This is a genomic window from Thalassotalea ganghwensis, assembly GCF_053485795.1.
Genome location: NZ_JBQRUM010000002.1, coordinates 1 through 115343, shown reverse-complemented (window position 1 = coordinate 115343; position 115343 = coordinate 1). Strand labels below are relative to the sequence as shown.

Annotated in this window: 113 protein-coding genes and 4 tRNA genes (1 of these 117 running past the window's edge); 88 read left to right on the top strand and 29 right to left on the bottom strand. The window is 39.4% G+C overall.

The window, feature by feature from the left end; translation table 11 throughout:
* The 4 genes from ACSLUH_RS02450 to ACSLUH_RS02435 all read left to right on the top strand — a co-directional run.
* Positions 1–44 carry the end of a putative zinc-binding protein gene (locus ACSLUH_RS02450; RefSeq protein ID WP_448564238.1) on the top strand. The gene continues 328 nt to the left of window position 1, outside the view, so only the last 44 of its 372 coding nucleotides appear in the window; the start codon falls outside the window, past its left edge; its stop codon occupies positions 42–44.
* Positions 45–130: 86 nt separating this feature from the next.
* Complete coding sequence (locus ACSLUH_RS02445; RefSeq protein ID WP_448564236.1) at positions 131–484, top strand: hypothetical protein; 354 nt, start codon at positions 131–133, stop codon at positions 482–484.
* A gap of 13 nt (positions 485–497) precedes the next feature.
* The gene (locus ACSLUH_RS02440) at positions 498–1109 is read left to right on the top strand and encodes a GNAT family N-acetyltransferase (RefSeq protein WP_448564234.1); all 612 of its coding nucleotides are present in this window, start codon (positions 498–500) and stop codon (positions 1107–1109) included.
* A 25-nt stretch (positions 1110–1134) separates the two neighbouring features.
* On the top strand, positions 1135–1416 hold the full coding sequence (locus ACSLUH_RS02435) for a DUF3465 domain-containing protein (protein ID WP_448564232.1): 282 nt from the start codon (positions 1135–1137) through the stop codon (positions 1414–1416).
* 33 nt (positions 1417–1449) lie between these two features.
* Here ACSLUH_RS02435 and fur read toward each other — a convergent pair whose 3' ends face one another.
* A complete protein-coding gene (gene fur, locus ACSLUH_RS02430) occupies positions 1450–1893 on the bottom strand; it encodes a ferric iron uptake transcriptional regulator (RefSeq protein ID WP_448564230.1) in 444 nt (147 codons plus the stop codon).
* Positions 1894–2018: 125 nt separating this feature from the next.
* On the opposite strand from fur, the gene ACSLUH_RS02425 reads away from it, so the two are divergent.
* Entirely contained in the window at positions 2019–2501 is a 483-nt protein-coding gene (locus tag ACSLUH_RS02425; protein ID WP_448564228.1) for a DUF4442 domain-containing protein, read from the top strand.
* Between the two features lie 390 nt (positions 2502–2891).
* Complete coding sequence (locus ACSLUH_RS02420; RefSeq protein ID WP_448564226.1) at positions 2892–3482, top strand: class I SAM-dependent methyltransferase; 591 nt, start codon at positions 2892–2894, stop codon at positions 3480–3482.
* Between the two features lie 106 nt (positions 3483–3588).
* Here ACSLUH_RS02420 and ACSLUH_RS02415 read toward each other — a convergent pair whose 3' ends face one another.
* The 5 genes from ACSLUH_RS02415 to ACSLUH_RS02395 form a co-directional block, all read right to left on the bottom strand.
* Positions 3589–3915, bottom strand: a complete 327-nt coding sequence (locus ACSLUH_RS02415; protein ID WP_448564224.1) for a hypothetical protein — start codon at positions 3913–3915, stop codon at positions 3589–3591.
* A gap of 162 nt (positions 3916–4077) precedes the next feature.
* The gene (gene fldA, locus ACSLUH_RS02410; protein WP_448564221.1) at positions 4078–4605 is read right to left on the bottom strand and encodes a flavodoxin FldA; all 528 of its coding nucleotides are present in this window, start codon (positions 4603–4605) and stop codon (positions 4078–4080) included.
* Between the two features lie 25 nt (positions 4606–4630).
* Complete coding sequence (gene ybfE / locus ACSLUH_RS02405; RefSeq protein ID WP_448564219.1) at positions 4631–4912, bottom strand: LexA regulated protein; 282 nt, start codon at positions 4910–4912, stop codon at positions 4631–4633.
* A gap of 6 nt (positions 4913–4918) precedes the next feature.
* Positions 4919–5140 carry a DUF2788 domain-containing protein gene (locus tag ACSLUH_RS02400; protein ID WP_448564217.1) on the bottom strand — a complete coding sequence of 74 codons (222 nt, stop codon included), beginning with the start codon at positions 5138–5140 and terminating at the stop codon, positions 4919–4921.
* Positions 5141–5289: 149 nt separating this feature from the next.
* A complete protein-coding gene (locus ACSLUH_RS02395) occupies positions 5290–6054 on the bottom strand; it encodes an alpha/beta fold hydrolase (RefSeq protein WP_448564215.1) in 765 nt (254 codons plus the stop codon).
* Between the two features lie 198 nt (positions 6055–6252).
* On the opposite strand from ACSLUH_RS02395, the gene seqA reads away from it, so the two are divergent.
* The 11 genes from seqA to ACSLUH_RS02340 all read left to right on the top strand — a co-directional run bounded on the left by seqA (position 6253) and on the right by ACSLUH_RS02340 (position 18302).
* Positions 6253–6798, top strand: a complete 546-nt coding sequence (gene seqA / locus ACSLUH_RS02390; RefSeq protein ID WP_448564213.1) for a replication initiation negative regulator SeqA — start codon at positions 6253–6255, stop codon at positions 6796–6798.
* A 26-nt stretch (positions 6799–6824) separates the two neighbouring features.
* Positions 6825–8468: a phosphoglucomutase (alpha-D-glucose-1,6-bisphosphate-dependent) gene (pgm, locus tag ACSLUH_RS02385; protein WP_448564666.1), complete on the top strand. Its 1644-nt coding sequence runs from the start codon at positions 6825–6827 to the stop codon at positions 8466–8468.
* Between the two features lie 225 nt (positions 8469–8693).
* A complete protein-coding gene (astE, locus tag ACSLUH_RS02380; protein ID WP_448564664.1) occupies positions 8694–9773 on the top strand; it encodes a succinylglutamate desuccinylase in 1080 nt (359 codons plus the stop codon).
* A 259-nt stretch (positions 9774–10032) separates the two neighbouring features.
* Positions 10033–11217, top strand: coding sequence for a thiamine pyrophosphate-dependent dehydrogenase E1 component subunit alpha (locus ACSLUH_RS02375; RefSeq protein WP_448564211.1), 1185 nt, complete (start codon positions 10033–10035; stop codon positions 11215–11217).
* Positions 11217–12194 carry an alpha-ketoacid dehydrogenase subunit beta gene (locus ACSLUH_RS02370; protein ID WP_448564209.1) on the top strand — a complete coding sequence of 326 codons (978 nt, stop codon included), beginning with the start codon at positions 11217–11219 and terminating at the stop codon, positions 12192–12194. The genes ACSLUH_RS02375 and ACSLUH_RS02370 overlap by 1 nt, the downstream gene beginning before the upstream one ends.
* 11 nt (positions 12195–12205) lie before the next feature.
* The gene (locus tag ACSLUH_RS02365) at positions 12206–13774 is read left to right on the top strand and encodes a dihydrolipoyllysine-residue acetyltransferase (protein WP_448564207.1); all 1569 of its coding nucleotides are present in this window, start codon (positions 12206–12208) and stop codon (positions 13772–13774) included.
* Between the two features lie 165 nt (positions 13775–13939).
* The gene (locus tag ACSLUH_RS02360; RefSeq protein ID WP_448564205.1) at positions 13940–14428 is read left to right on the top strand and encodes an RNA polymerase sigma factor; all 489 of its coding nucleotides are present in this window, start codon (positions 13940–13942) and stop codon (positions 14426–14428) included.
* A gap of 3 nt (positions 14429–14431) precedes the next feature.
* A complete protein-coding gene (locus tag ACSLUH_RS02355; RefSeq protein ID WP_448564203.1) occupies positions 14432–15079 on the top strand; it encodes a hypothetical protein in 648 nt (215 codons plus the stop codon).
* 223 nt (positions 15080–15302) lie between these two features.
* Entirely contained in the window at positions 15303–17126 is a 1824-nt protein-coding gene (locus ACSLUH_RS02350; protein ID WP_448564201.1) for a serine/threonine protein kinase, read from the top strand.
* A 7-nt stretch (positions 17127–17133) separates the two neighbouring features.
* Positions 17134–17511: a VOC family protein gene (locus tag ACSLUH_RS02345; RefSeq protein ID WP_448564199.1), complete on the top strand. Its 378-nt coding sequence runs from the start codon at positions 17134–17136 to the stop codon at positions 17509–17511.
* A 5-nt stretch (positions 17512–17516) separates the two neighbouring features.
* The gene (locus ACSLUH_RS02340; RefSeq protein WP_448564197.1) at positions 17517–18302 is read left to right on the top strand and encodes a PhzF family protein; all 786 of its coding nucleotides are present in this window, start codon (positions 17517–17519) and stop codon (positions 18300–18302) included.
* A gap of 17 nt (positions 18303–18319) precedes the next feature.
* On the opposite strand, the gene ACSLUH_RS02335 is transcribed toward ACSLUH_RS02340, so the two are convergent.
* From ACSLUH_RS02335 to ACSLUH_RS02325, 3 genes are all read right to left on the bottom strand, one after another.
* The gene (locus ACSLUH_RS02335) at positions 18320–18970 is read right to left on the bottom strand and encodes a cupin domain-containing protein (protein ID WP_448564662.1); all 651 of its coding nucleotides are present in this window, start codon (positions 18968–18970) and stop codon (positions 18320–18322) included.
* A 415-nt stretch (positions 18971–19385) separates the two neighbouring features.
* On the bottom strand, positions 19386–20369 hold the full coding sequence (locus ACSLUH_RS02330) for an alpha/beta fold hydrolase (RefSeq protein WP_448564195.1): 984 nt from the start codon (positions 20367–20369) through the stop codon (positions 19386–19388).
* A gap of 65 nt (positions 20370–20434) precedes the next feature.
* Positions 20435–20683 carry a glutaredoxin domain-containing protein gene (locus tag ACSLUH_RS02325; RefSeq protein ID WP_448564193.1) on the bottom strand — a complete coding sequence of 83 codons (249 nt, stop codon included), beginning with the start codon at positions 20681–20683 and terminating at the stop codon, positions 20435–20437.
* A 168-nt stretch (positions 20684–20851) separates the two neighbouring features.
* Here ACSLUH_RS02325 and ACSLUH_RS02320 point away from each other — a divergent pair, with 168 nt between their 5' ends.
* The gene (locus ACSLUH_RS02320; protein ID WP_448564191.1) at positions 20852–21757 is read left to right on the top strand and encodes a LysR family transcriptional regulator; all 906 of its coding nucleotides are present in this window, start codon (positions 20852–20854) and stop codon (positions 21755–21757) included.
* Positions 21758–21910: 153 nt separating this feature from the next.
* Here the strand turns inward: ACSLUH_RS02320 and ACSLUH_RS02315 are convergent, their stop codons facing one another.
* The 4 genes from ACSLUH_RS02315 to ACSLUH_RS02300 form a co-directional block, all read right to left on the bottom strand.
* Positions 21911–22114 (bottom strand): DUF4250 domain-containing protein, encoded by a 204-nt coding sequence (locus ACSLUH_RS02315; RefSeq protein ID WP_448564189.1) that lies wholly within the window; start codon positions 22112–22114, stop codon positions 21911–21913.
* Positions 22115–22287: 173 nt separating this feature from the next.
* On the bottom strand, positions 22288–23130 hold the full coding sequence (locus tag ACSLUH_RS02310; protein ID WP_448564187.1) for an alpha/beta fold hydrolase: 843 nt from the start codon (positions 23128–23130) through the stop codon (positions 22288–22290).
* Positions 23131–23189: 59 nt separating this feature from the next.
* On the bottom strand, positions 23190–24788 hold the full coding sequence (locus ACSLUH_RS02305) for a 2Fe-2S iron-sulfur cluster-binding protein (RefSeq protein ID WP_448564185.1): 1599 nt from the start codon (positions 24786–24788) through the stop codon (positions 23190–23192).
* A 60-nt stretch (positions 24789–24848) separates the two neighbouring features.
* Complete coding sequence (locus ACSLUH_RS02300; protein ID WP_448564183.1) at positions 24849–25394, bottom strand: carboxymuconolactone decarboxylase family protein; 546 nt, start codon at positions 25392–25394, stop codon at positions 24849–24851.
* A gap of 151 nt (positions 25395–25545) precedes the next feature.
* Between ACSLUH_RS02300 and ACSLUH_RS02295 the strand changes: the two genes are divergently transcribed.
* Positions 25546–26433: a LysR family transcriptional regulator gene (locus tag ACSLUH_RS02295; protein WP_448564180.1), complete on the top strand. Its 888-nt coding sequence runs from the start codon at positions 25546–25548 to the stop codon at positions 26431–26433.
* Positions 26434–26493: 60 nt separating this feature from the next.
* Here the strand turns inward: ACSLUH_RS02295 and ACSLUH_RS02290 are convergent, their stop codons facing one another.
* Positions 26494–27081: a TetR/AcrR family transcriptional regulator gene (locus tag ACSLUH_RS02290; RefSeq protein ID WP_448564178.1), complete on the bottom strand. Its 588-nt coding sequence runs from the start codon at positions 27079–27081 to the stop codon at positions 26494–26496.
* Between the two features lie 104 nt (positions 27082–27185).
* Between ACSLUH_RS02290 and ACSLUH_RS02285 the strand changes: the two genes are divergently transcribed.
* The gene (locus ACSLUH_RS02285; protein ID WP_448564176.1) at positions 27186–27686 is read left to right on the top strand and encodes an HPP family protein; all 501 of its coding nucleotides are present in this window, start codon (positions 27186–27188) and stop codon (positions 27684–27686) included.
* Positions 27683–28963 (top strand): serine hydrolase domain-containing protein, encoded by a 1281-nt coding sequence (locus ACSLUH_RS02280; RefSeq protein ID WP_448564174.1) that lies wholly within the window; start codon positions 27683–27685, stop codon positions 28961–28963. The genes ACSLUH_RS02285 and ACSLUH_RS02280 overlap by 4 nt, the downstream gene beginning before the upstream one ends.
* Here ACSLUH_RS02280 and ACSLUH_RS02275 read toward each other — a convergent pair.
* Positions 28949–30001 carry a patatin-like phospholipase domain-containing protein gene (locus tag ACSLUH_RS02275; RefSeq protein WP_448564172.1) on the bottom strand — a complete coding sequence of 351 codons (1053 nt, stop codon included), beginning with the start codon at positions 29999–30001 and terminating at the stop codon, positions 28949–28951. The two genes, ACSLUH_RS02280 and ACSLUH_RS02275, sit on opposite strands and share 15 nt — an antisense overlap.
* A gap of 351 nt (positions 30002–30352) precedes the next feature.
* On the bottom strand, positions 30353–30778 hold the full coding sequence (locus ACSLUH_RS02270; protein WP_448564170.1) for an RrF2 family transcriptional regulator: 426 nt from the start codon (positions 30776–30778) through the stop codon (positions 30353–30355).
* A 93-nt stretch (positions 30779–30871) separates the two neighbouring features.
* Between ACSLUH_RS02270 and hmpA the strand changes: the two genes are divergently transcribed.
* Positions 30872–32047, top strand: coding sequence for an NO-inducible flavohemoprotein (gene hmpA / locus ACSLUH_RS02265; protein ID WP_448564169.1), 1176 nt, complete (start codon positions 30872–30874; stop codon positions 32045–32047).
* 339 nt (positions 32048–32386) lie between these two features.
* Here the strand turns inward: hmpA and ACSLUH_RS02260 are convergent, their stop codons facing one another.
* Entirely contained in the window at positions 32387–33733 is a 1347-nt protein-coding gene (locus tag ACSLUH_RS02260) for an anti-phage deoxyguanosine triphosphatase (protein WP_448564167.1), read from the bottom strand.
* Positions 33734–33911: 178 nt separating this feature from the next.
* Here ACSLUH_RS02260 and ACSLUH_RS02255 point away from each other — a divergent pair, with 178 nt between their 5' ends.
* Positions 33912–34676: a substrate-binding periplasmic protein gene (locus ACSLUH_RS02255; protein WP_448564165.1), complete on the top strand. Its 765-nt coding sequence runs from the start codon at positions 33912–33914 to the stop codon at positions 34674–34676.
* 281 nt (positions 34677–34957) lie between these two features.
* Here the strand turns inward: ACSLUH_RS02255 and cmoB are convergent, their stop codons facing one another.
* Positions 34958–35923 (bottom strand): tRNA 5-methoxyuridine(34)/uridine 5-oxyacetic acid(34) synthase CmoB, encoded by a 966-nt coding sequence (gene cmoB / locus ACSLUH_RS02250; RefSeq protein ID WP_448564163.1) that lies wholly within the window; start codon positions 35921–35923, stop codon positions 34958–34960.
* Positions 35920–36654 (bottom strand): carboxy-S-adenosyl-L-methionine synthase CmoA, encoded by a 735-nt coding sequence (gene cmoA / locus ACSLUH_RS02245; RefSeq protein ID WP_448564161.1) that lies wholly within the window; start codon positions 36652–36654, stop codon positions 35920–35922. The genes cmoB and cmoA overlap by 4 nt, the downstream gene beginning before the upstream one ends.
* Before the next feature lie 245 nt (positions 36655–36899).
* Between cmoA and aspS the strand changes: the two genes are divergently transcribed.
* From aspS to ACSLUH_RS02095, 30 genes are all read left to right on the top strand, one after another.
* Complete coding sequence (gene aspS, locus ACSLUH_RS02240) at positions 36900–38672, top strand: aspartate--tRNA ligase (protein WP_448564159.1); 1773 nt, start codon at positions 36900–36902, stop codon at positions 38670–38672.
* Between the two features lie 357 nt (positions 38673–39029).
* Positions 39030–39557 (top strand): crossover junction endodeoxyribonuclease RuvC, encoded by a 528-nt coding sequence (gene ruvC, locus ACSLUH_RS02235; protein WP_448564157.1) that lies wholly within the window; start codon positions 39030–39032, stop codon positions 39555–39557.
* A 160-nt stretch (positions 39558–39717) separates the two neighbouring features.
* Positions 39718–40335, top strand: a complete 618-nt coding sequence (gene ruvA / locus ACSLUH_RS02230; RefSeq protein WP_448564155.1) for a Holliday junction branch migration protein RuvA — start codon at positions 39718–39720, stop codon at positions 40333–40335.
* A gap of 28 nt (positions 40336–40363) precedes the next feature.
* Positions 40364–41371 (top strand): Holliday junction branch migration DNA helicase RuvB, encoded by a 1008-nt coding sequence (gene ruvB, locus ACSLUH_RS02225; RefSeq protein ID WP_448564153.1) that lies wholly within the window; start codon positions 40364–40366, stop codon positions 41369–41371.
* A gap of 460 nt (positions 41372–41831) precedes the next feature.
* A complete protein-coding gene (ybgC, locus tag ACSLUH_RS02220; protein ID WP_448564151.1) occupies positions 41832–42242 on the top strand; it encodes a tol-pal system-associated acyl-CoA thioesterase in 411 nt (136 codons plus the stop codon).
* Positions 42232–42912 carry a protein TolQ gene (tolQ, locus tag ACSLUH_RS02215; protein ID WP_448564149.1) on the top strand — a complete coding sequence of 227 codons (681 nt, stop codon included), beginning with the start codon at positions 42232–42234 and terminating at the stop codon, positions 42910–42912. Before ybgC ends, tolQ begins: the two co-directional genes overlap by 11 nt.
* 17 nt (positions 42913–42929) lie before the next feature.
* A complete protein-coding gene (tolR, locus tag ACSLUH_RS02210) occupies positions 42930–43355 on the top strand; it encodes a protein TolR (RefSeq protein WP_448564147.1) in 426 nt (141 codons plus the stop codon).
* Positions 43356–43382: 27 nt separating this feature from the next.
* The gene (tolA, locus tag ACSLUH_RS02205) at positions 43383–44219 is read left to right on the top strand and encodes a cell envelope integrity protein TolA (RefSeq protein WP_448564145.1); all 837 of its coding nucleotides are present in this window, start codon (positions 43383–43385) and stop codon (positions 44217–44219) included.
* A 22-nt stretch (positions 44220–44241) separates the two neighbouring features.
* Complete coding sequence (gene tolB, locus ACSLUH_RS02200; protein WP_448564143.1) at positions 44242–45588, top strand: Tol-Pal system beta propeller repeat protein TolB; 1347 nt, start codon at positions 44242–44244, stop codon at positions 45586–45588.
* A gap of 49 nt (positions 45589–45637) precedes the next feature.
* Positions 45638–46180, top strand: a complete 543-nt coding sequence (gene pal, locus ACSLUH_RS02195) for a peptidoglycan-associated lipoprotein Pal (RefSeq protein WP_448564141.1) — start codon at positions 45638–45640, stop codon at positions 46178–46180.
* Positions 46181–46192: 12 nt separating this feature from the next.
* On the top strand, positions 46193–46966 hold the full coding sequence (gene ybgF / locus ACSLUH_RS02190; RefSeq protein ID WP_448564139.1) for a tol-pal system protein YbgF: 774 nt from the start codon (positions 46193–46195) through the stop codon (positions 46964–46966).
* A 147-nt stretch (positions 46967–47113) separates the two neighbouring features.
* A tRNA-Lys gene (locus ACSLUH_RS02185) sits at positions 47114–47189 on the top strand.
* A gap of 27 nt (positions 47190–47216) precedes the next feature.
* Positions 47217–47292 (top strand) — tRNA-Lys (locus tag ACSLUH_RS02180).
* Positions 47293–47320: 28 nt separating this feature from the next.
* A tRNA-Lys gene (locus ACSLUH_RS02175) sits at positions 47321–47396 on the top strand.
* Positions 47397–48021: 625 nt separating this feature from the next.
* Complete coding sequence (gene nadA, locus ACSLUH_RS02170) at positions 48022–49062, top strand: quinolinate synthase NadA (RefSeq protein WP_448564137.1); 1041 nt, start codon at positions 48022–48024, stop codon at positions 49060–49062.
* A gap of 133 nt (positions 49063–49195) precedes the next feature.
* Positions 49196–49283: transfer RNA gene (locus ACSLUH_RS02165), tRNA-Ser, on the top strand.
* Between the two features lie 96 nt (positions 49284–49379).
* Positions 49380–52319: a serine/threonine-protein kinase gene (locus ACSLUH_RS02160; protein ID WP_448564135.1), complete on the top strand. Its 2940-nt coding sequence runs from the start codon at positions 49380–49382 to the stop codon at positions 52317–52319.
* Positions 52320–52418: 99 nt separating this feature from the next.
* Positions 52419–53150, top strand: a complete 732-nt coding sequence (locus ACSLUH_RS02155; RefSeq protein WP_448564133.1) for a metallophosphoesterase — start codon at positions 52419–52421, stop codon at positions 53148–53150.
* Positions 53119–53703, top strand: a complete 585-nt coding sequence (locus tag ACSLUH_RS02150) for an ECF-type sigma factor (RefSeq protein ID WP_448564131.1) — start codon at positions 53119–53121, stop codon at positions 53701–53703. The genes ACSLUH_RS02155 and ACSLUH_RS02150 overlap by 32 nt, the downstream gene beginning before the upstream one ends.
* Before the next feature lie 204 nt (positions 53704–53907).
* Positions 53908–54852, top strand: coding sequence for a hypothetical protein (locus ACSLUH_RS02145; protein ID WP_448564129.1), 945 nt, complete (start codon positions 53908–53910; stop codon positions 54850–54852).
* A gap of 12 nt (positions 54853–54864) precedes the next feature.
* Positions 54865–56421: a S8 family peptidase gene (locus tag ACSLUH_RS02140; RefSeq protein WP_448564127.1), complete on the top strand. Its 1557-nt coding sequence runs from the start codon at positions 54865–54867 to the stop codon at positions 56419–56421.
* Positions 56422–56462: 41 nt separating this feature from the next.
* On the top strand, positions 56463–56690 hold the full coding sequence (locus ACSLUH_RS02135; protein WP_448564125.1) for an EexN family lipoprotein: 228 nt from the start codon (positions 56463–56465) through the stop codon (positions 56688–56690).
* A gap of 15 nt (positions 56691–56705) precedes the next feature.
* Positions 56706–57431, top strand: a complete 726-nt coding sequence (locus ACSLUH_RS02130) for a hypothetical protein (RefSeq protein WP_448564123.1) — start codon at positions 56706–56708, stop codon at positions 57429–57431.
* 61 nt (positions 57432–57492) lie between these two features.
* The gene (locus tag ACSLUH_RS02125) at positions 57493–58830 is read left to right on the top strand and encodes a hypothetical protein (RefSeq protein WP_448564121.1); all 1338 of its coding nucleotides are present in this window, start codon (positions 57493–57495) and stop codon (positions 58828–58830) included.
* A 444-nt stretch (positions 58831–59274) separates the two neighbouring features.
* A complete protein-coding gene (gene hsdR, locus ACSLUH_RS02120; protein WP_448564119.1) occupies positions 59275–62799 on the top strand; it encodes a type I restriction-modification system endonuclease in 3525 nt (1174 codons plus the stop codon).
* Between the two features lie 121 nt (positions 62800–62920).
* Positions 62921–64531, top strand: a complete 1611-nt coding sequence (locus ACSLUH_RS02115) for an N-6 DNA methylase (RefSeq protein ID WP_448564117.1) — start codon at positions 62921–62923, stop codon at positions 64529–64531.
* Positions 64531–66033: a restriction endonuclease subunit S gene (locus ACSLUH_RS02110; RefSeq protein WP_448564115.1), complete on the top strand. Its 1503-nt coding sequence runs from the start codon at positions 64531–64533 to the stop codon at positions 66031–66033. Before ACSLUH_RS02115 ends, ACSLUH_RS02110 begins: the two co-directional genes overlap by 1 nt.
* A gap of 14 nt (positions 66034–66047) precedes the next feature.
* Entirely contained in the window at positions 66048–68408 is a 2361-nt protein-coding gene (locus ACSLUH_RS02105; protein WP_448564113.1) for a DUF8426 domain-containing protein, read from the top strand.
* On the top strand, positions 68408–69790 hold the full coding sequence (locus ACSLUH_RS02100; RefSeq protein ID WP_448564111.1) for an McrC family protein: 1383 nt from the start codon (positions 68408–68410) through the stop codon (positions 69788–69790). The genes ACSLUH_RS02105 and ACSLUH_RS02100 overlap by 1 nt, the downstream gene beginning before the upstream one ends.
* Positions 69791–70428: 638 nt before the next feature.
* A complete protein-coding gene (locus ACSLUH_RS02095; protein ID WP_448564109.1) occupies positions 70429–70785 on the top strand; it encodes a hypothetical protein in 357 nt (118 codons plus the stop codon).
* A gap of 287 nt (positions 70786–71072) precedes the next feature.
* Here ACSLUH_RS02095 and ACSLUH_RS02090 read toward each other — a convergent pair whose 3' ends face one another.
* Positions 71073–73088 (bottom strand): methyl-accepting chemotaxis protein, encoded by a 2016-nt coding sequence (locus ACSLUH_RS02090; RefSeq protein ID WP_448564107.1) that lies wholly within the window; start codon positions 73086–73088, stop codon positions 71073–71075.
* 230 nt (positions 73089–73318) lie between these two features.
* On the opposite strand from ACSLUH_RS02090, the gene ACSLUH_RS02085 reads away from it, so the two are divergent.
* The 23 genes from ACSLUH_RS02085 (at position 73319) to ACSLUH_RS01975 (ending at position 92824) form a co-directional block, all read left to right on the top strand.
* Complete coding sequence (locus ACSLUH_RS02085; RefSeq protein ID WP_448564105.1) at positions 73319–74221, top strand: WYL domain-containing protein; 903 nt, start codon at positions 73319–73321, stop codon at positions 74219–74221.
* 95 nt (positions 74222–74316) lie between these two features.
* A complete protein-coding gene (locus ACSLUH_RS02080; protein ID WP_448564103.1) occupies positions 74317–74931 on the top strand; it encodes a fumarylacetoacetate hydrolase family protein in 615 nt (204 codons plus the stop codon).
* Between the two features lie 230 nt (positions 74932–75161).
* Positions 75162–75881: a beta-ketoacyl synthase chain length factor gene (locus tag ACSLUH_RS02075; RefSeq protein WP_448564101.1), complete on the top strand. Its 720-nt coding sequence runs from the start codon at positions 75162–75164 to the stop codon at positions 75879–75881.
* On the top strand, positions 75878–76651 hold the full coding sequence (locus ACSLUH_RS02070) for a lysophospholipid acyltransferase family protein (RefSeq protein WP_448564099.1): 774 nt from the start codon (positions 75878–75880) through the stop codon (positions 76649–76651). The genes ACSLUH_RS02075 and ACSLUH_RS02070 overlap by 4 nt, the downstream gene beginning before the upstream one ends.
* On the top strand, positions 76644–76901 hold the full coding sequence (apeE, locus tag ACSLUH_RS02065) for an ApeE family acyl carrier protein (protein WP_448564097.1): 258 nt from the start codon (positions 76644–76646) through the stop codon (positions 76899–76901). Before ACSLUH_RS02070 ends, apeE begins: the two co-directional genes overlap by 8 nt.
* 11 nt (positions 76902–76912) lie before the next feature.
* Positions 76913–77164, top strand: a complete 252-nt coding sequence (locus ACSLUH_RS02060) for an acyl carrier protein (protein WP_448564095.1) — start codon at positions 76913–76915, stop codon at positions 77162–77164.
* A 35-nt stretch (positions 77165–77199) separates the two neighbouring features.
* Positions 77200–77727, top strand: coding sequence for a COG4648 family protein (locus ACSLUH_RS02055; protein WP_448564093.1), 528 nt, complete (start codon positions 77200–77202; stop codon positions 77725–77727).
* Positions 77720–79048: an AMP-binding protein gene (locus tag ACSLUH_RS02050; RefSeq protein ID WP_448564091.1), complete on the top strand. Its 1329-nt coding sequence runs from the start codon at positions 77720–77722 to the stop codon at positions 79046–79048. The genes ACSLUH_RS02055 and ACSLUH_RS02050 overlap by 8 nt, the downstream gene beginning before the upstream one ends.
* Complete coding sequence (locus ACSLUH_RS02045) at positions 79041–79385, top strand: ApeI family dehydratase (protein WP_448564089.1); 345 nt, start codon at positions 79041–79043, stop codon at positions 79383–79385. Before ACSLUH_RS02050 ends, ACSLUH_RS02045 begins: the two co-directional genes overlap by 8 nt.
* A gap of 3 nt (positions 79386–79388) precedes the next feature.
* Entirely contained in the window at positions 79389–80129 is a 741-nt protein-coding gene (locus ACSLUH_RS02040) for a glycosyltransferase family 2 protein (protein ID WP_448564087.1), read from the top strand.
* Entirely contained in the window at positions 80119–81075 is a 957-nt protein-coding gene (locus ACSLUH_RS02035) for a lysophospholipid acyltransferase family protein (RefSeq protein ID WP_448564085.1), read from the top strand. Before ACSLUH_RS02040 ends, ACSLUH_RS02035 begins: the two co-directional genes overlap by 11 nt.
* Before the next feature lie 6 nt (positions 81076–81081).
* The gene (locus ACSLUH_RS02030; RefSeq protein WP_448564083.1) at positions 81082–82617 is read left to right on the top strand and encodes an HAL/PAL/TAL family ammonia-lyase; all 1536 of its coding nucleotides are present in this window, start codon (positions 81082–81084) and stop codon (positions 82615–82617) included.
* Positions 82610–83038: an acyl-CoA thioesterase gene (locus ACSLUH_RS02025; RefSeq protein ID WP_448564081.1), complete on the top strand. Its 429-nt coding sequence runs from the start codon at positions 82610–82612 to the stop codon at positions 83036–83038. Before ACSLUH_RS02030 ends, ACSLUH_RS02025 begins: the two co-directional genes overlap by 8 nt.
* A complete protein-coding gene (locus tag ACSLUH_RS02020; protein WP_448564079.1) occupies positions 83026–83610 on the top strand; it encodes an outer membrane lipoprotein carrier protein LolA in 585 nt (194 codons plus the stop codon). Before ACSLUH_RS02025 ends, ACSLUH_RS02020 begins: the two co-directional genes overlap by 13 nt.
* Positions 83610–85841, top strand: coding sequence for an MMPL family transporter (locus ACSLUH_RS02015; RefSeq protein ID WP_448564077.1), 2232 nt, complete (start codon positions 83610–83612; stop codon positions 85839–85841). Before ACSLUH_RS02020 ends, ACSLUH_RS02015 begins: the two co-directional genes overlap by 1 nt.
* Positions 85834–87075, top strand: coding sequence for an NAD(P)/FAD-dependent oxidoreductase (locus ACSLUH_RS02010; RefSeq protein ID WP_448564075.1), 1242 nt, complete (start codon positions 85834–85836; stop codon positions 87073–87075). Before ACSLUH_RS02015 ends, ACSLUH_RS02010 begins: the two co-directional genes overlap by 8 nt.
* The gene (gene apeN, locus ACSLUH_RS02005; protein WP_448564073.1) at positions 87060–87608 is read left to right on the top strand and encodes an ApeN family LolB-like membrane protein; all 549 of its coding nucleotides are present in this window, start codon (positions 87060–87062) and stop codon (positions 87606–87608) included. The genes ACSLUH_RS02010 and apeN overlap by 16 nt, the downstream gene beginning before the upstream one ends.
* Positions 87609–88799 (top strand): beta-ketoacyl-ACP synthase, encoded by a 1191-nt coding sequence (locus ACSLUH_RS02000; protein WP_448564071.1) that lies wholly within the window; start codon positions 87609–87611, stop codon positions 88797–88799.
* Complete coding sequence (locus ACSLUH_RS01995) at positions 88796–89251, top strand: hotdog family protein (protein WP_448564069.1); 456 nt, start codon at positions 88796–88798, stop codon at positions 89249–89251. The genes ACSLUH_RS02000 and ACSLUH_RS01995 overlap by 4 nt, the downstream gene beginning before the upstream one ends.
* Positions 89248–89973, top strand: coding sequence for a 3-oxoacyl-ACP reductase FabG (fabG, locus tag ACSLUH_RS01990; RefSeq protein WP_448564067.1), 726 nt, complete (start codon positions 89248–89250; stop codon positions 89971–89973). Before ACSLUH_RS01995 ends, fabG begins: the two co-directional genes overlap by 4 nt.
* Positions 89973–91196, top strand: coding sequence for a beta-ketoacyl-ACP synthase (locus ACSLUH_RS01985; protein ID WP_448564065.1), 1224 nt, complete (start codon positions 89973–89975; stop codon positions 91194–91196). The genes fabG and ACSLUH_RS01985 overlap by 1 nt, the downstream gene beginning before the upstream one ends.
* 6 nt (positions 91197–91202) lie before the next feature.
* The gene (locus tag ACSLUH_RS01980; protein ID WP_448564063.1) at positions 91203–92018 is read left to right on the top strand and encodes a MipA/OmpV family protein; all 816 of its coding nucleotides are present in this window, start codon (positions 91203–91205) and stop codon (positions 92016–92018) included.
* A gap of 224 nt (positions 92019–92242) precedes the next feature.
* Positions 92243–92824 (top strand): hypothetical protein, encoded by a 582-nt coding sequence (locus ACSLUH_RS01975; RefSeq protein ID WP_448564061.1) that lies wholly within the window; start codon positions 92243–92245, stop codon positions 92822–92824.
* Between the two features lie 348 nt (positions 92825–93172).
* Here ACSLUH_RS01975 and apeA read toward each other — a convergent pair whose 3' ends face one another.
* Complete coding sequence (gene apeA / locus ACSLUH_RS01970) at positions 93173–93553, bottom strand: ApeA family protein (protein WP_448564059.1); 381 nt, start codon at positions 93551–93553, stop codon at positions 93173–93175.
* Positions 93554–93624: 71 nt separating this feature from the next.
* Here apeA and ACSLUH_RS01965 point away from each other — a divergent pair, with 71 nt between their 5' ends.
* The 3 genes from ACSLUH_RS01965 (at position 93625) to ACSLUH_RS01955 (ending at position 95827) form a co-directional block, all read left to right on the top strand.
* On the top strand, positions 93625–94296 hold the full coding sequence (locus ACSLUH_RS01965) for a 4'-phosphopantetheinyl transferase family protein (protein ID WP_448564057.1): 672 nt from the start codon (positions 93625–93627) through the stop codon (positions 94294–94296).
* On the top strand, positions 94286–95029 hold the full coding sequence (locus ACSLUH_RS01960; RefSeq protein ID WP_448564055.1) for an alpha/beta hydrolase: 744 nt from the start codon (positions 94286–94288) through the stop codon (positions 95027–95029). Before ACSLUH_RS01965 ends, ACSLUH_RS01960 begins: the two co-directional genes overlap by 11 nt.
* Before the next feature lie 159 nt (positions 95030–95188).
* Positions 95189–95827 carry a glutathione S-transferase family protein gene (locus tag ACSLUH_RS01955; RefSeq protein ID WP_448564053.1) on the top strand — a complete coding sequence of 213 codons (639 nt, stop codon included), beginning with the start codon at positions 95189–95191 and terminating at the stop codon, positions 95825–95827.
* An 89-nt stretch (positions 95828–95916) separates the two neighbouring features.
* On the opposite strand, the gene ACSLUH_RS01950 is transcribed toward ACSLUH_RS01955, so the two are convergent.
* Positions 95917–96396: a MarR family winged helix-turn-helix transcriptional regulator gene (locus tag ACSLUH_RS01950; protein ID WP_448564051.1), complete on the bottom strand. Its 480-nt coding sequence runs from the start codon at positions 96394–96396 to the stop codon at positions 95917–95919.
* Between the two features lie 353 nt (positions 96397–96749).
* Here ACSLUH_RS01950 and putP point away from each other — a divergent pair, with 353 nt between their 5' ends.
* From putP to ACSLUH_RS01930, 4 genes are all read left to right on the top strand, one after another.
* On the top strand, positions 96750–98246 hold the full coding sequence (gene putP, locus ACSLUH_RS01945; RefSeq protein WP_448564049.1) for a sodium/proline symporter PutP: 1497 nt from the start codon (positions 96750–96752) through the stop codon (positions 98244–98246).
* Between the two features lie 13 nt (positions 98247–98259).
* Positions 98260–99363, top strand: coding sequence for a glutamate 5-kinase (gene proB, locus ACSLUH_RS01940; RefSeq protein ID WP_448564047.1), 1104 nt, complete (start codon positions 98260–98262; stop codon positions 99361–99363).
* On the top strand, positions 99360–100607 hold the full coding sequence (locus ACSLUH_RS01935; protein WP_448564045.1) for a glutamate-5-semialdehyde dehydrogenase: 1248 nt from the start codon (positions 99360–99362) through the stop codon (positions 100605–100607). The genes proB and ACSLUH_RS01935 overlap by 4 nt, the downstream gene beginning before the upstream one ends.
* A gap of 86 nt (positions 100608–100693) precedes the next feature.
* Entirely contained in the window at positions 100694–101734 is a 1041-nt protein-coding gene (locus ACSLUH_RS01930) for a tetratricopeptide repeat protein (protein ID WP_448564043.1), read from the top strand.
* 39 nt (positions 101735–101773) lie between these two features.
* Here the strand turns inward: ACSLUH_RS01930 and ACSLUH_RS01925 are convergent, their stop codons facing one another.
* Together ACSLUH_RS01925 and ACSLUH_RS01920 are read right to left on the bottom strand one after the other, a co-directional pair.
* The gene (locus tag ACSLUH_RS01925) at positions 101774–102826 is read right to left on the bottom strand and encodes an aldo/keto reductase (RefSeq protein WP_448564041.1); all 1053 of its coding nucleotides are present in this window, start codon (positions 102824–102826) and stop codon (positions 101774–101776) included.
* An 88-nt stretch (positions 102827–102914) separates the two neighbouring features.
* Entirely contained in the window at positions 102915–105242 is a 2328-nt protein-coding gene (locus tag ACSLUH_RS01920) for an FdhF/YdeP family oxidoreductase (RefSeq protein WP_448564039.1), read from the bottom strand.
* A gap of 231 nt (positions 105243–105473) precedes the next feature.
* On the opposite strand from ACSLUH_RS01920, the gene ACSLUH_RS01915 reads away from it, so the two are divergent.
* The 4 genes from ACSLUH_RS01915 to ACSLUH_RS01900 all read left to right on the top strand — a co-directional run bounded on the left by ACSLUH_RS01915 (position 105474) and on the right by ACSLUH_RS01900 (position 111648).
* Positions 105474–106226, top strand: coding sequence for a class I SAM-dependent methyltransferase (locus ACSLUH_RS01915; protein WP_448564037.1), 753 nt, complete (start codon positions 105474–105476; stop codon positions 106224–106226).
* A 417-nt stretch (positions 106227–106643) separates the two neighbouring features.
* Positions 106644–107177 carry a hypothetical protein gene (locus ACSLUH_RS01910; protein WP_448564035.1) on the top strand — a complete coding sequence of 178 codons (534 nt, stop codon included), beginning with the start codon at positions 106644–106646 and terminating at the stop codon, positions 107175–107177.
* A gap of 318 nt (positions 107178–107495) precedes the next feature.
* The gene (locus ACSLUH_RS01905; RefSeq protein ID WP_448564033.1) at positions 107496–110600 is read left to right on the top strand and encodes an efflux RND transporter permease subunit; all 3105 of its coding nucleotides are present in this window, start codon (positions 107496–107498) and stop codon (positions 110598–110600) included.
* Positions 110593–111648, top strand: coding sequence for an efflux RND transporter periplasmic adaptor subunit (locus ACSLUH_RS01900; protein ID WP_448564031.1), 1056 nt, complete (start codon positions 110593–110595; stop codon positions 111646–111648). Before ACSLUH_RS01905 ends, ACSLUH_RS01900 begins: the two co-directional genes overlap by 8 nt.
* Positions 111649–111707: 59 nt before the next feature.
* Here the strand turns inward: ACSLUH_RS01900 and ACSLUH_RS01895 are convergent, their stop codons facing one another.
* On the bottom strand, positions 111708–112127 hold the full coding sequence (locus tag ACSLUH_RS01895) for a BLUF domain-containing protein (RefSeq protein ID WP_448564029.1): 420 nt from the start codon (positions 112125–112127) through the stop codon (positions 111708–111710).
* A gap of 147 nt (positions 112128–112274) precedes the next feature.
* On the opposite strand from ACSLUH_RS01895, the gene ACSLUH_RS01890 reads away from it, so the two are divergent.
* The gene (locus ACSLUH_RS01890) at positions 112275–112979 is read left to right on the top strand and encodes an SIR2 family NAD-dependent protein deacylase (protein ID WP_448564027.1); all 705 of its coding nucleotides are present in this window, start codon (positions 112275–112277) and stop codon (positions 112977–112979) included.
* A gap of 20 nt (positions 112980–112999) precedes the next feature.
* Here the strand turns inward: ACSLUH_RS01890 and ACSLUH_RS01885 are convergent, their stop codons facing one another.
* The 4 genes from ACSLUH_RS01885 to ACSLUH_RS01870 all read right to left on the bottom strand — a co-directional run bounded on the left by ACSLUH_RS01885 (position 113000) and on the right by ACSLUH_RS01870 (position 115177).
* On the bottom strand, positions 113000–113530 hold the full coding sequence (locus tag ACSLUH_RS01885) for a hypothetical protein (RefSeq protein ID WP_448564025.1): 531 nt from the start codon (positions 113528–113530) through the stop codon (positions 113000–113002).
* Positions 113531–113617: 87 nt separating this feature from the next.
* Complete coding sequence (locus tag ACSLUH_RS01880; RefSeq protein ID WP_448564023.1) at positions 113618–113908, bottom strand: DUF6713 family protein; 291 nt, start codon at positions 113906–113908, stop codon at positions 113618–113620.
* 89 nt (positions 113909–113997) lie between these two features.
* Positions 113998–114465 carry a GNAT family N-acetyltransferase gene (locus tag ACSLUH_RS01875; RefSeq protein ID WP_448564021.1) on the bottom strand — a complete coding sequence of 156 codons (468 nt, stop codon included), beginning with the start codon at positions 114463–114465 and terminating at the stop codon, positions 113998–114000.
* Positions 114466–114754: 289 nt separating this feature from the next.
* On the bottom strand, positions 114755–115177 hold the full coding sequence (locus ACSLUH_RS01870; protein WP_448564019.1) for a GNAT family N-acetyltransferase: 423 nt from the start codon (positions 115175–115177) through the stop codon (positions 114755–114757).
* Positions 115178–115343 lie beyond the last annotated feature (166 nt).

Sequence of the window (115343 nt, the reverse complement as noted above, 5' to 3'; positions counted from 1 at the left end):
ACGGTATTTATTCCGCTCTGGCAAAAAGTGGCATTGGATTTTAATTGTTAAAATTGATTTCTATAGCATGGCGATTGAATAACGATAAAGGTATGATATTTAGACGCTATATCCACACTCAAATGTAATTATGTTGATTAACCGAATAACGTTATTGGCCAACGTTTGTTTTCCTTTTCGCCGCCTTCTTGTCTTAACTTGTTTATTTAGCCTTGCCACTATCGTCTATTTGTTGCTTTTTGCTGATATTGCTACTCAAGAGCAATTTTTACATTCGGCATTACTATGGTTTATTTGGTTATTTTTAGCGGCGTTGATCGTTTATGGATTTTCTGGTCAAGCGTTAACTGCACCACAAAAAGGTTGGTGGAAGCAGTTTAAGTATAAACTTGGCCTGTTTTTCCGTTTTTTGCTGATGTTGATATTCATATTGTTGTCATTAGCAACCTGTTATTTTACCTTTAAAGTATTAACTATTTATTAGCTCAAGGAATGATATGGAAGATTTGGCAAGTTTTAACGAAGTATTAATAGGACAAGTTATTAGGCTGGAGCCTCTCACTGCTGAGCATCGAGACGCTTTAGTTGAAGCTGAGCAGGATGGTAAGCTGTCTAGTCTTTGGTTTACTAACGTACCGAACCAAAAAACAATAGATAAATATCTAGATGTTGCTTTTACCGAAAAACAGTTGGGAAAAGGTATTCCTTTTGTCGTCATTGAAATCAGTTCCGGTAAAATCATTGGTAGCACGCGGATATGTAATGTTGATGTTGCCAATCGACGTGCTGAAATCGGCTATACCTGGTACGGGAAAAGCTTCCAGCGAACTGGTGTTAATACTGATTGCAAACTCTTGATGTTAACCTTGGCATTTGAACGTTTAAATGCTATTGCAGTCGAGTTTAGGACACACTGGCATAACCATGCTTCAAGACATGCTATTGCTCGTTTAGGTGCAAAACAAGACGGTGTCTTAAGAAATCATCGTATTCAACCTGACGGCTCTTATCGTGATACGGTTGTTTTTTCGATATTAGCGCATGAATGGCCGGTGGTAAAAGCGTCATTAACCTATAAACAAACAACTTATATGTCTTATACCAATTGATGATTACTCAGTATGGTTATCTTTAATGAAAGCATTTGGCATCGTCTGTAAAATTTTCCCTGATGACTTAACTGGAACTCGACATCAAAAGTTTGCCGTTAAATTAAAGAATCAAAAAACGGTTCTAATTGTTCATAATATTGATATTGGCCAGCGTATTCCTCATTTACACATTGGCGATAGAATAGAGTTTTTAGGGCAATATCAATGGAACAGTAGTGGTGGTATGGTGCACTGGACACATCGAGACCCGCATAAGCAACATCAAGATGGGTGGATTAAACACAAAGGAAAGCTTTATCAGTAGCTACCCTAAGATAGCTACTTAAATTTTACAGCCTTATTGATGTGATTGACGATAAGCTTCACAGGCTTCTTCGTCTTCACACTCACCGTATAAATATAAGCTATGATTGGTCAACTTGATTTGGTGTGATTTGGCAATATCTTCTTGGCGTTTTTCAATAACGTCATCTTCAAATTCAACTACTTTACCGCACTTTAAACACACTAAATGATCATGGTGCTTCTTATGGCTTAACTCGAATACTGATTTTCCACCTTCAAAGTGATGGCGAGTTACAATCCCAGCGTCATCAAATTGGTTTAATACCCGATAGACAGTCGCCAAGCCAATCTCTTCATTTTGGTCGAGAAGAATTTTATAAACATCTTCAGCGCTGATATGTTGGTTTTCAGGTTGTTGCAATATCGCCAATATTTTAATGCGCGGAAGGGTAATTTTAAGGCCCGCTCTTTTTAGTTCTTCGTTTTGATCTGGCATTAAGTTAAGCCTCAAGTGTATTGCAAAAGCATAAATTATAGGGGGTTAGCAAATGAGTTTAAAGGAATAATTTAGACATTAACGGAATTTATCATTTTTCTCGGTTAATTTAAGTGGTACGATGAGTGCCTATTTTATCGGAGGTGACAGTGTTTAAAAATGCATGGTTAATGAAATGGTTATTGAATATTTGGCCGCCTTTTCTATTTACCGGTATTCGTGTAGTTTACATTTCTAAAGATTTTCGTGAAGCGAAAGTCGAATTAAGAATGCGTCCGTGGAACAAGAATGCGGTTGGCGCCCATTTTGGCGGTTCTTTATACGCGATGACCGATCCATTTTACATGTTGTTAATTTTACAGCAATTAGGAAATCGTTATTTTGTCTGGGATAAAAAAGCTGATATTGATTACATTAAACCAGGCAAAGGGGTTGTGAGTGCTGAGTTTCATATCAGTGAAGCGTTGATCAACGATATCATTCACCACACTGCTGATGGTGATAAGTATTTACCCGAGTACCCTGTTTATGTTCATGACAGTAAAGGTGAATTAGTTGCGAAGCTAAATCGACAACTATATATTCGTAAGAAGCCTAAACATCGATAGGTAAGGAATGAGCTGATAATTGCCAATTATCGTTTAACTAGAGTGTGTTGATCTTTCACGTTTGATTTTTGTTCGAATTAAATGTGTTTTGACCACGGCGCAAGGAGTGTAGCATAGTTATTCTATGTAAAATCCTTGTATGGCTTCCGCGTCCTGCTATCGCTAAGTATCTACGTCCACTAAGCAACAAAGGGCAAAGCACATTTAAACGAATCCATAGGACAGCGTTTATACGCCATTTCTACTGTGTTATCGTTAATTCGAATAGAATAACTGTGAAACATTGACTCTGTCTTGTATAAATGGTGTCTAAATCGCTGCAAAAGTAAACAGCAAAGATCAACACGCTCTAAATAATTTAACGTACTTTAAATATAAATGGAGAGATAAATGAGTAGTAGCTGGGATGATTATGCCGATGGTTGGGATAGTAACCCTTCTGTTATTGAATACAGTGAAAAAGCGTTTGCTTCGCTGTCTAATCGGATTTGTTTGCAAGGGCTTAAGGTACTCGACTTTGGGTGTGGTACAGGCTTACTAACCGAAAAAGTTGCAGCTCATGCCGCTTCAGTCTTTGCCATTGATTCATCAATAAAAATGATTGATGTCTTAAAAGAAAAGCAATTGGATAACGTCAACGCTCAAGCAGGGTTGTTAACACCGCATTATTTACAGCAATACCCTGAATTTATCCAAGGTTTTGATCTCATTGTTGCGTCTTCTGTTTTATTTTTTGTCCCCAACCTGCAAGACACACTACTTTTACTTAAACAGTGCTTAAAACCAGGTGGTTACTTGGTTCAATGGGATTGGCTTCAAACAAAGCCAAACAGTGAATTTGGCTTTAGCAATAAAATGATTGAGCAAGCATACGCCACAGCGAGACTCGATCAAGTAGCCATTGAACACTGTTTTGATATTGTTGATGAGAATCAACCAATGCCGGTTATCATCGGTATTGCGAAAAACAAACTTAATTGAACTTTAATGAAAACACCATAATCCTGTATGGGGTTTAAGGGAAAGCTCTATACTAAGTTAGTATAGAAGGTGGAGTCTTAGTAATAACTCAACAGACACATTACGGTTAATATTTACTTGTTTTAATGAGCTTATAAAGTGCATCAATGCGTTTATCCAAGCGAGATATTTGACAAAAAGCAAAACAAGCAGCGACGACACTTAGCAAAGATAACAGAACAATGGTTAATGGATGATTTAGGGATGGAAAGATAGTTGATAAGTATATGACTAGAGCGGTAACGACAATAATACCAATACATACCAAGACTGCGTTAGGTTTTAATTGTCGTATTTGTAGCTCAAGTTTCGCTATTCTTGCATGATCGGCTTGTTGTCGATATTGCTCAAACAAATCAATGTTTCCCTGTGAAGGTTTTTCAACTCCACTCATATTAACTATCTCAGTTGTACTGTTAATTTAATGTTAACTCTTGGTTTGGAATATATCAAGTAACATATTTAGGTTGTTAATTGACTTTTTTTAGGCATGAATTGCAATAAAAAAGCCGCATCATTGTGCGGCTTTTGGGAAAGTGGTTCTATTGAGCGTAGTTTAATCTGCTAACTCAGCTAAACACATCTCATCGTAAACTTGAGCTACCCACTTATCAACACGCTCTTCGGTTAATTCTGGCTGGCGATCTTCATCGATACATAGGCCAATAAATGTATTGTCATCAATAAGCGCCTTTGACGCTTCAAACTCATAACCTTCAGTAGGCCAGTTCCCTACTAAAATAGCGCCTTTAGATTCAACGATATCTCTTAAAGGAGCCATCGCATCGCAAAAATATTCTGCGTAGTCCTCTTGATCGCCCAAGCCGAAAATCGCAACAAGTTTATCGGTAAAATCAATTTCTTCTAGTTCAGGTAAAAAGTCATCCCAATCACACTGGTTTTCACCATAATACCATGTTGGAATACCCAAGATGATCAAATCAAACTCAGCGATTTCCTCTTTCGTACTTTTAGCGATATCTTTCACTTCGACGAGTTTCTTACCAAGCTTTTTCTGGATCATTTTACTGACTGCTTCAGTATTGCCGGTATCGCTTCCGAAAAATAAGCCTACTATTGCCATTGAAATGTTACCTTTGTTTCTAAAATTAATTCTCTTGTTTAGCCAGTGCTTCAGTGATAAGCGATTCAATTAATTCGCTGCGGTTTACCCCTTTGTCACTTGCTAACTTCTCTAATTGTTCAATAACGCTTTGATGAATTTTAAATTCTACGCGTTTTAACCCATTATTTTTGTCACGTCTAACTTGGTTTCTTTTGTTTATTTTAACTTGAACGCTGCGCGAGTAAGGGTTGGTTTTTGGCCTCCCTGGGCGCTTATCTTCGCTAAATAAATCAATTGTTGTTAGATCGGCTTGTTGTTTGGCCATGTTTACTTAACCTACGCCTTGGCTTTCCCATACAAACTGAATAATACCTTTAGCGATGAAGCCTGCGCAGCCGAGAAATAAAACTAAATAGACAACGTAGCGTCCCATTTTAGGAACGTCATTTTTTTTCATCACATCATTTATTGATAAGCCTATGAAAATAAATATAAAAGCGAAAAATAGATTTAGACCTACGGCTTCTATTGTCTCGAAATATTCTGCCAGCATAACTCACCCTAAAAAAATCAGGCGGCACTATATCACAAGCAGCCTACAAGCACATCTACTTTTCACTATTATCATTGCATATGCAATATGGTAATACGATATCTTAATGTTTTTTGATCAAACTCAAATTTTTTCAGTCATTAATGAGGTTATTGATCAATAAAATCACTGACAATTTTATTAAAAGCGCTAGTCTTTTCTGCATGCAGCCAGTGTCCTGCACCTTGAATTATTTTGGCTTTACTGTTTGGAAACAGCTTGACAATGTTTTCGCGATGCTCAGGTAAAATGTAATTTGAATTACCGCCTTTGATAAAGAGCGTTGGTTTATCAAATTGCTCGTTTCCTTGATAGCTTGCCATAATTTGCGAATAACATTGGGTGATAAAGCCTAAGTTACATTTAAATTGCCAATGACCTTCGTTATTGACTAAATTCCTCAATAAAAACTGTCTAACACCAGGTTCTTCAACATAATGGCTTAACTGGCTATCAGCGTCTTTACGATTGTTAACTTTTGTCAAGTCAATCGCGGCTAAACCGGACAAAATTTGCTGATGGTGTGGTGGGTAAGCAACAGGAGCAATATCGGCAACGATTAACTTATTCACGCGCATGGGATAAGTCAAAGCAGTCTCCATGGCAATCTTCCCCCCCATTGAGTGACCTAAGATAACACAATCGTCAATAGAGAGGTGATCCAGCAATGTTATTATATCCTGAGCAAGCTCTTGGTAAGTCATTGAATTTTTGTGAAAAGAGTTGCCATGATTTCTAACATCAATACTGGTTACTCGACAGCTGTTTTTCAGGTCTTTTGCAACCATATTAAGGTTTTCTAAACTACCTAATAAGCCATGTATTAATACTAAATCTGGCCCTTGACCTTGTTGTTGATAATTAACGATAGACATTGGATGACACAATTTTATGTTTTGCAATATTGTCGACTTTTTTTGATGAATATGCAAAACTGAGACAATCCTACCCAATTATTTTTCAATTATGATGCTTTAATGTTCAGTTGTGAAAATCAGCGCTAGAGAGTTTTTGTTAAGGTTTGTATAATCACCAATAATTTAAACCTTAAGTTTCGAACGATTAGGTAATCAATGAAAAATATAGAAGTCGATGAACAGCTTTATCAGTATATTGTTGCTAATACGCAAGAGATAGGGGAGAGTGCTTCATCCATTCTTCGTCGTTTACTGGCGATAAATGGACACCAAGTTACGCAGCTTAGTGATAGTGCTGCCACTTCAAAGGTAGCTGAGAAAGCACTAGCTACAAGTGATAAGAAAGAGATAGCCAACACGGTAAAAACGTCGGTTTTTAATGTTATTAATAAAGAAGAGTTGGCAATGCAACGTGGTGCAGTTGGCCGTTTTTTAATTATTTTATCAGCATTACATCGAGTACATAGCCAAGACTTTCATCGAGTTTGCGAAATACGTGGACGTGATCGTCTGTATTTTGCCAAAGATGAACGTGCGCTAGAGCAAAGCGGCAGTAGCACGAAACCACGACAAATACCTGATAGTGATTTTTGGGTGATCACCAATTCAAATACCACTCGAAAAAAAATGATGTTAACTGAAGTTGCAAAAGAGCTTGGCTACACTAACGAAGATGTCGAAGCAATTCGAGATTTATTGTAAAAATATAACGCATAAAAGGAACCATGATGGCTGTTCATTCTCACGCAGGTAAGGCGGTTAGGGCACAGGATAGAGTTAATATTGCCAAGTTGGTGAGCGAATATTACACCTTACGCCCCGATATCGAAAATATTGAACAACGCGTGACGTTTGGTACCTCTGGTCATCGCGGCAACGCTAGTCTTTGCAGTTTTAATGAAATGCATATCTTGGCAATATGCCAAGCAGTTGCAGAATATCGTCGTTCTCAAGGATTTGAAGGACCATTATATTTAGGTAAGGATACTCATGCCTTATCAGAACCCGCTTTTGCAAGTGCGCTGTCTGTGCTTGTTGCCAATGATATTCCTGTTGTTATCCAAGATGATTTAGGCTTTACGCCTACGCCGGTAATATCAAGATTGATAATTGTTCATAATCGTAATGCAACAACACAAGCAGATGGTTTGATCATAACGCCTTCACACAACCCGCCTTCAGATGGTGGAATTAAGTATAATCCACCGCATGGCGGGCCGGCTGAAGGAGAGGTCACTAAAATAATTGAAGCGAGAGCGAATGAGATTATTGCATCAAACCTTCAAGATGTGCGTCAGGTAAGGTTCTCTGATGCCATGGATTCAGACTTAGTCACCAAGCAAAACTTTATTGAGTTTTACACTCAGCAATTGGAACAAGTACTTAACCTACAAGCAATTTCTGAAGCAGGAATTAAAATAGGTGTTGATCCACTTGGAGGCTCCGGCATTAATTATTGGCCACAAATCGCTAAGCGCTACCAATTAGATTTAACCATGGTTAATGACACCGTAGATGCAAGCTTTTCATTTATGCCGTTGGACAAAGATGGCAAGATTCGTATGGACTGCTCTTCGCCTTATGCCATGTCTGGTTTGATCGCAATGAAAGATGACTTTGATGTAGCGGTTGGCAATGACCCTGACTTTGATCGCCATGGTATCGTGACTAAGTCGGGTGGTTTGATGAATCCTAATCATTTTCTTGCCGTCGCTATTCACTATTTGATGACCCACCGTCATTGGTCGACTGATTGCAAGATAGGTAAAACCTTAGTCTCGAGTAGTTTAATTGATCGTGTTGCTCGCTTGATTGAACGCCCCTTATCGGAAGTTCCTGTTGGCTTTAAATGGTTTGTAGAAGGACTCGCATCAGGTGAATATGCATTTGGTGGTGAGGAGAGTGCTGGCGCATCGTTTCTAGCAAAAGATGGAACCTGTTGGACAACGGATAAAGATGGCTTCATTATGGCATTGTTAGCGGCAGAGATCTTAGCGGTAACCGGTAAAGATCCATATCAGTACTATCTAACGTTAGCTGAACAGTTAGGTAAGCCCTGCTACGGCAGGGTTGAAGCTCCTGCGAATTTAAAGCAAAAACAAGTGCTTACATCACTCACGCCCGACATGGTTGCTACAGAAACGTTAGCGGGGGAACCCATATTACAAGTGCTTTCTCATGCACCAGGTAACGATGCCGCCATTGGTGGCTTAAAAGTGGTTAGCGAAAACGGTTGGTTTGCAGCTAGACCTTCTGGAACAGAGGATATCTATAAAATTTATGCCGAGAGCTTTAATGATGAAGATCACTTAGCAGCGATTATTGCCGAAGCACAACAAATTATCAGTAAAGTATTTGAGCAAGCAAATTAACAAGAAATCATAAGTAACGTATTGATTATAGAGGTGATGGCACTGGAAATTGCTATCACCTTTTTTTATACGTTTTTATTTTCTGTAAGTTTGTAAATTGAGGAATTTGAGGTTGTTGAGTTACATTTAAACAAATGCTATTGCTTATAAACACCCTTATAAAATACATGTTAGAATGATGATTTATACACCCCATTTCAATCATTGAGAAACGAGGAAGTTTTGATTTCATTAGAACAACAATTAACTCAAACAGGCGATTTCTTATCGTTGACCCGTCAACATGAATGGCAACTACCAGAAGTTGGTGAATTTATTGTTACTGAAAACAGCGATTGCCAGCACGGGCAGCAGCGAATAAAAGTTAGTGTCATCGAAACCGGCTTAATTTGTTTTGAGCCATTAGACGTTGAAACGTCAAAAGATATTGTCCTCTCTAGCGGGATTCATGGTAACGAAACCGCTCCGATCGAAATATGTGCCTCGCTGGTGCAGCAACTTTTGCTTGGTCAATTACATTTAGCGCAGCGCGTATTGTTTATCTTTGGTAACCCCGCATCAATGAATATCGCCAAACGATTTGTTGAAGAAAATATGAACAGATTATTTTCAGGGGGACACTCTCTTGATCAAGGCCAAGGTCCAGGGTTAATTAACAAAGAGCGAGTTAGAGCAAAACTATTGGAAGATACGGTGCGCGCGTTTTTTGAACAAGGCACTGCGTTATCTGCTAATCGTTATCGTTGTCATTATGATTTACATACTGCCATTCGGGGCTCGAAGAACGACAAATTTGCCGTTTACCCATTTCGACATGGCAAGCCTTGGAAAAAAGAACAACTGGCGTTTATGTTAGCTTGCGGCGTTAATACTATTCTCTTATCTCATTCACCGACAACCACCTTTAGTTATTTCTCTTCGAATGAATTTGGTGCAGACGCATTTACTGTTGAGTTAGGCAAAGTGATGCCGTTCGGTGAAAACGACATGAGTAAGTTTATCGACGTTGAGCAAACGTTAACTCGTTTGGTTTCGGGGCAAGAATTGCAATTAAAGCCATACCAAGCCGAAGACTTTTATATTTATGAAATTCATCAAACCATCAACCGAACGCAACAAAATTTCAGATTAAACTTTGCTGATGAGGTAGAGAATTTCACCGATTTCCCTAAAGGCACTGTTCTGGCATACGATGGTGAGCAAGCGATTAAAACGGAAGTTGAGGGGGAGGCAATCATTTTTCCCAATGCTGATGTTGCCATTGGTCAACGTGCATTATTAACCGTAATTCCTGCAACTATATAGTATTTCAGACTGAGCATATGTAAACATTTTTGCTCAGTCTTTCTGATCTCCTGCCGTGAATCTGCATGACAATACTTGTTTTTCAGTTTACGTAAAGGTAAAGTTCAGTCATTCATAATTCAATGCATAATTATTAGAAATAATGTTGTGGTGTCATTTGTTGCCTAGTTACTCAACAAATTGAGTGAAGTAACTATACTTGATGACATTAAAAACTAAAATTTCACCTTGCTAGCAAGGATTACAACAAGAGAAGGCTATGAACACTGAAATTTATCCAGAGAGTCAGGTGGTGCATACCCCAGATTACATCGATGGTCATTCCGTAGAAATCCCAATCCTAAAAATATTACAACAAGACGGCGTTGTATATGAAGGCGCTCAATTACCTGATATTGATCAGACAAAAGCAACCAAAATTTATAAAGCGTTAGCATTCCATCGGGTGCTTGACGAGCGTATGGTGGGTGCACAACGCCAAGGACGTGTGAGCTTTTATATGGCCGCACTTGGTGAGGAAGCAGCCAGTGTCGGTGGTGCAGCAGGTCTAGAAGATCAAGATATGATCATGGCGCAATACCGAGAGCAAGGCGCATTAATATATCGAGGCTTTGCTTTAGAAGACTTCATGAACCAAATGTTCAGCAACGAAAAAGATTTGGGCAAAGGGCGTCAAATGCCAATTCACTACGGTAGTCGTGAATTAAATTATATGACCATTTCGTCGCCTTTAGGGACACAAATACCTCAAGCAGCTGGCTATGCGTATGGTCAAAAACTTCAAGGCAAAGATGCCGTCACTATTTGCTATTTCGGTGAAGGTGCAGCTTCAGAAGGTGATTTTCATGCGGGTTTAAATATGGCCGCTGTTCATAAAGCGCCGGTAATATTCTTTTGTCGAAATAATGGCTACGCTATCTCTACTCCTTCTGATGAGCAGTATATCGGCAATGGTATCGCCGCACGTGGTGTCGGTTATGGAATTAAAACCATACGTATTGATGGTAATGATATCTTAGCGGTTTTGAAAGCAACTCAAGAAGCTCGTGCTTATGCAATTAAAGAGCAGCAACCGGTATTGATTGAAGCAATGAGCTATCGCTTAGGTGCCCATTCAACCTCTGACGATCCTTCTGGATATCGTACACGTGAAGAGGAGCAAAAGTGGCAAGCTCATGACCCCATTTTGCGGATGAAAAACTGGATGCTAGCTCAAGGTTGGTGGGATGAAACCCAAGAGGCCGAATTGTTTGAAACCCTGAGAGAGCAAGTGTTAGCTGCCGTTAAAGTGGCTGAGAAAATTGCTAAACCACCGGTAGAAGATTTAGTTACTGATGTTTATGATGTGGTGCCACCACATTTGCAAGCGCAACTAGATGCGTTAAAAACACATATTAAAAAATACCCTGAGTCTTATCCGTTTACTGCAGGGAGAATCAAATAATGGCTCAAATGAATTTATTACAAGCGATAAATAATGCACTTGATATTGAAATGGCAGAAAACGACAGTGCTTTATGTTTCGGTGAAGATGTTGGTCATTTTGGTGGTGTTTTCCGTGCAACCAGTGGTTTGCAAGAGAAATATGGCAAAGCACGTTGTTTCAACACACCTCTAGTTGAACAAGGTATCATTGGCTTTGCCAATGGTTTGGCAGCACAAGGCTGTACACCGATTGCTGAAATACAATTTGCTGATTACATTTTCCCAGCGTTTGACCAGATCGTTAACGAGTCAGCGAAGTTTCGTTACCGTAGTGGTAATGAGTTCAATGTCGGCAAATTAACCATTCGTACGCCTTATGGCGGTGGAATTGCCGGTGGTTTGTATCACAGTCAATCACCAGAAGCCTATTTTGCTCACACGCCAGGTCTAAAAATTGTTGTACCGCGTAACCCTTATCAAGCGAAAGGTCTATTATTAGCCTCGATTCGTGACGATAATCCGGTGGTCTTTTTTGAGCCTAAACGTTTGTATCGTGCCTCGGTTGGTGAAGTGCCAGAAGAAGATTATCAACTACCATTAGGTAAGGCTGATGTCATGCAACAAGGCAGTGATATCACCTTGTTAGCGTGGGGCGCACAAGTTGAAATCGTTGAAAAGGCAGCAGAGCGTGCAGCTCAAGATGGTGTGTCTTGTGAAATCATTGATTTACGTACTATTTTACCGTGGGATGTTGAAACAGTCGCAAACTCAGTTCGTAAAACAGGTCGTTTAGTGGTTAGTCAAGAGGCTCCTCTTACTGCTGGTTTTGCTAGCGAAATAGCTGCGACTATTCAACAAGAGTGCTTTTTACACCTTGAATCACCTATTGAGCGCGTATGTGGTTTTGATACGCCATACCCATTAGCCTTGGAAAAAGAATATGCAGCAGATCACCTCAAAGTATATGAAGCGATCAAACGTAGCATCGATTACTAGGAATTTTTGAAATGAGCATTGATTTTATTCTACCTGATATTGGTGAAGGTATCGTTGAATGTGAATTAGTTGAATGGCTAGTAAACGAGGGCGATACCATCGAAGAAGATCAGCCAGTTGCTGATGTGATGACAGACAAAGCGTTAGTACAAATACCTGCGATGCATTCTGGTGTTGTTGATAAGTTGTATTATGCCAAAGGCGATATCGCTAAGGTCCACCAGCCATTGTTCGCAATGACACCAACAGGCGAAGGAGCAGCAGAAACGTCTCAACCTAGCACTGAAACCATCGTCGCTGAAACTGCAACTGCCGAGCAAGTCGCTTCTGGTTCAGGGGCTACTATCGTAGAAGATTTTATTTTGCCTGATATCGGTGAAGGTATTGTTGAATGTGAAGTTGTTGAATGGTTGGTAAAAGAAGGCGATACCATCGAAGAAGATCAGCCAGTTGCTGATGTGATGACCGACAAAGCGTTGGTTCAAATTCCTGCAATGCACGCTGGTAAAGTGGTTAAGCTGCATTATGCTAAAGGTGATATTGCCAAAGTACATGCACCGTTGTTTGCAATTGAACGTGTAGATTCAAGTGCTCCAGTTGATCAACCTAAAGCGGTAGAGTCTGCGCCAACTTCTGCACCCGCAAGCGCAGCTGCTCCTGTAGCAGCTCAGCCAACAAAGAGTAAACCAGCAAATGGCAAAGCCCTGGCAAGCCCAGCCGTTAGACGTGTTGCTCGAGAGTTAAACATAAACATCCATGAAGTACCTGGTAGTGGTAAGAAAGGTCGTGTTTATAAGGAAGATGTTGTTGCCTACAGTGAGGGCGGCGCTCAGCAAGGTTCAGTTGCATTGCAAACCAAGCAACCGGTAGTTGGTGGTACTCGTGTAGAGCCAATTCGCGGCGTAAAAGCTGCCATGGCAAAAGCCATGGTTAACTCAGTATCAACGATTCCTCACTTTACTTATTGTGAAGAAATCGACATGACGAAGTTAATTAAACTACGTGGCGAGCTTAAAGAAGTCTATGCTAAACAAGATATTAAGTTAACCATGATGCCATTCTTTATGAAAGCAATGTCATTAGCGCTTAAAGAGTTTCCAATCGTCAACTCGCAAGTTAATGAAGATTGTACTGAATTAACTTACTTTGATGATCATAATATTGGCATGGCAGTGGATTCTAAAGTGGGCTTGCTAGTTCCAAATGTTAAACAGGTTCAAACTAAATCGATTATTGATTTAGCAAAAGATATTACCCGTTTAACCAATGATGCGCGCTCTGGCCGTGTGGCGAGTGAGGATTTGAAAGGTGGTACCATTTCAATTTCTAATATTGGCGCAATTGGCGGTACGGTAGCGACTCCGATTATCAATAAGCCAGAGTCGGCGATAGTTGCTTTGGGTAAACTACAAACCTTACCGCGCTTTAACGATAAGGGTGAGGTTGAAGCGCGTTCAATTATGCAAGTGAGTTGGTCTGGAGATCATCGCACCATTGATGGTGGTACGATTGCTCGTTTTAGTAACTTGTGGAAATCGTTCCTTGAAGAACCTAGCAATATGTTAGTACATATGGCTTAAGTTTTTCATTCTATTATTTAAAAGCCTGCTTTTGCAGGCTTTTTTTATGCCCGAAAAAATAATTTATCTTGATGTGTAATAATTACAAACTTTAGCCACTAACTAAGCAGATAATGAAGAGTAAAGCATGCCAATCATGGCATAAACCTATGGAATACAAATTAAATGGGAAATAACTTTTATCGGCAATCGATATTACCGCATTCAGGAATATTGATTAAGTTGTGTCGAGCTTATACCAATAGTGATGAGGATTTTGAAGATTACTACCAAGAGGTTTGTCTGCAAATTTGGCGTAGCAAAGACAATTTTAAGGGGCAATGCTTATGGTCAACATGGCTATACAAAGTGACGCTAAATGTTTGCTTGACGTTTCTGAAAAAAGCTAAGCAAAGCCCAATAGAATTTGTTTCTGATCCGTTGCCTGAAGGAGTAGAAACTGATGCGGCTTTTGAGCAATCTTCAGAAATTAACCGGCTGTATGCAGCAATAAAACAATTAAGTGAAGTCGATAGAGCGATTATTTTACTTTATTTAGAAGAGAAAACTTATTTGGAGATTGCCGAAATAACAGGCAGTAATGTTAATAACATTGGTGTGAGAATCACACGTATAAAGACACAGTTAAATAAACGTCTTGGTATTGAGGAATAAACGATGAAACAGTCTATTGAAGCAATTTGGAAAAATGGATTTCTAGATGAAAAAGCACTTTTAGCACCAACCATCAATGATCTATATAGTCAAAAATCGCAAACCATCGTTGATAAATTTGAACGACTTTTTGCTATTAATATTAAGGTTATTTTATTCGCTATGGTGGTGGTTGCTATCGTGCTAAGTATCATGGGGTCTTATTTGCTTGCAGTGTACATTGATGCTTTGTTGTTAGCACTGATACTTTATGCCAAAAGTACACGCAAACATTTAGTTATCGATAACAGTATGAGCAGTTATCAATATATCTTAACGTTTTATAATTGGCTCAATGGGCAAGTAGAGCGCTTTAGTAAGTTTTATCGTTTTTTCTATCCATTGCTCGCATTAGGGTTGATGTTGCAATATCGTTTTTCAGAAACGGGGCAGACTGATATCAACTATATGATGTTGCAAAACGAAAACGGTATGACGATAGCGGGAATACCGCTGCCGCTATTAATTGTTGCTAGTGCAATTATCATCACGTTGTGGCTAGCCAGTCCGGCAATTTATCGATGGGATGTACGTTTGGTTTATGGCAAGGAAATGGACAAATTAGAACAGCTAGTCAATGAAATGAAACTACTGAGTGAAAATGACCAGTAATATCGATAAAAAAAGCCTTAGTGAGATAAACTCACTAAGGCATAAAATAAACTAACGTCTTCTAGAGAAAATAAAACCTTATTAGCCGACAAGTGCTGATAAAGTCTGCTTATAATAAAACCTTTGTATTACATTTATATGACAGAGATCAAAAAGTTAACGATTATTGTTATTTTTTTCTTTATGATATCTCTGGTGTTTCCTTATTGAGTAAGCAGATCGAGTGGCAGAGCGAAAATTACAACACTTTTATATTGCTGAAGAGCAATCCATATACTTATTAAGCCACAAAGATGCGACTAAGCTAAAAGAGTGGGTAAAGCTCTGTCAGCAACAGTTGTCGTTATTAGGTTATCAAAATATTGCCATGGTAGGTAAGGGGGCTTATGGATTTGTATTTTCTGGTGATGACGAAGAAGGCAATGCCTATGTCTTTAAGTTTTCGCGTATTAACCTACCTCAACATGTCCAAGATAGATTGGCCGAAGAATCTGATATTCAATCTCAGCTATGCCATTCACGGATCCCAAAAGTTTATGGCTATTACAAAGTTAAGCGCCAGTCTATTTTGCACATGCAACGGGCACCAGGAGTCGACCTAGAGCAATTGTCCCATAAACACGGACCACTTCCTGTTGAACTGGTTGTCAAAATTACCATTCAGCTTGCAGAAATACTTCGCTACTTGCGTACCCCGAATCTGCATGAAAACGGTAAACCTTATGTTCATGGAGATATCAAACCATCTAATATTGTTTATGATGAAAACAATGAAAAGATTTACTTAGTCGACTGGGGCTCAGCCGTTGTTGCGCAATTGGATGTCCATGGACAAACCACCAATAATAATATTATGGATTTAATGAGCAGCGATTTGCAAAACACCAATGCGCGATTAGGAGATGTATATTTTATCGGGCCTGAACAGATAAGTGGCGGCATGTCATCACCGAGGTTTGATGAACAAGGACTAGCGGCAACTATCTATGCACTTGCTTCTGGTCAATCTTGTCGCTATGGAGTGAAAGTTATTACTCCTCTATCACTTGGACTACCTAAAATGCTCGCTAGAGTGTTAGATGGCATGTTAAGTGACGATAAGAAAAAGCGCGATGCCGCGGGTGATTATTTGTTTAAACACTTAAAGCTGCTAAAACAAACTGTATTAGCACCAGAGCCTACAGTTGTTAACATTAAGCCATTGATCCCTATTTGGGTAAAACCTAGTACAAATGAAATAGATACAGTGGTTTATGGTTCGCGCAAGTCATTTTTACGAGAAGCAGATAACGATGAGTCATTAGATGATGTAGATGATGTTCAGCTGGAAAAATATTATAAAAATTACCTAATGGGCATGGGCGATACCGAAAAAGCATTTGTTGCTGCGGTTAGTCGCTTAGGTAACTTCCCTGTCGTTGGCGGCTTGGCAATACGATGGGAAAAAAATGGTGTTTATATTGATTCCAATTTAACCTTATTTGATGAAAAGTTAAAAACGAGCTTTCAAAGTGCGGTGAATAATATGGTTAATTTAGCGCAAGGTATCTTTCGTGTTGGGGTGTTTAAAAGTTGTCTGTTTAATGCCCGAAATACACTGCATATCGAGCGTGAAGATGACAGCCAGCGCTTTAGTGCGGCAGAAGGTCAAGTGATTCCATTTGATATTAGTGACGTTGCCGAGGTTGATGACATTACTCGCCTTCATTCCTACTTTGAAGATGGTAAAGATCCCGATGAATACTTGTATTTGCCGGACGAAATTATGGATGTTTTAGCAAAACTAAATCAAATACATCACACCGGATGTATAATTTTTGAAGTATTGCCTAATCACTTGAAAATTCATAGTTATTTGCGTTTACTCAACCATGATAAAGAACAAGAATTTAGTGGGTTACTCGCAAAAATAATGGTACTTTTACCGACAATTGAAGGCGTTGGTATTTCAGGGTTTATGAAGTTACCCTACAAAGATACACGCTTCTTTGAACATATTAATCAGTTACCTGAGCGATATTATCCGAAAAACCCAAAACTTAAATAAAGGATGTATGATGACAAAGCTAATTGGTGCAATGGGCTGGTTAGATCTTACCGTTAATAATGCCCAAGAAACTAAAGATTTCTACCAACGAGTCGTTGGCTGGGGTGTTCAAGAAACCAACATGGGCGATTACCACGATTACACCATGACGTTACCAGATAATGATCAAGTGGTAGCGGGCATTTGTCATGCAAAAGGTAGCAACAAAGATTTACCCGCTACTTGGATGCCTTACTTTATCGTAGAAAATCTTGAAACGGCTCTAGCCGAAGTTGTCGCGAATAATGGTGAACAGCTATCAGATATTAAACGATTTGGTGAAGATGCATTTTGTTTTATTGAAGATCCTGCTGGCGCAACTTGTGCCTTGTATCAAAAAGGATAGCCGCTTTGAAGATTAAACTATATCAAATAGATGCGTTTGCTAAACAGGTATTTCAGGGAAATCCTGCCGCTGTTGTCCCTCTTGAATACTGGCTTGAAGATAAGGTTTTACAAGCGATAGCTCAAGAAAATAATCTTTCAGAAACCGCATTTTTTGTTGAGTTAGAAATGGGTTATGAGCTTCGTTGGTTTACCCCTAATAGTGAAGTTGATTTATGTGGACATGCGACCTTGGCGGCAGCCTATGTTATTTTTAACCATTTGTCATATGAGCCCAATAATATTGTTTTTAACACCCGAAGCGGCCCGCTAATTGTTAGCCGAGAAGGTTCGTCACTCTCAATGAATTTCCCTGCTACCATGCCTGAGGTCATTGAAGCGCCAAAAGCGTTAATCGAGGGATTAAATGGTATACATCCCCAAGCTGTTTTAGCTGGATTTGACTATGTTGTCGTGCTTGCTAACCATCAAGAGGTCGCAGCCGTAAATCCAAAGCTTTCTCAGTGGCTGCAACTTGATAAACGAGGCGTTATTGTTACAGCATTAGGAGAAGATTGTGATTTTGTTTCCCGTTGCTTTTATCCAAAGCTTAATGTGGATGAAGATCCGGTAACAGGCTCAGCCCATTGCTTATTAACCCCTTATTGGGCGAAGCAATTAAACAAAACTTCATTGGTCGCGAAACAACTTTCTAAACGCTCTGGAGTATTAAGTTGTCAGCTAGATAAGCAACGAGTGGTATTGGTTGGCCAGTGCGCAGATTATCTGCTTGGGGAAATAACCATTAGTTGAATTAGCCATTAGTTGAATCAGCCAAGTAAATGACCCGTTTTAACCCAAATGATGGTTTCTTGTTCTACCCAGGGAAGGTGCTCACTTAAATGTGGGCTTCGGATCCACGTACCTTTAGGGTAAATACCGTGCTCATCGATAAATTCTCCTGAAAGCACCAGTATTTCCTCGCCGCCATAGTGGCGATGAGACTGAAAACGCGCTTTAGCTGGCCATTTTACCAGCGCTGTAGATTCTGTACCAAAGTGATGGAGTGGCATAACTTGCAAGTTACCTATACCTGGTAACCATGTTGTTGTATTGGTATTAATGATCGAACGTTGATGGTCACCCGGTTGAAATTGACCAAGCTTAACAAAAAGAGTGCAACCGTTTTCGCTATATGGCGCGTGAGATGTACCAGGAGGGTTACGAAGGTATGATCCTGCTGGGTAATCGCCGGTTTCATCGGAGAAAGTGCCACTGATAACGAATATTTCCTCCCCATTAGGGTGGTTATGGTGGCTAAATCGGCTTCCAGGCTCATATTGAACTATGCTGGTAGCATGGCCACTCTCTGTGTGTTCTCTGGCTAGTGGTTGACGCCAAATTCCATTACAAGGGCTTTGTAGCCATGATTCTTTATTGGTATTTAAGACAATGCGTTCATTAAAGTTCATGTTCATGATAAGTCACTTCTTTTAAAAGGTGTGTCAGTCTGACTAGAGCGTGTCGATCTTTGTAGTATGAATTTTGTTCGGTTTAGAAGCGATTTAATCACGGCGTAGCGATTGCGGTATAGCTATTCTATATATTGCGGTATAGCTATTCTATAAAAAGGAGCTACAACAAAGAGTAAATCGCTTTTAAACGAATCCAAAGGACAGTGCCCATTTAACATTTCTACGACGTTTTCGCTTTCTCATGTGGAATAACCACATAGTAAAAGCTCAGCCTTGTATAACTGCTAAATTGACTGCTGCAAAAGTATACAGCAAAGGTCAACACGCTCTAATACACGTTAGTAAGCTGCTTTAACGGTTAGTAAACATTAAGCTGCTTATTGAAAGTAAACAGCTTAATGAGTTTGATTAAGAGATAAGATTATTTAGTGATGACTTTGTTTTTCATAAAGTCAGTAATATAGTTCGCAATTAAGTCACCGTCCTCTTCTAGGGCAAAGTGTCCCGTATCAAGAATATGGAAGTCTAAATTTTTTAAGTCGCGCTTATAAGGATGAGCACCTTCTTCAGGAAAAATGTAATCTCCTTTACCCCATACTAATAGAGTAGGTGGTTGATGCTCTCTAAAGTAGGCTTGCCATTGCGGATACAAATCAGGATTAGAGCCATAAGAGTAAAATAATTCTAACTGAATTTCTTTGTTACCCGGACGATCGAGTTTTGCTTGATCAACTATCCAGTTATCGGGGCTTATCGCTGCTTTATTGCGTGCACCATTAGTGTATTGCCATTCTGTTGCTGCAATAGTAAGTAAATTATCTTTTAATACTTTCGCGTTTTCTGGCGTTTTGTCTTTCCAATAAGCCTTTATTGGCTCCCAAAAGTCTCTTAAGCCTTCATCGTAAGCATTGCCATTTTGAATAATAAGTCCTTGAACTCGTTCTGGGTGAGCGGCGGCTATTCTAAAGCCGATTGGTGCGCCGTAATCCATCACATAAAGCGTGTATTCGTCGACACCTTTTTTTTGCAAAAAACGGTCTGTAATTTTCGCCAAGTTGTCAAAACTGTACTCAAATTCTGAAAGTGATGGCATCGAACTGTTACCAAACCCTGGATAGTCAGGTGCAATTACGTGATATTGCTTTGCAAGTTTAGGGATCAGGTTTCGATACATATGTGACGACGTTGGAAAACCATGCAGTAGGACAATGGTCGGCGCACTTTTATCACCTGCCTCGCGATAAAATATTTGCTGTGATTGCACTTCAATTGTCTTATGTTCTGTTATCGCGGCTTGTGCCAAACTAAAATTGCTGACATTCAATAATAAGGCGCTAGTAACCGAGAGCAAATATTTCATCAATCGTTTCGTGTGGCGGTTAGGTATATTTTGGTTTACGTTCATCGTTTATTCCTATTAAAGTCTATTGTTTAGTGTTTAATTCGTGAGTTATTCAAAAAGTAAGTGGTTTAGTTCGCAGCTGCCGCTAGTGTTCCGCTTTTATCCAATGCCAATAATTCGGTAAAACCACCAATGGACTGGCCAGCAACAAATATTTGTGGAAATGTTTTACTTGTCGTGCGCTGTTGCAGTTCGTCAAAATGCTCAGGGTTTTGATAAACGTCATACTCCACATAGCTCACTTCTCGGTTCTCTAATAGCTTTTTTGCGTGGTTGCAATATCCACAGCCAGGCCTTGTATAAATTTCGATTGTCATCAGTTGATACTCCTCGTTGATATTTTCTCGTTGTTCAGTCAATCCGTATGACGTTGTTGATACGTCTTGATGTGGCTATTATCGCTATGAATGATTTGTTGATAAATATTGTTGATGTTGAATCATTGTTTACGATATATTGACAATGGTGTGTGTTTGGAGGAAGGCATGGATACATTAGATGGCATGAGAACCGTAGTTGCTGTAGTAGAAACCGAATCATTTACCGCGGCAAGTGATCGTTTGGGCGTATCAAAAGCTTTGGTAAGTAAGTACATTGGGCAAGTAGAAAACTCGCTTGGCGTGCGATTGTTTAACCGCACGACCAGACGTTTAGTGCTAACGGATGCTGGGCGAAGTTACTATGAACAGGCTTTATTGCTTTTGGAGCAATTTGATGCAATGGTCGATCATGTCACTGAAAGTCAAACGATACCTAAAGGTACGATACGTATTAGTGCCCCTGTTGCCTTTGGAGAAACACAGTTGGCGCCGTTGTTGCCGAAGTTTTTAAGGCAATACCCAGAGCTATCAATTGATTTACGATTAACTAATGGCGCAGTGGATATGATAGAAGAGGGGATTGATTTACGTTTACGTATCGGTGGTGTTACCGATTCGACGATGATAGCGCGAGAAGTTTGTATTTACCCGCTAATTATGTGTGCTTCACCAGATTATTTGGCTGAACATGGCACACCAACACAAGGGCAAGATATCTCTGAGCATCAATGTGTCATTGATAGTAATTTTCGCATAGGCAATCATTGGCCAATCATATCGCCTAACGGTGATGCGCATACTATAGAGGTTCATTCAATTATTTCAGCGAATAGCCCAACAGCGGTAAAATCAATCGCCCAAGCAGGAGGCGGTATTGCGATGATCCCAGCTTTTATCGTCGAGCAGGAGTTAAAAGATCGGAGCTTAGTGAAAGTGTTACCCGAGCACTCGACTCTGGAATTTAGTTTACTCGCGATTTATCCTCATCGAAAATATGTTGCCAGAAAAGTGAGGTGTTTTTTGGATTTTATTTTTGCGGAATTTAAAATCGACAGATCAAAAGCAAAGTGACGCATAACTTTGCCTATGACTTGGTTAATTACACAGACGATAACTTAACGTTAACTTAAACACTAAATTAAACAACATCTTAACTGTTAAGTGGGAAACTCGTTTAGCTTCAAAGCGCTTTTAGAATATCGACTAATTTCACCGAGTCAGTTGTTATGTCAGGTCCGGTCTAAATTGATTTAGCTGTGCTTGATAATGATAGCCAATTTCAGCCAGTTTATCTTCGAGCGACTTTGGCTCGACGTCCATCATTGCGGCCAAATTATGTAAATTTTGACATTCATGGCGTAATCTATCATTGACAATACCCAATAAAATATTGGCATCCATATTGATGCAGTTTGAAATTTCCATCATCTGTCCTGATTAGCTGATTGTATGTCATTAAGTTTAGTCATTGAGTGTCAATCTGCCAAAACTATCAAGTAGCGAATTCACTGATCGCTAACCTGCTATGTGTTAATTGATAATCAAGCCATTTAATTATTCTGTCAGTGTAATCAAGGCATTTTACCGGGCTAAATAGGCAATTATTGGTGAGCAGTAACTTTGTTTATTAAAGCGATAAGTTCATTGATCACAAGTTCAGGTTGGTCGTCTTGAACAAAGTGGCCACTGTTATGTGCTAATACCGCTTTTCCTTTAGGAAATTTATTAACCCATGCTGATTGAAACTGCCCCCATAACTCTCTCGCTTTATCCGTATCAAAAAGTCGTTGAGGATCAGAATACTGTTTCACACCAGCAATTAACGTCACCGGAATGTTAGCGATTTCAGGATAACTTTTTGAAGGGCTTTTATCCCAAATGTCTTTAATAAGACACCAATTATTTTCTTTTCCGATACGAATATCCTCTTGCTTTAGTTTCTCGTTTGCTTGCGTGCCACCAATAGGGTCAACTAATTCGATTATTTCAACATCTCGAGGGTTAATAGGATCAACGAATAACATCGCCGATACTTTTTCTGGGTATTGTTTAGCAAATTCTCGAGCAATTTTGCTGCCATAAGAATGTGAAATGGAAATTACTGGTTCGCTGATGTTTAGGTGTTTGAGTAGCGCCTCTAAGTCTTTAAGATAGTCTTTGGCAGTTAAGTCACCTTGGCAGGCTGAAGAGTTTCCTTCACCGCGGCGAGAGTAACGTATTGCTCTAGCGTTATCAGGAAGAATATTCCAAATAGCATCCCAACCAGCCATGCCTGATATCGCGCCTGCTTCAAATAGCAATGTTTGTTTTCCATCACCGAGAATTTCATACTCAAGTGTTGCGCCATTGATGGTAACGGTCTGTCCTAGTACCGAATGACTTAGCAGTGCCATTGTTATACTCAGCCCTAAACAAAAACCTGTTTTAATTATTTTGTAAATCAATGCTTTATTCCTTTTTAAATGTTTATACAGCTATACTTGAATAAACGAATGCTATGTCGTTATAAATTTAGCTTTAGGTAGCCGTTTTTTGCTCTTGAAACACAAGGACAGAAAAGCTTGCCTGACGTTCGCTCTTGCTCTGAAAGGGCATTATCATGATGTTCGGCGTCACCTTCTAATACCTCGATAGCACACGTTTTACAGTCGCCTACCTTACAGCTGTAGGGGATTTTTACATCGGCTTTTATCAAGGCATCGAGCAATGTTTCGTCAGCTGAAACGTTAATTTTCTCCTGACGCTTTGCAAGTTCTAAGGTAACGGGCTGTGCATTAGTCTGCGGCTCTACATTGAATTTCTCAAAATGTATATACTTGTCTGAAATGCCTTTTTGCTTTGCAATTTTTAAGAACTCTTCAATTAGTCGATTGGGGCCACAGAGATAGAAATGAGTCTCTGGGAGAGCGTTTTCAATAATGTGGCTAAGGTTTAATCGTTGCGCTAAATCTTTTTGATAGAGTTTTAACTGCTCTGGGAATGTGCGTAACAATCGCTCGGCATAGGGCATTTCTTGAATGCTCTTTCCTGTATAGTGCATAGAAAACGGTTGGCCTTTGTTGAATAAATGTTGCGCCATCGGTTTTATTGGTGTGATCCCGATGCCTGCTGCAATAAGAATACTTTCACTTACTTTTGATTCTGTTGAAGCAAGCGAAAAATAATTGTCGGGGGAAGCGCAGTTTATTTGAGTGCCCAGTGAAAATGATTCATGTAAGGCTTTTGAGCCGCCTTGACCTTGAGCTTCTTTCTGAACAGCTATCTCATAGATGTCACGACGAGCAGGATTAGAGCATATTGAGTAGTGCCTTGTAATCACTTCGCCATTAGTCAATTTTATTGGCACTTGAAGGTGCGCCCCTGGCGATACTTCAGGAAGCTCTTGGTTGTTAGTGTGACGAAGCTCAAATGCTCTAACTCGCGTCGAGAGTTGTCTTATACCGGTAATAACCAGTGGCAATTCACCTTTTCCTATTGCACTTGTCGCGTTGTTAGTTTGATTCTCTCTATTTTCGTGTAGGGCCTGTAAACGTTGATTCTCTTCCATTATAGGTCTAAGGATGCTGCTAAGTTCTTCTTCGGTGAAACGAGGTGTTATATATTTTGGACAGTTCCAGTCAAATGCTTCTATGTTAATGATAAATCCTCGCTCGATAGGAGCACGATTATTATGACTCTCTAATTTTGCAATTAAATCAATATCTTCAACGCTAATTTCCTTAATTTGACCTAATATTTTTAGTCGAGTTTTATTCGGGTAGTCCATTAAAATAAGCGCTACACGATTATTTTTTCTAAAGTTTCCGGTACTAACATATTGTCGATTACCTCGATAATCAGCAAAGCCGATGGTGTTAGCGTCAATGACTTTTAAAAAACCTTTTGGTCCACCTCGATGTTGCACGTAGGGCCAATTAGTTTCACTGACACTTGCCATATAAAAAGTATCGCGCTGAGAAATAAACTGCGCTTCACGTTGGCTTAATAAATAGTTAACGTCATCACCTGACTCCCAAGAAGCGTATCCTTGTCTGCTATTTTCTTCAGTTTGTACATTTTTAACTGAATCTGTGAATGCAATTTGTGCAAATTTATGTGCCATTGTTAATACTCTTGTTATTGAATCAAGGCTAATACTGTTCATATTAGCCTTAATTTACCGTTATGACGCTTGTTGTAACTCTACTTTAGGAAAATCAATATCAACCTTACTTGCTTTGCCAAGAATGTTGGTCATGACATTCATACCAACATGGGTAATGATCTCAACGATTTCGGCATCGCTATAGCCAGCACCCTTAACTTCAAGTAACTCCGCCGCTGTTACTTCACCATTGTGCTCAGCAAGTGCTTTGGCAAACTTAACTGCTACGGCAGCCTTAGCATCTTGGCTTGTACCTGAACGGTTGGCGTCCATTTCATCACCCGTTAAACCAACGCTAGCACCGATTGCCGAATGCGCTGAAACACAGTATTGACATTCGTTTTGTTCTGCTAATGCTAATGCAATTCGCTCTTTTGTCTGGCCATTTAAGTAACCGGCATTAGCGATGGTAAATAATCCTAAAAAGGCATTAAGTGCTGTCGGAGAGTTAGCAAATACTCTTAAAAAGTTAGGAACAAGGCCAAGTTGTGCTTGAATTGCGTCAAATAATGCACGTTGCTCTTCGTTAGCTTGCTCATTGGTTACTACATTGATTCTGCTCATGATTTTTCCTATTGAAAGTAAATGTTAGTGTTATCGATTCGCTTTATCATCAAATCGTATGCACACTTTATTTGATTCGCATTTAATAGAGAATAACCATATAATGAACTTTATTATTCCACTAAATGAAATAATTAGGTGTTTGATGGATATGTTCCATTTACTAAATGTGTACGTTGCTGTTGCTGAAGAACAAGGTTTTGCAGCTGGCGCGAGAAAGCTGGGGATGTCATCTCCTGCGGTAACCAGAGCGATCGCTACACTTGAAAATGACTTGCAGGTAAAACTACTAAACCGCACAACTAGACAAGTAAAAATGACGGAAATTGGAGAGAAGTACTTAACGCAAGTTAAACAAATATTGTCAGATTTAAGAGAGGTAAATGCGTTAACCACTGGTGTTAATTCGCAACCGGTCGGGCTATTAAAAGTTACCGCTCCGATATTATTTGGTAGCATGTTTATTACCCCTATTATTACAGATTACTTGCGACAATATCGTCAGACAAAAGTCGATGCGTTGTTTGTCGATCGTTACGTTGATTTGGTTAATGAAGGTATAGATGTTGGCGTAAGGATAGGAGAGTTGGCTGATTCGAGCATGAAGGCCATAAAAGTAGGAAATGTTCGTACGGTATTGTGTGCTTCGACTCAATATATTAAAAAACATGGTATACCTTTGTTACCAAACGAGTTAAACACGCATCAACTCGTATCATCATCAGCGATTGATGTTTTACCTGAATGGAAATTTTCATCTGATAAACATGCCGTTAAAATCAAACCTTGCTTGATGGTAAATTCGAATGATGCAGCGATTTCCGCGATACGTCACCATGCAGGTATCGGTAGATTATTGTCATATCAAGTTGCTCCTTATTTGGCCAATGGTGAACTCAAAATCGTTTTAGCTGAATTTGAGGTACCACCAAAGCCAATTCATATTATTCACCGAGAAAACCACTTAACATCCTCTAAAATTCGCGCATTTATCGATTTGTTAGCCAATCAATTAAAAGCAAACAAAGCGTTAAATTAAAGGTATTACTAAACACGGCTCAATTGATATTCATTAACTCATTGTTGGCCAACACTCTATCTACAAAGCGACTAATTTTTTAACCGTATCAATTGCTTTTGCAGCGGCGCTTTTATCGTTTTGTACAAGTGCCGTAGTAATACAGCCGTCTTTAATAATGGTTAATATATTGGCTAACTCTAGTGCTTTATTTGAGTCGTCGATAAATTGCTTAGCTTGATTTAAAAACAGAGTAGTAATGTCAGCTTTATGCTGACGACAGGTTTCAAATATTGGGTGACCAGGTTGTGAATATTCAGCACTTGCATTGATAAAAAAACATCCTCGAAATGACCCTAGCAACTCTGCACGATTATTAAACCAATCATCCAATCCATTAAATACATTGACTATCGCATGTTGTGGTGAATCGCTAGATGCTACTTTCTCTGAAATCCAGCGCATAAAATTGCTATGCCTTAAATTTAAGGTGGCAACAATTAACGCTTCTTTACTGGTGAAATGATGGTAAAGGGTTTTCTTGGCAACTCCTGAAACTTTGAGGATTTCATTAATGCCAACAGCGTGTATGCCATGTTGATAAAACATTTGCATTGCCGTTTCTATAATTTGTTGTTTTTTACTGCTTACAACGTCTTTCGTTTTCATTTTCTCTAACTGAATTTGCTAAGCTTGTTGACAATGGTATACCGACTTGTCTACCATTGCAACGGGGTAGACAGGTTGGTCTACTTTATTTGCAGGGTATTTTTATGAAGAATATAACGGTTGCAACATGGGGCGGGGTAGGTGCATTTGTCGCTATTTTTTTCCTCACGTTACTTAATCAATTAAATAATGAAATCTATTGGCTGATGCCCCCTTTTGGCGCCACTGCAGTATTGGTCTTTGGTGTGCCAAATAGCCCTTTAGCACAGCCTAAAAATGTGCTGTTAGGGCATATGATCACAGCTATTGTCGGCTTAACTTTTGTGTCTTTTGGGCTAAATGAACCCGTGATGATGGCTTTGGCTACAGGGCTTGGTGTGTTTTTTATGTTGCTGTCAGATACGACTCATCCTCCTGCTGGTGCTAATCCATTGCTTATTATTTTAACAAATCAAGATTGGGTATTTTTGATTTCGCCAGTCATCATTGGGGCGAGCGCTATCATTCTCATTGGTTTTTGTTTTAATACGGTCCGCAAAAATTACTCCTTCAACGTTATACGTAGGTTGTTTTTTGCGATGAATACTAATAAGGGGGAATTATGACTACGTGGTTGAAGCGTATTGGGCCCGTTATGCTTTTGTTGATGCTTTGGGTATGGTTAGTATTCTACAGTACTGTAAATGGCTGGTTTAGAGAAGCTATTGCACCTATTGATGACTTTAATAGCTTTAACATCGCTGCCAGTGATATTTTACGTCAACAATTTAAAGGAAACGTTGCTTTTGCGTTAATCGAAAGCGGTAAGGTAACGTCCTTTGTCGGCTATTCTATCGGTACTCCAATAACTGAGGATACTATCTTTCAAGTGTCTTCATTAGGAAAATGGGTTGCAGCTGTTGGCGTAATGACGATGGTAAATGACGGCCTTGTTTCTTTGGATACTCCAGTTTCGACCTATTTACGAAGTTGGCAACTGCCAAGTTCTCAGTTTGATAACGATCAAGTCACCATTCGTCGTTTGCTTAGTCATACTGCAGGGCTTACTGATGGTTTAGGGCATAATGGTTTTACTAAGGAACAACAAGTTCAACCCTTAGTTGAGCATCTTAATCAAGCAAAGGATGCTGATGAAGGCGTTAGCGGTAAGGTTGAAGTCGGCTTAAAACCAGGTAAACAGTTTAAATACTCTGGTGGAGGTTATAATTTACTGCAACTTCTCATAGAGGACGTCACAGGGGTTCCGTTTTCAGAGTACATGCAACAACGTATTTTTGAGCCCTTAGGTATGAAAAACTCAGGTTATTATATTAGCGATAATAACCCTTTGTTGGCTAATTATTACGATGATAAAGGAGCAATATTAGCGTATCCCCAATACACCTCATTGGCAGCGACGGGTTTGTATACGTCTGTTAATGATTTAGCTAAGTTTATGCGTATACACCTTACGATAGTTGATGAAAACTTGGTAAATAGTCGACTTATCTCGCAAGCATTACTAAAAGAAATGCGACAGCCAGAGGCTTCTATGTTGGGACTTCCCATTTGGGGGGCAGGTCCGATAATTTTTAATACATATCAAGATGATTACGTATTTGGACATGACGGTAAATCGCCTTTCTTAAACACCAGTGCTCGTTTAAACCCTGTTACGGGGAATGGTATTATCGTCTTACAAACGGGGAATCAGACCTTGGCTACTGACATCGCAAGTGAGTGGACGTTTTGGGAAACTGGAAAGAGGGATTTGATCATGATAAAAAATAGTGTACCTCGGATGATTAAAACAGTACTTTTTGGTTGGTTATCAATTATTATTCTCACGTTTGTTTATTTTTATTGCGTTAGACGGAAAAATAAACAACTAAAAAGTGGTTAAATTGCGTAACAACAATGCTGGATCATTCGTCAACTTGTCGAGTGATTCAGCTAAATATTCTGTCATTGCTAATACGCCTTGCCAGTACTTTATTCGCTGGCTTGCTTCCATCTCGGTAAAATCTTTACGATCGGGAATTTTGCCATAGGGTAACCGCTGAATAAACTGCTCTGAAGGCACTAACATTACCGTTTTATCGTAATACTTCGGGTTAATATTTCGATTCAAATTTTTATCAAACCAGCCTGCTTTTGGTGATGATGAAAAGTGCGGGTAAAGAATAAGCCCATTTTGCGGTTTAAAACCAATATCAAAATGGTAGTCTATAATGCCACCGTCGCGGTACATTCCGGGTGCCCCGCCAGGAATATTGCCAATGCCTTCCATGACCAACGGAATCGAGCCAGAGGCAAGTAAAGCGTCGGCTAAGTTTTCTTGGGTCAGTGGAAGGTAGTGTGTTGAAAAGCCACAAGGGTCTTCAATTTTTATAGAACTGTCAGGATGGTGAAAGACATAACGCTGATATTGATGTTTGAGCAAGCCACGCTTTAAGCGATTTAGCATCATACTTGATAGTAACCCAGCTGCCTGCAGCGCTTTATTTTCATAGCTGGTTAGCCCTTTGCAGCGAGCGACAATAAAGTGCGGTCGATACACTGGGTTATTAATAATTTCATTGATGCCGTGCTTACCATAAACATTAGCCAATAGTGCTCGTGCTTTTTCACTAATTTCGTGTCGATCTGCGTTTTTTGAGTACACGGTCTCACTGTAATGCTTTGCGAGTTGATTGATTGCTGATACTGGATCCTTTTGACTTAAAGCCGCAAAACGAAATGCACCGGCAGAAGAGCCGATAAGGTTAAGTGGTTCAGTTCTACCTTTAAAAAACTCACCGAAAAGGTACTTATCTAAACCAAATAACGTAAACCATTTCGGTCCACCACTAGCGCCGAGCATTGCAGAAAATAAAGAAGATTTTAGGCCTTGTTGTTGAATGGTGATTAAAGCGTTTTTACCAGCGTAAATATCGAGCATTAAAGCGGTATAACCTTGTCAATTATTTGTAAAGTGATTTTCAGAGTATAATAGTGGATTAAACCAATTAATGGCAACTGAAAGCTAAAAGTATGTACTCAGGTTTGATTTTTAAAATGCTAATAACCGCCACGATGGAGACGTTAACTTTTGAGTTACTAACGTCATTGATCCTATTGTAATCATTTGTTGTGATTTTGGTTGATTCACTACAGTGCGTTAAGGGGAGTTTTATTTCTTTAGTGCGAGATCATCTACAAATTTTTAAAATAGATGATAGGAGTTCTCTGCTAAAGTCCCTACGAGGTTTTCTTTAACCAGAATTTCGCTAAATTCACAACAAAATCAATATTATATTATATTCATTTCCAGTTTGTCTTTCAGCCGTTCATTTATCAAATCTGCTATGGTATGTTTGTCTAGATAATTTAGGAACTCTTCTTGTGCGGTAATTAATATTGGTTTTAAAAGACAAATTCCTTTGATGTAACACATGGGTTCTGAACAACTAACAGGCTTCAGTGTTTTCTCCATTACTTCAACCACATGTCTTAAGCTGATCTTTTTTGGCTCTGTACCCAGTGAAATGCCACCATTCTTTCCTCTAGTTGATTTAATCCAACCCATATTTGCCAATTCGTTCACAATTTTCATTACATGGGTTTTAGATATGTCAAATTTTTCAGCTATTTCTTTAATGGTTGTCATCTCTTTATTCATACTCGCAAGATAAATTAATACGCGAAAAGCATAATCTGTGTGTTTAGTTAATTGCATAACACTCTCTTTATTGTATTGACTTATATAAATATACATATAATATTCATGTTTTAAAAGATGTATCTAAAATGAATCTTAAAAGAGGGTTTTATGTTATCTATTCAAACTATTAATGTTATTAAATCAACAGTGCCACTTCTAGAAGAGCATGGACGTGCAATCACGGATGTGTTTTATAAAAATTTGTTCGAGCACCATCCATTTCTTAAAAACATATTCAATATGGCTAACCAAGGTAAAGGTGAGCAATCAAGAGCCTTAAGTGATGCGGTGATTACTTATGCAAAAAATATAGACAATGTTGAAATATTAATACCCACCGTACAAAGAATTGCACACAAGCATGCCAGTTTAGGCATCAAAAAACTGCATTATTCTGTTGTTGGTGCGACTTTGTTAGGTGCGATACAAGAAGTATTATCAATTAATGAAAAGCATCCAGCTATAATAGCGTGGGGAGAGGCTTATGGAATATTGGCAGATGTATTTATCAATGTAGAGCAGGAAATATATAATGAAAATAAACAACAAACCGGTGGTTGGGAAGGCTTCCGTGATTTTTATATAGATCGTATTGAACAAGAAGCTAATCGGGTTAAATCCTTTTATTTTAAGCCAGTTGATTTAGAATCGGTACCTGAGTTCAAAGGTGGCCAATATGTTGGTGTAAGGGTGCGTCCAAACGGTAGTGAGCATTATCAAATTCGTCAGTACTCTTTATCAAGCTTTGGTGAATTCAAAATAACAGTTAAAGCAGAACCTAGCGGTGTGGTTTCAAATTATCTACATGATTGCAAAGTGAGTGATGCTATACAATTACAAGCACCTACAGGCGTATTTACATTAAAGGACAATGATAAGAAAAATATATTTATTGCAGGTGGTGTTGGAATAACGCCAATGATGAGCATGCTTGAAGAATCACTATTTCGAGGTAAAGGCAATGATGAAAATATGTTTATCCAGTGTTCAAAAGATGAAGATCATCAGATCTTTGCAGAGAAATTAAAAACACTCAGCTTTGATAATCAATTCATCTATAAACGCTGCTTTGAAAACTCTAGCGCAGGAGACCATAAAGGCTATCTAAGTGTGGAAATTATTGAAGAGTGGTTAGCGTCAAATGACTACAACACAACTAATTCACAGGTGTATATTTGTGGTCCCAAACCTTTTATGGCGGTGTTAAACCAATTTTTTATTGCAATCGGATATGACACAGAAAATATTCACTATGAAGTATTTGGACCTACAACCATATTGTAAATAAGACAGGCAAATGAATCATTTTTAAAAAGTAAGGTGGTTATGTGTTGTTGCCTCAGTTGGCAGCATGCTTAACCTAATTAATCAATTTGTAGCGATTATGAAAATGACGGATATCCACAAACGAAAAAATAATTTAAACGTATTTAATGCCTTACTTTGTCTCAAGTCTCTTGTCATGGAGTTGACCAGAACAAGGACATGACACCGACTAAATTAAATACATTGATTAGCTGTTAAGCTTCCGTGTGGAGCAATCTTTTCCTGACAATATGCTCAAGTATTTTCTTTGCTGATCCGCCAACATATATGTCTAACATTGATTTAAACTACTTATGGTCATAAGTGCAAGTCATGAGAAGCTCTTGCATGATCTGGGATAAATAAGCGTTGATAAAGGTTCGTTGCAAAGTCATCAGTCATGCCAGCGACATAATCAGCAATCACTCGATAACCGTCCTTACCGTCTGCTAGGGTCTGTTTATAGCGATTAAGCGCGTTAACAGGCAATAAACGTTTTGGATCTGATGCAAGCGCTTCAAAGAGTTCCATGACAATTTGTTGACCGCGATATTCATGATGTTGAATATCGGTACGTTTGATGACAAAGTCGTAAACGAAATCTTTAAATATTTTTAAGGTTTTATTAGCAACAAGCGGATGTTTTGCATTGTAGCGCAGCAATGGTTCCTTAAAACTTGTCTGTTCATGTTCATTAAGATCAACTAATTCGATTGCTGTGATCAGGAAGTTAACTAAACCACCAATGGCTTCCTTTTGTTGATAAGTTTTATTACTAAATAACCAAGCACAGAGGTGCTTTGAAATTTTATCTAGCTCCCTGTCTTCAAGTGCATTTAACTTGTTAATAACATGCTCGTTAAAATCATCACGATTGACAACGCCAGTAACGATAGCATCTTCAAGATCGTGAATTCCGTATGCAATATCATCAGCCAACTCCATGATAGAGCAATCGAGTGATTTAAAGCGCGTTTTACTATGTTTTTCTGCGTGTGTTATCACTTGTTGAAATTGCTGTTTATCGTGCTCTGACAATGGTGACAAAATCCAATCTAGTGTATTGATATCGTCTTGATAAATACCTTTTGGCGGGTGCCAATCGCTTGCCTTTAATTGTCTGAAGCTAGCTGGCGTTTCAATGGTTTTTAAACTCGATAAAGCCGTTAGCGTTTGCGGGTATTTTATTAGGCCAAGTAACGTTCGTCTGGCCAAATTCATGCCGTGATGCTCACTAAAGGGTTCTAGATTTGAGACGATACGTAGGGTTTGTCCATTGCCTTCGAAGCCTCCATGATCACGCATCATATAATGCAATGCTACCTCTCCACCATGCCCAAAAGGAGGGTGGCCAATATCATGAGCCAAACATAAAGACTCTATTAAGCTATCATCAGTAGGAAAGAGTTGCTCGGTTAATACTGGCGCTTTTATACGCAGTTGAGCACTGATACCTGAGCCAATTTGAGCCGCTTCAAGGGAATGTGTTAATCGGGTGCGATAAAAGTCACTTTGACCACTCCCCATTACTTGTGTTTTTGACTGTAAACGCCTAAAAGCTGCTGAATGGAGTATTCTGGCTCGATCTCGTTGAAAAGGACTGCGATGATCGTTTTGTCGTTGAGCCACGTTGTTATTCTGACGTTCGAACCAAACATTCGACATATACTACCTATATTTTTATTTATTAGATTAGCAACCGATGAGTAAACTGCTAAAATAGAATGAGTAACAACGGATTAGCTAATATCTTTATTATAAACATAACCAATTTTAATTTGTTTATCTAACCGTTTATCGATTTATTATTCAATTATTTACTTCAATGGACATTGTGCGCTTCATGATATCAATTAAACAAGTTGTTATCGTAATGTTGATAGCTATTAGCAGTTACGCGAAACCTTTATATTCTCAGGAAATGGAAAAAATCGTACCCGAATCTAAACTAAGCAAAACAATTGTTACCGGGTTACCTAAGCCGCCTTATGTAATGGAGGGGCAAACAGGGATTCAATTAGAATTGATGAAAGAAGCACTGAAGGAGCTCAATATAGAGCTAAACTTTATTCATATTCCGTTTGGTCGAGGCACGACAGGTTATCATCAGTATAATGCCGATGGCGTGCTGACTTTACCACCAGAATTTGATTATCCCTCAATGTACATGAGTAAACCCTACGTTACCTATCAAAATGTTGCTGTAAGTTTATTGGAAAAAAACTATACCATTGACTCTATTGCAGATTTAACCGGTAAGTCAGTTACAGCGTTTCAAAATGCAAGACGCTACTTGGGTGAAGAGTTTGGTGCCATGATAGGCGCTTTTATGGATTACCGTGAATTGCCGGATCAAAATAAGCAAATGGAGCTGCTTTTTTTACGTCGTACTGAAGTGATTGTGCTTGACGTTAATATCTTTAAATATTACTTACAGAGTCATCCTGATCGCGAGTTAGCCAAACCGTTTAAACTGCATTATATTTTTGGTGAACGACCTTATTCAGTCGGATTTCGTTCAAAAGAAATCCGAGATGTATTTGATAAAAACATTCAAAAAATGCGTGAAAACGGCACATATCAGTTAATAATGGAAAAATATCAGTAATAACTAGAGCGTGTTGATCTTTGGTGTGCATTTTTGCAGCAGTTCGTTTGAAATTCATACAAGGCAGAACCTATGTAATGTGGTTATTCCCCATAAATAGGCAATAACGAAGTAGAAATTTCAAATGGGCGCTGTCCTTCGGATTCGTTTAAACGTGATTTACTCGTTGTTTTAGCTCATTTGTATAGAATAACTATACTGTATTCGCTCCGCCTTGATTAAATCACGTTTAATTCGAACAAAATTTGTACCGCAAAGATCAACACGCTCTAGCTAGCTAACTAATTATTAGCGATAAAAATCGCCCGTTTAGGCGCTGGGTAACCTTCTATGGTTTTACTTAAATCATTAGGATCAAGAAAATCTTGTAATGATTCAGTATCTATCCAATCGGTTTTCCGTTGTTCTTCCAACGCCGTGATATCGGTATTTACAACGCGAATGTTTTTAAAACCAACCCGAGCCATCCATGCACACATTGCATCACAACTTGGCAAAAACCAAACATTACGCATTTTTGCGTAGCGTTCACCAGGCACTAATACCGTGTTTTCATCACCATCAACCACCAAGGTTTCTAATACTAGTTCACCATTTTTCGCAAGCTGGCTTTTGAGCTGATAAAGAAAATCAATTGGTGAGCGGCGGTGATAAAGTACACCCATAGCAAAAACGGTATCAAAGGCTTTGAGTTCAGGTAAGTCTTCGACCCCTAGCGGTAATAAATTTACACAATCATCCTTAATAAAGTGTTGAATAGCATTAAACTGCGCGAGAAAAAGCTGTGTTGGGTCAATACCAACGACGAATTTAGCTTGTTCCCCACGCATGCGCCATAGGTGATAGCCGCTACCACAACCAATATCGAGTACATAACGATCAGCTAACGGACTAATATGATTTTTTAATCTGTCCCATTTAAAATCCGAACGCCACTCGGTATCAATATGTAAGCCATGGATGTGATAAGGGCCTTTGCGCCAAGGTTTAAACTTTTTTAACAGGTTTTCAATACGTTTGTACTGACCTTCATTGATATCATCTCTATTCCCCGCGCTTACTTGCGTACTTAAGTCAATGCTACTTGACGTTGTTTCAGGCAATGCTTCTAAGGTTTTTTGCCATTGGGCAAATTCACCATGTAGGTGCTGTTTTTGCCATTGTGTCAGCTGAGCGGGCAAAGTATTAAGCCAATGGCTTAAACGATTTTGAGCAATTTGTTGATAAAAGCGATTGTAATTAATCATTTAATGGCAACCAAAGACATAAAATTAAAACATTGAAACCATGGTGTCATATGACGAAAGCCTGCATCGGATAAGCGAGCGAAATGGGTAGATAGACTATCGGGTTTCATTACGTTTTCAAGAGCGGTTCGCTTTTGGGCGATTTCAAGTTCACTATAACCGTTCGCACGCTTAAAATTGTGATGTAAATCAATAAGTAATTGGTCGCAGTTTTTGTCTGCATCGGTTACTTTTTCTGACAACACTAATAAACCACCAGGATTTAAGCCATCGGCAATTTTCTTTATTAGCTTAGCTCTTTGTTCTGGCTCAACGAACTGTAGGGTAAAGTTTAATACCACCATGGAAGCATTAGTAATCTCAACATCTAAAATATTAGCTTCAATAATTTCGACGGGTGTCTTGCCTTTGAAAGCGTTTACGTGCATTTGGCAACGTTCTACCATCGCAGCTGAGTTATCTATGCCGATGATTTTACAATCTATCGCTGTAATCGCTTTGCGCATTGCTAACGTGGCGGCACCAAGCGAACACCCAAGATCATAAACACGCGATGAATCTTTAACATATTGCTGACTTAAGCGTCCAATAGTGTCAATGATCGTGTTATAGCCAGGTACAGAGCGCGAAATCATATCTGGAAATACCTCAACCACTTGCCGGTCAAAGGTAAAGTCTTTTAGCTTATCGTGCTTTTTAGAAAAAATAAGGTCGGTATCAGGTGTCGTCATCAATACTCTGTTTACGCAATGGTAATCGGTTAACTCTCGGTTTATCGCAGCATTTTAACTGAAATTGGCAAAGGTTTAAATGTTAATAACAACGCGAGTGCTAACATCTCAATTGTTATGCGAATATCCGCGTTCATTAGGTGACAAAAGCAGGTATTTCTATATAATGTCGGTCATTTTTTACGTCAATATGAATTCAGCGGAACGATTTAGCTGATTCACGTGTTATCAAGGCAAAAATAATTATGCGTACGCTTTATTGTGGTGAGGTTAATGAATCTCACATCGGACAAGAAATTACATTATGCGGTTGGGTTAACCGCCGCCGTGACCTAGGTGCAGTGATCTTTCTAGATTTGCGTGATCGAGAAGGCATTGTGCAAGTAGTTTATGATCCTGATTTCCCTGAAGTATTAGAAAAAGCGAACACATTGCGTAATGAGTTTTGTGTGCAAGTTAAAGGTAAAGTAAGGGCGCGTCCTGAAGGCCAAGTCAACAAAGATATGGCAACGGGTGGAATTGAAGTTTTAGGCTTAGATCTGACTATTTTAAATAAGTCAGCACCATTACCACTTGATTCAAACCAAACAAATTCTGAAGAACAGCGATTAAAATATCGCTATTTAGACTTACGTCGTCCTGAAATGACCGAGCGAATTCGCTTTCGTGCAAAGGTTACTTCTGCTGTACGTGAATCTTTGGAAGCACAAGGTTTCTTAGATATTGAAACACCCATATTAACGGCTGCCACACCTGAAGGCGCACGCGATTACTTAGTACCAAGTCGCACTCACAAAGGTAGTTTCTTTGCTTTACCTCAGTCACCACAGCTGTTCAAGCAGTTATTAATGATGTCTGGGATGGAGCGTTACTATCAAATTGTAAAATGTTTCCGTGATGAAGATTTACGTGCTGATCGTCAGCCAGAATTCACTCAAATTGATATTGAAACCTCGTTTATGAGTGCTGATCAAGTGATGGAAGTGACGGAAAAGATGATCCGCGAATTATTCATCAAGTTACTTGATGTGGATTTAGGTGAATTTCCTCGTATGCCTTACAGCGAAGCGATGCGTCGTTTCGGTTCAGATAAACCAGACTTGCGTAATCCATTAGAGATTGTTGACGTGGCTGACATTTTAAAAGATGTTGAATTTAAAGTGTTTTCTGGTCCGGCAAATGACGAAAAAGGGCGCGTCGCGGTTATTTGTGTTCCTGGTGGTGCTGATAAATTCTCTCGCAAGGCAATTGATGAGTTAACCAAATTTGTCGGTATCTATGGCGCTAAAGGTATGCCATGGATGAAAGTTAATGATCGTGACGCGGGTATGGAAGGTTTACAATCTCCGATACTAAAATTCTTATCTGAGTCTGCGGTTAATGCTTTGCTAGAACGCACTAATGCACAAACTGGTGATATCATTTTCTTCGGTTCAGATAACTACAGTATTGTTACCGAAGCGTTAGGTGCGTTGCGCCTTAAATTAGGTGAAGAGCTCGGCATTGTTAGCGACGAGTGGAAACCGCTTTGGGTGGTTGACTTCCCAATGTTTGAAGAAATTGATGGCCATATGCATGCATTGCATCATCCATTCACGGCACCTACCAATTTGACACCTGAAGCGCTTGAAGCCAATCCAACCACAGCATTATCAGATGCTTATGACATGGTATTGAACGGTTGTGAATTAGGTGGTGGTTCTGTTCGTATTTACGACCAAGCGATGCAATCTGCTGTATTTCGTATCTTAGGGATCAGTGATGAAGAAGCGCAAGAAAAGTTTGGCTTTTTACTTGAAGCGCTTCAGTACGGTGCGCCTCCTCATGCAGGTTTAGCGTTTGGTCTCGATCGCTTAGTGATGTTAATGACAGGCGCAAGCTCAATTCGTGACGTAATGGCGTTTCCAAAAACGACAACAGCGGCTTGTCCTTTAACCAATGCACCGGGTAATGCAAACCCAGAGCAGTTAGTTGAATTAGGTATTCAAACCCTAGCTCAAGAAAAAGCGCAAGATTAAGTGACTAACGAAAAGTAACAAGAATACGTGTTAACGCTTCTATTCACTTGTTAATTGGCGTAGATTAATATAAATCTAATTGATGCAGCTAAAGCTTCTTTAGCTGCATTTTTATTGCCTACATAACCTCAGGTTGTATTAGACATAGCACGAAACGTATAAAATCAAACACCGAAGTTTACCATGTCTTTATAGCGTGCTACTTTTTACTGAATTCAAGGCGCATTGCTTTAGGAATAGCTTGCTATTTCAAGATAATAGAACGCAGAAGTAAGTAAAAATAGGCGTTAGAAATGCATTTCTAATGTAGAGCTGCGGTTATATAGGCCAGAATACAAAAAATACAGTAGGTATGCATTGAGTATTATTTTAGGTATTGACCCAGGATCTCGGTTCACAGGTTACGGCGTTATCGACCAAGATGGTCGCAAAATTACGTATTTGGGAAGCGGCTGCATTAAGGCATTATCGGCTGGTGATGATTTAGGTCTTAGATTGCAGACTATTTTTGCTGGCGTTTCTGAGCTAATTGTTCAATTTAAACCTGACATGTTTGCGATTGAGCAAGTATTCATGGCGAAAAACCCTGATTCAGCGCTTAAACTCGGGCAGGCGAGAGGCGCAGCAATTGTTGCGGCGACCAATGCTGGATTAAGTATCGCAGAATATTCAGCAAGACAAATCAAGCAATCGGTGGTTGGTAGTGGTGCTGCTGATAAAACACAAGTACAACACATGGTGAAATCAATTTTGTCGCTTCCGGCTTCTCCTCAAGCTGATGCAGCAGATGCGCTGGCAGTGGCACTTTGTCATGCTCATAGCCATGATTCATTATCAAAAATGGCTGGTCAAGCAACTAAAACCGTGCGCAGGCGCCTACGTTAGTAGCCTATTGTTCATTTACATTTAATGTAATTGGTATATGAATACTTTGTCGCTGTCGCTTAATTATACCAACGGCTATGGTTAATCATAAATATACTTTACTGTATATTTATCTAGTGCTATGGTAACGCCATGTTGTACTTTTCTAAGAGAAATTATTTTGATTGGTCGATTACGTGGCTTATTAATTGAAAAAGTCGCCCCTGAAATCTTAATTGAATGCCAAGGTGTCGGTTATGAGGTTACTATGCCGATGACGAGTATCTACGCCTTACCTGATGTCAATCAAGAAGCGATAATTTTCACCCATTTTGTCGTCCGTGAAGATGCTCAGTTATTGTATGGTTTTTCTAATAAGACCGAGCGTAAGCTGTTTCGTTTATTAATTAAGGTTAATGGTGTCGGCCCGAAACTCGCCTTGGCAATTTTATCTGGTATGTCAGCTGAGCAGTTTGTTAGCTGCGTAATGCATGATGATTTAAGTACGATTGTTAAGATACCTGGTGTCGGGAAAAAGACAGCTGAACGATTACTGATTGAAATGCGCGACCGGTTAAAAGATTGGCATAGCGATGGTGCCGATATTTCCTTTACCGTTAATACCAACATTAATGCAGCGCAGCCATTACTTGTAAATGATGCTAAAGGAGATGCTATTAACGCGCTGGTTTCTTTAGGTTACAATCAATCGCAAGCAGATAAAGCCATTAAAATGATTTATCAAAAAGACATGAACAGTGAAGATTTAATTCGCGAAGCACTTAAATCGATGCTGTAAACAGACCCTAAATAAAGTTTAAAACAATATGATAGAAGCTGATCGATTAGTTCAACCGGTATCAACAAAAGAAGATGAAAGTGTTGATCGTGCCATTCGCCCGAAAATGCTCACTGATTATACAGGGCAGGATCATGTTAAATCACAAATGGAGATCTTTATTCAAGCGGCCAAGCAACGTGGAGAGCCCCTTGATCATTTATTAATATTTGGTCCACCTGGCTTAGGTAAAACGACATTAGCCAATATTGTCGCCAACGAAATGGGCGTAAATATTCGCACCACGTCGGGCCCTGTGCTGGAAAAAGCAGGTGATTTAGCCGCGTTATTGACTAATCTTGAAGAAAACGATGTCTTATTTATTGATGAAATCCATCGATTAAGCCCAGTTGTCGAAGAAATTCTTTATCCGGCTATGGAAGACTACCAACTCGATATTATGATCGGTGAGGGGCCCGCAGCTCGTTCAATTAAACTTGATTTACCGCCTTTTACTTTAGTTGGAGCGACCACCCGAGCAGGTGCGTTAACCTCGCCATTACGTGACCGTTTTGGCATTGTCCAGCGCTTAGAGTTTTATAATAATAAAGACTTAACAGATATTGTTAACCGTTCAGCCCATTTTTTAAACCTTACTATTGACGACCAAGGGGCATTTGAAGTTGCTAGGCGCTCAAGAGGTACCCCTAGAATAGCTAATCGATTGCTTAGACGAGTTCGAGATTATGCTGATGTAAAAACGCAAGGGATTGTTACCCAGCAAACCGCCGCGAATGCGTTAAGCATGCTTGAAGTTGATAATGAAGGTTTTGATATTATGGACAGAAAGTTGCTTGAAGCAATTATTGATAAGTTTATGGGAGGACCAGTAGGTCTTGATAACATCGCTGCGGCAATTGGTGAAGAACGAGAAACTATTGAAGATGTACTTGAGCCATTTTTAATTCAACAAGGGTTTTTACAGCGTACGCCCAGAGGTCGAATTGTTACAGATAAAGCGTATCAGCATTTTAAAATCAATAAACCGACTGATTAGCAAACCTGACTTTTAGCCACCCGAATTTTAGACAAAAAAAAGCCCGCACAACTGTGCGGGCCAACTTAATTCTAAAGTTGATAGAAGGAATTCTATTTCCAGAAAAACATGTCAGAGAGAATAAATAAACTTACAAAGTATCTACTCAAGTTACCTCTGGCTAATGACTGGATATCAGGGGAGAAAATCAAATCATTGCGCTAGCTCAGAAAGTAAGTGTATTCTACTTAGAGTAATTACTTTAGGCAATCTAAAAAAATTATATACTTCGGATTAGAAAAACTAATGGATGGGTGCTATTGATAGATAACGAACACCACTCTACAGAATATGAATAAGAAAGCAACTATTTTGTATTTTCTTACAATCTTATCGCAGAAACACTTGTTTGTTGCCAAGCAATTCTATTACTATATCGCAGGCCTTTAATTACAATAGTTTTACTTATCAAAAATAATTAATGTCAGACGAGATAGCACACTATAAAATTCGGGTATATTACGAAGATACCGACGCCGGTGGTATCGTTTATTATGCCAACTACCTAAAGTTCTTTGAAAGGGCTCGAACAGAGTTATTGAGAAGTCTTGGCATTAACCAATCTTATTTTTTAGAACAAAATCTTGGTTTTGTGGTCAGAAGTGTTGAAATGGACAATTTGGCGTCAGCAAAACTTGATGATTTGCTTGAAATAACCACAACAATTGAACAACTTAAGAGTGCGAGTGTTGTTTTCAAACAACAATTATTTTCTGAAAAACAACAATTATTGTGTCACGTAACTGTGAAGATAGCTTGTGTCAATCTGGCTTTAGCCAAGCCGTGTGCCATCCCCAAAACGATATTAGGAGCATTAAAACGTGTCAGCTGAACTTTCTTTTTTTGATTTATTTTTGCAAGCAAGTCTTTTAGTAAAATTGGTGATGTTGACCTTGTTAGGTTTTTCTATTGCCAGTTGGGCGGTGATATTTCAACGCCGCAAAGTACTAGCTGATGCCCGTAAGCAGTTACAAGTATTTGAAGATAAATTTTGGAGTGGTGCCGATCTTAGTAAACTTTACAGTGAAATAAGTGCGAGAGCGCATGTTTACGGTATTGAAAGTTTATTTGTTGCTGGCTTCAAAGAGTTCGCACGCTTACGAAAAAGTCATGTTAGCTCACCACAAGCCATTATCGATGGAACTCATCGAGCAATGCGAGTTTCATTGTCTCGTGAAGTTGATGAATTAGAAACCCATTTACCCTTAATGGCGACGGTTGGTTCTATTAGCCCGTACATTGGCTTGTTTGGTACGGTTTGGGGAATTATGAATTCGTTTATCGCGTTAGGTGCAGTAGAGCAAGCGACGTTAGCAATGGTTGCTCCGGGTATTGCCGAAGCGTTAATCGCCACAGCAATGGGCTTATTCGCTGCTATCCCAGCAGTTATGGCGTTTAACCGCTTTAGTCACCAAGTAGAAAAACTTGAGAATAGTTACGCTAACTTCATGGAAGAGTTTTCAAGTATTTTGCAGCGCCAAACTGTGAGTGAACAACACTAAGCGAGGACTTTTTAGCTATGTACAATCGTGTAAGAAGAAAAAAAGTCGCTGAAATAAACGTTGTTCCTTATATCGACGTGATGTTGGTGCTATTAATTATTTTTATGGTAACGGCACCATTAATTACGCAAGGGGTAAAAGTAGAATTACCTAAAGCTGACGCTGAACCGTTAAGCAAAGACACTAAACCACCATTGGTGGCTTCAGTTGATGCTCAAGGTCGCTATTACTTAGCCGTAGGGGCGAGTAAGAATGAGCCAATGGAAGCTGATGAGTTGGCTGCGTTGGTAAAAGCTCAACTTGAAAAAGCACCCGATACACCCGTTGTGGTTAATGGAGATGGTGCGGTTTCTTATGATGCTGTGATTCAACTGATGGTTATCTTACAAAAACAAGCCGGAGTACCTTCCGTGGGCCTTATGACCGATTCGCCGGAGAATTAAGCGTTGAAGTTAAAGTGGATAACTTATTTGGCTCAATTATCGCCAACCTCTAAAAGCGTGCTATTACATGTTGTTGTTTTAGCAACGTTGTTTTTAGGTGATTTTACTTCTGATATACCAAAACCAACACCGATGCAATCTATGCCTATGCAACCGATAAAAGCGGTAGCGGTAGAGCGTAAAACCATTGAAGCGCAAATTAATAAAATAAAAGAAGAAAAAGCAGCGCAAGAGCGAAAGGAAATAGAGAAAGTTGAGGCCGCTAAACGAGAGAAGGCGCGAAAACTAAGGATAGAAAAAGAGAAGAAGCGTAAGGCTGAGGCAGAAAAAGCCCGTAAAATCGCTGCTGAAAAAGCGCGCAAGAAAAAATTAGCAGAGCAAAAAGCCGCTGAAAAGAAGGCTGCAGAAGAAAAAGCCCGTCGAGAGAAAGAAGCTAAACGTAAAAAAGAGCTTGAACAAAAACAAGCAGCTGAACGCAAAAGAAAAGAGTTAGAAGCGAAAGAGCGTGCCGAACAACAACGTTTGCTTGAGCAACAAATGGCAGAGGAAATGGCGAGTAGGCAGCGTGCCCGACGTCAACAGATGATGACCGAAATTGGTCGATATACAGCATTAATTACGCAAACGATCCAACGTAACTTAATTACTGATAAAGCCACGATGGAAGGTAAGTCGTGTCGACTCACTATTAGCTTGGCGCCATCTGGTTTTGTGACTAATGTTGTGATCGGGCAGGGCAATAGAGTAGTATGTAACGCAGCTAAGGCTGCTGTTTATAAAGCTGGAACCTTGCCAGTTTCAAAAGATCCCGAAGTTTTTAAAGAAATGCGTACTATCAGCTTAACCGTAGTACCTGAATTTTAATAAGAGAAGACTGTAATTTACTATGAAAAAAATAAGCCTGTTCGTACTCTTGATGATGAGCTTAATCACCTCTAAAGCATTCGCTACATTAGAAATTGTTATTACAGAAGGTTTAAATGAAGCTCGCCCAATTGCTATCGTACCTTTTAAATGGAATGGCGTTGGGCAGATGCCAGAATCGTTATCTAAAACCATCAGTGACGATTTGATGCGCAGTGGTAAATTTAACCCGATAAGCTCGGTACGCTTCCCTCAAATGCCAAATAAAGATAATGAAATTGATTATGCCGCCTGGGCAAGTGAAGGGGTAGAAGCCATTCTTGTTGGCCAGGTAAGTCAAACTGGCGTTGGTCGTTATCGAGTAGAGTATCAATTGGTCGATGTTATTCGCGGTCAAATTACTGGTGGCCAAAAACAAATGTTAAGTAATGGTCGATTAATTGAATCATCTGATCATATTTATCACCAAAGCAGTGTAGAGATCGCTGTTGATCAATTTAGACGCTATGCACATCAAATTAGTGATGTCGTTTATGAAAAGTTAACCGGTACTCGCGGTGCTTTTTTGACTAAAATTGCTTATGTGATCGTTCGCGATTCAGGAAATTACCCCTATCAGCTCGTTGTTGCAGATTATGATGGTTACAATGAGCACGTATTACTAAGCTCCAAAGAGCCGCTAATGTCACCTGATTGGCACCCTAAAGGCGAGAAATTAGCTTATGTAACTTTTGAGAATCATCAAGCTCAAATCTTTACGATTGACATCTATACGGGTAAACGCACGTTGATTAGCTCATTTAATGGGATAAATAGTGCGCCTAGGTTCTCGCCAGATGGCAAAAAATTAGCTATGGTACTGTCTAAAGATGGTAATCCTGAAATTTATGTGATGGAGTTAGCCACTAAAAAACTACGTAGAATTACACGTCATCGTGCCATTGATACAGAACCAAGTTGGAGTCCAGATGGTAATTCGTTGATATTTAGTTCAGAACGGGGTGGAAAAGCGCAGCTATATCGCGTAAATTTAATCGATGGTAAAAAACGACGATTAACGTTCAATGGAGAAATGAACTTAGGTGGCTCGCTGACACCAGATGGTCGTGAACTTGTGATGGTAAACAGAACAAGAGGGAAGTATCATCTTGCTAAACAAGATTTGGATACTGGCACGTTTCAGGTGTTGACCAAAACTCGTTTGGACGAATCGCCTAGTGTTGCACCAAATGGCGGTATGATAATTTATAGTACTTTGCATAATAGACGCCAAGTACTTAGTTTAGTGTCGGTCGATGGTCGATTTAAAGCTCGCTTGCCAGCATTAAATGGTGAGGTTAAAGCACCGGCTTGGTCGCCATTTTTATAATAATATTAAGAATTAATTTAAAAATTGTAGAAACAATAAGGAAAAAATAATGCGCTTGAATAAAACCATGAAAGCTCTTGCTATTGCGCTTCCAATGATGACATTAGCTGCTTGTAGTTCAAACTCTGACTCTGATTCAGATAGCCAAGTAGATACCAATGCTCAAACTCAAACAACTGTAGAAACGCAAGACAACGTGCAAACAAGTGCGATGACGCGTGCGCAAGAGATTGAAGAGCAAAAACGTCAAGAGCTTGAAAGATTACGTTCTGAACATATTGTTTACTTCGATTTTGACAAATCAAGCATCAACAGTGAGTTCTCTGCAATTTTAGATGCGCATGCTAAGTTCCTTAGCGAAAATAGCAACATCTCAGTGTTAATTGAAGGGCATGCCGATGAGCGTGGTACACCTGAATATAACATTGCTTTAGGTGAACGTCGTGCCAAAGCCGTTGTTACTTATTTGGAAAATATGGGTGTATTGCCTTCACAACTAAGCGTTGTAAGCTATGGTGAAGAAAAGCCTATGGTTAAAGATCGCACAGAAAGTGCTTTTGCTAAAAACCGTCGTGCTGTTTTAGTTTACTAATTAGGGCGTTAAATGAAACTATCAAAAGTTTTATTGAGCGTTTCATCTGCTGTTGTCACGTTTTCCGTGATGGCAGCAGATCCTGCGCCTGTTATTGATTACAGTAATAGCAATACTGCTAATTATCAGTCTGATGCTGAACGAATCACAGCGTTAGAGCGTAAATTAGAAGCTCGTAACCGAGCGCAAATAAAAATGCAACGTCAATTAGATGAGCTTCAAAACGAAGTAAATGAATTGCGTGGCGTTACCGAGCTACATACTCACCAAATATCACAAATTCTTGAAAGGCAAAGAGAGCTTTATCAAGAGTTAGAACGACGCGTGAACCAAGCTTTAAAACCAGCTAATTCGGTACCAAGTACAATCGTCGCACCGGAAAAGGAAGCAGTAGATTATAGTAATAATCTAACTGAAAACGAAGCGTACGATCGTGCGGTAAACTTGGTTCTTAAAGAAAAGAACTATGATTTAGCAATTCCAGAGTTTAAAGCGTTTAATCAACGTTTCCCTAATTCAAGCTATGCAGCTAATGCTCATTATTGGTTAGGACAACTGTTGTTTAATAAAGCAGAAATTGCTCAGGCACAACAAGAATTTGAGGTTGTTGTTAATCAACACCCAGATTCGTCTAAACGTAGTGATGCTTTACTTAAACTTGGCATGGTTGCGCAAAAACAAAATAATGAAGCTAAAGCACAAAAATACTATCAACAGGTCGTTAGTGAGTATCCAGATTCTAGTGCTGCTAAACTTGCTCAGGCGAGATTAACTGCTATAAATTAGATGATAACTTGCTCTATATGCTGGCTTTTTGTGCAAACAGTCAGGATATTTAAAAAAACTGTAATTTGTTGTTGCACTATCAAAATATATAAGTATCATATGCGGCGCGTTGAGGCACCAAGCTTAACGCGTTAGTTAATAAAGAAAGGGTCGTTAGCTCAGTTGGTAGAGCAGTTGGCTTTTAACCAATTTGTCGAAGGTTCAAATCCTTCACGACCCACCACTTTATTAATTAACTAGAAAAGACTTCGGGTCGTTAGCTCAGTTGGTAGAGCAGTTGGCTTTTAACCAATTTGTCGAAGGTTCAAATCCTTCACGACCCACCACTTTCTTTTCACCATTAAACACTCTTATGGGTCGTTAGCTCAGTTGGTAGAGCAGTTGGCTTTTAACCAATTTGTCGAAGGTTCAAATCCTTCACGACCCACCACTTTCTCTCTACTTTATTTTTAATCAAGAAATACAAACCAAGGCTTTTAACGCTAATACCCAAGTAACTGGTCGAAGGTTCAAATCCTTCACGACCCACCACTTTCTCTCTGCGTTATTTTTAATCAAGACATACAAGCCAAGGCTTTTAACGCTAATACCCAAGTAACAGGTCGAAGGCTCAAATTCTTCACGACCCACCACTTTCTCTCTGCGTTATTTTTAATCAAGAAATACAAGCCAAGGCTTTTAACGCTAATACCCAAGTAATTGGTCGAAGGTTCAAATCCTTCACGACCCACCACTTTCTCTCTACGTTATTTTTAATCAAGAAATACAAGCTAAGGTTTTTAACGCTAATACCCAGATAACAGGTAGAAGGTTTTAATCCTTCATAACCAACTACTTGCTCTTTAATCTACCTTTACTTACTAATCTAAGGCCAAGATAAGCCACACTGATAGTTTCATTCTCACTTTTGTGGCTAAACTATTGGATTTTTTACTAATCAATTGTGCATAGGCAAGGATAGCTATTGATTATGACGTCATGATTACGCGGTTATACACTTTTGATGATCATTGGCGTATAATTGCCGACCTTATTTAACCAGTAGCGAGTAAGTAATGTCGCAAAGTAATTTAGCTGTTGATTTCGATTTTAAGTTTCCTGCCAAGCCAGCGGTTTTAAGCGAGCAAGAGAAAACGGAGTATAAGAATCGAATAAAGCAATTGTTAATTGAAAAAGATGCCGTTTTGGTAGCTCATTACTATACTGATCCTGAAATTCAAGCCTTAGCTGAAGAAACGGGTGGTTGCGTTGCTGACTCCCTTGAGATGGCTCGCTTTGGTAACAAACACAGCGCTCAAACCTTAGTGGTCGCAGGTGTCCGTTTTATGGGGGAAACGGCAAAAGTATTAACACCAGAAAAAACGGTGATTATGCCGACATTAGAAGCGACATGCTCACTGGATTTAGGTTGTCCAATTAAAGAGTTTAGCGAGTTTTGCGATCAGCACCCAGACAGAACGGTTGTTGTTTATGCCAATACGTCAACAGCAGTTAAGGCAAGAGCTGATTGGATTGTTACCTCATCATGTGCCCTAGAAATTGTCGAGCATTTAGATGAGCAAGGTGAGAAAATATTATGGGGGCCAGATCGCCATTTAGGTAACTATATTCAAAAACAAACAGGTGCCGACATGTTAATGTGGCAGGGCGCTTGTATCGTTCATGATGAATTCAAAACCAAAGCATTATTGGACATGAAAGCCTTGCATCCAGATGCTGCGGTATTAGTTCATCCAGAATCACCAATTGAAGTCGTCGATATTGCCGACGCGGTAGGTTCAACAAGCCAATTGATAAAAGCGGCGCAAGAGTTACCTAATCAAAAATTCATCGTGGCGACCGACCGCGGTATTTTTTATAAAATGCAGCAATTGTGCCCAGAGAAAGAATTCTTTGAAGCACCAACCGCTGGGGAAGGGGCTACATGTAAAAGCTGTGCCCATTGCCCGTGGATGGCAATGAATGGCTTAAAGGCGATTGAGGAAGCGCTTTTGGATAAAACGGGTAAGGAAGTTTTTGTTGATATGTCGCTTCGTGAAGGCGCACTTCGCTCGTTAAATCGAATGCTTGAGTTTTCTGCAAATATAAAACGATAAACTAAGAACGATTATTTATTGAGCACTTGTTCGTAAAAAACAGATAAATGATTGCTAAACGGCGCTAATTTACCTAACATAACGCCGCTTTAAAGATTCTTTATTCAAGCTTTCAGTAAAGCATTATAAAAATGGTGACGTGTCCGAGTGGCTGAAGGAGCACGCCTGGAAAGTGTGTATACGGCAACGTATCGAGAGTTCGAATCTCTCCGTCACCGCCATCTTACCTATCTGATAAATATATAAAAATATGGTTTATTAAGATTAAAGAACAATGTTATCTTATGGCACTATAAACATTCGATTTGTTAAACTACATGTTGTACGAATATTTTGTAAAGGCCATTTCCCTTTCTCCTAGTGAACAAAAATTGCTACTTGAAGAAGTTAGTACTGAACATCCTGATTTATATGATGAACTTGTCGAGATGATTGCCGATGATCTAAGTCATCTGCAATCAGCTACAGCGTTTTGGTCTTCTATTCTGGCAAATAAAAGTGCAACCGTCTTTGAGTCGGGACAAAATCTTATTGGACAGACAATGGGGGCTTTTACGCTCAAAGCGCTTATTGCACAAGGAGGAATGGGCAGTGTTTACAAAGCATGCAGAACCGATGGCCAGTTTGAGCAAACCGTTGCTATTAAAGTGCTATATCAATCATTAGAAGAGGTGATTGGTGACAAAGCACTGATTCGAGAAGCTGGCTTTATGGCCAAGCTTGCACACCCCAATATTGGTAAAGTTTTTGATGCTGGCCTTAGCGAAAATGGTGATCGATTCATTATCATGGAATTTGTTGATGGCTGCACGATTGATAAGGCGTTTACCGAATCAAGAATGTCTTTGAACGAAAAGCTCGTACTTTTTTGCGACATATGCGCAGCAATTAATCATGCTCATCAAATGCAGGTTATTCACGCTGACTTAAAACCTTCAAACATTTTGATTGATAAAGACAATGAAGTAAAAGTACTCGATTTTGGTATCGCGCGTATGTTTAACAGCAGGGAAGGTGATAAAAACTCTATTTATTCCATGTATCTAAATGCGATGACCGCCAGTTATGCAAGTCCGGAATTGCTTGCCGGTAATCGACCTTCTATGCTGAGTGATATTTATGCGCTTGGTAAAATTCTAGAGAAGTTAGTCGTTGCTCCATTGCCTAATAAATCACCTTATACTCAAGAGCTTAATAGTATTGTTGTAAAAGCGACTGCTGAACAATTGGCAGAACGGTATACATCTGTTATCGAATTGCAGCAAGATGTTGAGCGATTTATCAAGAAAAAAGTTGTTCAAGCCTACAATGCAAGCCCTTGGTATCGCTTTAAAAAGTTTGTTTTTGCTCGTCATCGCTTGGCGTCGCTTATAGCCTTTGTTGGCACTATGTTTATTGCAGCATTGTTGATCAGCCTGTTTTTTCAAAATGAAAATCTACTTAAAGCGAATGAGCAATCGGATTTGATGACGCAAAAGTTGACGCAAATATTAGCGTTAATGGACAGAAAAAAGAGCAATGGAGTTGATGTAAGCCCAGAAAGGTTGCTAGCAAGCGCCTTGGATATTTTAAAAGATGATAGATTAAATCCTGATTCGGTTGCACAATTAACCTTTACATTGGCTAATAGCTACAACAGTAAAGGCTATACAGTTGAAGCGCGGCGGCTGTATAAAAAGATTATCAATGATGTAGACAAGCTAAGTGATCCTGATATTGCTTATGAGGCTGCATCTAATCTTATTCAAATGTTAACGCATTTATTTGATCTTGATCTGATCGATGAAGATACCAATCAACTAGTGAAACGACTTAGCTTTTTTGACGAGGAACAGAATGTACCTGAAACCATCAGGCAAGCATTTTTCTATCATCGCTATATGGATGGTACTAAATACACCCAAGCAACCTCTGACGCCAGAGTAGCAAGTGGTAATAAACATACTGAGCTATTGCGTGGCATAATAGACCATTATTGGGATGCGTTGTCTTTAAAACAACAGGCTGAAGTGACTGGCTTTTTAGCCCGTGGTTTATTAACCCAATTTGAATTTGCCAACAATACCATCTACCCATTTGAACAATATCCTGAAAACGTTATAAACGAACAAATCGCTCCTGTGTTGCGTGAGAGCGCCAATTTGTTAGAGCAGTCTCTTTCATTACACAGAGAGAATAACGGATTAGATGATATCGCTCGTGGCGAGCTGGTTTTAGCCAAGCTTTATAATTATTTGAACCAACCAGATGTTGCCAAAAAACACGCACGTATTGCTATTGAATACAGTGAAAAAGTACTGGGAGCGGATCACCCTAATTTAATTATGCGCTATGGCGAACTATCTAAAGGTTTTTTATATTCAAATCCACAACAAAGTGTTGCTTTAGCCTACAAAGCCGTGCGGCAAGCCGAGCAATATGCTGATATTACTGGTGCGCAATATTTGCAGGCCATGAATGTGTTACTCAATGCGTTAGAGGGGGCTGGCGAATTTGCTCAATACCAAGAGATTGCCCAGCGTTATTTTGATTATTATTTAACATCGCCTGAAGCGGAAAGAACATCATTCGTTGTTGGCCTCGTCGCAAATACATTAAAAGGCTTCTACCGCACACTGAGTGCGAAGCCAAGGGATGTTGATTTGCTGCTGGTCAATATCAATAACGATATACAGCGACTGAACACAACATCAGCGAGAAAAAATGTAGATTATGCTGCGATTATAAACCAAGGACTATTGGCGGACTTAGATATATTGGCGAATGTCTCCACGATTGATTCACCAAACCCCGTATTTTATCGCCGCTACCAAGAAGTTTCTAATGATAAATCAGCCTTGTCTATATTACGAGAACGAATTGATATTTTTTGGTACCAAGCACTATTTTTTCAGTCGCTCGATATAAACAGAGTAGTAAACTACTACAAGCAAATTCCTTGGAGTAGCTATGAAAAATCACATTCTGTCTATAAAGTGGATCTTGATCTCAAAGTGGCAATGATAATGATTGACGCAGACGAACTAGCTTATGCTGAATCTTTAATAAATGAAGCAGCGTTAATACTGTCTAATAAAGTGTTATCGCCTGATAATGCTTGGCAAACGAAGGTTAATTTAGTCCAAACTGCCTTTTTGACAAAAAAACAGGGTAAAAAACAACCTCGCGAGGCATTAATGGCGTTGAAGGTGCTGTTGAATAAGCATTTTCCAGACAATTCTTTATATCATCAATTTTTAGGACGGTTAGAAAAATAAGCTAGCTATTGTGGAATTTTGATTGTTTTACGTCAGCTGAATTAGTGGTTGATAATCGTTTATCATAGGTCAATTTTTTACCTGAGGCAGGTGTTAATCATGTTGCTTGAAAAAGTAAAACCGCACAGAACTATAGATATCAACCGTCAAGGTAGGAATTTTTTTGTCGGTGACATTCATGGCAATAAAACGGCACTGATGACTCAGTTGGACGAACTAGCATTTGATTTTACCCAAGATAGGTTATTTTGTGCTGGCGACTTAATTGACAGAGGAAGTGAATCGAAAGGGTGTTTAGAATTATTAATGGAGCCTTGGTTTTTTAGTACCCTTGGCAATCATGAAGCGATGTTTTTACAGGGGTTTGATGATGCTGCTTATTGGAGTGTGCTATTAAAAAATGGTGGTAGTTGGATAAATGACTACCAAGACGATATGTCCGCATTGTTTAATTTGGCGCAACTGATTCGAATTAAAATGCCATTGTCTTTAACTGTCCAAACAACTTTAGGCAATATTGGTGTAGTACATGCGGATGCCCCAAAAGACTGGCTTTCATTGCAAACGCTTAACGTAAATCATAAAAATGTACCGCCTTATATTTGGCAACGTATCGACTTTAATAATCACCATTGTTTACCGATAAACAATGTCATGGCAGTTGTCCATGGACACAACTCTACTGTCAATTTTCAAATGATTAATAATCAACTATGGATTGATACTTATTACAAATCTGGAAAATTTACCATTTTGGAAGATATTCAAATCGCAGAAAAAATTAAACGTAGTTACTTGTATGGAAGAACAAGAAGTACTTGCACTGATTAAAGGCTGGCAATCAGGTGATCTTAAAGCAACAAAGTTACTCATGAACTTTGCTTATTTAAAAATTAAGGAATATGCGAAAATTAATCATGAAAACCTTCCTAAAGACGCCAATACTGCAATTATCAATATGTCGGCAACGGATATCGCGCATGATGCCTATCTAAAATTAAGTCAGGCGGAATCTCAAATTTCTATTGAAACGCAACGCCAGTTTTATAGCTATGTGAATTCAGCGGTGAGAAATGTGTTTATTGATCATTATCGAAAACAGGTAAAAGCTAAATCAAGAAATCCAGATAAAACGCTATTTGAATCAGATGCTGTTACCAACAAAGTGGATGAAAAGGCACCACAGCAAACGGCTATTATCACCATGAACGATGAAATTGAATTGCTAGCAACACAGTACCCTCGTCAAGCTGAAGTACTTGAACTTCGATATTTCGCCCAAAGAAGCAATAAAGAAATCGCTCGTTTGCTTGATGTATCAGTAAGAACAATTGAAAATGACCTACGTTTTGCCAAAGCTTGGCTAAAGAAAAAACTTCGTTAACTACTTGTTTAGCCTGTATTCTTCTTGACTTTAAACACCGACATTATGTCGGTGTTTTTTCATACCCTTGATATGCAAAACTAATAAGAATAAAAAAAATAGAATTATTGTTGTGGTTTTTTTTTAACTGTACGTCAGTACTTTTGAGTTGTGACCATTTGATACCTTGTTGCTGTTGAGCGAAGTCAGTACGAGGGAATTTAAATGATTAAAACGTATCATAAAATGCTAGTAGCTAGCGCTATTTCATTATCTTTAATAGCATGTGGTGGCGGAGGTTCATCATCAAGCAATGAGCAAAATACACCGACAAAAATTACATATTCACTTTCATTATCTTCAGCTGAAAATATAAATATTACCCTTGATGAAAAATCAACTATTACCGTTGATTTAAATGAAAGCACCAATAGCACAAAAGGTATTACTTATACGTTTTCAACAGCACCAGTTCGCAATTATATATCAGCGTCAGTGGCTAACCAGCAACTAACAATTACCATTGATGAGGTAGAAAATAATGAACAAACAACGCTGACAGTAACTGGCGAAGTTGAAGGAGAAGAGGCAACGGTCGAGCTTGCTTTAGCTATAACTAATAATTCGGCAGAAGCTGTTATTGAAGAAGCAAGTCTCTGGCAAGATCAGGTTAAAGTTTTCAAATATGACGATTTAGAACAGGTAGCTCCAAAGTATATTCAAGCTGCCTATTTTGCTGGTGTTATTAGCTTAAGTGAACAGCAAACTTTAGCGAGTGACTTTCAAACAACGATTGATGATGCTAGAAATGTTGTTAATTTCATTGAAGAAAGCGAATCGCTACTCACTGCGCTAACACAATATAAATCATCAAGTATTACTGAAAGCAAACTAATTCAGGTGCTTGCAAGGCAAAAGGCAGTAGCGCAAGCTCAATCTGACAATATTATTTCGGCATTAAAATTAATTGCCGACCTAAATGTAAAGACCCCAACCCTGCCAATTTCAACTTATCAGTATATCGCTGAATATAACACTTTCTCTGCTGTAATTGGCAACTCTGAACTTGGTGAGTTCAAGCAGGGTAAGTGGCTATTTTCTGGTGACTATCAATTTTTAAATGAATTAGTACCTGTGTTAGGTACGCCATCACCTTGTGACGCAATCTAATCAGGAGCTATCATGAAAAAGTTTTTAGTAAGCAGTTTAATTTTAGCTTTTGCGCCTGCGGTTTATGCCAAGCAAACGAAAACCATATCAGATGTCAATAGTGAGCAATGGGTGACTATTCCAAAACATTCGTTTAAGCCATCGGTTAATGCTTCACAGGAAAAAAAACGTTTGGCTAAAGGCAAAAGTTTCGAATCCATGCTGGCTGTTTTAGACCCGAATGATGAAGATTATTCGATAATGTACTACTGGCACTCTCAAGAAAAAAGCCAATGGCCTAGTGGTGCTCCTTATCAAACGAACCTCGGTTCAAGTGAGATAAATGCTGCAGTAAACGCGTCAATTCAAAACAGAAAACTGCGTATTGCGGTAATCGATGGTGGCTTTAACGAACATGAGGATATCCCTTGGAAATCTGATGAAGGCCATAATTTTTTCCAAGCTTTCGGACAAGTGATTAACTCAGAGTGGCGCTCGTTAGATGATCCTAATAATTGTGAAACAGGCCACGGTAACGCGGTCGGGGGCATTATCGGTGCCATATCGAACAATGGTGTTGGTATCGCTGGCGTATTAGATGCTGAGTTAATTCCTATTCGTGCTTTTGAGTGCAATATGGCTCGCACGGTAGATATTTCTGACGCGATTCTTTACGCCGCTGGTGATGCAGTTAAAAACGCTCCTGTGATACCTAAAGTTGATCTCATTAATATTTCAAGTGAAGTTATGAATGGCGAGTGCAGTCACTCTGTACAAGAAGCTATCAATTTTGCAATTGATGCAGGGGTTCAGGTATATGCATCAGCGGGAAATCATAATACTGAAATAACGTCAAAATGTGATGGCGTGATACTAGTGGGAGGCACTAATCAGCGACGTACTAAATGGGAAAGTTCAAACTTCGGTTCAGCAATAGATTTTATGACCGCTGGTTACGATGTCATATCATACAATTTCGAAGGCACGACTGGATGGTGGGAAGGTACTTCTTTCGCTACACCGCTTGCTATTTCTGTACATGGCTTAGCACTACAGCATGACTTAACCATCAATCATGATGATGTTGTAAATCTAATAAAAACAACTGCTCAGCCTATGAGCAGTGCTATAGAGATAGCAGAAGAAGACTGCTCAGGGGATCGATGTGGTGCAGGCTTAGTCAATGCTAAGCGTATGATGAACTATTTAATTGCCTCCTTTAGTGATTCTCCATATAAACTAAGACATGCCTTATCTTCATTAAATGAATGCGATCAATCGTTATATATATCAGATCTTGGTAGCCCCTCACGTATGTGTGAGCTATATGAACTCGTTATTGATAAATCAACAAGTTCACTTGACGAAGAAATACAACTTGTTCGGGTTGCTAAAGGTAGCCCGTTGTTAGAAGAGAATGCCCAGCTTGTGCATATCTCAAATCAGCCAATCATTCTACTCGACAATATCAATACCAGAGACTTTGACTATGGCGTTAAATTCTGTAGCACAGACTCTTGCAACGATGCTCTTCTTTATCCAGTAGATGCGTCACATGTCAACAAGCCAAGTCTGTGCTCACAAGACTAACTTTTTATTCTACCTAATTGATCATAATAAAGGAAAACTCAATGAATTTACTCAGAAAAACAATCATCTTTACACCTGTTTTTTTATTAACTGCCTGTGGTACGCCTACCGTTGAAGAGCTGGTAAAGGATCCTAACTTATTGGCTGAGGTGATAGAGGAGTGCCAAGAAGAAATGATGCAAGATGAACTCTCAGAAAAATGCAAAAACGCACAGAAAGCAATGGGAAAAGTAGGCGTTAATCTGCTTAAGAACATGTTAGGTAATTAGTAAAGGGGAATGTATATGTTAAGGGGTAAATTACCACTTTTAATCTCAGCAGTATTGCTCACCCAAGGTTGCCAAACCACAGTGGAAACTGTTGGGGGCAGTGTCTCAGAAGCGGTTAGTTCTGTCAAAAAGTCTTGGCAGCAGGCACAAAGGCGCAATGCAGAAAGCCGAACTAAATGGTGGTACAACGATAGACCATTAATGGCGCCAAAGCATAAGGATGGCAGTGAATTCAACGTTGGGGGAAAGAAGGACACTATTAGTGGGTTTCGTCAATTCAAGTGGAGTCAGCCATTAAGCGGGGATATGACACTAATTAAGCAAGACGGCTTAATTAGTATTTATCACTACAATGGTGACTTAGATAAGCGAATTGGTGGTGCAAAATTGTCAGATATTCAGTTTGGATATTTTGACAATCGCTTATATTCAGTGGAATTAATAACGGATAATGATGCTGACGGACAGGCATTATTAACGGCACTTGACCTAACGTTTGGGCGCGGTATGGCACCCAATGCACCAAGTGAAAAGCCTTGGCATGCAAATTATGGTTTAAATACCAGTCCTCTTTTTGTTCATTCCAATATCTTTCATTATAACAAGCACTATGGTTGGGCAGAGTACGACTGCTTCAGTGATGATAATCCATGTAAAGCAACGCTGTACTCAAAGCTTGAAGAGTACAAACGCCAAGAGGCCTTTATGATGCAAGCTGATGAATCAGCAAGCGACTTTTGATCCATGTTAAGTACTCATTTATTCGCATTTATTTTTTAACTTATTCAGAAGAAGTAATATTATGTATAAAAAATCAACGTTATCAGCGTTTTGTTTCTTAACATTAACAGCCTGTGGCGGCTCTTCCAGCTCTGAAGATGTCTCAGAAAAGCCAAGTCAAACTCCTACAATGAAAGCAATAACTTTAAAAGTTATTGATGGTTATTTGGATAAAGCTAAGGTCTGTGTGATACCAACAGGAGAAACAGATTGTAAAGCAGTTGGGGAGACCGATGAACATGGCGAAATCACTTTACCAGATAACTTTGCTAGCGGTGTAGTGCTGGCAACGATAATTGCAGGGCAAACTAAAGACCAAGATAGAGTGGGTTTTGTCGGGAATAGCTATCAATTAGCAGCTGAAATTAGTGAGAACAGTGAACATGTTGTTACACCATTTACAACGTTAGACTATTTAGATAGCAACAAATCAATGGCTGATATTGCTGCTGAGCTTGGTTTAGAAGAAAATTTAATAGCAAATGATTATGTCGTACAAGATAGTAATGAGGCCGCTCAAGCGCATGCAATCGCACGCGGTTTAACTAGAAAGTTATCGGTGGCTCTGGAAAACAATAATGTTAGTGACTTAAGTGCATATTCGGTAAAGCTAGCTGAGTATATTAATACTGACTTGGTAAACGCTGCAGTGGACCTAGATAAGGTTAATGTCGTTGTTATAAATGGTCAGGTTACTCATTTTAAAGCGATAACCTCATTAGAGGACTATCTAAATGGTGATCTTTATATGTTTAGTACTAATTTTGATGCTTATTCTAGAGAAGAAATTCGCATAGTAAATTTTAGTCAAGGCCAGGCAAGTATTAATGGCGGTAGTCCTCATTCATACTCCATTGATGGAGATGTAGTAAATTTTGGTGGCGAAAGGGACCAATTTATCTATGTTTCTCATAATTTAGCACTACAAGTACCAATTGCCGATAAAGATCTAATTGTTACATCACCCCAAAACTTTCTTGAATCACACAATTGGTCAGACGTGGACTTTGTTGGTAAAACTGTCTACTTTTTGAATGATGATAGTTTCTGTGACAGAAGTTACTGTTCAGAAAGTGATCTTGAGCCGGATCCTACATTAAATGAGATAACCTTTAGTGAAGAAGAAGCAACTATGGTGGATAACGGTGAATCAATAATGTTTCCTTGGCGTATTGAAAATGGCAATTTGGTTCTTAAATTAACTGCGATAGGTAATGAAAGAGATATTGAATTTTCACCTAGCGTTACAGACGGTAACATTACCGTAGCAAAAGATATTGGCTATGGTCGCGCTCCTTCATTAATATTTACTGATAAATCATTAGCACAATCTGTTCACCATAGTTGGTTAAAAATGTAGTTAACCTAAATCCTGTCTAATGCAAGTAAAGAGGGGCCATTAGCTGCCTTTCTTTTTGTTTATAGAGAATATTGAAAAATACACTTCTATCTTTTAAGGGAGAAGTGAAACGTATTTTTCGTTATCCCCCAGCGAGTTAAGCGCTATCAAAAAATACCTTCTTAAAATCGTTAACGAAAACGATGAGTTAGGCGGTGTGCTTGTCATTTAATGATACTATCGATATAGTTCAATTATCTGAAAAATATAATAAAATATTCTGGTCGCATTTAAGGCAGTAGTAATGTTAAAAAGCAAGCAACAAAAATACTAGGCTTGAATCATCATCAAACGTTTTCTAATTGGATGAGGCGACTAGGAATAAAAACAGAAGCATCACAACATAACAAAATATTGGAGCACCGCTTGCTTTGGTACGTAAGGCGGCATAAGGATTTTTAATAGATGAAGCAATCAAACTTTTATTTTCTTAAAGAAATAGACGAGCAGCTATATCAAATAGCGCTAGCTGCGGAGCGCAACTACCCAGGCGATCCAAATACTACTATGTCTAAGCTTCGTATCTTTGGCGAAGCGATTGCTAAAAAGCTTGCTCAAGCATTAAAAATTGAACGTACCGAAACGCAGCTCGAAATTGTTAGAGAGTTAGCCAGAGTCCCCGGTATAAGTAGTGAAATCATCCAGGTATTTCATAAATTACGTAAAGTTGGTAACAAAGCCGTACATGAATATCATGATGACTTACCAGATGCGGAAATGACGCTACGCATAGCTTTTAAATTAGCCGGTTGGTTTTACAGTTTAAAAACACAACAGCTTGATTTTAAGTTGCCAGAGTTTGTTTTGCCCAAAGGTGATTTGGGCGCGGTAATGGAAGCTGAAATTCTTGATTTAAAAGAAAAGTTACTAAAAGCCCATAACCAAAGAACGAATTCAGATGAAGAACTTGCTGAAAAAGAAAATACCGTTGTCAGTCTGCAAGGTTACATTTCAATATTAGAGTCTAAGCAAGAGGAAACACAATCTCAGGCAGAGGCAAGAATAAAGGCGCTTGAAGCCGAGTTAAAAGCAAAAGATATAGAACTTGCTAGTAAGACAAAAGAAGCGCGTAACGCATACCACAAAGAAATACGTAAATCGGCGGCTAAGCGTGGCCTTAACCTTTCCGAACAAGAAACACGTTTCATCATTGATGCTCAATTACGAAAAGCGGGTTGGGATGCAGACACAAAAGTTCTTAAATATAGCAATGGTACGCGCCCGCAAGTTGGTAGAAATATGGCTATCGCGGAATGGCCTACAGGCATCGATGAAACAGGCAAGCTTGGCTTTGCTGACTACGTATTATTTGTTGGTCTAAAACCCATTGCCGTTATAGAAGCCAAAAAAGAAAACAAAGATGTTTGTGATAAATTAAATGAGGCTTATCGCTACGCTAAAACATTTGATTTTAACCTATTGCGACAAGAGATATCGCACGCAGAGCCAGAGCAGATAAATGAGGCCATTCCTCAATATCTGCCAACGTGGCAAGACACAACCGGGGCGGATTATACCATTCCGTTTTGCTTCTCAACCAACGGTCGAGAGTATCGAGCCGCCGTTAGAACAAAAAGCGGTATTTGGTATCGTGATGTTCGTCACGCAACCAATATGGCTAAGGCACTACCCGAGTGGCATAGGCCTGAAGAACTTGTCGCAAAATTAGAAAGCGACAACCAACTTTACAATAATTGGTTCAGCCAACACCCAATAAGTGATGATTTAGGTCTTCGTTACTATCAAAAAGAAGCGGTTGAAGCGGTCGAAAACGCAATCGTTCGGGGCCAGCAAGATATTTTATTAGCAATGGCAACAGGAACAGGTAAAACCCGCACCGCGATAGCTCTGATGTATCGCTTAATCCAGTCAAAACGTTTTAAGCGCGTGTTATTTTTAGTTGATAGAACCTCATTAGGTGAGCAAGCGTTAGACTCATTTGAAGATACCAATATTAAAGGTGATACCTTTAAATCGATTTTTAAGGTCAGTAATTTAACCGATAGGTTCCCCGATGATGCCACCAAAATCCACGTCGCAACGGTACAATCATTAGTTAAACGCACATTACAAAGTGATGAGGTTATGCCTGTTGGCCGTTATGACTGTATTATTATTGATGAAGCGCACCGAGGTTACATTTTAGATAAAGAACAAACAGAAGGAGAGGAAAAGTTTAGAAACCTTGAGGACTTTATCTCTTCTTATCGCCGCATTATCGATCACTTTGATGCAGTTAAAATCGCCCTTACCGCCACACCTGCATTACACACAGTTGATATTTTTGGTGGTGAGCAACGGCAACCTGTTTATCGCTACAGTTATCGTAAAGCCGTCATAGATGGTCATTTAGTCGATCAAGACCCGCCAATAAAAATTGTTACCAAGTTATCGCAAGATGGCGTCAAGATGACAGCTGGCAGTGAAGTGATGCGGTTAACGCCACAAGGTGAACTGCAAAACGACACATTAGCAGATGAACAAAACTTTGAAGTTGCCGATTTTAATAGAAGTTTAATCGCAACCAACTTTAATCAGGTGGTTTGTGAGGAGCTCGTTAATCATCTCGACCCAACCAATGTCGAACAGCAAAAAACCTTGGTGTTTTGCGTTAACAACACCCACGCCGATATCGTAGTTGAAGAGTTACGCACCGCGTTTAAGAAAAAATACCCAACGCTTGAGCATAACGCCATTATCAAAATTACCGGCGACTCAGACAAAGACAGCAAAAAAGTACAAAGCCTCATTACCCGCTTTAAAAAAGAGCGCTTACCTAACATTGTCGTAACGGTTGACTTGCTTACCACAGGTATTGATATTCCTAAAATTTGTAATTTGGTGTTCATGCGTAAAGTACGTAGCCGGATTTTATATGAACAAATGAAAGGGCGTGCTACTCGGTTATGCCCAGAGGTAGGAAAAACCAGTTTTAAAATATTCGATGCCGTTAATCTTTATAGTACCTTGCAAAGTGTCGATACTATGCGTCCAGTGGTTGTTCGCCCTAAAGTCGACATTCAAACCTTGGTTAATGAAATAACGTCAGATGACACTTATAAAACGATAGAAGCCGATGGCAGATGTTTTGCTGAGCATAGCCATGAACAATTGGTGGCAAAGCTGCAACGAATTACCAGTCACGCGCAATGTAATCGAGACCGTTCAAAAGAAGTCGACAGCCAAATTAAACGCTTTGACGAACTACTCGCTACCAAAGCAGGTTGTGATTTCCTCAGTTTACCCAATACATTAAAAACGAAAGGGCCAAAACAATCGGCAGAAATACTTAACGGCCTGCCTAATTTTGTCAATCGATTAGAGCAGTTAAAAGCCAAACTCAACGAGTTGCGTGATATGCCTATTTTTACTGATATTCCAGATGAAGTGGTCACTGTCACCCATGTTTGGGGAGATTTCGACCAGCCTGAAGACTTTTTAGAATCCTTTGATAAACTGGTCGATACTTCGATTAACCAGCAACAAGCTATCGCAACCATTATTAACCGCCCGCGTGATTTAACCCGTAAGTCCTTGCTTGAGTTACAAGAATGGTTCGATGCAAAACATTACGATGAATCAACACTGCGTAAAGCATGGCAAGCGACGAAAAACCAAGATATTGCCGCTCGATTAATTGGCCATATTCGCCGCGCAGCAATAGGCAATGCCTTGTTACCCTTTGATGAGCGAGTTGATCACGCCCTTGATAAAATTAAACAAAGTAAAAACTGGAACTCAGCACAACTCAGTTGGTTAGAGCGTTTAGCCTCTAGCATTAAACAACAAGTGGTCTTGGATGACACTACGTTCAAAACTGGAAATTACAAGCGCAGTGGCGGCAAACGCAAACTTGAAACCATCTTTGAAGATGAATTATCAAGCATACTATCGCAGTTTTATGAATATATATGGGACGAACCTGCTTAAACCTGGCAATACCTAGTAAAAGTCACAGTAAAAGCAAAGCCAAAGCAGGCAAAAACACGTACAATTCAACCAATTTATAATGAGCGCTGCAGTTCAGTTGTTGCAGCGCAAGAGAGCAAACATGAACAATACTGATTTAGTCAATAAATTATGGAAACTATGCGATAACCTGCGAGATGGTGGGGTATCGTATCAAAACTACGTCAACGAATTAGCGTCACTGCTGTTTCTAAAAATGTGTGAAGAAACTGGCCAAGAAGAAGATTTATTACCACAAGGTTTTCGTTGGCGCGATCTCAAAGCCAAGATCGGCCAAGAGCAACACCAGTTTTATCGTAGTTTGCTCGTTCAGCTCGGCGCAGATGAACATGCCATTGTCCGTGCTATTTTCCAAAACGTGAATACCACCATCACTCAACCTGCCCAATTAAATGAATTAATTACCAGCATGGATAAACTGCAGTGGAGCGATGAAACCGGCGATGGCACCAGCAGTAAAAGTCGCGATGACTTTGGTGACATGTATGAAGGGCTACTGCAAAAGAACGCCAACGAAACTAAATCGGGTGCTGGCCAATACTTTACCCCTCGTTCATTGATCAACACCATTGTGAAGATCATGAAACCTCAGCCGCGTGAAATTGTTCAAGATCCCGCAGCGGGCACCGCAGGTTTTTTAATTGAAGCCGATCGCTATGTAAAAAGTATCACCAATAACCTGTTTGATCTTGACGATGATGACCAAGAATTTCAAATGACCAAAGCGTTTGTCGGCTTAGAGCTTGTGCCGGGCACTCGACGCTTAGCGCTCATGAACTGCTTGTTACACGACATTGAAGGGGATGAAAACGAAGGGGCGATTCGCGAAGGTAATACCTTAGGTGCCGCCGGTGAACACTTACCCAAAGCGGATGTGATATTAACTAACCCGCCGTTTGGTGCTGGCAGCAGCACCAACATTACCCGTACCTTTGTTTACCCAACGTCCAACAAACAACTGTGTTTTATGCAACACATCGTTGAAGCGTTAAAGCCTGGCGGCAGAGCTGCCGTGGTGATCCCTGATAACGTGCTATTTGAAGGGGGGCGAGGCACAGAAATTCGTCGAGACTTAATGGACAAATGCAACCTGCACACCATTTTGCGACTGCCAACCGGTATTTTTTACGCCGCTGGCGTTAAAACCAACGTATTGTTCTTTCAAAAAGGCGCGCCCAATAACCCAACCCAAGACAAAGGCTGTACCACACAGACTTGGGTGTACGACCTGAGAACCAACATGCAAACCTTTGGCAAACGCAATAGTTTCTCTGAAAAGTATCTGGAAAGTTTTGTTAATGCCTACGGAGACGATGCCAATGGCCAGAGCGAGCGTACTGAAGGCGTTTATCATATTTTGGGGTGTACTGCTGACGTCGCTGATGAAGAAAAGACAGACAGCCCTGAGCGTATAGAGAGCGCCCGTTGGCGTAAATTCTCTCGTGACTACATTCGCGATAAAGGCGATAGCCTAGATATCACCTGGCTAAAAGACAACACCATTTACGATGCCGCCAATTTGCCTGAGCCTGAGGTATTAGCCACCGAAGCGATGACCGAACTCACCGAAGCCTTGCGTGAAATGAATCAACTGATGCATGAACTTGGTGCGAGCGAGCAAGCCGAAGGACAAGTAGCCTTGCTGGCGGAAGAGTTTGGATTGGAGAAAAAAGTTATTGAGGGCGCTGAATAATGGCCCAACAAAAAATACTTAAGTTGCCTAAGGGGTGGGTTGATACACCTTTAGATGCAATAGCCAAATGGGGAGCAGGAGGTACACCAAAAAGAAGTGAAAGCTCTTATTACGGTGGTGATATCCCGTGGGTAAAAACTGGTGATCTCGGTCCGAGACGGTTAAAAGAGGCTTCTGAGTACATTACTGAATTAGGAGTTAAAAACTCTAGTGCCAAACTTTTCTCTAAAGGATCAGTTGCAATAGCGATGTATGGTGCCACTATAGGTAAAACTTCTATTTTAGACTTTGACGCTACAACTAATCAGGCATGTGCTGTTGGTCAGCCTATAGATGATGTTACGGATACTGAATTTCTTTATTATCTTCTTAAAAATGAAAAGCAAAACTTTATTGATAAAGGTAAAGGTGGAGCACAGCCAAATATTTCGCAGCAAATTATCAAGGCTCATACTATAGGTTTTCCACCACTACCAGAACAAAAACGTATTGTTGAAAAGCTCGATGGCTTATTGGCGCAGGTCGACACCATTCAACAACGGCTCAACAGCTTACCAGAAATCATCAAACGCTTTCGCCAATCCGTGCTCTCCGCCGCAGTTTCCGGCAAACTCACCGAACAATGGCGTGGGGAGAATAAAATGCTTCTCAGTCCTTTAAAAGATATAGCAAAGAAAAGAGAAGAATTAATAAAATCTGGAGCTATTAAACTCTCTAAGCAAAATATTCCTTTACCTTTTGATGAGCCTCTAAGCGAGCTACCTGAAGGGTGGGGTTGGGCTCGTTTAATATCTATCAGTTTGTTGGTGACCGACGGTAAACATGGTAACTGTGTTGATGAAGCGAACTCTGGATATTATTTCTTATCTGCCAAAGATGTTAAAAATGGCAAGCTACATTACCTAAACGCTCGTGAAATAAATCAAAAAGAATTTCAAGAAGTACATCAGAGAACTAATCTCGAAGCTGGTGATATTTGTATTGTAAATACTGGAGCTACAGTGGGTAAATTGGCAATTGCTCAAGAAAGCCCTTTAACTGAGAAATCGACTTTTCAAAAAAGTGTTGCAGTAATTAAATTGATAAAACCTTATATGAATGAAAAGTATATGTCTTTTTACTTGAGAGATGCTAGCGAACGGTTATTGAAAAGTTCAACCGGCTCAGCTGTAAATAACTTGTTGTTGAGCACTATGAAACAAATGGCAGTTCCGGTGCCTCCAGTTGAAGAACAAACCGAAATCGTCCGCTTAGTCGAACAATACTTTGCCTTAGCCGATACCTTGGAAAAGCACCTTGCCAATGCCAAAGGACGAGTAGATAACTTGACCCAAGCCATTTTAGCCAAAGCGTTTCGCGGTGAATTAGTCCCGCAAGACCCTAACGACGAACCCGCTGATAAACTGCTTGAGCGCATTAAAACCGCTCGTGAACAGGCACAGAAATTGGAAAAGGCCGCTAAAGCCAGTGAACGAAAAGCCGCGAAAACGAAAAAGAAATAACAAAGGAAGTACCAATGAACGATTTGCAAACCTTGTGGGATGAGTTTTTAGCCGAGTGGCCAATAGAACGTGTTAAAAACATGACCTTAGAACAGTATGTTGGTGTTGAGGATAAAACGACGTTTACTTATTGGGTTGAAACAAAAACGCAAGCGATTGCCAATATAAAAGGTTCACCTTCCTATAAATTTGGTATTTTCAAAAGAGACCCGAAGAAAAAAGAAATAAAAGAAAGAGTAGGCGCAATTCAAGGGCAAGAATATGCGTGGTTCAGCCGCTTTGGAGAAACAGAGCTCGATGCTTTCACTAGTGTAAAGGCTTGTATATTGTCAGTGATTGAAGCAGCACAAGAAAATGATCTAGATGCCATAGATACCATGGCATTGGCTAACATCTTCAAATGGAAAATCGCGTTTTTATATCAAAACCGAGATGAGCCGAGTATTGTTAATATTTTTTCGAAAGATAAATTAGATGAATTAATCGACCTGCCCGGAAAACCTTCTTTTCCTGATTACTATCAAGCGCTCATGCTGAGCTATGATCCTGAAAAATATAACAGTGTTGCAGACTATGGAAGATTTCTATGGTCACAATTAGATGATGAAGTAAGTGACGAATCAAGACTACCCGCAGCGATGAACCATGACACCAATATGAAGGCTGAAAAGCTGCCATTAAATCAAATTTTGTATGGCCCGCCGGGTACGGGTAAAACCTATCATACGATAGAAGTCGCCGTGAAGGCTGCTGAGCCTTTGCTTTACGACTCCATTATCAATGAGCCAGTCAAGCCAAATGATGGTACGGTCAGAGAAAAACTTGAACAGGCGTATAAGTCCTTAGTGGCTAAAAAGCGTATACGTTTTGTTACCTTTCATCAAAGTTATGGTTACGAAGAATTTGTTGAAGGGCTAAAAGCAAAAAACGATGATGAGGGTAATATTCATTATCAAGTTGAAGACGGGGTTTTTAAAAGTATCTGTGAAGATGCTAAAGGTGATAAGTATCAAGCGTTGTTAAAGGAAAATCTTAAGCCTAAAGTGTGGAAAATTTCCATTGAATGGGCGGGAGAAAGTCAAGTGTGTAACGATTGCTTCGAGCAAAATATCGCGCGCATTGGTTGGGGTAAAACGGGTAACTTAAATTCTCCCGATAGCCTTACCGAAGAAAACCTCACTTATTTTAAGGGATTAGGGCGAAATGAAAAAAGCTCTGTTATTGAGTTTTCTCAAAATGCCAATGTTGGCGATGTTGTTGTGGTGCTTTCTAGTGTCAGCACAATAAAAGCTGTTGGTATCGTGTCGGGAGAATACTATCATCAGCCAGAAGGGCATCCACTGCAAAAAAGTTTCGGTCACGTTTTACCGGTAAACTGGCTGGTTAAAAATGTGAACTTACCTATTGTTGATATTAACGGTGGCGTTACCTTAACGCAGAAAACCTTTTATCATTTATGGCGAGTTAAACCACATGATGTATTTGAGTTAATCGAAAAGCACAAGCTAGCGATAACGGAAACGCTCAGACAAGCTAATCAAAATTATGTGTTAATCATAGATGAAATTAATCGCGGGAATATCTCAAAAATATTTGGTGAACTGATCACCTTAATAGAGCCTACTAAGCGCTCAGGCACAGATGTTGATGGAAAAGAACCTCCTGAGGCGTTAACGATAAATCTATCTTATACGCCTCAAAAACCATTTTCAGTACCCAATAACTTATACCTTATTGGTACGATGAATACCGCCGATAGATCGCTAGCCATGATGGATACGGCTCTGCGTCGTCGTTTCGATTTTATTGAAATGATGCCTAAGCCAGAACTATTTTCTGGTAAAACGGTCTTTGATATCGAGCTAGACACGCTTCTCTCAACAATGAATCAGCGTATAGAAGTACTTTATGATCGCGAGCACACACTAGGCCACGCCTTTTTTATGCCGGTAATTGATGTACTAAATGCAAAAGGGGAAGACGCGGCTTTTATTAAATTACAACAGGTGTTTAAAAATAAAATTATTCCATTGTTAGAAGAATACTTTTTTGAAGATTGGAACAAAATTCGTTTAGTGCTTGGTGATAATCGCAAAAACACCGAGCTGTTGCGTCAGTTTGTCTTTGTCCAAGAAAATACCGCTTCATACGATGAAGTTTTTGGTGAAGGCCATGGCTTAGAAACTTACGAAGATAAAAAGACAACTTATCAACTTGCTGACTTTAATGATGTTAATGGTGCATGGCATAACGCATTGGCTTATCAAGCTATTTATGACCCTTCGGTTTTGCCAAAAGCATTGAGTGCTTATGCTAAAGACAATGCCGAAGCGCTCGACTCGCCCAATGTCAATCAAGAGGCGATAAACGCCTAATGCTAAAGGTGAAACACCAAGTCTCAGTGTTTGAGTTTGGCTATTTGGGTGTCGGTGACAAAGCGGATAAATCACCGCGAATTGAGGTGATATCAGTTAAAGCCTATGACTATTTAAAACGATTGAGTGCGTGTGATGAATCTGAAAGTCGTTTTTTACGGCCAAGCTTTATCGACGGCTGCGACGTATTACAGTTAACAAACTACGCCGGGGTTATACTGACTCCTGATGGGACACAAATCGAGGTGTTGCCTAAGGTAGCTAAGAAAGGTGCAGCGTTCGACACTATTGAAACCAGAGCAAAGCACGCGCAAGACGCTTTACTTAATATGTTGAAAACGTTGAAGCGTTTTCGTCACCTTAAAACGAACAACGCTAACTTAGCTAAGCATAAAATGCCGTTGCTAGAAGTGTTTATCAGTCAATTTTTGGCCTCAGTGAATACGCTGATTAAGCGAGGGTTACGTAGTGACTATATTCGCTGCGAAGACAATTTAGCGTTTTTAAAAGGAAAGTTATTGGTGGGGAAGCAAGTTCAACATAATGTTGTCAATAAACACAAATTTTATGTTGAATATGAGGAGTATCTTCAAGACAGACCTGTTAATCGTTTGATTCATTCAGCATTAAAAAAAGTAGGAAACTACAGCCGTAGTGCTAATAACCAAAAGCTGTTAAGAGAATTGTTATTCGCTTTTGCTGATATACCCATGAGCGCTAATATTCACCATGATTTAGCCAGCGTAAATCTCGATAGAGGGATGGCTCATTACGAAACGCCGATAGCCTGGGCAAGGCTAATTTTGCAAGGGTTTTCGCCGTTAACTATGCAAGGAAAAAACAAGGCGTTTTCGTTGCTGTTTCCAATGGAAGCAGTTTTTGAAAGCTATGTGGCGAGTGTGTTGAAAAAACAAATTCCAACGGGATATGAGCTTAAAACCCAAGCAAGCTCTGAGTACTTAGTTAACCATAAAGGGAAAAAGCGTTTTCAGTTAAAACCTGATTTATTGCTTAAAAATGCAAACAATAAACGCCACGCCGCAGTGCTGGACACCAAATGGAAGTTAGTGAGTGACACGGGTAAAGATGACGAAAAGGCTAAATATGGCTTGTCGCAAAGCGATTTTTATCAAATGTTTGCTTATGGTCATAAATACTTACGCGGGCACGGTGAGCTCTTCTTAATTTACCCTTATCACGAAGATTTCCAACAACCAATACAACACGCTTTTAACTATGATGATAAAGCGCAACTAAAGTTATGGGTTGTGCCTTTCGATATTTCCTCTGAATGTGCCGAGATTGATCGATTAAAGCTGCCATCAAACTCAATATTTACATTAGACGTTTCGTTTTTATCGATAAAGGCTAGAGCGTGTTGACCTTTGCGATACAAATTTTGTTCGAGTTAAACGTGATTTAATCGACGCGTAGCGAATACCGTATAGTTATTCTATACAAATGAGTTATAACAACGAGTAAATCACGTTTAAACGAATCCCAAGGACAGCGCCCATTTGAAATTTCTACTTCGTTATTGCCTATTTATGGGGAATAACCACATGACATAGGCTCTGTTTTGTATAAATTTCAAATGAACTGCTGCAAAAATGTACATCAAAAATCAACACGCTCTAGTTGTTGGTTTGAACGTTGTTTTATCGCGACAAGGCGTCTTTTCATCACAAGTAAGTAATCAAGTAAGTAATTAAGTAAGTAATTAAGTAAGTAAGTAATAGTAGAGCACTACAACTGCAAGGCTATATAGAAAAGCTAACGTTTGTAATTCTTGTTATATTTTGGGTTTACCATTGATAATAACAATGAATGCAGCTAATCATAAAATTAGACCAACAATAAACACCTTTGGTAGAAGTTAGCTCATTTATTCATTCAGTTAAGATAAATTGCGATTATTGAAAAAATTCCCCCTCGACTGTAATACTTTGCTTATCGTGAAGACTATTGTTTTAGTCGCATAATATTTAATACCAATTAGTTAACGGGAAGGGGCTGTTCAATGTGGAGTAAATTGGGTGTTATTCAAAAGTGTTTCTTCATAGCTGCAATGGCAGTCATCATTCCTTTTGCACCTGAGCTAATGTTGATCGTCGACTTTGGTGGCATTGAATTAGCGTTTGGCTTTTTATTATTGTATTACCAACCCATTCTTTTGCGTATCTGCGCGATTAAAACTAAGATTGGAAAGTTTATTACACATTGTATTGCCGGAGTTAAAGCTTCGGCACTTACTCGACCTCGCATTTACCTTGTGCACTCTGCATTTACTTGCGGTGCTTTTATAATAACGGGTTCACTTGCCTTTAGTTTGGTATTTTTGATGCCGACATTGCTGGTAAACGGTGTGATTGTCTAGAAGTTTGTACACTGCCTTCTAGCAATAGGCTGCCATTGATAAGTTATTAATGATTAAGTTGCTAATAGTGCTGCACAAGTTAAACGTTTTAGTAACGTTATTTTGGATAAGCGTAGTAAAAACTTCAGTGACTCTGATACTATGACTACCTATGGTTACCTATGGCAAGAGCCATATGTTAATTTTAATGGTGTCATTTTTAATGGGTGATTGATCCTCAGCTTCTTGATCAAGTCCTCAAATCGTTTGAAGCTGAGAATGGCTCGCCTAAGCAAAATTAACTAGTGCTAGGCTATTTTAAATTGCTCGATAGTGTCATTTAATGTTGTAGATAACTGTTGTAAGTTTTCCATATCTAAGGTTTGTTGGTGCGAAGCGTTAGTTGACGCATCGACCAGCGTATGAATACTACTAATATTTTGATTGAGCTCTGCTGCAACCGTGGTTTGTTGTGACGTTGCAACGGCGATATGAGCATTCATTTCTTTGATTTTATCAACGGCTTCTTTTGTTTGTTGAAGTGATGCTAATAACAGTTCACTTTGTTTGGCACTATGTCTGGCTTGATCATATCCATTAAGCATCGACTGTTCGGCGTCTACTGCTTCTTGCTGCAGTTGCTCTATAATCGTTTGAATATTCCCGGTAGATTCTTGAGTTTTGCTTGCAAGGTTTCTGACTTCGTCGGCAACAACAGCAAAACCTCTTCCTTGTTCACCAGCTCGAGCAGCCTCGATAGCCGCATTTAACGCGAGTAAGTTAGTTTGCTCTGCAATCCCTCGGATCACATCAAGAACACTACCGATATTATCGGTTTGAGAGCGCAGCTTTTTGACTTGTTCTGAGGTGGTTTCCATTTCATTAGCTAACGTGCTAATACACGTTACGGTCTCGTTAACTAACGTTTCTCCTGCAGTCGTTGTATCACTTGCTTGATCTGCCATTTCACTGGCAGTGTTGGCATTGTTTGAAATTTCCTCTACGGTAGCCGCCATTTCATTGACTGCAGCAGCAACCAAATCAACCTCTTGTTTTTGTTGATTGGCACCCTGATAATTTTGTTGCGTAGCGTGACTTACATCTGTCGCTATATGACCGACATTATTGGCGATATTTCCACTGTCGATGATCACCTTTTGAATACGAGCGACAAAATCGTTAAACGCCTGACTTACTCGAGCAGTTTCATCTTTTGAGACAATGGGTAACCGTTGGGTTAAATCAGCGTCACCCTGGGAAATGTTTTCTAATGCTACTGCCACTGCAACAATTGGTTGGCTGACTTGTCGAGCAATAAGGTAAGTGATGGTAATAATGCTAAAAATAATAGTGATCGCGCCTATAATCGTCGCAAGCATCACATTGAACACGGGTTCTTCGATTATCGACTGCGGCACCATAAAACCAAGCATCCATTCTCCATCAAGACTTTCATGGCTGATAGTTTGCAATTTAACTAACTGCTGATCACCATTCCAATTAACATGCTGAATTTGATTGTCATGGTTGATGATAGCCTCTTGAAGCATTGCAAAACCTGAAGAGTTCGGCTCGTGTTCATCAAGATTCTCGATCCATAACTCGACTTTACCCGCTTTAGCATCATATTGAGGTTTATTATTAAACGGAAATAAAACGATTTTTCCTTGTTTAGTCGCTAAAAATGCCTGGCCGTTCTGATTTAGTTTGAGTTTATCAATAATGCCTTTTATTGCTTGGTTGTCTAAATCAATGCCTGTAGTAGCAATCAGGTCGCCATTTTTATCTTTTAATGGGTAGTAAATAACACTGACCAGCTTATTACTGCGTTGATCTACCGAAGGGTCAGCAAACGTTGTTTTTGTTAAGCCGCGCAGTGACATGAATAAAGGGTGGGTGCGAATGTCATAAGTTGCACCGTTGTATATCCCTGCGCCATCAATATAATGCCCAGAATCAATGTCAGCGGCAAAAAAGTTGTCAATTGAGGGGTATCGTTTAGCAGTGTTGACAAAATTATCGATAACGCTAGTTTGCTCAGGTTTAGTGAAGGTGATTTCATTATTATCACTGTGGTTTAACAATAAACCTTGAATATCACTGCGTTGAAAGAACATTTCTAATATTCTGCCGTGCTCAGCAAGAATGCCAGCAATTTTGATGGCTGTGTTTTCAGTTAGCTGGGCTACTTGAGTCACCGATTTTTCATGTTCAATTTTACTGACATGATCCACAAAGAACACAGAACAAATGGTGATCAGTAAACTGATTGAACCACCAACAAAATAAGTGATCTTTTTTGACATTGATAACTGCGTTGGCATGCATACCCCTCAAAATAACGCGTCGCTCTATAGCATGTTATTGTAGTCAAAATAGTTGAAAGAGTGTGTATCTCGTTTGTTTCTGCTTTGTATAGGTGATTAATTTAAATAGAGCGACCACAACGACAAACAGCTGTTGTTCTAATAAGAATCAAGTTTTTTGCTTTTATGCTCATCAAATTGATGATAACTTAACCTAAAACAACAATAATATGAAAGCTATGGACTTAATGACAACTCAATATTCGTTATTGAATGAAAAACCGTTTGCGCAGAAGCAACGATTAGCATTTATTGACTTTTTGCTGATGTTTAAAGGGCAATTTAGCCGTAAAGATTTAACCGATAAGTTTGAAATGGGGATGGCGAATGCAACTCGCGATATTACCCTTTACCGTGAACTTGCGCCAGATAATGCGGTATTTGACAACAACAGTAAAAGTTATCGCCAAACCAAAAAATTTATCCCCGTATTTAATTACGACCCGCGTAAAACTTTGGCAAAGTTAGCCAATAATATCTCGGACGGTTTTGATGGGGTGTTAGAAGTTGCTTTTCCGGTAAATGCACCATTACAGCTAAACGTTCCTGATATCCATATTGTTGCAAAACTTGTTCAAGCGATACTAAATAAAAAAGCAATTTCCATCATTTATACATCATTGTCATCAGGTTCTAAAGCGCGCGAGATCGTTCCTCATACTATCGTGGATAATGGCTTACGCTGGCACGTTCGCGCCTTTGATAGGAAAACGAATGCCTTTCGAGATTTTGTTATCACGCGCATATCAAAAGTAACCTTGTTAGAAAGTCCTGTTGCTGAATATGAAAAGGTTATTGAAGATAATCAATGGCAACGTCATATGGACTTAAGTATCGTACCTCATCCAAACAATGTTGCTTACCCACAAGCAATCGCCTTAGATTATGGTATGGAAAAAGGTGTGTTGCAGATCAATGTCCGTGCGGCATTGGTTGGCTACTTGTTACGTCGTTGGAATGTTGATTGTACTGAAAATGCTGCGTTAGTGGGCGGTGAGTATCAACTTTGGCTGCAAAACAGGCAGTCACTGTATGGCGCTGAAAATTTAGCTATAGCGCCAGGGTATCAACAAGAGATGCGCTTTAGTTAATTGCACCACGTAGGCTCGATAGAGTAACCGCTAACACTGTGCTAGACTTAGATTGGCTACAACTAAGCTATTATTAATAAACGAGTATATCCTCAATGCCAAACGCAATAATTGTTGATGATCAAGAGATCATCCCATCAAAAGTTATCTGTATTGGTCGCAACTATGTTGATCATGTCCATGAGCTAGGTAATGAAATACCGACTGATATGGTGGTGTTTATTAAACCAAATTCGAGTATTTCAAAGCAATTGCAAGCGTTTCATCAAGAAACGTTACATTATGAAGGTGAGCTTTGTTTTGTTTATCAAAACGGAAAATTCAGTGCCGTAGGCTTTGGGCTAGATTTAACTAAAAGAGCATTACAAAGCCAACTGAAAGAAAAACGTTTGCCTTGGGAGCGCGCAAAAGCCTTTGATGGCTCGGCGGTGTTTAGTGAATTTACCCCAATAGATGCCATTGATGACTCGTTTACCTTGGAATTGATGATTGATAGTCAGCTTGTGCAGCGAGGTGGCGTTTCATTAATGATGTATAAACCTAACGATATTTTGCAAGAACTCCAACAGTTTATGACGCTTGAAGACGGAGATGTGGTCATGACCGGAACGCCTAAAGGGGTTGGAGAAGTCATGGCAGGAGATGAGTTCGAAGGGCGAGTTTACGGTGATGATCAATTACTTGCTAGAGGGATATGGACGGCTATTTGATGTTTAATCGGACTAATGTTTGGTTTTGTAGTGATTAGCGTCTTGTTTTTTTTCTATTAGCGCCTTTATTCTCGGTATATTTTCAAATTTGTTTAATTGTATAAAATTCTTAGGTTTAGCAATTTCAGTAGTTGTAACAATTGATTAACTTAACAAAATCGATATAATTCCTTTCTTTTTTCATGGATTCTCCAGTTTTATTTCGGGCGCTTAGGTAATTTAGAAACAAAATGCGGTTTTATATAGATAATGTGAGCGTTTTAAGTGCAATAGAACGAAATTGCCCGATAAAACAAGTTCATCGGTTCGACAAAGCACAGATTCCTAAGCTTGACTGGGTACCTGCGATGCAACGCAGGAGACTAAGTATGTTCACGCAAATGGCGCTACATTGTGCTTATCAAGCGTCAGATGGACAAAAAGGCTTGCCCGTAGTCTTTGCCTCTCGTCATGGAGATCTACATAAAACCGCTGGTTTACTTGATAGTTTGGCAAACAATGATAGCTTATCTCCAACCGCTTTTAGCATGTCGGTTCACAATGCAAGTGCAGGTTTATTAAGCATTCTTACTGGAAATCAATCAGCTTCAAACACTATTTCTGCAGGAAAAGACACCTTTGTTAGCGGTTTAATAGACGCCTATATCAGATTGGATGATTCGAGTAATGACAAAATATTATTCGTACATTGTGATCAAGCATTGCCAGAAGAATATCTGTCGTTTCAAGATGAAAAACAAATTGATCATTGCATCGCCTTTACGTTATCAAAAACACGAAGGTCTGAAGTATTCTTATCCATTGAGCAACTAGCGTCCCAAAGTACTGCAGATATGGCAGATAAAAAGACCTCGCCTCAAGGTATCGCGTTTATTGACTTTATCAAAGACTGTTTGCCGACTCTTGAACTTGAAGGAAAACGCAATAACTGGTACGTGAAAAGACTATGATGGAACGTGTAAATTTTCTTTGGCGATTAGCAATGACCGGCGTGTGTTTTACCGTTTTCGGTCTTGGTGGGGTGTTGGTGTCTATAACGATATGCCCGCTACAGTTACTTATTTATCCCCAAGAAGAGCTTCGTAAGCAAAAAGCACGGAAGTTAGTTCATTATTTGTTTAAGTTTTTTGTTGGTTTACTAAGATATACTGGCGTTGCCCGCTTTCAAATAGAAAACGAGCAAGCGCTTAAATCACTATCAGGAAACATTATAATGGCCAATCATCCATCTTTGATTGATGTCGTTGTTTTGATCTCAATTGTTCCGAATGCCGATTGTGTCGTCAAAGGAGATTTGTTTAAAAACCCCTTTATGAAGGGTATTTTAAAAAGTACCGGATATATCAGTAATCTCAGTGCCGATGCCGTAATAGATGATTGTGATAAGTCATTAAAGGCTGGAAACAATTTGATCATATTTCCAGAAGGGACTCGCACGACCCCAGGTAAGCAAATAAAATTTCAACGAGGTGCAGCGAATATAGCATTGCGCTGCAAGGCACCAATTTTATCTGTATTGATAAAAGTTACTCCTACTACGTTAACAAAAGCTGAAAAGTGGTATCATATCCCCGATAAACGCTTTTTGTTTAGCTTAAAAGTTTCGGACAAACATCCAACGATACAAGCGTCGGATGATACTGTATTGAGTAAGAAAAGCCGTCAATTCACATCTGCATTAGAGCAGCATTTTATGAAGGAACTTAGAGAGTATGAGTAGTTTAGTGCTCGATATAAAATCGTTAATAATAGAAACATTAGATTTAGAAGATATCTCTGTTGAAGATATCGATAGTGATGCACCATTGTTTGTCGATGGTTTAGGATTAGATAGTATTGATGCCCTTGAGCTTGGCTTAGCGATTAAGAAGCGTTTTGGCGTAAAGCTTGATGCTAACTCAGAAGAAACTAAAAAACATTTTGCTTCTGTAAACAGTATCTGTGCATTTATTGACAGTGTAAAAGGGTAGTGGGAAGAAAGATGAAGTCTAGAGAAGAGATGTTATCAACATTAACTGAAATTTTAGTGGAAGATTTCGAATTAGAGGCTGCTGATATCACACCGGATAGTCATTTGTATGAACAATTAGAGCTAGATAGCATCGATGCGGTCGATTTAGTTGTTAAATTGAGTCAAATTACGGGTAAAAAAATCAATCCTGATGCGTTTAGACGTGTAAGAACCGTTAACGACGTTCTGGATGAGTTAGAGAGTTTGTTATTAACCGCGTAAAGCTGCTGCTTAATTTGCTCGTGGGTATGTTGTTATTGGCATACCCATTTGTTGTTTATTTGGGGTTAAAATATCTCGATATTCGTAGTTTAAGTGTTGTTTTAATATTGGTTGTAGTTAGTCGTTTGGCGCTGTCTAAACGTATGTTCGATAACATGCCATGGATACCAATCGCGTCAAGGTTTGGTGTAAGTGTGCTGGCTCTATCATTATTTTTTAACAGTGATTTGTGGATGTTGTTTTATCCAGCAATGGTGAATTTAGCAATGCTCATCACATTTGGCTATTCGTTAATAAATAAACCTTGCATTATTGAGACATTTGCCAGAATTCGAGAGAAAGATTTAACTGCAAAAGCGATTCGATACACCGAGAACGTCACCAAAATCTGGTGTCTATTTTTTGTGTTTAATGGGTTAACGTCAGTCTATACAGCACTGTATCTAACAAAAGAGCAATGGACGCTATACAACGGACTCATTGCCTATGTTCTTATGGCCATTATTTTCACGGTTGAGTTTATTGTTAGGCAATATGTAAAAAAAAATAACGCGCATGAGTGATTTTATCCTTCCAAGTTTTAATGTCATTACGAAAACGGGTAGTTTTGACCGACAAACGTTTTTATCTGACGTAGAGAACTTTCGCCGTAAAGTTCGAAACGCACTACCGTCTGGTGCTCCAGAGAAGGTGTTGCTATTTGACCGTAATATTTATCGCTTTTTAGTTCGTTTAATCGCGCTTGGAAATGAAGGGCATACGGTTGTCCTACCTCCCAATAATTTGCCAGGTACTTTGCAAGAGCTTAAAGGTGGACTAGATTATTTTGCTGGAGATATTGATATCGACGGCAAGGTGTCACTGGAAAAAGTGCCTATTGGCAATAGTCCGTTAACACAAACTGGCTGGCCTTCAGAAGGGGTGCTGGTCTTTTTTACATCGGGTTCGTCAGGGAAATCAAAGGCCATCATTAAATCATGGACGGAAATTACTGCCGAACTTGAAGTGCTCGTTAAAACATTTCGCTTTGAAGGACAAATCAATTTCATCGCAACAGTTTCGCATCAACATATCTATGGCTTACTGTTTCGAACTATGTTACCACTGAAGCTTGGTTGCACTATTTACGAGACTATCGAATACCCAGAACAATTAAGCGCTGAATTGGCTAACGGCTCAAACTTTGTCTTGATTTCGAGTCCTGCTTTTTTAAGTCGATTAACTCAGGATAACGTAATCGAACACCAGCGAGATAAATTAGTTTATGTCTTTAGCTCAGGTGGTAAACTTGACGATCAGGATGCTATTACATTATTTCAACAGTTCAATATCCCCGTTACCCAAGTTTATGGAAGTACTGAAACTGGTGGCATAGCATATCGCCAACAAGTGCGTGCTAACGATCTGCAATGGAGTTTCTTTGAAGGTGTATCCTGTATAACTGACGAAGCGTCAGGTCGTTTACTATTGACGTCGCCATTTATCAGTCAGCCTCAGTTACTGTTAGATGATGTTGGTACGGTAGCGTGCGGAAAGCTGACGTTAATGGGACGAATTGACAGAACGATCAAATTGGAAGAGAAACGCGTTAACCTTTCTCATATGGAAACGGTTTGTCAGCAGCATCAATGGATAAAACAGGTAAAGTTACTTGCAATAGGTAATAAAAGAACCGTCCTAGGAGCTGTTGTTCAACTGACGAAAGATGGACAACGCAATCTAACAACTGAAGGTAATCGATACCTTGTTAGGCAGTTAAAAGCGCATTTAGCGCAATATTTTGAGTTAGTGACTTTGCCGAAAAAATGGCGCTTTGTTGAGGTATTACCTTATGACTCACAAGGCAAGTTGCCACTCGTAGAATTGGAGAAGTTGTTTGTCTAGTTTACCTGATGTGATTGAAATTTTATCGCAAAAAGACGAAGTTTCTTTACGCTTATTTATTGGGGAAAATATTGAATATTTTGAAGGGCATTTTCCTCAAGCAGCAATCTTACCTGGGGTGGTCCAGCTTGATTGGGCTATTCATTATGCAAAGCAGCATTTCATTTTGGCTTCTTCATCAGTAAAAAATGTCGAGGTGCTAAAGTTTCAAGTCGTTATTGCACCTAACAGTGAAGTGACTTTGTCACTTAGTCAAAAAAGCCCTCATAAGTTTACTTTTAGCTACTCATCAAATAAAGGAGTTCACTCCTCTGGCCGTATTGTTCTAGAGGAATAGCGTTTGAAGTACTGTATTATCATTCCCAATTATAATCACGTGGTCTTTATTCGACAATTGTTGAAAAGCTTAGAGCCATATGGTCTACCAATTATTATGGTCAATGATGGTAGCAAGGCAGAGGTTAAAACGCAGCTAAACGCATTAGCACAGATGTTTTCTGAGCTCACCTTGTTACATCATGAGGAAAACCAAGGTAAGGGCGGGGCTGTGCAAACGGGCCTTAAATATGCTTATGAGCATGGTTTTGATTATGCCTTACAAATAGATGCTGACGGGCAACATGATTTATCTGACCTTCCTAGGTTAATATCTGCGTCTAAACAGTATCCAGATGCGGTGATCAGTGGAAAGCCTGTTTACGATGAGTCGATCCCTAAGCATCGATATTGGGCGCGCTACATCACTCATTTTTGGGTGGTTGTTGAAACCTTGTCGTTGTCATTGATTGATACCATGTGCGGTTATCGTGTTTATCCATTGGCAACTACCGTTAAGTTAATTAACGAAGTTAACTTAGGTAAGCGGATGGATTTTGATATTGAAATCCTGGTGAGATTATATTGGCGCGGAGTTCAAAGCCATTTCGTCGAAACAAAAGTGATTTATCCTGAACAGGGGACTTCACATTTTCGTGCCTTGGAAGATAACCTTCGGATCTCTTGGATGCATACGAAACTATGCTTTGGTATGTTGATTAGGTTGCCAAATTTGCTGTTTAGAAGGGTGAGGTATGCACAATAGCGCAACGCATTGGTCTGATAAGCAAGAACGTGGTTTTCGCTTTGGTTTAAAATTTCTATTGGCAAGCTATCGCATTTTAGGACGTCGTTTACTTTGGTTGGTTTTATTTCCTGTCGTTCTCTGTTTATTTCTGACCGGAAAAGATGCCCGGCGGTCATCAAGAATGTTTTTTAACTTGGCTCATCAGCGCAGTGCAAACGTCCCGAAAGCTAATACTTGGGTAACGTTAAAGCATTTTTGTTCTTTTGCAGATTCAGCTTTTGATAAGTTGGATGCTTGGTTAGGGAAAATTACGCCTCAACAAATTAGCTATGATAACTATCAAGCATTTGCTGAGCTTGTTGAGAAAAAGCAAGGCGCTATTTTTATCGGCTCCCATTTGGGAAATTTAGAGGTTTGTCGGGCGCTTAGCTATGGAAAGTATAATACTGTTATCAACGTTTTGGTTTTTACCGCGAATGCGGCCAAGTTCAATGAAATCTTACAAAGTATTAGCGATGACGTTTCGGTGAACCTTATTCAAGTGACAGATATATCGCCAGCGTTAGCAATGACCTTAAAAGATAAGATAGATCAAGGTGAAATGTTGGTCATCGTGGGTGATCGAACCAGTATTACACAAGCTGGTCGCGTTGAATATGTGCCATTTCTTGGCCAAAAAGCACCGTTTTCGCAAGGTCCGTTTATTTTAGCCAGTTTATTAGATTGTCCCGTGTTTTGGTTGTTTTGTTTTAAAGAAAAGCAAGGTTTTCACTTGGTCTTTGAGAAAGTCGCCGAGCAAATTCGTTTTAAGCGACCTGAACGCGAACAAGGCATTAAAAAATTGATCACCGCATATGCTCAACGTTTAGAGTACTATGCGCTGAAATATCCATTCCAATGGTTTAACTTTTTTAACTTTTGGCAAAAAGATGACGAAATGGTTCGTCGAATTGATAAAGTTTAGGTAAGCATGAGTTCAGTTGTATTTGGTCAGGGAAAGCTGACGATTGAAGATATTGTTGCCATCGCAACAAAGAATATTTCGGTTGAATTAAGCAATCATTCAGGGTTTGTTGAACGTATAAACAGCGCTGTTGATTTTTTAGATTCATTGTTAAAAGAAGATGGCGTTATCTATGGTGTCACAACGGGTTATGGTGACTCAGTGACCACTGAGATCCCTTTAAGGTTGGTGAAGGAATTACCACTTCATTTAACCCGTTTTCATGGATGTGGTCTGGGCAGTTATTTTGACCAGCGAGAAGGGAAAGCTATTTTGGCAACTCGACTCGCTTCTTTATCGCAAGGATACTCTGGGGTGAGTTGGGATCTTTTAAACTTACTTCAAGAGTTTATTAATCAAAATATCATTCCTGTTATCCCGCAAGAGGGCTCGGTTGGGGCAAGTGGTGATTTAACCCCACTATCTTATGTAGCAGGAGCGCTGGTTGGCGAGCGCGACGTTTATTACAACGAAGAAATTCTTAATAGCAATCAAGTCATGGAAAAGCTCGATTTGAAACCGATTACGTTGCGACCAAAAGAAGGCCTGGCTATCATGAATGGTACTGCGGTAATGACTGCATTATCGTGTATCGCTTTTGACCGAGCTCGTTATTTATCTAAATTGGCAACACGAATAACTTCACTGGCGAGTATCGCATTAAAAGGTAATAGTCATCATTTTGATGAGATACTTTTTTCAGTTAAACCGCACCTTGGTCAGCAGCAAGTGGCGAGTCGGATCCGTATGGATTTAAATCACCACGAACACCCAAGAAACGCTGATCGTCTGCAAGATCGTTATTCAATTCGTTGTGCACCTCATGTGATTGGTGTTTTGGAAGATAGCTTACCGTTTTATAAGTTAACGATTGAAAATGAATTAAACTCAGCAAATGACAATCCTATCATTGATGGGATTGGTGAACATGTGCTGCACGGTGGGCACTTCTACGGTGGTCATATTGCCATGGTAATGGATAGTATGAAAACTGCGGTGGCTAATTTAGCAGACTTAGCTGATCGGCAAATTGCATCACTGGTGGATACTCGCTATAACAATGGTTTACCTTCCAATCTATCTTCAAGTTGTGATGAACGGTACTTTATTAATCATGGTTTCAAAGCTGTGCAGATTGGTGCTTCAGCTTATACAGCTGAAGCATTAAAATTAACTATGCCAGCTAGTGTATTTTCTCGCTCTACTGAGTGCCATAACCAAGATAAAGTCAGTATGGGTACTATTGCGGCGCGTGATGGACTTAGAGTTTTACAATTAACAGAGCAAGTGTTAGCCAGTACGTTACTCGCGGCTGTTCAGGCGATTCGCATTCGTTTGTCAAAAGATGAAGTATCGCTAGATTCTCTCTCGGGTTCATTAGTTGAGATGTATAACGACATCAGTGATTACTTTGAGGATTTGTCTGAAGATAGACCGTTAGAATCTGTTTTAAGGCAGACGGTTGATTATATACAAACACAGCGATGGTCTCTTTATGAATAATAAAAATGCCTTGCTGAGTGCATTTGCAGAGGTTGATGTACCTTTTCAAGACTGTGATCCTATGCAGGTGGTTTGGCATGGTAACTATGCTCGCTACCTAGAAGAGGCGCGTCGAGCCTTACTGCGCAAATTTAATTATGATTATCTTGAAATGCGAGATTCGGGCTATGCTTGGCCTATCATCGATATGCGCTTGAAATATGTTGACTCGGCAGTGTTCAATCAAGTTATCCGTATTGATGCGTACCTTAAAGAATATGAGTCACGTTTAAAGATAGATTATGTTATCAGTGACAAGATATCGGGAAAGAAGTTAACTAAGGCTTATACTATTCAGGTCGCCGTAGATATTGACTCGCGCGAAATGCAGTTTGAAAGCCCCAAAGTCTTAAAAGAGAAAATTGCAGCATGTCTCAAATAGCTTTTAAAGCGCTTGTAGCGTTTCTGCTGATCACAATAGGGCTTAACAAGGCATCAGCCAAAGAGCTCTCGGCCGAACAAGCGCTGAGTTACTTAACATTGCCTAAAAACCACGCGGTTTCTGGTAAATTTAGGCAAAAAAAGTTTTTTCGCATACTTTCTTCCCCGTTTTTATCAAACGGCACATACCAGTACGTAAACGATCAGTTTGAATGGCAAACTGTTTCGCCAGTGTTGAATAAAGTGGTATTTGATGGCGAAAAGCTGTGGCAAATAGATCCACAGGGATTAAAAACGCAGATGCCAGTGGCTGGGCACTTCGTTACTATCGTTCAAGCACTTTTGTTAGTCGATATGAATACATTGTCGACATTTTTTCGTTTTGTCGAGGTCGCACCGTCAAATTGTCTCAAGTTAGAACCTAAAGAGGCAACGATAGCGAGTATTGCTGATTCAATAACGTTATGCAGTCAAGAAGGAGAGTTAACGTTAAGGATGATGGAAAAGAGCGGCAATTATACTGATATTGTCATTACACCTAACCTAAAAAACGGATCACATCAGGTTAACTAATGAAGGGAAATGTGCGCTCTTGGGGCTTAGTGCTGCAGCTCATCGTTGCCGGAATAATGCTAATTTTCTCGTTGCGTCAAGGCATCGAGCTTAATGCCAATATTTTATCAGCATTACCGCAATCACAGTCCTCGGAAATTATCATTCAAGCGGAAGCTGAGCTGTTTGAGCGTTTTTCGGATCAAATTATTGTTTCTTTTCAAGGGCAAAGCAACGTTGACGCTTATCAAGAGATGTTAACGTTTGCCAAGCAACAAAACTGGCAAATAAGACAACCAAGTCAATCAATGTTGACTCAGCTTGTCCCGTTATATGCGAAGCATAAAGGCGCACTATTAACACAAGAGTTTTTAGCGCTTATTCAAAAGCCCAATGACTACCAAATGTTTTTCAATCAACAGCTTTCTCAATTGGTCAATCCATTTATTTCTGAAACCTTTGGTATTGATCCTAGTTTGTCTTTATCAAATTACGTAGAGACCTTGATCACTAAGCAAACTTCACTGACAGTTAAGCAGGATTATTTTTTAGCACAATATGATCAAACTGAATTTATAGTGTTATTTTTAGAAGTTAAAAATAACCCTGCTGAGCGTAATGAACTCGATTACGCCATTGAAACTCAGCAAATGTTATTCAAATATTTACAGCAGCTTTCATCGCGCTACCCAGACGTAAACACTCATATCTCAGGTGTGTTGTTGCACACCGCTGAGAATGCTCAGAATGCTCAGTGGGAAATGAGTGTTTTCGGTTCGCTTAGTTTATTGTTTACCTTATTTATTGTTTATCTTACGTTTAGACGTGTGCAATCGGTGATTTGGATTGTATTGACGGTGGGTAATGCGATATTCATGGGCATTGCTGCAACATTTTATTTTTTTGAGTCTGTTCATGTTCTAACAATAGTTTTAGCGCTACCTTTGGTTGGCATTGCCGTCGATTACTGTATTCATGTCTTGAGTAATCATTTTTCAACTTCAATGGTAAAAGTGACTCGAACGCTTTTTGTTGCGTTTTTCACAACGGTATTAAGCTATTTTATGTTTTTTGTAACGCCATTAGTGGTGTTAAAGCAAGTGGCGGTATTTGTCATTTTTGGCTTGATGGCGGCGTTTATCGCCAGTGTGTGGTTAGAGCAATTCCTCTCTAAAAGAGCCGTCGACAAGTTGCCTGTTAAAACGATAAATATGACAACTTTAGTTAAGTTTTTAACCCGGTATCGCTTAGTGTCTATGGCAGCTGTTTTGACGATAGTGATTCTGTCTTTTAGTCACTCACTTAACTTTGATGATAATGTCAGTCAACTCAACGCAAGCTCCAAAAAGTTGATGGCAGATGAGACACTGCACCACCAATTACTGGGACAAAATGGCAAGCTCCGGTTATTTGTTTGGGCCAATTCCATCGAGCAGCTTTTGCAAAATGAAGAGTCGTTGGCAGCGAATATCAAGCAGTCGTTTGCAAGTGCAACAGTGAGTAAATTGAGCGATTGGTTGCCATCAATCGCAAGGCAAACGTTTAATAAACAAGGTTTTCTACAAGCTTTTGAAAACGGAAATCTTTCGATAATTAATCGCTATGTACCAGATTATCATCCCACAGCAATAAATAACCCATTGACGCTTGAAGACTTTCCCGAAGAGATAAAACAAGCTTTTTTATCTCATCGCTTTGCTGAAATTAACCAACAGTACATCTCGGTTGTAGAAGTATCAGGGGTAAGTGAGAACGACTTGTCTTTGATGATAAAGGAAAAAAACAATGTTGTTTTGTTCAATAAGCAATCGTCAATAACCGAGGTATTAAGTGAGTTTCGAGCGCAACTAAGTCTCTGGCTATTGATGGCGGTGATAAGTGTGTTTGTTGTATTTACGCTAAAATTTGGCTGGGGCATGTCTGCTAAATCACTGGCTATTTTAGTGGTGACATTATACTGCGCTTTGTATATCTCATTTCTCATTCAAGGCACATTAACGATATTCAATTTACTAAGCGCTATTCTAGTTTTAGGACTCGCCGTTGATTATTTAATCTTTTATCGTGAGCATCAACTGGCAAGCGAAAATGTTTTGGCAATTAGTTTGTCATGCGCTTCTTCACTTTTTGTTTTTGGGATGTTGGTATTTAGCCAAACGCCTGCAATTTTTCATTTCGGCTTAACGGTGACTTTAGGGTTGCTATTGACCTTTCTAATGGCGCCTTTAGTGGCAAAGGAATCATATGCATAGAGAAACGTTTGATGTTGTTATTATTGGAGCAGGACCTGCTGGTGCAGTTGCAGGCTCGCTACTGTTAAAATCAGGTATTAAGGTGTTAATTGTTGAAAAGGAGTATTTTCCTCGTTTTTCAATTGGCGAAAGTTTATTACCACAATGTATGGAGTTTCTTAAGCAAGCTAACTTACTTGAATCGTTAAACTCTCAGGCACAGTCGTTGGCATTTCAGTTTAAAAATGGCGCAGCATTTTGCAAAAACGATCAACATACGGCATTTGACTTCACCAAAAAGTTTTCACTTGGGCCGGGTACGACCTATCAAGTTAGGCGGGCGGATTTTGATAAATTGCTGGCGGATGGTGCCGAAGCGCAAGGTGCTGAAATTCGCTATGGTCACTCGCTAGTTCATGCAAATGTTGACTTGGATAACCCTGTCATTCAAATTAAAGACGAGCAAGAAGCGCTATACGAAGTTAGCTGTAAGTTTTTGCTTGATGCGAGTGGTTTTGGCAGGGTATTACCTCGTTTATTAGAGTTGGAGACCCCTTCAGACTTTCCTGTGAGGTATTCGTATTTTGCTCATGTTAATGACAATATTTGTGATGCAGAGTTTGATCGCGATAAAATCTTGATCACAGTGCACCCTGAGCGACAAGATGTTTGGTATTGGCTTATTCCGTTTGCTGATGGCAGTGCGAGTATTGGTGTCGTTGGTGAACCGTCGGCTTTTGATCAAGAGAAAACAGAGCAAGAAGTGCTTCTATCATACATTGAACAGGCACCCAACCTTAAAGCGTTGTTAGCCAATGCACAGTTAAAAACAGATGTCAGAGCGATCAAAGGTTATTCTTCAAATGTCTCTCGCTTAGCGGGAAAAAACTTCGCCTTGTTAGGTAACGCTGGCGAATTTTTAGATCCTGTTTTTTCCTCTGGTGTTACTATTGCACTCAAATCCGCGTCGTTAATCGCTCCACTAGTTAAAAGAATAATTGCCGGTGAGGCAGTTGATTTAACACAGGAATATGCAACACCATTGAAACTCGGTGTTGATTGTTTTAGAACTTTTGTTTCGGCTTGGTATGATGGTCGTTTTCAAGGCGTTATTTTCTTTCAAGAGCAAGATGAGCATGTAAAAGCGATGATCTGTTCTATTCTAGCTGGCTATGCTTGGGATAGAGATAACCCTTATGTTGCACAAAGTGAACGCAGATTAAACGTATTGGTAGAATTATGCAAAAACAATTAATTGCCTACGTTTTGTTTTTTCTGCTCGGGTGCTCTGTGACAAACGAGAAGAATATTGTGAGTGTTTCACCAGGTATTTGGTTTCAATTATCCTCAACGATAGCTCCGCCAGAAAGGGGGATGGATACGGTATTGTTGGAGGTTACTCAGCCTGAAAGCTCTCGACAAGTATTAGTAAGAAGAGAAGTAAAAAAAGGTCGCATGGTAATGGTTGCGTTGTCACTACAAGGTCTACCGCTCTTTGAGCTTGAACAAGACAGTAGAGGGAATATTCGTACGAAACGTTATCTTCCTATTGATATCGCACCAGAATATATTCTGTTAGATATGCAGTTGATCCATCAGCCATTGCAGGCAATTAAACAGCAATTAGTTGGCGCGGATGTGGTTGAGAATAAGAATGAGAAGGGCATGATCCGACAAATACTAAAAGAAGATGAGCTCGTTGTTGAGATAAAATATTTAGAAAAGAATATTACGTTTAACCATCTTGTTAGAGGTTACCAATTAACATTGACTAAGGTTGAACAATAAATGAGTTTTTTACATGAACTTGGGATCGTTTGTTCACTAGGGGATAGCAAATCAATGGTGATTAAATCATTGTTGGAACATCCAGAGAGGGAGTACCTTTCACCTTGGGAGCAAGCCATTGATTCTGATAAAACGTTTATCTGTGGACAGGCTTGCGTAGCGGCTAATGCCTTGCCAGATTTATCAATGCATGAGCATCATTTTCACAGTCGAAATAACCAACTAGCAATGATTGCTTTTAGTCAAATTAAAGAGCATTTTTTGCATTTGACGGCTGAAATACCACCTGCTCGTGTAGCGATCGTTATTGGAACCAGTACTTCAGGAATCAAAGAAGGTGAAATCGCGAGATCCTATTTCAACCAACATGGTTCTTGGCCTACAGGCTATGATTATCACGTTCAAGAAATGTCCTCTCCAGCAGAATTTTTAGCGAAAATTACGAAAGCTACTGGGCCTGTTTATAGTATTTCTACTGCCTGCAGTTCAAGTGCAAAAGCACTGGCAAGTGCGAAAAAGCTCCTTGAACAAGATATGGCAGATATCGTCATTTGTGGCGGTGTTGATTCGTTAAGCCATTTACCGAATAACGGTTTTAATTCATTAGAATCAATAGCCCAACAATATTGTCAGCCTTTATCTTCAGAGCGAGATGGCATTAATATTGGCGAAGGGGCGGCATTGTTTATTATGTCGTCGACGCCAGCAAAAATTAAGTTATGTGGTACGGGGGAAACCTCTGATGCTCATCATATATCTGCACCGCATCCTGAAGGCGAGGGGGCGTTAGCGGCGATGAAACAGGCTATAGCGTCAGCGCAATTGTCGCTAACTGACATCAACTATCTCAACTTGCATGGTACGGCGACGCCAAAGAATGACGAAATGGAAACTAAGGCAGTAGAAAAATTATTTGGTAATAGCGTTCCATGTAGTTCTACAAAGCGCTATACCGGCCATACACTTGGTGCTGCTGGCGCGATTGAGGCGGGGATTTTATGGCTGCTGCTTTCTGATTATAATAGCATGCAAAGAATACCTGTAAATAAAAGTGACTATAAGGTTGATCCTAAACTTGCTAACATTCAGGTTTGCCAAGGTGCTGAAAATCAAAAGTTAAATTATGTTATGTCAAATTCATTCGCCTTCGGTGGCAATAACATTAGCATTATTTTAGGTAATCAATCGTGAAAATCTTTGACATTGAACAAGTTATTGCCCATCGCAAACCAATGATTCTTATTTCGCGTTTACTGCAACATGACTCGAACAGTGCTAGATGCGAGGTTGATATTGAACAAAACTCTGCTTTTTTTCAGTCAAATCTTCAAGGGGTGCCCAGTTATATTGGCATCGAATATATGGCGCAATCTATTGCTGCTTATGCTGGAGCCAAGGCATTAGAAAATGATCAGCAAATTGAAATCGGCTTTTTATTAGGAAGTCGCAAATATACCGTGCATCAACCAGTTTTCAATGTAGGTAATACATACTCAATTAGCGTAGAAAAATTATATCAAGAAGATTCTGGGTTAACCGTTTTTGAATGCGCTATTTATCATGAAGACCTTATCATTGCTCAAGCAAAAGTAAATGCATTTCAACCAAATAACCCTTTAGCGTTTTTAAAGGAACAACAATGAATAAACGTATTTTAGTAACAGGCTCTAGCCGAGGTATTGGACGTGCAATAGCCGTTAAATTAGCCAATCAAGGATTTGATATCGCTGTGCATTGTCGTGGTAATCGTGCAATGGCGGATGAGGTTTCAAAGCAAATATCGGATATCGGGGTTAAGGCAACCGTATTGCAATTTGATGTATGCGATAGAGAAGGTGCTAAAGCGGCAATTGAAAGGGATATAGATGAAAACGGCGTTTACTATGGCGTGGTATGTAATGCTGGTATCACACGAGATATGGCCTTTCCAGCCATGTCTGGTGATGACTGGGATAGTGTGATAAAAACGGGCCTTGAAGGCTTTTATAATGTGGTTCACCCGGTAGTTATGCCGATGGTTCAAGCACGAAAAGGTGGGCGCATCGTGACTATGGCTTCAGTGTCGGGAATTGCTGGTAACCGAGGTCAAGTGAACTATAGCGCAGCCAAGGCTGGAATAATTGGCGCAACAAAAGCATTAGCATTAGAACTGGCAAAAAGGAAAATTACCGTAAATTGCGTTGCTCCAGGACTAATTGAGACTGAAATGACTGATGATTTACCTGTTGATGAAATTCTTAAAATGGTGCCATTGAAACGAATGGGTAAGCCAGAAGAGGTTGCAGCAACGGTGAGCTTTTTAATGTCAGAAGAGGCTGGTTATATTACCCGTCAAGTAATTTCTATTAATGGTGGGTTGGTATAATGAAGCGCGTCGTTGTCACAGGAATGTCTGCCATAACTGCATTAGGTCAAGATTGGGATACGTTTAAAGGTGCTTTAAAAAAGAAACAAAATGCTGTCGTTAATATGCCTCAATGGGGATATGTAGAGGGACTAAATACTTCTTTGGCAGCGCCAGTGACTGATTTTGAACGCCCCAAGCATTATAAAAGACAACAAGTCAGATCGATGGGAAGAGTGTCTTTGATGGCTACGGTTGCAACTGAACGTGCTTTAAGTGAGGCTCAGTTGTTAGATTCTCCAGCGTTAACAAATGGTTCTGCGGGTATTGCCTATGGTTCATCAACCGGTTCAACAGCGCCAATTGTCCCGTTTGGTCAACTTATTAAAGATGGTGAAATGACAGGGGTAACCGCCACGAGTTACATTCAAATGATGGCACACACCACCGCCGTCAATGTCGGTGTGTTTTTCAAATTGAAAGGACGTACAATTACAACCAGTTCGGCGTGTACATCAGGCTCTCAAGGCATAGGTTACGCTTATGAAGCAATTAAGTATGGCCAACAAAAAGTAATGATTGCAGGTGGTGCCGAAGAGCTTTGTGTTACAGGTGCTGCAGTTTTTGATACGTTATTTGCCACCAGCGTAAAAAATGAAACGCCTAAAGCGACACCTCGACCATTCGACCAGGCTCGAGATGGTTTAGTCATAGGTGAAGGAGCATGCACACTCGTTTTAGAGGAGCTTGAACATGCGCTGAATAGAAATGCTCCCATACTTGCTGAAATTGTCGGTTTTGGCACAAATGCAGATGGCATGCACGTGACGCAGCCAACTAGCGAGACAATGGCACAAGCAATTCAGTTGGCCCTCGATGACGCAGGGATACCTAGCGATAGCATTGGTTATGTAAATGCTCATGGAACCGCAACCGAACGCGGTGATATTGCCGAAAGTCATGCGACAGCCAATGTATTAGGTAAAATTCCAATCAGTTCATTGAAAAGTTACTTGGGGCACACATTAGGGGCTTGTGGAGCCATTGAAGCGTGGGCAAGTATTAATATGATGAAAGATAAATGGTTTGCACCTACGTTAAATTTATCTGTGGTGGATAACCAATGCGCTGCATTGGATTACCTTGCAGATGATGGTAGAGCGATAGATACCGACTACGTGATGACGAATAATTTTGCTTTTGGTGGTATTAATACCTCGTTGATATTTAAGCGTTGGGAGTAAAGGTGAATGGGATTTCATGGAAGAACTCTTCTTATCGCAGTAATGGTTTTTATCAGCTTTGTTAGCTCTGCGGAGAATAAAAATCAAAGGGTTTTTGAAGCAGGGCTCGGTGTTTTCGCGTTGTCGATACCTTATTACAATGGCGCCAAAGAGAATCATAATTATCTCGTTCCACTACCTTATTTTTATTATCGTGATAAACGTATTCAGGTTGATAGAGACGGTTTTTTAAGTCATTTATGGACGTCGAATAACGTTTATCTAGATTTCTCAGTATCTGCACAAGTACCGGTTGATAGTGAAGAGGTTACTATTAGACGAGGGATGGATGATATTGATTGGACTTTTCAATTGGGACCGGCAATAAAATATTTTTACACGGGAAACCCACGTAGCGAAAACAAACTGTTTTCTGAAATATTTATTCGAAAAGCAATCCATACTGATTTTGGTTATTTCGATGATGCCGGTTGGCAATATGGAATGTCAACAATACACAGCTCAACGCTTTTTGAGAATGGCGATGAAAGCATAAAATGGCAGAATCGCTTAACTTTTTCGTTCTCATCTCAAAAATATAACCAACTTTATTATGGCGTAGATAAAACCGACGCAGAGGAATTTCGCCAAACGTATCAAGCGCAATCTGGGTATGGAAACAGCAGTTTTTCTAGTGGTCTAGTTTATCGAAAAGGCCAGTGGTGGGTAGGTGGCTTTATGCTCTACCGAAGTTTACATGGTGCTAAGAATCTATCTAGCCCACTGATAGAGAAGAAAGATAATGTTTCTGCGGGCATAGGTGTTGCTTTTATTTTTAAATAACCTATTGCAGACAAGAAAGAAAAGTAAACAACGTCACTTGATAACGATAAATTTGTTTTATTGGCATATCGGACGGTAGCGATTATCAGGAACTCTTTTGAGCATTGGCAATCGCGCAATAATAAAAGTAAGCAGGACTTAAGGAAAAACTTAAATCATTTGGAGTAAGGAATTAATATGAATAATAATGTGTCGAAATTTTAACCGCTTTTTGTGTTCTTTTTATGTTGGGGTTTACGGCAACAGGAAAGTATACACAACCAGCACCACAGGTTAATCAAGTTATTCAGAAAGACAAAGCGGCCCTAGTTTTTCTCAGAGCGTCTAGCTTTGATGGCGCAATGACTTCGTCATTGGTTCAAGTTAATGAGCAAGGCGAGAGCACCTTGGTAGGAATTCTTGGACCGAAAGAAAAAATGATAAGGTATGTTGAACCGGGAGAGCATACGTTTATGGTTGTTGGTGAAAGTGCTGACTTTATGAAAGCAAACGTTGAAGCTGGCAAGGTTTATTACAGCATCATTAGACCTCGAATTGGTATGTGGAAATCTCGATTTTCATTAACACTATTTAAAGTTCAGCCAGAGCATGAAGACTTTAACATTAATGGCACTAACTTGGCGAAATGGCTAAATGAATGTCAATATACACAACCAAATCCGCAAGCATTTACTTGGCATAAAAGCAAAGCTAATGAAATGAAGAGCTTATATAATGAATATATGCCTGTTTGGCAAAACAAAACCAATGCACAACGTCAAGCAGTTACCTCAACCTCAGAAGATGGTAAAGAAAGCGCTTTATAATGAATGAAAAGTAAAGCCATTAAATTAGGGTCTATTGACCTTTGTTTGTTTTTTATGCAACAGGCTATTTTTAATAGTAGCAAAGCAGCGTGAGTGAAGTTTGGTTATTCCAAATGAACGAATGCTAATGCCGTTAGTATTAAAAATAGTCATTGCCCTTTTATTAGAGTCTTGGGGCTGAGGCTAAAATGACACTACTCTGCGTTAAAACCTCATCGTTTAGCTCACTAAACTTCATCGCTTTAGCCTTGATTACCGTCATTTTATCGCTCAGCATAAATTTTAAACAAAGATCAACAGACCCTAAGCCATCTATTATTTAAGATGGCTTATTAGTGGTTGAATTGATTAATTCGCCAACTGAATACTTCGATCTATTTCTTGTACAAGTAATTTAATCCACTTATTGTAGTTACGATGAATGCTCGCTTTGTGTTCTTTGTAATCCAAATTATGACTATCTTTGTAGTTAACTTTGTAATGATCATCATGCAAAGTAATAGTGATCTCTGCGTAATGGTTACGAACATCTATACCTGCGACAATTTCAGACTCTGATTCTGAAATCACTCGCCAGCGTTTGTATGCTAAGGCACTGTGAATCGCTTTTTTTAATACAGGGGAGTCGGTGTTTACCGGTAACGTGGATTTCACATTATAAATTGCTTGAGACGTTTTACAGCCTAATAGCGCTAAAGTTAACAAGCCGATTACGATGAGGTTTTTCATTCTAGTCCTTTAAAAGTAAAGTAAATATCAACATTGCCGTGTATTATAACGCGATAGTATTAATTGATGAAATGATCTGGAATGGGAATTTGTTAGATACCTCAGCTGTTTTTTACTCATATACCAGCAATAGTATAGATTACTCGATAGGTGAAGAAGCTTTATTGGAAAAAGAGCTCAATCAATACCGTTTAAAGCACTCTAAAAAGGCTAAAAGTCAATTTTTATCCTCTCGAGGATTTATTAAGAAAGTTATTTCGAGCGTAATTAATGTTTCCCCTGATGAAATTGATGTCTATTTTGAACAGCAAAGTGTTAGGCTTACAATGGAGCATCAAGGAGTCACTATTGCGTGGGGGGCATTAAGTCACTCAAAAAACGGTGTTGCGGTTATCTTTTCTTTGGAGAAACCGCTCAATGTCGGCGTTGATATTGAGTTAATCAATAATAAAAGGAATATAGATTCCTTGATTGAAATTTGTTGCCATCCGAAAGAAAAGTTGTTTTTAGCGCATTCAAACAAACTTTACCTAGACTTCTACCAAGTTTGGACCTTAAAAGAAGCGCTTACCAAAGCAACCCGGCATAGCCTGACTACTCTTTTTACTTTGGATAGTAAAGAGGTTTTGGCGCAAGAGCAACTCCAATCATTGTATGTATCTGATGAGCCTTTTGCGCTTTCTATTGTTTTTCCACGAGACCGAATGAGTACTTTTATTGAGCTACCTTGCTATGAAAACTAAACTGTTATTAAAAAGGTTTTATACTTGGCACAGAAATCCTCCGTATTTTTGGCTGGCATTTTTTTTAGTTTACTTACCAATATTTCCTTTTATTGTCATTAGCATTGGGGTCTTTATTTATATATTTTGGCCACTTAAGTCTTATGAGGTTGATTTTGAGCTGTTTAATAAAGAACAACTTATTGTTGTTGCACATGGGTTAAAAGACACCAATCAAACTTGGGCACAAGAGATTGCAGACTTATGGCGAAAAAAGCTACCTACTGCTCATGTAGTGACCATAGATTGGCATCGTTATTCGAACAATGCGTTTACTTGTGCTGTAAATGGTGAACGTATTGGTCGAGAAATTGCACGACAGATCAAGACAAACGCAGTGATAAATAAAGTAAGGGTGATTGGTCATAGCTGCGGTGCATTTATTAATTTAGGTATTTGTGAGGAGTTAAGGGTAAATTCACATAAGAAAACTACTTACACTATAGAGAGTATTTATCTTGATCCAGTTTCTGTTTATGGGGGATTGTTTTGGGACTACGGAATTAAACACTTCGGTCAATGTGCCGATAGCAGTGTAACCTACTTTGATACTGAAGACAGCGTACCTGGGAGTAATAAAGCCCCATTAAACAGTAAAGGCATAGATGTTACCTCTTATAAGCAAGCACTTAACTATAAAGGTAAAGCCCATCAATGGCCGATTTATTATTATATAAATGAGTTAAAACATTAGTTGAGTGTTAATTTATCAACGCAGACATAAACTCTTTCAAAAATATCAGCTAAATCAAGTTATTAATGTTTGCCAATACTTGGAATATGTATAGTAACGCTTCAAGCTATGGTTTTCATTTACTGGCCAGGTTTATCGCCATTTTAACTAAGAATTGTCATGTATCAGCTTTACTATTATCCGCTCAATGCCAGCATGGCACCTCATTTCGTTTTAGCAGCCTTAAATGTCGACTATCAATTACACTTGGTGGATCGAAAAAATCAGGCGCAAAAATCGGCAGAGTACTTAGCGCTAAATCCTGCTGGCAGAATTCCGACACTGATACTTGGTGAACAAATAATTTTTGAAAGTTCTGCTATATGTATTTATTTGGCTGAGACACACCCCGAGAGAGGGCTTATTCCTAAAGTAGGCGATCCGAAAAGGGCGCAGTTTTTTCAATGGATGATGTATTTAACCAATACCTTACAAGCAGAACTCATGATTTACTTTTATCCTGAAAAACACACTAAAAACCAAGAGGTATTGAAAGATATTGTTGAAACTCAGGAGCAAAGGCTCGCTGATATTTTTCAATTGTTGGATAATCAATTAAAAACTAATCCCTATCTTTTAGGTGATAAATTAACTGTTTGTGATCATTTTTTGTTTATGCTGGCCGTTTGGGGAGATGAAATAGCCATGCCGCCATTATCTTTTCCTAACTTACGTAAATATTTACGCAAAATGGCTTTATTGCCAGAGATAATTGACGTTTGTAAGAAAGAGGGCTTGAGTCTTAAAGACTATCAATAACCCAAATGGGTTGATTGTACAGCGACAAATAAAAACTGCAGCTAAGTTAAAGCCGCAGTTGATGTTTTTTTGCAGTAAAGTTTTTGAAGTTAAATGCTGCCTTGATGTATCTGGCCGACTTCTAAAACCGGTGATGCATCTAATCCTTCTGCGTCCATCATACTAACAATGCGTTGCATGGTGGCGACCATTTGTGATTGCTCCCAATCTTGCATTGATTCAAAACGGGTAATAAAGTGCTCTTGTAAAGGTTTTGGGGAATCTTTAATGATTTCTTCACCTAATGGCGTAAGCGTTACTCCAACTTTTCTTTTATCCGTTGTTGAGCGCTTTCTGATCACTAACTCTCGTTTTTCCAGTCTATCTAAAATACTGGTGATCGTTGCTGAACTTAAATTAATGGTTTCAGCGATTTCTTTTACCATCGCATCATCGTGATTAGCGATAGCTTGCAACACGAGTAGTTGAGGGCTGGTTAACCCAGTTTCTTTACTTAACTTCTTTGAATACAAATCAATCGCACGTATCACCTGGCGAAGTGATACCAACAATTCCTCATACTTTTCCATTCATAAAACTCTTTTAAACACTAATAATTACAATACTAACAAAGTTCTTTTTAAATACAAAATTTTCCTTATTTAGCTATAACCAGCCAAATAAAAGGATCTTTATTGAGCAATGCACTTGATCTTTCATTTTAGATTGGTCATCATAATAGTTAGTACACTAATTAATAGAGGTGAAATTAAATGTCGTACGTTAAAATGTTAAAGAATTTACGTTCTAGTAAAAATGCATGTAAAAAAACATTTAGAAATTCAGTTGGTTTGCTTTGTTTTTGGTTAATTTTAAGCACTTATATTTTCTATCCTTTCTATAAACTTTATAAATTCAGTACAAATGGTGAAGCATCTAAGTAATGTACTATACATATTTAACCCTATCTTTATATTTTATATTAATGTTGGCCATAGGCCTGTATGCAGCTAAGCGCTCAACGTCAAGCTTATCTGGTTACATGCTCGGCGGACGCAAAGTGAGCCCTCATGTAACTGCATTATCTGCAGGTGCATCTGATATGAGTGGCTGGATGTTGATGGGACTTCCCGGAGCAATGTTTGTTTCAGGGTTCAGTACTATCTGGATAGCGATTGGCTTAGTAGTTGGCGCTTGGTTAAACTACAAGTTAGTTGCACCTAAACTTCGCGTTTACACCGAAGTAGCAAATGATGCGTTAACCTTGCCAGATTTTCTCGGACAACGCTTTGGTAAAAACAACGGTGTCATTAAGCTTGTTTCTGCAGTGGTTATTATTATCTTTTTTACCTTTTATACATCTGCAGGCCTCGTAGGTGGTGGCAAGCTGTTTGAATCAGCATTTGGTCTTAATTACCAATTAGGCGTTGCCGTAACAATGCTTGTTGTTGTTGCTTATACGTTGCTAGGTGGCTTTTTAGCGGTCAGCTTAACTGACTTTGTTCAAGGCGTGATCATGTTTATCGCTTTGGTTATGGTACCCATAGTTGCTTTTAATTATTTCGATGATTCGGCCAGTATGTTGGCGTATTCGATGCAAGATATTCCTTCCTGGAGCGAGAGCTTAACTAATTTGACCTTTGTTACGTTGATTTCTAGTTTGGCTTGGGGCTTAGGTTATTTTGGTCAGCCTCATATTATTGTTCGATTTATGGCAATTGATTCCGTTAAAAATATCAAAGTAGCGCGTCGTATTGGCATGAGTTGGATGACGGTTACGATTGTTGGTGCCTTAGCGACGGGGTTGGTTGGTGTAGCTTATGTCAACAAATTTGCCGTGAACTTAAGCGATCCAGAAACGATATTTGTTTTCTTTTCAAATGTCTTATTTCATCCGTTAATCAGTGGCTTTCTGTTAGCGGCGATATTAGCGGCGGTAATGAGTACAATATCTTCACAGTTATTAGTGTCTTCAAGTTCTTTAACTGAGGATATTTATCGAACATATAGTGCGAAAGAGTTGAGCCAACAAAAGCTAGTAAAAATTGGTCGAGTATGCGTTTTTGCAGTGGCAACTATTGCTGCAATGATGGCGTGGAATCCATCAAACAGTATTTTGTCTATTGTTAGTAACGCTTGGGCAGGATTTGGCGCAGCATTTGGTCCGTTGATTTTGTTTTGCTTACTATGGCAACGAATCACTTATGCTGGCGCAATAGCTGGTATTGTAACTGGGGCATTAACTGTATTGTTTTCAATCTATGTTCCCATATTTGCAGACGGCACGACGATTAGTAACGTGATTTATGAAATGGTGCCTGGATTTATTGTTAGCTCGGCATCAATTTGGTTGGTTAGTATCTTAACTCAACAACCAGAAGAACATGTGAAAGCAATGTTCGACCATGTAAATCAACAACTTATTGAACACACATCTTAATTAAAGAGGACATATGTCTTTTACTGATACCAAACGACTTGTGATTAAAGTTGGCAGTGCATTAATTGCACCTGAAAAGCAAGGATGTAGTACCGAGTATCTAAAAAATATTGCGCACTTTATTCATGCCTGCAATGCAAAGGGCATTCAGGTTATTTTAGTGTCGTCAGGTTCGGTGGCAGCCGGCAATCATTTATTTGATTGCCCAAAGCCAACAACCTCAATGAAAAAAGCAATGGCGGCAGCAGGGCAGACTAACATGATGGCCGTATGGGACGAGCTATTAGAGATGCCGCTTGCACAAATACTGCTGACCCATGGCGATCTTTGTGACAGAGAACGCTATTTAAGTATCAAAGAAACTATTGAGTCGTTATTGGCTAATAATATTATGCCAATTATCAATGAAAACGACACCGTGACATCTGATGAACTAAAGGTTGGTGATAACGATAATTTATCGGCAATGGCTGCGGCCGCAATTGATGCTGATACGTTGATTATGTGCACTGATGTTAGTGGCTTGTATAATAAAAATCCCAATCAACATCAAGATGCATTCTTGATCAACGAAGTGCCTGAAATAACGCCTTTGATTTATCAAATGGCAGGCGGAGCCGTAAGTGATACTGGCACCGGAGGCATGAAAACTAAAATTGAAGCAGCCGAGAAAGCGACGGCTCATGGCATTAACACCTACATTATTAACGGGTTTAACGCGTCATCGTTTACTGCCTTACTTGATAATGAAAATCCAGGTACGCGATTTTTACCAAGTAATAACCCATTGCCGCCAACCGTGCACTGGATGACACATACTGTTAGAGAAAGTGGTGAAGTGATCATTGATGAAAGTCAAACAGATCTCACAGATAACGGTGAACTGTTAACCAGTGAAAATATTGTTGAAGTAAAAGGGCAATTTGCGGCTGGAGATACCATATTAGTGACAACCGATGATGGTAAATGGGTGGCAAAAGCGCAAACCAAGTACAGCAGTTGTCTTTTAAATTATGTATCGCAGGAGCAAGCAGATAGTGATCATAAAGATCATTTTCATCCGCAGAACACCGCTATCATTTCAACTGAGCATTTAGCCGTTTTGGAGGACGCATGAAGTTAATTAAAGAAATTTCCGAGCAAGCTGCACAAGCAGCTCGTTCATTAGTAGAACTTGACGAAAGTAAAAAAAATTACATCTTATTGGCTATGGCCGGAGCGATTAGAGCTGAAAAAGATGATATTTTAGCGGCTAATAAACTCGATATGGAACAAGCAACTAAGGATAATTTATCCAGCGCTATGCTTGACCGTTTGTTGTTAAATGATGATCGCATTCAGGCGATGGCTGATGGCATTGAAGCTATCGCTATGTTACCGGATCCTGTGGGTAAACTTCGTGAAATTGGTGAACAACCAAACGGCTTGAAAATCAGTAAAATGCGTATGCCGTTAGGTGTTGTTTGTATGATTTATGAAGCTAGACCTAATGTAACATCAGATGCTGGGGCGTTATGCTTTAAATCAGGTAATGCGATAATTTTAAGAGGTGGTAAAGAAGCGCTTCATTCGAGCATGGCTATCGCTAATATTTTACGTAAAACGCTAGTATCATTTGGTTTGCCCGAAGCACTTATTAGCGTTGTTCCAAAAGCCGATAGAAGTTTGTTGATGGATTTAATGGAACAAAGAGAGCATATCGATGTTATCATTCCTCGTGGTGGTGAAGGCTTGATTAACTTTGTTACGGACAATAGTAAAATCCCCGTCATTCAACACTTTAAAGGCGTTTGTCATTTGTATGTTGATAAATATGCAGATTTGAATAAAGCGTTGAATTTGTTGGTCAACGGGAAAACCCAACGTACAGGTGTTTGTAACGCCTTAGAAGGATTAGTGGTTCATAAAGATATCGCTAATGACTTTTTATCGATGGCAGCGAAGGTTTTTAAAGAGCATGCGGTGAAGATCAATGCGTGCTCTGAGGCTATTGGTTATTTTGAAAACGCCAAGCGTTTAAACGATGATGAATTCGGTGAAGAGTACTTAGGGTTAGAAATCGCCATTAAAGTGGTTGATAGTTTTGATGATGCACTTGAGCATATTCATCGATTTGGTAGTAACCATACCGAGGTTATTTGTACAGAAAGTGACGTTAGAGCGCAACGATTCCAGCGCACTGTTGATGCGTCGGTGGTTATGGTGAATGCTTCATCTCGCTTTTCAGACGGTGGCCAACTTGGCTTAGGCGCTGAAATTGGTATAGCGACGACTAAGTTACACGCTTATGGTCCAATGGGGTTAGAATCGTTAACAACGGAAAAATTTCTGGTTGCTGGCGATGGTCACATTCGTCAATAACTAGCTCGTCAATATAAGACTGTCGTCTTTTTCATTATTAAATAAAACAAAGATTGTTGATTTAGCGCAAGTTAACTCAACAATCTTTGTTTAACAATATACAAAAACTTGCCAAAGCCAAATTACAGGGTAGTATAGAAGCTGTTTTATGGATTGAAGAGTTAGTCGAAATGAAGTTTGGGGACTGTTGGCGTATTAGTGCATTTGTTTTATTGACGGCACAGTCGACTTCTCTTTTAACTGTTCAAGCGTCCGAATCTTTAAATAAACAAACCATCAACCTGTCAGATCTTAAAAAAACCTGCAAAACATCACCCTATGATTGTTTAAAGCGTTTAGATATTATCCTTGATAAAGCGCCAGCTAACAGTCGACTTTTCTTTAACTTATTGCAATATCGATTTGATTCGTTATTCAACTTGCAACAAAGACATCAACTTTATCAAGAAACAAAGCGTTGGTTGGATAAGAAAGATCTTCCTTTAGCGTTTAAAACAACGGTTAATATCTACTATGCCAAAGCTGCTTGGTTTGTTGGTAATAGGGAAAGTAGCAAGCAAGCTTATCAAGTTGCTAAAGATAGTCTCGCGATGATGAATCAAGCCTATCCATCGCCAATGCGTTTAGTGATATTTGCAAATTTACAAATGCAGCTTAATGAATATCAGCAAGCTTATGACTTATTAAAAGACTTAGAGCAAAAGTATCACAAAAGCCCTGATGAAAGTTTCATGATGGAGCTAACAGGAAATTTAGGACATGCAGCTAATCAGCTTGGTAATTTGGAGGAGTCGCTCAATTATTGGCAAAAGGCGCTTGAATGGGGTACTTTACTAGGAAATCAGCAACAGCAAGCGGTGATTTTATATAATATCGCTGACATCAACTTTAAGCTTAATAATATCAGCCAAGCAGAGCAGTTTTTAGCGCGAACAATTGAGATTGCTCAACTGGCAAAGGATAATAAAAAATCAACTGAAGCCCAATTTTACTTAGTTAAAACAAAGATGAAATCCAATGATCTTTGTGGTGCAACGAGGCTATATCGAGGTATTAATCTAGCTCAGTTGCCAGTGAAGCATCACCTTGAATACCAGCAATTCCAACAACGATTAGTTGATTGCTAAGGGCAAACATAGTTCGCCCATTTGGTTGTATGCTGTTGTTTAAAAAGGGCTAGGGTAGCGTTTTAACCATTTGTTTATATCAATTTTTACCTCTTCTGATAACGACATAGTAAATGCATTAATATTTTCAGTTAGTTGCTCAAGACTCGTCGCGCCAATAATCGTTGAGGTGACGCCATCGACTTGATCACACCATGTCAGCGCTAATTCCGGTGCACTGTATCCATGTTTTTTTGCGATATTGCAAAATGATGCAATGGCTTGCTCTGAACTTTCGGTGTCTCTAAATAAGCCATGACGCTGCATTAACGTCCATCGACTACCCTGAGGTCGTTGTCCGTGCAAATACTTACCCGACAACATACCGCCAGCTAAGGGTGACCAAGGTAAATAGGCTACATTTTCATGAATACAGTTTTCAATTAAATATGGCCAGTCTTTGGTGTGTAACAGGTTAAATTCATTTTGAATAGAAACCATTTTCGGCAAGTTAAATTCTTTTGCTAAGGTCAAGTAGGTGTTGATCCCCCATGGGGTATCATCTGATAATCCGCAGTGACGGATTTTCCCAGCGTTAATACAGTCTTGCAGACCTGAAAGGATTTCATGCATTTGTTCTTTATGCAAGGCACCATTAGTATCGCTAAAAGGCACTTGATTAGGCCAGTGTTTGCCAAAATGAGGAGAGGTTCGATTTGGCCAATGTAATTGATACAAATCAATGTAATCTGTTTGAAGTCTTTTTAATGACTCTTCCACGGCCAATGTAATGGTTTTACCACTAATTGCGCTACCTTGGCGAATATAGTTTAAGCCACTGCCCGCTATTTTGCTTGCGATAACTATTTGGTTACGCTTGTTGGGATTTGCTCGTAACCAATGGCCAATGATATTTTCTGTATGTCCATAGGAATTTTTGTTAGGGGGAACAGGATACATTTCTGCGGTATCAATAAAGTTAACGCCTTGCGATAGTGCATAATTGATTTGTTGATCAGCATCGAGTTGATTGTTTTGAATACCCCAAGTCATTGAACCAAGACATACTCGAGAAACTGATAATTCGCTACTGCCTAATGTTGAATATTCCATAGTTCTCCTTATCGTTGAACCCGTTATTTAATCGAAAGTAGATTAAATAGTGTTGTTATGTTGTTCATTGAATTTATGTCAAAAACGCTTAAATAATACGCTGATCAGCTTTTTTCTTGAGCATTACAGCGATAGCTTTTGACGTTGGTGTGAAAGATCGATCTCCAATACTATCTAACGGCACTAAAGGGTTAGTTTCTGGGTAATAGGCCGCTAAATTTCCTTTGGGGATGTCATAATACTTGATACGAAAATCTTCAACGGTTCGTTGTGTGTTGTCTTCCCATATCGATGTAATGTCAACAAGATCATCATCTTCAAACCCAAGTTTTTTGGCATCTTTCGGGTTGATAAATACTACGTTGCGTTGATTGTTAATGCCTCGATAACGATCATGCATCCCATAAATAGTGGTGTTGTATTGATCATGGGAACGCAGAGTTTGTAGTGTAAATAACTGTTGTTGTTCCTTGGTTTGAAACGACTCCGCGATTAACTTCTCCGGCAAAGGATTGACAGAAAATATCGCTTTACCTTGTGGGGTTTGCCAATCTAAATTTGCTGCACTGTTGCCTAGGTAAAAGCCTCCGGGACGCTCAAGACGTTGATTATAATCATCAAAACCAGGGATCGTGGCACTTATCATCTCTCTTACCTGGTTGTAATCACTCGCTAATTTAAGCCAATCGATAATTGTGCTACCAATAGTTGCATTTGCGATACCTGCTATTATCGATAGTTCAGAACGTTGTTGTTGCGACAGCGGCTCGACATTACCTTGTGAGGCATGAACCATACTAAAAGTATCTTCAACGGTTATAAACTGCGGACCACTTTGTTGAATATCTATTTCGGTACGACCTAAACATGGTAGAATTAAACTGTCGCTATTTTGGTTGTCATGATTAACACACAGATGACTGCGATTAAGCTTAGTACTAATTTGGACATTGAGTAGTGCATTACTCATCGCTTGGCATGTTTGTGCGGTATCCGGCGCTGCAGCAGCAAGATTACCACCTAAACACAGTAACACCTTGCTTTCTTTACGCAGTAAAGCGTGAATTGCATGATAAACGTTATGGCCCGGTTCATAAGGTAAAGGTTGGTTAACTAAGTTCATTAAAGCGTCAATAAACTCTGCTTTGGGTTTTTCATTAATTCCGACGGTTCGGTTACCTTGTACGTTGGAATGGCCTCTAACCGGGCATAGGCCAGCACCTTTTTTACCTATATTTCCAGTCAGAAGTTGTAAATTGACAATTTCTTGAATGGTCGCAACAGAATGTTTGTGTTGAGTGATCCCCATGGCCCATGTACAAATGACGTTTTTGGCATGTAAAAATATTTCTGCTGCTTGTTTCAATTCAAATTGAGTTAATCCCGACTGCTGCTCTATTTTTTGCCAACTCGTATTGTTAACTTCATTTAAGTATTGCGTTAATCCTGAACAATGTTGTTCAATAAACGAGTGAGCAATAACAGAGCCATCGCCATTGGCGAGTGCTTGTTGATCAAATGCGATTAAATGTTTAACCATTCCTCGCACTGCAGCCATATCCCCACCAAGTTTTGGCGTAAAATAGTAATGACTTATCGTGGTTGCGCTTGGGGTTAATAGCTCAATAGGATCTTGTGGGCTAGCAAAACGCTCGAGTGCGACTTCTTTTAAGTTATTAAATGAAATTATTTTGCAGCCATGACGAGCAGCGCTCCTCAGCGCGTTCATCATTCTAGGATGGTTAGTTCCAGGATTTTGACCAAAGACAAAAATGGCTTCGGCATGCTCAAAGTCGTCCAAAACGACAGTTCCTTTGCCGATACCGATACTTTCATTTAAAGCAACGCCGCTTGCTTCATGACACATGTTGGAACAATCTGGAAAATTATTGGTGCCAAGTAATCGGCCGAATAGTTGATAGGTAAATGCAGCTTCATTACTAGCTCGGCCTGAAGTGTAAAGCTCAACTTCCTTTGGGCTAACATTATTAAGATGTTTGGCAATTAGCTGATACGCTTCATCCCAACTAATGGCTTGATAATGATCAGTCTGATGGTTATAGCGCACAGGTTCGGTTAAACGCCCTTGAAACTCTAGCCAATAATCGCTCTGTTTGGCTAAATAACTTACTGAATGTTGTTTAAAGAAACTTGCGTCCACTTGTTTGCTGGTTGATTCCCACGCAATTGCTTTAGCACCATTTTCACAAAACTGAAGCAAGCCTTCTTTCTGATCCCCCCAAGCGCACCCTGGACAATCGAAACCTTTATCTTGGTTTGCCTTCAGTAGGTTTTTGATATTAGTCTGAGGCTGCTGACTCTGGACAATATGCTTAAGCGTAGATTTTAATGAAGAAAAACCACCAGCTTTTTTAGGTTTATCGTGATGGTTAGTTGTTTTATTCGACTGATTCAATTTGACCTACTCGATAAATACCATAAACAAAATAATCAAATAATACTATATAAGGTTTGTGCTCTGAGTAAAAGGTGGTAACAACATTGAGCAAGCGTATTTATCAGTAATTATGTACCGTTTATCACCCTGTTTACGCCTTTGGTGCCAAATATATTGAATTAATTACTCGATAACATTTATTTATGTTCAACAACTTTACATAGCGTCACTATTGACTGCGGAGATTTTATGAAACGGGTAATGATTAAAGGGGTGATTTTTAGTTTCACTATGATGATGTTTAGTCAAATGGCATTAGCTTTTGATGAACAATTTAAATTTTTAGAAGGACAGCGAAGTAGCAAGGATATTGAGCTTGATGAATCACGTAAAGGTCCTCAAATAGCAACATTGGCAGAAATAAAACCAGGTATGATAGTGGCGGATGTCCTTGGTGGTTCAGGATACTACAGTGAAATTTTGAGTGATTTAGTTGGGCCATCAGGTAAAGTATATTTGCATAATAACAACGCTTATATGCCCTATGTAGAAAAGGAGTTGGTGGCTAGACTCGCTAATGAACGATTAAAGAATGTCATCAGACATGACAGAGAAACAGACGACTTAGATTTTGGCGCTGAACAATTTGATGCGATATTTTTTATCTTGGGTTACCACGATCTTTACCATAAAGCACAAGGATGGGATATTGATAAGCCAAATTTCCTCGGCCAGCTTAAACGAGCCTTAAAGATAGGCGGTAAGTTAGTGATTGTCGATCATTCCGCCAAACAAGGTACAGGCACCGAGCATTCACAAGACTTACATCGAATTGATAAAGACTATGTAATTAAAGAGCTTTCAACGTTTGGTTTCGAGTTAATTGAACAGAGCGAACTATTAGCAAATAGCCAAGATGATCGGATGATATCACCATTTAACCCAACGATTCGCCGCAAAACCGATCGCTTCGTTTTGGTGTTTAACAACAAGCGTAAATAGCCTTTATTTGTTAATGTGATCTTAGTGGAGATTTAAAACGTAGGGAACCATTATAGCGATAAGTTAGCTAGGCGTGTTGACCGTTAGTGGCTATTTTTGCAGCAATTGATGCTGTTTTTATAAAGAGTAGCGTCAATGTAATGTGGTTACTCCACATGAATTAACGATAACGCAGCGAAAAAATTCAGAAATGTGGTCTTTTCGATTCGTTTAACAGTGTGTTACGTTTTGTTGCCTACATGGATGTAGGTACATTGCGATAGCAGGATGCGGTAGCTTTACGTGCTCTGTGCTTACCATAACGATGCGTATCACAAGTGCCGCGATTAACATGTAGTTAATTCGAACACAAATCAACCGTAAAAGTTCAATACGCCTTCGAGGTTTAACAAAACGTAAACGACGAAGTGGCTTCCTATGAAATACGAGCATATTAATGCAGACAAAAATTTATATTGCGTTGACAAACTACCGTTAGTCACTATTTATGATGATAATTGGTATGTTCGCAATGATTATGACCTCTTGTCGTACGGTCAACGCAACTATCTGATTAAGTTTTTTGAAAAATGGGGAGCCCGACTAGTTTCTGGTCGTCAAATGAAGCTTAATCATAGGACGATTGAGTTTCCTCGACCTCAAGCCAACTTAGCTGTATCAGCTTTTGAACGCGCTTTTATTGAGCCACTAACATCTACTCTTTATTGCGTCACCCCGACGCAATTTGCACAAGCCTTGTTTTATCAAGGAGTTTCTCTTAATTTTACTAGGCAGCAAGTGATAGAACGTATTCGTCAGCTTATCGACAAATGTCCGTATAACATCGAATGGTTACGTGATATCAGTTATCGCTCACCAATCGAATCGTTAACCGCTGAGACCTATTTGGAACTTACTGAATATCAAAAGCAGGTGGTTAACGAAAAGTTTAAGCGTAAACGGGCTTTATAGTTATTACTTTGGTCTTTTGAACTAGCTCAACTAATTCATTCCAGAGGGCAGCTCAGTCTTGTATTAAAACATCATCAATAGCTAACAAAATAACCTCTAATGATCTACACGCTTTGAACGCTGAGAAATACCAATTCCGTTAAGAATGTAGTATGACTTGTAAAGTTGTTGCAAATTGTCAACAACCTTTATCAAAACATTTCGAAGCTGTCATTAAACCGATATAAGTGTTAGTTAGTCGTATCTCTTCTCGCACGCTAAGCATTTGGCTTCTATTGTAACCTTCATTGATACCTACCTTGGGTGACGAGGTTTACTATGAAGCTTACTTCAACTGCTTTAACAAGTCCTGCTGGCGTTGCGGTGACTATTGCCTTTATATTACTGCTGGGCTTACTCAGTTTATTTAAATTGCCTGTACAACTCTTTCCTGACATTGAAAACCCAAGGATTTCCATTCAAACCCTATGGAGAGCAGCATCTCCTTTAGAAGTTGAATCTGAATTATTGGAGCCGCAAGAACAAGTATTGCGAGGTATTCCTGGGTTGAAGTCAATGAATGCCTTTGCAAATCGTGGTGCTGGCTTTATAAATTTGGAATTTGGTATTGATACCAATATGGAGCAAACCTTAATCGAAGTTATTAGTCGAATGACTCGTGTTGCCAATTTACCTCGCGATGCGCAGCCACCTCGAATAATGTTAGGTGGTTTTGGTGGTTCAAACCCAGCGTTAACTTACTTTTTCCTACAAGCGTTACCTGAAAATAAACAAGAAATCGACGAATACATTGATTTTACCAATGATGTGATTAGACCTAGACTTGAAGCCATCGAGGGCGTAGCAGGCGTACAAACCTTTAATCGTCAAAATCAAGAGGAACTACAGATCCGTTTTGATCCGATCAAAGTTGCAGAATATGGCATTAAAATACCTGAATTAATCGCACTCGTGTCAGCAACTAATGATGTTTCAGGAGGTTTTATTGATGTCGGTAGGCGTCAATACACATTAAGGTTTAATGGTAAATATCCTATCGAAGATTTATCTGATCTTATTTTAGTGTCGCGCAATGGTGCAAACATTACCCTTGGTGATGTGGCAACGGTTAAATTAGCGCGCAGTGATAAACGCAGCATCGCAGTGCAAAATGGTAATCCTGCTTTTAGTATCCGTATAGATAAAGCCAATGGTGCTAATGTTTTAGAAACACTTGAGCGAGTTAAGCAAGAAGTTGACGACATGAATCGTGAAATTCTCGCCGACAGACAATTAGTTATGGTGCAATCATTTGATGCCTCAGTATTTATCTATCGAGCAATTAACTTGGTAACCAGCAACTTATTTGTCGGAGTTATTTTGGCATTGTCGGTACTGTGGTTTTTTGTCAGGCGAATGCGAGCAACATTCATTATTGCCACGGCAATTCCGATTAGTTTATTAACCACTATTATTGTACTTGAAATAACCGGCCGTTCGTTGAATGTAATATCACTCGCAGGTTTAGCGTTTGCTGTTGGTATGGTGTTAGATGCTGCGATTGTGGTTTTAGAAAACATCTTGCGCATGCGTGACAAAGGTTTGGACGCCCATCAAAGTGCAGAGGTGGGCTCTGCACAAGTATGGGGGGCCTTATTAGCGTCAACAGCGACGACTGTGGCAATATTTCTACCAGTATTCTTTTTAAAAGACATTGAAGGGCAATTGTTTGGCGATTTAGCCTTGACTATTGCCATAGCGGTGTCGATTTCGTTAGTCGTGGCGGTTGTACTCTTGCCTGTACTCGCTAAATACTATTTACCCAAACATGCCGCTGATGATCCGAATAAAAAAACATGGGAATTTATTACGTCGTTTGTTTTGAAATTAACCAATAGTCGCATTAAACGGTTGACCGTTGCCGCCAGTTTATTAATTGTTCCCGTGCTTGTTTCTTATCTGGCGATGCCAACATTAGATTACTTACCGCCAGTGAAACGCGATGCTATTGATGCCAACTTACGTTTTCCTCCAGGAGCCAATATCGAGACAATTGAACATGAAATTGTCCAACCGATTATTGCTAGGCTTGAACCTTACATGAATGGTACTAAAGAACCCGCGTTAAAAAACTATTACTTATTTACTGGACCTTTTGGTGGCAACTTAGGTGTTAGAGTTCAAGATCAAAACCGAGTGGAAGAGTTACTGTCGATTGTTCGTAATGAGATTTTGGTTGACTTACCTGATACCACAGCATTTGCTTTTCAAGGTAACTTGTTCGGTGGTTTTGGTGGTGGTAGGCAAGTGACGATACAACTGCAATCAAAGGATACTATTGCGTTACAGAGTGCGGCAAGAGATGGGGTTTTATGGGTGCAGGAGGCTATTGAAGGCGTCCGTGTCAATGCAAATCCGGCACCGGAAATGGCAGAGCCAGAATTGCGTTTGATACCCAATGATAGAAACATGCTTGAGCAAGGGTGGAATAGACGTGATCTTGGCCGGACAATTAGGACGCTTGGCGATGGTTTGTTTGTTGGAGAATATTTTAACGGTACTAAAAGGTTAAATGTCATTCTGCGCTCTAACGATTGGCAAAACCCAGACAGTTTGGCGGACGTTCCTTTAGTCTCCAATCGTGGCACGATAACACCGTTATCGGAGTTAGTCGAAATCAACCGAACTGTTGGGCCATCGCGGTTAAATCGTATCGATGGCAATCGTACCATTAGTTTAAATGTTAGCCCACCAGAAGGGTGGTCACTTGAACAAACCATTGCCGTGCTTAAAGAAAAAGTAGAGCCTAAGTTACGAGCATCACTTCCTCAAGACGGTAATATTTTATACGGCGGTAGTGCAGACCAATTAGAAAAAGCCATTCAGGTCATGTCAGAAAATTTTGCTTTTGCTTTGATTATTTTGTTTTTATTAATGGCAGCGTTATTTAAATCAGCAAAAGATAGTTTACTGGTGGTGATCACCATTCCATTAGCGACAGTGGGGGGCATATTGGCGGTACAACTACTCAACGTTTTTGTTTTTCAGCCCCTGGATCTATTAACCATGATCGGTTTTGTTATCTTGCTTGGGCTTGTCGTGAACAATGCAATATTGTTGGTGCATCAAACTCGCTTAGCGCAAAAAGAGGGCATAGATCGTGAAAAAGCGGTTAAGCAAGCGTTATTGCTAAGACTACGTCCAATTTTTATGAGTACTGCCACTAGCTTTTTCGGTATGTTACCGCTATTGCTGATGCCTGGGGCGGGTAGCGTGATCTATCGAGGCTTAGCTGCGGTAATTGTTGGCGGTTTGGCGTTTAGTACGCTATTCACCATTGTGTTATTACCCTGCCTGTTAAGACTGACGGCAAAAGATTTTACTTTCAAACCGTTAACTCAAATTACATCTAATTCCTCGCTTAAAGGAGTTCATCATGAATAAGATTTTTCCCTATGGTTATTGTTTACTCGTCTTAGTATTTACTTTAAATAGTTACGCGCAAGAGCAAAAAGCACAACTAGTTAGTGTCGATAAAGCCAAGTTAGAAACAGTGCAACCTGGCATTTGGCTGCCAGCCAATGTGGTCAGCCGAAACGAGGCGCCAATTTCAGCAGAACTTACTGGGCAATTATTGTCGGTACTAGAAGTTGGCGATGAGGTTAAAAAAGGGGATGTCATCGCCCAAATTGACAACCGTCACTTGCAGCTTCAGTTGGAAAAACAACTCGCCAAAGTTGCTCAGCAAAAAGCCAATGTTGATTTTCTCAGCAAACAACAGAAACGGTTAAGCTCATTAAAGAAAGCCAATAATGCGTCGGTTTCAGAGCTTGAACGAGTTATTAAAGATTTAATCATTGCGCAAAGCGAAGTGTCAGCGCTCAATGCTGATATCAAACAAACCAAGTTATTGATTAGCAAAACTCAAATTGTTGCGCCATTCAACGGTAATATCAGTGAGCGGATGGTCAGTGTCGGCGAGCTCATTACCAGTGGTCGACCTCTGGTAAAACTTGTTGATACACAACAATTAGACATTCAAGTCGCAGCGCCGATTTCAGTCGCGCCTTTTATTGCTGTCAATAAACATATCATGGTTAAGTGGCAAGATAAGTTATTGGAGCTTCCTGTGCGTAGTTGGTCTAAAGCTGGGCATCAAGGTTCACGTACCTTTAATGTCTTATTAAACGCCGATGGGGTTGAGCTATTCGCAGGTTCAGCTGTTAGCGTGTCATTGCCAAAAGGGAAACTTGATCAAGCGGTGATGATCCCAAGAGATGCGTTATTTTTAAGAGAAAACGAAACTTTCGTCTTAACGGTTAGCGAAGAAACAGCCAATAAAGTGTTTGTATCTGTTGGCCAAGGTCAAGGTGAATGGATTTCAGTAAAAGGTGATATTACTGCTGGAGATAATGTCATTATTCGCGGTGGAGAACGGATCCGACAGGGCCAAAAAGTGAGAATAGCGGAGCCATTAATTGCCAGAAATTAATCAGCGTTCGCTACAACTGCGATAGTTGTAGCGCTATAGACGCACGCTTAAAAGATGGTTTATATTACTGGAATATTAGCTCTCAACGCCAATAATAGCTTATGGGCACTATCACCAGACATCTTAAAAGGATCGAAAATAGAATTACCAGAAAATCGAAGGTTGAGTTTTTTCGTTAAACTTGAATCAGGGACATAGCCCATTTCCCATTGACCAAAATCTCTTTCGCTAATTTCAGTGTACTCCAACATCAACGCTTCTTTATGCCGGTCGTCATTCAAAATTTTGTGGTAAAGGTTATTGACTGACGTTCTTGATCCTTCAAGGCATTGGAGAAAATACTTATTACTGAAACATAGGATGCCAGTTATGTCGTGTTGATGATTATAAACTCTCGCTTTATCAATGATGTTCTCAATGTTTTGAGGCCCAAAATCTTCTTGAGTTTTGCTGGCATAAATTAGTCTAACTAAATACATAACACTCTCCTTGAATAATGTATTAAAGTTAGTTTAAGTTCTGAGTAAATACCATTACCCTAATAAATAATTTTCGCTTTTGGCTGTTTTTTCGACGATAACTTATTAATAGTTAATTGTATTTTAAGCTTTATTGCCAGGTAAAAGATGATAAAAACGCGTAAAAAATTGGTTGTGTTAAGTGGCGCAGGAGTAAGTGCCGAAAGTGGAATTGCTACCTTTAGGGATGCAAATGGTTTATGGGAAGGTCATGACATTCTAGAAGTTGCATCCCCAGAGGGTTGGAATAAAAATCCAGGCTTGGTATTAAACTTTTACAATCAACGTCGACGACAACTTAAACTCGTAGCCAGTAATAACGCCCACCAATTAATTAGTCAGCTCGAGCAATATTATGACGTTTGCGTGATCACCCAAAACGTCGACGATTTGCATGAAAGAGCAGGTAGTCAGTATATTATTCATCTGCATGGTGAATTGTTAAAAGCCCAAAGCTCCCTAGATAAGCAATTGGTCTATCCATGGCATGAAGACATTAAACTTGGCGATACTTGTCAACAAGGCGCTCAGCTTAGGCCTTTTATCGTGTGGTTTGGGGAAGATGTACCTAATTTGCCCAAAGCGGCCTTTGAAGTCGAGCAAGCGGATGTTGTTATCGTTATCGGTACCTCAATGCAAGTTTACCCTGCGGCAAGCTTAGTTGATTATGCAAAACCACATGCTGATATTTACTATATTGATCCCACCCCAAGTATTAATTACTCATTAAAGGCTTGCAAAAGCTTAAAGGTCATTAAAGCAACGGCGCAACAGGGAATGGCGAAAGTGTATTCGCAACTTGTAAAAAATTAGCCTGACATCTTAAATCTATTTCAATTGCCATAATGATTGACGGAAAAGCTAAATAATACCTTAATCATAAAAAACATACAGACGATGAAGAACCAAGTTGGTAATGAAAGGAATATCAACAAAAACATACCAAAGCACATGAAATTCGCAGCAATAAAAACTTGAATGGTTCTGCCGTTCAAAGCATTGACGATAAAAGCGGAGATTATTGTGTATGCCCAAACTACCAACGCATCGTGAAATGGCTGTGAAAGCAGCCACGCAATGACTAAGATGTGAATGTGAATAGCGATAAAAATCAATCGATTATTTGGTCTTTTTGCATAATACTCATTAGTTCCAAAGCTAAAGTTTGCCAAGCAGCCCGCCAAAATATCACCGATTAATAATACGCCCAAAACCGCTTTCCAATTGGAGAGATGAATATCCGAGATTAAATAAACTGCCCCTGTTCCCAAAAGCGCAAAGATAATCGTGCAAGTCACTTCTAATATCGTTTGTTTTTCACCCAATACTTCAAAAAGAAATTTTGGTGTTTTAAAGTACTTCATTGCTTATTTACACTTCCTTTTTAGCGATTATGCTTTTAACTTCAATGGTGAGCCAGTGTGAAGACAGCGGGCATAAACCAATAATTGCTACCGATAGTGGTAGGGTAAGTTGTTGATATCCACACGTATAAAAACACTAAGTATGATAAAAGTTGCTATTCTAAGATCTGCACAAAGGTATGAATAATTTGTAGCACTTTCACTTAACTTAATGACACTGCGATTGCCCAGCAATACTAACGGAATAACAGCAACATTGAAAAGTAAAAATGCTCTTAAACCATCTGGAAGATAAAACATTTCCCATTCTTTCCAATAGGCAGCGTCAATTTGATGAATCAATAGTAAAATCATGGTGACCCTATAGCTTTTTTCCATGCTGTCGAGAGCTTTTTCAAGTTTGGCCAGTGCTATTGAATGCCTCTTTTGCAGGCTAGCGTTAAATGATAGGTAAAATGACCAAGTTGTTAGTCTCCTATATGGGCGCTCATTACTAGTACATCAATACCTTTATAATTTACTCGCTCTATAGGTTTAAAACCATGGCTTAAATACAATCCGCCAATTAAATCCTCAGTTTGAAGGTATAAATATTTCACACCTATTCGCCGGGCTAAAGCGATTATTTCTTGTGTTAGTGTTGAAGCTACCTTTTGTCCTCTATATTTTTTATCGACATATACGCCGCCGAGCCAATGCTCAAACTCTGGATATATATCCATTTCTCGAAGTTTTAGTTCTGCCGCGCCAACTAACTGACCATCAATTTTCGCAATAATAATAAGAGGTGCAGTATTATGATTAGTAGATGCTGATACTTTCGAAATAACTTCGTCAAAAGTAAAACGTTCACTATCCTTACACCATTCATCGAAATACCAGTGAGCGATCGTTTTTATCGCTAAAGGGTCATCAGTAAGAAGCGAAATGTCCATATATCTCCTAACGGTTTTGGCAGAAAATTATATAGTAAGAGCATGTCAGACTTTATAGTGCAACTGCAATTTGCCTACCCTAAACAAAAAGTTTAATTGGCTAACTATATCAATAGCAGTGATAAGTACAATAGCCATTTTTCTGGTAATCATTTAAAAGGGCTGACTAATTGCAATGAGTAAAACAAAATGAAGATCAAACCATGAATATAATTAGTTGAGTCAAACCAACAAAAGGGTACCAAAGCATAGTCGATAAAAAAATTGTAACGATAGTGCTAATGAATGATTAAACCGCAGAGTAAATAAAGATATTAAGTTCAGGCCATTTGTTTTGATAAGCGCTATACCGCTGTGCCAAATCCAAAGAAAGGTCAGTCAGTTGACCAAGTTTAAATTCGTTTTGTTGATAAAAGTGAGCTAATTCAGGTTTGACAAAACAGACTAATTGATGATGGCTGTCTGTGCATTTGCGTAATAATTGCTGTGCTAAACCTTGTCGATGATAATTATTATCAACGACAAGACCATGAAGGAAACCTATCTGATTATCTTTATGAAGATATGAAACAATAACCGCTGCAATAATGACTTGATGTACTTTGATAAGATAGACAGAATCCAATCCCATCAAATTTGCTGAATAATGCTGCTGCTTGTAAAAACGCATTAGGGCTTTCTTATCAGATTTTAATGCAGCTTCAATTTTCATGACGTGACTTATCAATGATATAAAGCCAAGCGGTAGGCTTAATGCCAGTCAGTTAACAACTGACTGGCATTTTTTCTTGGGATATTTGCTAGGTTTTGGTTTAACGCATCTTGGATACGCTCGCTCTCGCTTCATCGGTAAGATGTGGTGCTCTACTTGAGCTTGC

Excerpts from the sequence above, each read along its gene's own strand:
- ACSLUH_RS01950 (WP_448564051.1), bottom strand. The coding sequence starts at position 96,396 with ATGGAAAAGTATGAGGAATTGTTGGTATCACTTCGCCAGGTGATACGT.
- apeA (WP_448564059.1), bottom strand. The coding sequence starts at position 93,553 with ATGAAAAACCTCATCGTAATCGGCTTGTTAACTTTAGCGCTATTAGGC.
- cmoB (WP_448564163.1), bottom strand. The coding sequence starts at position 35,923 with ATGATTAATTACAATCGCTTTTATCAACAAATTGCTCAAAATCGTTTA.
- ACSLUH_RS02095 (WP_448564109.1), top strand. The coding sequence starts at position 70,429 with ATGTGGAGTAAATTGGGTGTTATTCAAAAGTGTTTCTTCATAGCTGCA.
- ACSLUH_RS02075 (WP_448564101.1), top strand. The coding sequence starts at position 75,162 with ATGCGGTTTTATATAGATAATGTGAGCGTTTTAAGTGCAATAGAACGA.
- ACSLUH_RS02125 (WP_448564121.1), top strand. The coding sequence starts at position 57,493 with ATGTATAAAAAATCAACGTTATCAGCGTTTTGTTTCTTAACATTAACA.
- proB (WP_448564047.1), top strand. The coding sequence starts at position 98,260 with ATGTCTTTTACTGATACCAAACGACTTGTGATTAAAGTTGGCAGTGCA.
- ACSLUH_RS02275 (WP_448564172.1), bottom strand. The coding sequence starts at position 30,001 with ATGCTCGATATTTACGCTGGTAAAAACGCTTTAATCACCATTCAACAA.
- ACSLUH_RS02440 (WP_448564234.1), top strand. The coding sequence starts at position 498 with ATGGAAGATTTGGCAAGTTTTAACGAAGTATTAATAGGACAAGTTATT.
- ACSLUH_RS01985 (WP_448564065.1), top strand. The coding sequence starts at position 89,973 with ATGAAGCGCGTCGTTGTCACAGGAATGTCTGCCATAACTGCATTAGGT.
- ACSLUH_RS02025 (WP_448564081.1), top strand. The coding sequence starts at position 82,610 with ATGAATAATAAAAATGCCTTGCTGAGTGCATTTGCAGAGGTTGATGTA.
- ACSLUH_RS02105 (WP_448564113.1), top strand. The coding sequence starts at position 66,048 with ATGAACGATTTGCAAACCTTGTGGGATGAGTTTTTAGCCGAGTGGCCA.
- pal (WP_448564141.1), top strand. The coding sequence starts at position 45,638 with ATGCGCTTGAATAAAACCATGAAAGCTCTTGCTATTGCGCTTCCAATG.
- ACSLUH_RS02360 (WP_448564205.1), top strand. The coding sequence starts at position 13,940 with ATGGGAAATAACTTTTATCGGCAATCGATATTACCGCATTCAGGAATA.
- ACSLUH_RS01900 (WP_448564031.1), top strand. The coding sequence starts at position 110,593 with ATGAATAAGATTTTTCCCTATGGTTATTGTTTACTCGTCTTAGTATTT.
- ybfE (WP_448564219.1), bottom strand. The coding sequence starts at position 4,912 with ATGGCCAAACAACAAGCCGATCTAACAACAATTGATTTATTTAGCGAA.
- ACSLUH_RS02130 (WP_448564123.1), top strand. The coding sequence starts at position 56,706 with ATGTTAAGGGGTAAATTACCACTTTTAATCTCAGCAGTATTGCTCACC.
- ACSLUH_RS01870 (WP_448564019.1), bottom strand. The coding sequence starts at position 115,177 with ATGAAAATTGAAGCTGCATTAAAATCTGATAAGAAAGCCCTAATGCGT.
- ACSLUH_RS01875 (WP_448564021.1), bottom strand. The coding sequence starts at position 114,465 with ATGGACATTTCGCTTCTTACTGATGACCCTTTAGCGATAAAAACGATC.
- ACSLUH_RS02145 (WP_448564129.1), top strand. The coding sequence starts at position 53,908 with ATGATTAAAACGTATCATAAAATGCTAGTAGCTAGCGCTATTTCATTA.
- ACSLUH_RS02035 (WP_448564085.1), top strand. The coding sequence starts at position 80,119 with ATGCACAATAGCGCAACGCATTGGTCTGATAAGCAAGAACGTGGTTTT.
- hmpA (WP_448564169.1), top strand. The coding sequence starts at position 30,872 with ATGTTATCTATTCAAACTATTAATGTTATTAAATCAACAGTGCCACTT.
- ACSLUH_RS02060 (WP_448564095.1), top strand. The coding sequence starts at position 76,913 with ATGAAGTCTAGAGAAGAGATGTTATCAACATTAACTGAAATTTTAGTG.
- ACSLUH_RS01935 (WP_448564045.1), top strand. The coding sequence starts at position 99,360 with ATGAAGTTAATTAAAGAAATTTCCGAGCAAGCTGCACAAGCAGCTCGT.
- aspS (WP_448564159.1), top strand. The coding sequence starts at position 36,900 with ATGCGTACGCTTTATTGTGGTGAGGTTAATGAATCTCACATCGGACAA.
- ACSLUH_RS02400 (WP_448564217.1), bottom strand. The coding sequence starts at position 5,140 with ATGCTGGCAGAATATTTCGAGACAATAGAAGCCGTAGGTCTAAATCTA.
- ACSLUH_RS02000 (WP_448564071.1), top strand. The coding sequence starts at position 87,609 with ATGAGTTTTTTACATGAACTTGGGATCGTTTGTTCACTAGGGGATAGC.
- ACSLUH_RS02255 (WP_448564165.1), top strand. The coding sequence starts at position 33,912 with ATGATATCAATTAAACAAGTTGTTATCGTAATGTTGATAGCTATTAGC.
- cmoA (WP_448564161.1), bottom strand. The coding sequence starts at position 36,654 with ATGACGACACCTGATACCGACCTTATTTTTTCTAAAAAGCACGATAAG.
- ACSLUH_RS02020 (WP_448564079.1), top strand. The coding sequence starts at position 83,026 with ATGTCTCAAATAGCTTTTAAAGCGCTTGTAGCGTTTCTGCTGATCACA.
- ACSLUH_RS01910 (WP_448564035.1), top strand. The coding sequence starts at position 106,644 with ATGAAATACGAGCATATTAATGCAGACAAAAATTTATATTGCGTTGAC.
- ACSLUH_RS02345 (WP_448564199.1), top strand. The coding sequence starts at position 17,134 with ATGATGACAAAGCTAATTGGTGCAATGGGCTGGTTAGATCTTACCGTT.
- ACSLUH_RS01960 (WP_448564055.1), top strand. The coding sequence starts at position 94,286 with ATGAAAACTAAACTGTTATTAAAAAGGTTTTATACTTGGCACAGAAAT.
- ACSLUH_RS02325 (WP_448564193.1), bottom strand. The coding sequence starts at position 20,683 with ATGACAATCGAAATTTATACAAGGCCTGGCTGTGGATATTGCAACCAC.
- ACSLUH_RS01915 (WP_448564037.1), top strand. The coding sequence starts at position 105,474 with ATGAAACGGGTAATGATTAAAGGGGTGATTTTTAGTTTCACTATGATG.
- ACSLUH_RS02355 (WP_448564203.1), top strand. The coding sequence starts at position 14,432 with ATGAAACAGTCTATTGAAGCAATTTGGAAAAATGGATTTCTAGATGAA.
- ACSLUH_RS02375 (WP_448564211.1), top strand. The coding sequence starts at position 10,033 with ATGAACACTGAAATTTATCCAGAGAGTCAGGTGGTGCATACCCCAGAT.
- ACSLUH_RS02100 (WP_448564111.1), top strand. The coding sequence starts at position 68,408 with ATGCTAAAGGTGAAACACCAAGTCTCAGTGTTTGAGTTTGGCTATTTG.
- ACSLUH_RS01975 (WP_448564061.1), top strand. The coding sequence starts at position 92,243 with ATGTTGGGGTTTACGGCAACAGGAAAGTATACACAACCAGCACCACAG.
- ACSLUH_RS02300 (WP_448564183.1), bottom strand. The coding sequence starts at position 25,394 with ATGAGCAGAATCAATGTAGTAACCAATGAGCAAGCTAACGAAGAGCAA.
- ybgC (WP_448564151.1), top strand. The coding sequence starts at position 41,832 with ATGTCAGACGAGATAGCACACTATAAAATTCGGGTATATTACGAAGAT.
- ACSLUH_RS01905 (WP_448564033.1), top strand. The coding sequence starts at position 107,496 with ATGAAGCTTACTTCAACTGCTTTAACAAGTCCTGCTGGCGTTGCGGTG.
- ACSLUH_RS01965 (WP_448564057.1), top strand. The coding sequence starts at position 93,625 with ATGATCTGGAATGGGAATTTGTTAGATACCTCAGCTGTTTTTTACTCA.
- ACSLUH_RS02270 (WP_448564170.1), bottom strand. The coding sequence starts at position 30,778 with ATGCAATTAACTAAACACACAGATTATGCTTTTCGCGTATTAATTTAT.
- ACSLUH_RS02285 (WP_448564176.1), top strand. The coding sequence starts at position 27,186 with ATGAAGAATATAACGGTTGCAACATGGGGCGGGGTAGGTGCATTTGTC.
- ACSLUH_RS02395 (WP_448564215.1), bottom strand. The coding sequence starts at position 6,054 with ATGTCTATCGTTAATTATCAACAACAAGGTCAAGGGCCAGATTTAGTA.
- ACSLUH_RS02315 (WP_448564189.1), bottom strand. The coding sequence starts at position 22,114 with ATGATGGAAATTTCAAACTGCATCAATATGGATGCCAATATTTTATTG.
- ACSLUH_RS02010 (WP_448564075.1), top strand. The coding sequence starts at position 85,834 with ATGCATAGAGAAACGTTTGATGTTGTTATTATTGGAGCAGGACCTGCT.
- hsdR (WP_448564119.1), top strand. The coding sequence starts at position 59,275 with ATGAAGCAATCAAACTTTTATTTTCTTAAAGAAATAGACGAGCAGCTA.
- ACSLUH_RS01880 (WP_448564023.1), bottom strand. The coding sequence starts at position 113,908 with ATGGAAAAAAGCTATAGGGTCACCATGATTTTACTATTGATTCATCAA.
- ACSLUH_RS02070 (WP_448564099.1), top strand. The coding sequence starts at position 75,878 with ATGATGGAACGTGTAAATTTTCTTTGGCGATTAGCAATGACCGGCGTG.
- ACSLUH_RS02435 (WP_448564232.1), top strand. The coding sequence starts at position 1,135 with ATGAAAGCATTTGGCATCGTCTGTAAAATTTTCCCTGATGACTTAACT.
- ACSLUH_RS02155 (WP_448564133.1), top strand. The coding sequence starts at position 52,419 with ATGTTGCTTGAAAAAGTAAAACCGCACAGAACTATAGATATCAACCGT.
- ACSLUH_RS02050 (WP_448564091.1), top strand. The coding sequence starts at position 77,720 with ATGAGTGATTTTATCCTTCCAAGTTTTAATGTCATTACGAAAACGGGT.
- ACSLUH_RS02140 (WP_448564127.1), top strand. The coding sequence starts at position 54,865 with ATGAAAAAGTTTTTAGTAAGCAGTTTAATTTTAGCTTTTGCGCCTGCG.
- ACSLUH_RS02110 (WP_448564115.1), top strand. The coding sequence starts at position 64,531 with ATGGCCCAACAAAAAATACTTAAGTTGCCTAAGGGGTGGGTTGATACA.
- ACSLUH_RS02160 (WP_448564135.1), top strand. The coding sequence starts at position 49,380 with ATGTTGTACGAATATTTTGTAAAGGCCATTTCCCTTTCTCCTAGTGAA.
- ACSLUH_RS02030 (WP_448564083.1), top strand. The coding sequence starts at position 81,082 with ATGAGTTCAGTTGTATTTGGTCAGGGAAAGCTGACGATTGAAGATATT.
- ACSLUH_RS02370 (WP_448564209.1), top strand. The coding sequence starts at position 11,217 with ATGGCTCAAATGAATTTATTACAAGCGATAAATAATGCACTTGATATT.
- ACSLUH_RS02305 (WP_448564185.1), bottom strand. The coding sequence starts at position 24,788 with ATGGCACATAAATTTGCACAAATTGCATTCACAGATTCAGTTAAAAAT.
- ACSLUH_RS02295 (WP_448564180.1), top strand. The coding sequence starts at position 25,546 with ATGTTCCATTTACTAAATGTGTACGTTGCTGTTGCTGAAGAACAAGGT.
- fldA (WP_448564221.1), bottom strand. The coding sequence starts at position 4,605 with ATGGCAATAGTAGGCTTATTTTTCGGAAGCGATACCGGCAATACTGAA.
- ybgF (WP_448564139.1), top strand. The coding sequence starts at position 46,193 with ATGAAACTATCAAAAGTTTTATTGAGCGTTTCATCTGCTGTTGTCACG.
- ACSLUH_RS02090 (WP_448564107.1), bottom strand. The coding sequence starts at position 73,088 with ATGCCAACGCAGTTATCAATGTCAAAAAAGATCACTTATTTTGTTGGT.
- seqA (WP_448564213.1), top strand. The coding sequence starts at position 6,253 with ATGAAAAATATAGAAGTCGATGAACAGCTTTATCAGTATATTGTTGCT.
- fur (WP_448564230.1), bottom strand. The coding sequence starts at position 1,893 with ATGCCAGATCAAAACGAAGAACTAAAAAGAGCGGGCCTTAAAATTACC.
- apeN (WP_448564073.1), top strand. The coding sequence starts at position 87,060 with ATGCAAAAACAATTAATTGCCTACGTTTTGTTTTTTCTGCTCGGGTGC.
- fabG (WP_448564067.1), top strand. The coding sequence starts at position 89,248 with ATGAATAAACGTATTTTAGTAACAGGCTCTAGCCGAGGTATTGGACGT.
- ACSLUH_RS02085 (WP_448564105.1), top strand. The coding sequence starts at position 73,319 with ATGACAACTCAATATTCGTTATTGAATGAAAAACCGTTTGCGCAGAAG.
- ACSLUH_RS02135 (WP_448564125.1), top strand. The coding sequence starts at position 56,463 with ATGAATTTACTCAGAAAAACAATCATCTTTACACCTGTTTTTTTATTA.
- ruvB (WP_448564153.1), top strand. The coding sequence starts at position 40,364 with ATGATAGAAGCTGATCGATTAGTTCAACCGGTATCAACAAAAGAAGAT.
- ACSLUH_RS02320 (WP_448564191.1), top strand. The coding sequence starts at position 20,852 with ATGGATACATTAGATGGCATGAGAACCGTAGTTGCTGTAGTAGAAACC.
- ACSLUH_RS02260 (WP_448564167.1), bottom strand. The coding sequence starts at position 33,733 with ATGTCGAATGTTTGGTTCGAACGTCAGAATAACAACGTGGCTCAACGA.
- ACSLUH_RS01980 (WP_448564063.1), top strand. The coding sequence starts at position 91,203 with ATGGGATTTCATGGAAGAACTCTTCTTATCGCAGTAATGGTTTTTATC.
- ACSLUH_RS02365 (WP_448564207.1), top strand. The coding sequence starts at position 12,206 with ATGAGCATTGATTTTATTCTACCTGATATTGGTGAAGGTATCGTTGAA.
- ACSLUH_RS02290 (WP_448564178.1), bottom strand. The coding sequence starts at position 27,081 with ATGAAAACGAAAGACGTTGTAAGCAGTAAAAAACAACAAATTATAGAA.
- apeE (WP_448564097.1), top strand. The coding sequence starts at position 76,644 with ATGAGTAGTTTAGTGCTCGATATAAAATCGTTAATAATAGAAACATTA.
- ACSLUH_RS02115 (WP_448564117.1), top strand. The coding sequence starts at position 62,921 with ATGAACAATACTGATTTAGTCAATAAATTATGGAAACTATGCGATAAC.
- ACSLUH_RS02445 (WP_448564236.1), top strand. The coding sequence starts at position 131 with ATGTTGATTAACCGAATAACGTTATTGGCCAACGTTTGTTTTCCTTTT.
- ACSLUH_RS02080 (WP_448564103.1), top strand. The coding sequence starts at position 74,317 with ATGCCAAACGCAATAATTGTTGATGATCAAGAGATCATCCCATCAAAA.
- ACSLUH_RS02330 (WP_448564195.1), bottom strand. The coding sequence starts at position 20,369 with ATGAACGTAAACCAAAATATACCTAACCGCCACACGAAACGATTGATG.
- ACSLUH_RS02150 (WP_448564131.1), top strand. The coding sequence starts at position 53,119 with ATGGAAGAACAAGAAGTACTTGCACTGATTAAAGGCTGGCAATCAGGT.
- ACSLUH_RS02015 (WP_448564077.1), top strand. The coding sequence starts at position 83,610 with ATGAAGGGAAATGTGCGCTCTTGGGGCTTAGTGCTGCAGCTCATCGTT.
- ACSLUH_RS02420 (WP_448564226.1), top strand. The coding sequence starts at position 2,892 with ATGAGTAGTAGCTGGGATGATTATGCCGATGGTTGGGATAGTAACCCT.
- ACSLUH_RS01885 (WP_448564025.1), bottom strand. The coding sequence starts at position 113,530 with ATGAAGTACTTTAAAACACCAAAATTTCTTTTTGAAGTATTGGGTGAA.
- nadA (WP_448564137.1), top strand. The coding sequence starts at position 48,022 with ATGTCGCAAAGTAATTTAGCTGTTGATTTCGATTTTAAGTTTCCTGCC.
- ACSLUH_RS01925 (WP_448564041.1), bottom strand. The coding sequence starts at position 102,826 with ATGGAATATTCAACATTAGGCAGTAGCGAATTATCAGTTTCTCGAGTA.
- ACSLUH_RS02415 (WP_448564224.1), bottom strand. The coding sequence starts at position 3,915 with ATGAGTGGAGTTGAAAAACCTTCACAGGGAAACATTGATTTGTTTGAG.
- tolB (WP_448564143.1), top strand. The coding sequence starts at position 44,242 with ATGAAAAAAATAAGCCTGTTCGTACTCTTGATGATGAGCTTAATCACC.
- pgm (WP_448564666.1), top strand. The coding sequence starts at position 6,825 with ATGGCTGTTCATTCTCACGCAGGTAAGGCGGTTAGGGCACAGGATAGA.
- ACSLUH_RS01890 (WP_448564027.1), top strand. The coding sequence starts at position 112,275 with ATGATAAAAACGCGTAAAAAATTGGTTGTGTTAAGTGGCGCAGGAGTA.
- ACSLUH_RS01895 (WP_448564029.1), bottom strand. The coding sequence starts at position 112,127 with ATGTATTTAGTTAGACTAATTTATGCCAGCAAAACTCAAGAAGATTTT.
- ACSLUH_RS01955 (WP_448564053.1), top strand. The coding sequence starts at position 95,189 with ATGTATCAGCTTTACTATTATCCGCTCAATGCCAGCATGGCACCTCAT.
- ACSLUH_RS02280 (WP_448564174.1), top strand. The coding sequence starts at position 27,683 with ATGACTACGTGGTTGAAGCGTATTGGGCCCGTTATGCTTTTGTTGATG.
- putP (WP_448564049.1), top strand. The coding sequence starts at position 96,750 with ATGTACTATACATATTTAACCCTATCTTTATATTTTATATTAATGTTG.
- tolR (WP_448564147.1), top strand. The coding sequence starts at position 42,930 with ATGTACAATCGTGTAAGAAGAAAAAAAGTCGCTGAAATAAACGTTGTT.